General features: G+C 71.8%; 103 protein-coding genes and 2 pseudogenes (2 of these 105 running past the window's edge). 47 read left to right on the top strand and 58 right to left on the bottom strand.

What is annotated here, in order from left to right; genetic code table 11:
- From IF54_RS0126750 to IF54_RS0126730, 5 genes are all read right to left on the bottom strand, one after another.
- Positions 1-838, bottom strand: the 5' portion of a protein-coding gene (locus IF54_RS0126750) for an aldo/keto reductase (RefSeq protein ID WP_030323111.1). Its footprint begins 134 nt before the window's first position; only the first 838 of its 972 coding nucleotides appear in the window; its start codon is at positions 836-838; its stop codon lies beyond the left edge, outside the window.
- Between the two features lie 106 nt (positions 839-944).
- On the bottom strand, positions 945-1,460 hold the full coding sequence (locus IF54_RS0126745) for a flavoprotein (RefSeq protein ID WP_030323109.1): 516 nt from the start codon (positions 1,458-1,460) through the stop codon (positions 945-947).
- 24 nt (positions 1,461-1,484) lie between these two features.
- Positions 1,485-1,943, bottom strand: a complete 459-nt coding sequence (locus IF54_RS0126740) for a DUF1348 family protein (RefSeq protein WP_030323106.1) — start codon at positions 1,941-1,943, stop codon at positions 1,485-1,487.
- 140 nt (positions 1,944-2,083) lie between these two features.
- Positions 2,084-2,284 (bottom strand): ferredoxin, encoded by a 201-nt coding sequence (locus IF54_RS0126735; protein WP_030323104.1) that lies wholly within the window; start codon positions 2,282-2,284, stop codon positions 2,084-2,086.
- Between the two features lie 12 nt (positions 2,285-2,296).
- On the bottom strand, positions 2,297-3,496 hold the full coding sequence (locus tag IF54_RS0126730) for a cytochrome P450 (protein ID WP_030323100.1): 1,200 nt from the start codon (positions 3,494-3,496) through the stop codon (positions 2,297-2,299).
- A gap of 322 nt (positions 3,497-3,818) precedes the next feature.
- Here IF54_RS0126730 and IF54_RS0126720 point away from each other — a divergent pair, with 322 nt between their 5' ends.
- Together IF54_RS0126720 and IF54_RS0126715 are read left to right on the top strand one after the other, a co-directional pair.
- Positions 3,819-4,445 carry a LysE family transporter gene (locus IF54_RS0126720; protein WP_030323098.1) on the top strand — a complete coding sequence of 209 codons (627 nt, stop codon included), beginning with the start codon at positions 3,819-3,821 and terminating at the stop codon, positions 4,443-4,445.
- 103 nt (positions 4,446-4,548) lie between these two features.
- Positions 4,549-4,998 (top strand): nitroreductase family deazaflavin-dependent oxidoreductase, encoded by a 450-nt coding sequence (locus IF54_RS0126715; RefSeq protein ID WP_030323096.1) that lies wholly within the window; start codon positions 4,549-4,551, stop codon positions 4,996-4,998.
- Positions 4,999-5,099: 101 nt separating this feature from the next.
- On the opposite strand, the gene IF54_RS0126710 is transcribed toward IF54_RS0126715, so the two are convergent.
- The gene (locus IF54_RS0126710) at positions 5,100-6,152 is read right to left on the bottom strand and encodes a cation diffusion facilitator family transporter (protein ID WP_420790594.1); all 1,053 of its coding nucleotides are present in this window, start codon (positions 6,150-6,152) and stop codon (positions 5,100-5,102) included.
- A gap of 12 nt (positions 6,153-6,164) precedes the next feature.
- On the opposite strand from IF54_RS0126710, the pseudogene IF54_RS39810 reads away from it, so the two are divergent.
- Together IF54_RS39810 and IF54_RS0126700 are read left to right on the top strand one after the other, a co-directional pair.
- Positions 6,165-7,184: pseudogene (locus tag IF54_RS39810) on the top strand (glutathione S-transferase family protein).
- Between the two features lie 39 nt (positions 7,185-7,223).
- On the top strand, positions 7,224-7,526 hold the full coding sequence (locus IF54_RS0126700; RefSeq protein ID WP_020134811.1) for a DUF4235 domain-containing protein: 303 nt from the start codon (positions 7,224-7,226) through the stop codon (positions 7,524-7,526).
- 657 nt (positions 7,527-8,183) lie between these two features.
- Here IF54_RS0126700 and IF54_RS0126695 read toward each other — a convergent pair.
- From IF54_RS0126695 to IF54_RS0126685, 3 genes are all read right to left on the bottom strand, one after another.
- Positions 8,184-8,576: a VOC family protein gene (locus IF54_RS0126695; RefSeq protein WP_030323090.1), complete on the bottom strand. Its 393-nt coding sequence runs from the start codon at positions 8,574-8,576 to the stop codon at positions 8,184-8,186.
- A gap of 76 nt (positions 8,577-8,652) precedes the next feature.
- Positions 8,653-9,120, bottom strand: coding sequence for a pyridoxamine 5'-phosphate oxidase family protein (locus IF54_RS0126690; RefSeq protein WP_030323087.1), 468 nt, complete (start codon positions 9,118-9,120; stop codon positions 8,653-8,655).
- Positions 9,117-9,680, bottom strand: a complete 564-nt coding sequence (locus IF54_RS0126685) for a GNAT family N-acetyltransferase (RefSeq protein WP_051735558.1) — start codon at positions 9,678-9,680, stop codon at positions 9,117-9,119. The genes IF54_RS0126690 and IF54_RS0126685 overlap by 4 nt, the downstream gene beginning before the upstream one ends.
- A 94-nt stretch (positions 9,681-9,774) precedes the next feature.
- On the opposite strand from IF54_RS0126685, the gene IF54_RS0126680 reads away from it, so the two are divergent.
- Positions 9,775-10,137, top strand: a complete 363-nt coding sequence (locus IF54_RS0126680; protein WP_030323082.1) for a DUF1304 domain-containing protein — start codon at positions 9,775-9,777, stop codon at positions 10,135-10,137.
- Positions 10,134-10,697, top strand: a complete 564-nt coding sequence (locus tag IF54_RS0126675; protein WP_030323080.1) for a TetR/AcrR family transcriptional regulator — start codon at positions 10,134-10,136, stop codon at positions 10,695-10,697. Before IF54_RS0126680 ends, IF54_RS0126675 begins: the two co-directional genes overlap by 4 nt.
- A 16-nt stretch (positions 10,698-10,713) precedes the next feature.
- On the opposite strand, the gene IF54_RS0126670 is transcribed toward IF54_RS0126675, so the two are convergent.
- Entirely contained in the window at positions 10,714-11,667 is a 954-nt protein-coding gene (locus IF54_RS0126670; protein WP_030323079.1) for a GlxA family transcriptional regulator, read from the bottom strand.
- A gap of 71 nt (positions 11,668-11,738) precedes the next feature.
- On the opposite strand from IF54_RS0126670, the gene IF54_RS0126665 reads away from it, so the two are divergent.
- Positions 11,739-12,689 carry an NADP-dependent oxidoreductase gene (locus IF54_RS0126665; RefSeq protein WP_030323076.1) on the top strand — a complete coding sequence of 317 codons (951 nt, stop codon included), beginning with the start codon at positions 11,739-11,741 and terminating at the stop codon, positions 12,687-12,689.
- A gap of 22 nt (positions 12,690-12,711) precedes the next feature.
- Here IF54_RS0126665 and IF54_RS0126660 read toward each other — a convergent pair whose 3' ends face one another.
- Both IF54_RS0126660 and IF54_RS0126655 read right to left on the bottom strand, forming a co-directional pair.
- Entirely contained in the window at positions 12,712-13,818 is a 1,107-nt protein-coding gene (locus tag IF54_RS0126660) for an NAD(P)-dependent alcohol dehydrogenase (protein ID WP_030323075.1), read from the bottom strand.
- Between the two features lie 22 nt (positions 13,819-13,840).
- On the bottom strand, positions 13,841-15,295 hold the full coding sequence (locus IF54_RS0126655; protein ID WP_030323074.1) for an aldehyde dehydrogenase family protein: 1,455 nt from the start codon (positions 15,293-15,295) through the stop codon (positions 13,841-13,843).
- Positions 15,296-15,398: 103 nt separating this feature from the next.
- Here IF54_RS0126655 and IF54_RS0126650 point away from each other — a divergent pair, with 103 nt between their 5' ends.
- From IF54_RS0126650 to otr(A), 3 genes are all read left to right on the top strand, one after another.
- Entirely contained in the window at positions 15,399-15,836 is a 438-nt protein-coding gene (locus IF54_RS0126650; RefSeq protein WP_030323073.1) for a MarR family winged helix-turn-helix transcriptional regulator, read from the top strand.
- A 253-nt stretch (positions 15,837-16,089) separates the two neighbouring features.
- The gene (locus tag IF54_RS0126645; RefSeq protein ID WP_030323071.1) at positions 16,090-16,470 is read left to right on the top strand and encodes an anti-sigma factor antagonist; all 381 of its coding nucleotides are present in this window, start codon (positions 16,090-16,092) and stop codon (positions 16,468-16,470) included.
- A 190-nt stretch (positions 16,471-16,660) separates the two neighbouring features.
- Positions 16,661-18,502 carry a tetracycline resistance ribosomal protection protein Otr(A) gene (otr(A), locus tag IF54_RS0126640; protein WP_030323068.1) on the top strand — a complete coding sequence of 614 codons (1,842 nt, stop codon included), beginning with the start codon at positions 16,661-16,663 and terminating at the stop codon, positions 18,500-18,502.
- Positions 18,503-18,508: 6 nt separating this feature from the next.
- Here otr(A) and IF54_RS0126635 read toward each other — a convergent pair whose 3' ends face one another.
- Positions 18,509-19,702, bottom strand: a complete 1,194-nt coding sequence (locus IF54_RS0126635) for a cytochrome P450 (protein WP_030323066.1) — start codon at positions 19,700-19,702, stop codon at positions 18,509-18,511.
- Positions 19,703-19,853: 151 nt separating this feature from the next.
- On the opposite strand from IF54_RS0126635, the gene IF54_RS0126630 reads away from it, so the two are divergent.
- A complete protein-coding gene (locus tag IF54_RS0126630) occupies positions 19,854-20,516 on the top strand; it encodes a DUF4230 domain-containing protein (RefSeq protein WP_030323065.1) in 663 nt (220 codons plus the stop codon).
- On the opposite strand, the gene IF54_RS0126625 is transcribed toward IF54_RS0126630, so the two are convergent.
- The 6 genes from IF54_RS0126625 to IF54_RS0126600 are packed head-to-tail and all read right to left on the bottom strand — an operon-like array spanning position 20,517 to position 24,251.
- On the bottom strand, positions 20,517-22,283 hold the full coding sequence (locus tag IF54_RS0126625; RefSeq protein WP_030323064.1) for a complex I subunit 5 family protein: 1,767 nt from the start codon (positions 22,281-22,283) through the stop codon (positions 20,517-20,519).
- Entirely contained in the window at positions 22,283-22,633 is a 351-nt protein-coding gene (locus IF54_RS0126620) for a sodium:proton antiporter (protein WP_030323063.1), read from the bottom strand. The genes IF54_RS0126625 and IF54_RS0126620 overlap by 1 nt, the downstream gene beginning before the upstream one ends.
- On the bottom strand, positions 22,630-23,370 hold the full coding sequence (locus tag IF54_RS0126615; protein WP_030323061.1) for an MnhB domain-containing protein: 741 nt from the start codon (positions 23,368-23,370) through the stop codon (positions 22,630-22,632). Before IF54_RS0126615 ends, IF54_RS0126620 begins: the two co-directional genes overlap by 4 nt.
- On the bottom strand, positions 23,367-23,627 hold the full coding sequence (locus IF54_RS0126610; protein ID WP_030323059.1) for a Na(+)/H(+) antiporter subunit B: 261 nt from the start codon (positions 23,625-23,627) through the stop codon (positions 23,367-23,369). The genes IF54_RS0126615 and IF54_RS0126610 overlap by 4 nt, the downstream gene beginning before the upstream one ends.
- Positions 23,620-24,072 (bottom strand): monovalent cation/H+ antiporter complex subunit F, encoded by a 453-nt coding sequence (locus tag IF54_RS0126605; protein ID WP_030323057.1) that lies wholly within the window; start codon positions 24,070-24,072, stop codon positions 23,620-23,622. Before IF54_RS0126605 ends, IF54_RS0126610 begins: the two co-directional genes overlap by 8 nt.
- The gene (locus IF54_RS0126600) at positions 24,069-24,251 is read right to left on the bottom strand and encodes a hypothetical protein (RefSeq protein ID WP_030323055.1); all 183 of its coding nucleotides are present in this window, start codon (positions 24,249-24,251) and stop codon (positions 24,069-24,071) included. Before IF54_RS0126600 ends, IF54_RS0126605 begins: the two co-directional genes overlap by 4 nt.
- 215 nt (positions 24,252-24,466) lie before the next feature.
- On the opposite strand from IF54_RS0126600, the gene IF54_RS0126595 reads away from it, so the two are divergent.
- Positions 24,467-25,063 carry a VanZ family protein gene (locus tag IF54_RS0126595; protein ID WP_030323050.1) on the top strand — a complete coding sequence of 199 codons (597 nt, stop codon included), beginning with the start codon at positions 24,467-24,469 and terminating at the stop codon, positions 25,061-25,063.
- Positions 25,064-25,182: 119 nt separating this feature from the next.
- Complete coding sequence (locus IF54_RS0126590) at positions 25,183-26,403, top strand: glycoside hydrolase family 16 protein (RefSeq protein ID WP_030323047.1); 1,221 nt, start codon at positions 25,183-25,185, stop codon at positions 26,401-26,403.
- 9 nt (positions 26,404-26,412) lie between these two features.
- On the opposite strand, the gene IF54_RS0126585 is transcribed toward IF54_RS0126590, so the two are convergent.
- Positions 26,413-26,649, bottom strand: coding sequence for a hypothetical protein (locus tag IF54_RS0126585; protein WP_030323045.1), 237 nt, complete (start codon positions 26,647-26,649; stop codon positions 26,413-26,415).
- Between the two features lie 100 nt (positions 26,650-26,749).
- The gene (locus IF54_RS0126580; protein WP_051735546.1) at positions 26,750-27,559 is read right to left on the bottom strand and encodes an SDR family oxidoreductase; all 810 of its coding nucleotides are present in this window, start codon (positions 27,557-27,559) and stop codon (positions 26,750-26,752) included.
- 141 nt (positions 27,560-27,700) lie between these two features.
- Here IF54_RS0126580 and IF54_RS0126575 point away from each other — a divergent pair, with 141 nt between their 5' ends.
- The 4 genes from IF54_RS0126575 (at position 27,701) to IF54_RS0126560 (ending at position 31,925) form a co-directional block, all read left to right on the top strand.
- Positions 27,701-28,738, top strand: coding sequence for a PHP domain-containing protein (locus tag IF54_RS0126575; RefSeq protein WP_030323040.1), 1,038 nt, complete (start codon positions 27,701-27,703; stop codon positions 28,736-28,738).
- 39 nt (positions 28,739-28,777) lie between these two features.
- Complete coding sequence (locus tag IF54_RS0126570) at positions 28,778-29,434, top strand: HAD family hydrolase (protein WP_030323038.1); 657 nt, start codon at positions 28,778-28,780, stop codon at positions 29,432-29,434.
- 29 nt (positions 29,435-29,463) lie between these two features.
- Positions 29,464-30,633 (top strand): FUSC family protein, encoded by a 1,170-nt coding sequence (locus IF54_RS0126565; protein WP_030323036.1) that lies wholly within the window; start codon positions 29,464-29,466, stop codon positions 30,631-30,633.
- A 332-nt stretch (positions 30,634-30,965) separates the two neighbouring features.
- Complete coding sequence (locus IF54_RS0126560) at positions 30,966-31,925, top strand: SDR family NAD(P)-dependent oxidoreductase (protein WP_030323034.1); 960 nt, start codon at positions 30,966-30,968, stop codon at positions 31,923-31,925.
- A 108-nt stretch (positions 31,926-32,033) separates the two neighbouring features.
- On the opposite strand, the gene IF54_RS0126555 is transcribed toward IF54_RS0126560, so the two are convergent.
- A complete protein-coding gene (locus IF54_RS0126555; RefSeq protein ID WP_030323032.1) occupies positions 32,034-32,690 on the bottom strand; it encodes a M15 family metallopeptidase in 657 nt (218 codons plus the stop codon).
- Between the two features lie 129 nt (positions 32,691-32,819).
- Between IF54_RS0126555 and IF54_RS0126550 the strand changes: the two genes are divergently transcribed.
- Positions 32,820-33,848, top strand: coding sequence for an SDR family oxidoreductase (locus IF54_RS0126550; protein WP_030323030.1), 1,029 nt, complete (start codon positions 32,820-32,822; stop codon positions 33,846-33,848).
- Positions 33,849-34,047: 199 nt separating this feature from the next.
- Here the strand turns inward: IF54_RS0126550 and IF54_RS0126545 are convergent, their stop codons facing one another.
- From IF54_RS0126545 to IF54_RS0126525, 5 genes and pseudogenes are all read right to left on the bottom strand, one after another.
- The gene (locus IF54_RS0126545) at positions 34,048-34,296 is read right to left on the bottom strand and encodes a hypothetical protein (protein ID WP_030323028.1); all 249 of its coding nucleotides are present in this window, start codon (positions 34,294-34,296) and stop codon (positions 34,048-34,050) included.
- Between the two features lie 110 nt (positions 34,297-34,406).
- Positions 34,407-35,632, bottom strand: a pseudogene (locus IF54_RS39800) (ROK family protein).
- On the bottom strand, positions 35,629-36,630 hold the full coding sequence (locus IF54_RS0126535) for a phosphotransferase family protein (protein ID WP_030323026.1): 1,002 nt from the start codon (positions 36,628-36,630) through the stop codon (positions 35,629-35,631). Before IF54_RS0126535 ends, IF54_RS39800 begins: the two are co-directional and overlap by 4 nt.
- A gap of 16 nt (positions 36,631-36,646) precedes the next feature.
- A complete protein-coding gene (locus IF54_RS0126530) occupies positions 36,647-39,853 on the bottom strand; it encodes a cytochrome P450 (RefSeq protein WP_234439066.1) in 3,207 nt (1,068 codons plus the stop codon).
- Positions 39,854-40,093: 240 nt separating this feature from the next.
- Positions 40,094-40,699, bottom strand: a complete 606-nt coding sequence (locus IF54_RS0126525; RefSeq protein WP_030323022.1) for a lytic polysaccharide monooxygenase auxiliary activity family 9 protein — start codon at positions 40,697-40,699, stop codon at positions 40,094-40,096.
- Positions 40,700-41,092: 393 nt separating this feature from the next.
- On the opposite strand from IF54_RS0126525, the gene IF54_RS0126520 reads away from it, so the two are divergent.
- Positions 41,093-41,680, top strand: coding sequence for a PAS domain-containing protein (locus IF54_RS0126520; protein WP_051735557.1), 588 nt, complete (start codon positions 41,093-41,095; stop codon positions 41,678-41,680).
- Here the strand turns inward: IF54_RS0126520 and IF54_RS0126515 are convergent.
- On the bottom strand, positions 41,623-42,288 hold the full coding sequence (locus IF54_RS0126515; protein ID WP_234439065.1) for a TetR/AcrR family transcriptional regulator: 666 nt from the start codon (positions 42,286-42,288) through the stop codon (positions 41,623-41,625). The genes IF54_RS0126520 and IF54_RS0126515 overlap by 58 nt on opposite strands.
- 122 nt (positions 42,289-42,410) lie before the next feature.
- Here IF54_RS0126515 and IF54_RS0126510 point away from each other — a divergent pair, with 122 nt between their 5' ends.
- Both IF54_RS0126510 and IF54_RS0126505 read left to right on the top strand, forming a co-directional pair.
- Positions 42,411-43,157: an SDR family NAD(P)-dependent oxidoreductase gene (locus tag IF54_RS0126510; RefSeq protein WP_030323014.1), complete on the top strand. Its 747-nt coding sequence runs from the start codon at positions 42,411-42,413 to the stop codon at positions 43,155-43,157.
- 136 nt (positions 43,158-43,293) lie between these two features.
- Positions 43,294-43,647, top strand: coding sequence for a nuclear transport factor 2 family protein (locus IF54_RS0126505; RefSeq protein ID WP_030323012.1), 354 nt, complete (start codon positions 43,294-43,296; stop codon positions 43,645-43,647).
- A gap of 28 nt (positions 43,648-43,675) precedes the next feature.
- Here IF54_RS0126505 and IF54_RS0126500 read toward each other — a convergent pair whose 3' ends face one another.
- Together IF54_RS0126500 and IF54_RS0126495 are read right to left on the bottom strand one after the other, a co-directional pair.
- Complete coding sequence (locus IF54_RS0126500; RefSeq protein ID WP_051735545.1) at positions 43,676-44,575, bottom strand: DUF3626 domain-containing protein; 900 nt, start codon at positions 44,573-44,575, stop codon at positions 43,676-43,678.
- A 60-nt stretch (positions 44,576-44,635) separates the two neighbouring features.
- Entirely contained in the window at positions 44,636-45,643 is a 1,008-nt protein-coding gene (locus tag IF54_RS0126495) for a quinone oxidoreductase family protein (RefSeq protein ID WP_030323006.1), read from the bottom strand.
- Positions 45,644-45,889: 246 nt separating this feature from the next.
- Between IF54_RS0126495 and IF54_RS0126490 the strand changes: the two genes are divergently transcribed.
- The 4 genes from IF54_RS0126490 to IF54_RS0126475 all read left to right on the top strand — a co-directional run bounded on the left by IF54_RS0126490 (position 45,890) and on the right by IF54_RS0126475 (position 50,261).
- A complete protein-coding gene (locus tag IF54_RS0126490) occupies positions 45,890-46,471 on the top strand; it encodes a CGNR zinc finger domain-containing protein (protein ID WP_051735544.1) in 582 nt (193 codons plus the stop codon).
- A gap of 142 nt (positions 46,472-46,613) precedes the next feature.
- The gene (locus IF54_RS0126485) at positions 46,614-47,891 is read left to right on the top strand and encodes an FUSC family protein (RefSeq protein ID WP_030323002.1); all 1,278 of its coding nucleotides are present in this window, start codon (positions 46,614-46,616) and stop codon (positions 47,889-47,891) included.
- 28 nt (positions 47,892-47,919) lie between these two features.
- Positions 47,920-48,942 (top strand): hypothetical protein, encoded by a 1,023-nt coding sequence (locus IF54_RS0126480; protein ID WP_030323000.1) that lies wholly within the window; start codon positions 47,920-47,922, stop codon positions 48,940-48,942.
- A gap of 92 nt (positions 48,943-49,034) precedes the next feature.
- The gene (locus IF54_RS0126475) at positions 49,035-50,261 is read left to right on the top strand and encodes a lactonase family protein (protein WP_030322994.1); all 1,227 of its coding nucleotides are present in this window, start codon (positions 49,035-49,037) and stop codon (positions 50,259-50,261) included.
- Here IF54_RS0126475 and IF54_RS0126470 read toward each other — a convergent pair.
- Positions 50,229-50,954: a DUF2470 domain-containing protein gene (locus IF54_RS0126470; RefSeq protein WP_030322991.1), complete on the bottom strand. Its 726-nt coding sequence runs from the start codon at positions 50,952-50,954 to the stop codon at positions 50,229-50,231. The two genes, IF54_RS0126475 and IF54_RS0126470, sit on opposite strands and share 33 nt — an antisense overlap.
- A gap of 77 nt (positions 50,955-51,031) precedes the next feature.
- Positions 51,032-51,640, bottom strand: a complete 609-nt coding sequence (locus tag IF54_RS0126465) for a TetR/AcrR family transcriptional regulator (RefSeq protein WP_030322988.1) — start codon at positions 51,638-51,640, stop codon at positions 51,032-51,034.
- A gap of 107 nt (positions 51,641-51,747) precedes the next feature.
- Between IF54_RS0126465 and IF54_RS0126460 the strand changes: the two genes are divergently transcribed.
- Positions 51,748-53,256, top strand: coding sequence for a cytochrome P450 (locus IF54_RS0126460; protein ID WP_030322987.1), 1,509 nt, complete (start codon positions 51,748-51,750; stop codon positions 53,254-53,256).
- On the opposite strand, the gene IF54_RS0126455 is transcribed toward IF54_RS0126460, so the two are convergent.
- The 10 genes from IF54_RS0126455 to IF54_RS0126410 form a co-directional block, all read right to left on the bottom strand.
- Positions 53,224-54,033, bottom strand: a complete 810-nt coding sequence (locus IF54_RS0126455; RefSeq protein WP_420790614.1) for a pentapeptide repeat-containing protein — start codon at positions 54,031-54,033, stop codon at positions 53,224-53,226. The genes IF54_RS0126460 and IF54_RS0126455 overlap by 33 nt on opposite strands.
- A 45-nt stretch (positions 54,034-54,078) precedes the next feature.
- Positions 54,079-54,684, bottom strand: a complete 606-nt coding sequence (locus IF54_RS0126450; protein ID WP_030322985.1) for an FxLYD domain-containing protein — start codon at positions 54,682-54,684, stop codon at positions 54,079-54,081.
- A gap of 97 nt (positions 54,685-54,781) precedes the next feature.
- Positions 54,782-56,083 carry an alpha/beta fold hydrolase gene (locus IF54_RS0126445; protein ID WP_030322982.1) on the bottom strand — a complete coding sequence of 434 codons (1,302 nt, stop codon included), beginning with the start codon at positions 56,081-56,083 and terminating at the stop codon, positions 54,782-54,784.
- A 167-nt stretch (positions 56,084-56,250) separates the two neighbouring features.
- Complete coding sequence (locus IF54_RS0126440; RefSeq protein WP_030322981.1) at positions 56,251-57,276, bottom strand: LacI family DNA-binding transcriptional regulator; 1,026 nt, start codon at positions 57,274-57,276, stop codon at positions 56,251-56,253.
- A gap of 81 nt (positions 57,277-57,357) precedes the next feature.
- On the bottom strand, positions 57,358-58,782 hold the full coding sequence (locus IF54_RS0126435) for a BNR repeat-containing protein (protein WP_030322978.1): 1,425 nt from the start codon (positions 58,780-58,782) through the stop codon (positions 57,358-57,360).
- Positions 58,783-58,806: 24 nt separating this feature from the next.
- On the bottom strand, positions 58,807-59,127 hold the full coding sequence (locus IF54_RS0126430; RefSeq protein ID WP_030322976.1) for an L-rhamnose mutarotase: 321 nt from the start codon (positions 59,125-59,127) through the stop codon (positions 58,807-58,809).
- Between the two features lie 17 nt (positions 59,128-59,144).
- Complete coding sequence (gene rhaS / locus IF54_RS0126425) at positions 59,145-60,224, bottom strand: rhamnose ABC transporter substrate-binding protein (protein WP_030322973.1); 1,080 nt, start codon at positions 60,222-60,224, stop codon at positions 59,145-59,147.
- A gap of 94 nt (positions 60,225-60,318) precedes the next feature.
- Positions 60,319-61,293, bottom strand: coding sequence for an ABC transporter permease (locus IF54_RS0126420; RefSeq protein WP_030322971.1), 975 nt, complete (start codon positions 61,291-61,293; stop codon positions 60,319-60,321).
- Positions 61,286-62,326: an ABC transporter permease gene (locus IF54_RS0126415; RefSeq protein ID WP_030322969.1), complete on the bottom strand. Its 1,041-nt coding sequence runs from the start codon at positions 62,324-62,326 to the stop codon at positions 61,286-61,288. The genes IF54_RS0126420 and IF54_RS0126415 overlap by 8 nt, the downstream gene beginning before the upstream one ends.
- Positions 62,323-63,840 (bottom strand): sugar ABC transporter ATP-binding protein, encoded by a 1,518-nt coding sequence (locus tag IF54_RS0126410; protein ID WP_030322967.1) that lies wholly within the window; start codon positions 63,838-63,840, stop codon positions 62,323-62,325. The genes IF54_RS0126415 and IF54_RS0126410 overlap by 4 nt, the downstream gene beginning before the upstream one ends.
- A gap of 274 nt (positions 63,841-64,114) precedes the next feature.
- On the opposite strand from IF54_RS0126410, the gene rhaI reads away from it, so the two are divergent.
- The 6 genes from rhaI (at position 64,115) to IF54_RS0126380 (ending at position 71,827) form a co-directional block, all read left to right on the top strand.
- Complete coding sequence (gene rhaI, locus IF54_RS0126405; RefSeq protein WP_030322964.1) at positions 64,115-65,275, top strand: L-rhamnose isomerase; 1,161 nt, start codon at positions 64,115-64,117, stop codon at positions 65,273-65,275.
- 113 nt (positions 65,276-65,388) lie between these two features.
- Positions 65,389-67,428 carry a bifunctional rhamnulose-1-phosphate aldolase/short-chain dehydrogenase gene (locus tag IF54_RS0126400; RefSeq protein WP_030322958.1) on the top strand — a complete coding sequence of 680 codons (2,040 nt, stop codon included), beginning with the start codon at positions 65,389-65,391 and terminating at the stop codon, positions 67,426-67,428.
- A complete protein-coding gene (locus IF54_RS0126395; protein WP_030322957.1) occupies positions 67,425-68,861 on the top strand; it encodes a rhamnulokinase in 1,437 nt (478 codons plus the stop codon). Before IF54_RS0126400 ends, IF54_RS0126395 begins: the two co-directional genes overlap by 4 nt.
- 73 nt (positions 68,862-68,934) lie before the next feature.
- Positions 68,935-69,690, top strand: coding sequence for a (Fe-S)-binding protein (locus tag IF54_RS0126390; RefSeq protein ID WP_030322956.1), 756 nt, complete (start codon positions 68,935-68,937; stop codon positions 69,688-69,690).
- Positions 69,687-71,174 (top strand): LutB/LldF family L-lactate oxidation iron-sulfur protein, encoded by a 1,488-nt coding sequence (locus IF54_RS0126385; RefSeq protein ID WP_030322951.1) that lies wholly within the window; start codon positions 69,687-69,689, stop codon positions 71,172-71,174. The genes IF54_RS0126390 and IF54_RS0126385 overlap by 4 nt, the downstream gene beginning before the upstream one ends.
- On the top strand, positions 71,171-71,827 hold the full coding sequence (locus IF54_RS0126380; protein ID WP_030322950.1) for a LutC/YkgG family protein: 657 nt from the start codon (positions 71,171-71,173) through the stop codon (positions 71,825-71,827). Before IF54_RS0126385 ends, IF54_RS0126380 begins: the two co-directional genes overlap by 4 nt.
- Here the strand turns inward: IF54_RS0126380 and IF54_RS0126375 are convergent.
- The gene (locus IF54_RS0126375; RefSeq protein WP_030322949.1) at positions 71,800-74,769 is read right to left on the bottom strand and encodes an alpha-L-rhamnosidase; all 2,970 of its coding nucleotides are present in this window, start codon (positions 74,767-74,769) and stop codon (positions 71,800-71,802) included. The two genes, IF54_RS0126380 and IF54_RS0126375, sit on opposite strands and share 28 nt — an antisense overlap.
- 282 nt (positions 74,770-75,051) lie before the next feature.
- Positions 75,052-76,476 carry a family 43 glycosylhydrolase gene (locus IF54_RS0126370; RefSeq protein WP_030322946.1) on the bottom strand — a complete coding sequence of 475 codons (1,425 nt, stop codon included), beginning with the start codon at positions 76,474-76,476 and terminating at the stop codon, positions 75,052-75,054.
- A 410-nt stretch (positions 76,477-76,886) separates the two neighbouring features.
- Between IF54_RS0126370 and IF54_RS0126365 the strand changes: the two genes are divergently transcribed.
- A complete protein-coding gene (locus tag IF54_RS0126365) occupies positions 76,887-78,320 on the top strand; it encodes a glycoside hydrolase family 43 protein (RefSeq protein WP_030322943.1) in 1,434 nt (477 codons plus the stop codon).
- A 205-nt stretch (positions 78,321-78,525) separates the two neighbouring features.
- Here IF54_RS0126365 and IF54_RS0126360 read toward each other — a convergent pair whose 3' ends face one another.
- The gene (locus IF54_RS0126360) at positions 78,526-79,119 is read right to left on the bottom strand and encodes a hypothetical protein (RefSeq protein ID WP_030322936.1); all 594 of its coding nucleotides are present in this window, start codon (positions 79,117-79,119) and stop codon (positions 78,526-78,528) included.
- 136 nt (positions 79,120-79,255) lie between these two features.
- Between IF54_RS0126360 and IF54_RS0126355 the strand changes: the two genes are divergently transcribed.
- The 3 genes from IF54_RS0126355 (at position 79,256) to IF54_RS0126345 (ending at position 82,573) form a co-directional block, all read left to right on the top strand.
- Entirely contained in the window at positions 79,256-80,113 is an 858-nt protein-coding gene (locus IF54_RS0126355; protein ID WP_030322934.1) for an AAA family ATPase, read from the top strand.
- The gene (locus tag IF54_RS0126350) at positions 80,110-81,459 is read left to right on the top strand and encodes a vWA domain-containing protein (protein WP_030322931.1); all 1,350 of its coding nucleotides are present in this window, start codon (positions 80,110-80,112) and stop codon (positions 81,457-81,459) included. The genes IF54_RS0126355 and IF54_RS0126350 overlap by 4 nt, the downstream gene beginning before the upstream one ends.
- Before the next feature lie 139 nt (positions 81,460-81,598).
- Positions 81,599-82,573: an NAD(P)-dependent alcohol dehydrogenase gene (locus IF54_RS0126345; protein WP_030322929.1), complete on the top strand. Its 975-nt coding sequence runs from the start codon at positions 81,599-81,601 to the stop codon at positions 82,571-82,573.
- 100 nt (positions 82,574-82,673) lie between these two features.
- On the opposite strand, the gene IF54_RS0126340 is transcribed toward IF54_RS0126345, so the two are convergent.
- The 4 genes from IF54_RS0126340 to IF54_RS0126325 form a co-directional block, all read right to left on the bottom strand.
- Positions 82,674-83,036, bottom strand: coding sequence for a cupin domain-containing protein (locus tag IF54_RS0126340; RefSeq protein ID WP_030322927.1), 363 nt, complete (start codon positions 83,034-83,036; stop codon positions 82,674-82,676).
- Between the two features lie 180 nt (positions 83,037-83,216).
- A complete protein-coding gene (locus tag IF54_RS0126335; RefSeq protein WP_063754970.1) occupies positions 83,217-83,513 on the bottom strand; it encodes a hypothetical protein in 297 nt (98 codons plus the stop codon).
- A gap of 96 nt (positions 83,514-83,609) precedes the next feature.
- Positions 83,610-84,581, bottom strand: a complete 972-nt coding sequence (locus IF54_RS0126330; protein WP_030322916.1) for a pyridoxal-phosphate dependent enzyme — start codon at positions 84,579-84,581, stop codon at positions 83,610-83,612.
- Complete coding sequence (locus IF54_RS0126325) at positions 84,575-85,324, bottom strand: helix-turn-helix transcriptional regulator (protein ID WP_051735543.1); 750 nt, start codon at positions 85,322-85,324, stop codon at positions 84,575-84,577. The genes IF54_RS0126330 and IF54_RS0126325 overlap by 7 nt, the downstream gene beginning before the upstream one ends.
- A gap of 207 nt (positions 85,325-85,531) precedes the next feature.
- Here IF54_RS0126325 and IF54_RS0126320 point away from each other — a divergent pair, with 207 nt between their 5' ends.
- The 3 genes from IF54_RS0126320 to IF54_RS0126310 all read left to right on the top strand — a co-directional run bounded on the left by IF54_RS0126320 (position 85,532) and on the right by IF54_RS0126310 (position 90,955).
- Positions 85,532-87,292: a glycoside hydrolase family 35 protein gene (locus tag IF54_RS0126320; protein WP_030322911.1), complete on the top strand. Its 1,761-nt coding sequence runs from the start codon at positions 85,532-85,534 to the stop codon at positions 87,290-87,292.
- Positions 87,289-89,673 carry a beta-galactosidase gene (locus IF54_RS0126315; RefSeq protein ID WP_030322908.1) on the top strand — a complete coding sequence of 795 codons (2,385 nt, stop codon included), beginning with the start codon at positions 87,289-87,291 and terminating at the stop codon, positions 89,671-89,673. Before IF54_RS0126320 ends, IF54_RS0126315 begins: the two co-directional genes overlap by 4 nt.
- A 214-nt stretch (positions 89,674-89,887) precedes the next feature.
- A complete protein-coding gene (locus IF54_RS0126310) occupies positions 89,888-90,955 on the top strand; it encodes a LacI family DNA-binding transcriptional regulator (RefSeq protein ID WP_037820584.1) in 1,068 nt (355 codons plus the stop codon).
- Positions 90,956-91,107: 152 nt separating this feature from the next.
- On the opposite strand, the gene IF54_RS0126305 is transcribed toward IF54_RS0126310, so the two are convergent.
- Positions 91,108-92,676, bottom strand: a complete 1,569-nt coding sequence (locus IF54_RS0126305; RefSeq protein ID WP_030322904.1) for a PLP-dependent aminotransferase family protein — start codon at positions 92,674-92,676, stop codon at positions 91,108-91,110.
- 21 nt (positions 92,677-92,697) lie between these two features.
- On the opposite strand from IF54_RS0126305, the gene IF54_RS0126300 reads away from it, so the two are divergent.
- From IF54_RS0126300 to IF54_RS0126290, 3 genes are all read left to right on the top strand, one after another.
- A complete protein-coding gene (locus IF54_RS0126300) occupies positions 92,698-93,663 on the top strand; it encodes a DMT family transporter (protein WP_030322901.1) in 966 nt (321 codons plus the stop codon).
- Between the two features lie 55 nt (positions 93,664-93,718).
- Positions 93,719-95,905 (top strand): RICIN domain-containing protein, encoded by a 2,187-nt coding sequence (locus IF54_RS0126295; protein WP_030322898.1) that lies wholly within the window; start codon positions 93,719-93,721, stop codon positions 95,903-95,905.
- A gap of 80 nt (positions 95,906-95,985) precedes the next feature.
- A complete protein-coding gene (locus tag IF54_RS0126290; protein WP_030322895.1) occupies positions 95,986-97,101 on the top strand; it encodes a chitinase in 1,116 nt (371 codons plus the stop codon).
- Positions 97,102-97,157: 56 nt separating this feature from the next.
- Here IF54_RS0126290 and IF54_RS0126285 read toward each other — a convergent pair whose 3' ends face one another.
- Positions 97,158-97,856 carry a FadR/GntR family transcriptional regulator gene (locus tag IF54_RS0126285; RefSeq protein ID WP_030322893.1) on the bottom strand — a complete coding sequence of 233 codons (699 nt, stop codon included), beginning with the start codon at positions 97,854-97,856 and terminating at the stop codon, positions 97,158-97,160.
- A gap of 255 nt (positions 97,857-98,111) precedes the next feature.
- Here IF54_RS0126285 and IF54_RS0126280 point away from each other — a divergent pair, with 255 nt between their 5' ends.
- Entirely contained in the window at positions 98,112-100,343 is a 2,232-nt protein-coding gene (locus IF54_RS0126280; RefSeq protein WP_030322891.1) for an alpha-L-fucosidase, read from the top strand.
- An 84-nt stretch (positions 100,344-100,427) separates the two neighbouring features.
- Here IF54_RS0126280 and IF54_RS0126275 read toward each other — a convergent pair whose 3' ends face one another.
- The 3 genes from IF54_RS0126275 to IF54_RS0126265 form a co-directional block, all read right to left on the bottom strand.
- Entirely contained in the window at positions 100,428-101,396 is a 969-nt protein-coding gene (locus IF54_RS0126275) for an SMP-30/gluconolactonase/LRE family protein (protein WP_030322890.1), read from the bottom strand.
- A gap of 140 nt (positions 101,397-101,536) precedes the next feature.
- The gene (locus IF54_RS0126270) at positions 101,537-102,370 is read right to left on the bottom strand and encodes a PIG-L family deacetylase (RefSeq protein ID WP_030322888.1); all 834 of its coding nucleotides are present in this window, start codon (positions 102,368-102,370) and stop codon (positions 101,537-101,539) included.
- A gap of 203 nt (positions 102,371-102,573) precedes the next feature.
- Complete coding sequence (locus tag IF54_RS0126265; protein ID WP_030322886.1) at positions 102,574-103,164, bottom strand: TetR/AcrR family transcriptional regulator; 591 nt, start codon at positions 103,162-103,164, stop codon at positions 102,574-102,576.
- 104 nt (positions 103,165-103,268) lie between these two features.
- Here IF54_RS0126265 and IF54_RS0126260 point away from each other — a divergent pair, with 104 nt between their 5' ends.
- Positions 103,269-104,207: an NAD(P)-dependent oxidoreductase gene (locus IF54_RS0126260; protein WP_030322885.1), complete on the top strand. Its 939-nt coding sequence runs from the start codon at positions 103,269-103,271 to the stop codon at positions 104,205-104,207.
- A gap of 126 nt (positions 104,208-104,333) precedes the next feature.
- A complete protein-coding gene (locus IF54_RS0126255; RefSeq protein WP_030322883.1) occupies positions 104,334-104,984 on the top strand; it encodes a hypothetical protein in 651 nt (216 codons plus the stop codon).
- 36 nt (positions 104,985-105,020) lie between these two features.
- Here the strand turns inward: IF54_RS0126255 and IF54_RS0126250 are convergent, their stop codons facing one another.
- Positions 105,021-107,972 carry a helix-turn-helix transcriptional regulator gene (locus IF54_RS0126250; protein ID WP_030322881.1) on the bottom strand — a complete coding sequence of 984 codons (2,952 nt, stop codon included), beginning with the start codon at positions 107,970-107,972 and terminating at the stop codon, positions 105,021-105,023.
- A gap of 282 nt (positions 107,973-108,254) precedes the next feature.
- On the opposite strand from IF54_RS0126250, the gene IF54_RS0126245 reads away from it, so the two are divergent.
- On the top strand, positions 108,255-108,437 hold the full coding sequence (locus tag IF54_RS0126245; RefSeq protein ID WP_030322879.1) for a hypothetical protein: 183 nt from the start codon (positions 108,255-108,257) through the stop codon (positions 108,435-108,437).
- Positions 108,438-108,469: 32 nt separating this feature from the next.
- Here IF54_RS0126245 and IF54_RS0126240 read toward each other — a convergent pair whose 3' ends face one another.
- On the bottom strand, positions 108,470-109,684 hold the full coding sequence (locus IF54_RS0126240) for a DUF2207 family protein (protein ID WP_030322876.1): 1,215 nt from the start codon (positions 109,682-109,684) through the stop codon (positions 108,470-108,472).
- 240 nt (positions 109,685-109,924) lie between these two features.
- Between IF54_RS0126240 and IF54_RS0126235 the strand changes: the two genes are divergently transcribed.
- The gene (locus IF54_RS0126235) at positions 109,925-110,620 is read left to right on the top strand and encodes a lysophospholipid acyltransferase family protein (RefSeq protein WP_051735542.1); all 696 of its coding nucleotides are present in this window, start codon (positions 109,925-109,927) and stop codon (positions 110,618-110,620) included.
- A gap of 111 nt (positions 110,621-110,731) precedes the next feature.
- Here the strand turns inward: IF54_RS0126235 and IF54_RS0126230 are convergent, their stop codons facing one another.
- Together IF54_RS0126230 and IF54_RS0126225 are read right to left on the bottom strand one after the other, a co-directional pair.
- Positions 110,732-111,532 (bottom strand): ABC transporter ATP-binding protein, encoded by an 801-nt coding sequence (locus tag IF54_RS0126230; RefSeq protein ID WP_030322872.1) that lies wholly within the window; start codon positions 111,530-111,532, stop codon positions 110,732-110,734.
- Positions 111,529-112,350, bottom strand: the 3' portion of a protein-coding gene (locus IF54_RS0126225; protein WP_030322870.1) for a FecCD family ABC transporter permease. It continues 192 nt past the right edge of the window; 822 of the gene's 1,014 nt are visible here — the last part of the coding sequence; its start codon lies off the right edge, out of view; it ends in the stop codon at positions 111,529-111,531. The genes IF54_RS0126230 and IF54_RS0126225 overlap by 4 nt, the downstream gene beginning before the upstream one ends.

Below are 112,350 nucleotides of genomic sequence, written 5' to 3'. Positions count from 1 at the left end.
CCGCCACGGTGTCCTGGGCGAGCAGCCAGGCCAGGGCGACCTGTGCACGCGGGACACCCCGGTCGCCGGCGATGCGGGTGACGGCCTCGACGATGCTGCGGTCGCCCTCCTGGTAGAGGCGGCTGCCGAAGTTGTCCGTGGCGCTGCGGTCGGTCACCGTGCCCCAGTCCCGGGTGAGCCGGCCGCGGGCCAGCGGGCTCCACGGCAGGGCGCTGACCTTCTGGTCGGCGCACAGCGGCAGCATCTCCCGCTCCTCCTCGCGGTAGAGGAGGTTGTAGTGGTTCTGCATGGAGACGAACTTGGTCCAGCCGTGCCGCTCGGCCGTGTACTGCATCTTCGAGAACTGCCAGGCGAACATCGAACTGGCCCCGAGGTAGCGCACCTTGCCGGCCTTCACCAGGTCGTGCAGGGCCTCCATGGTCTCCTCGACCGGGGTGTGCGGGTCGAAGCGGTGGATCTGGTACAGGTCGACGTAGTCGGTGCCCAGGCGCCGGAGGCTGTGGTCGATCTCCGTCATGATCGCCTTGCGGGACAGCCCCGCCGCGTTCTGCCCGGACCGCATCCGGCCGTTCACCTTCGTCGCCAGCACGATCTCGTCGCGGTTGGCGAAGTCCGCGAGGGCCTTGCCGACGATCTCCTCGCTGGTGCCGTCGGAGTAGACGTTCGCGGTGTCGAAGAAGTTGATGCCCGCGTCCAGGGCCTGCCGTATCAGTGGCCGCGACGCCTCCTCGTCGAGGGTCCACTCGTGCACGCCGCGGTCCGGCAGGCCGTAGGACATGCAACCCAGACAGATCCGCGAGACGTCCAGGCCCGTCGAACCGAGCTTCACGTACTGCATCGTTGCTGCTCCTGCCTTCGAGAGGGGTTCGAAGGGGAGCGTACGGCTTCGAGGCGATCCAGGTCCCCCGTGCCGCGGCGCAACCGGGCCCAGGCGGGGGCCGGTGCTATTCGACCAGGTCCAGCGCCCGCTCCCACGCGAACTCCTCGCCCTCGGCGCCCTGGTAGGGGTACCCGAACCGCACGCCCATCCCCCGCAGCCGGATCAGGCTGTCCTGGTAGGCGGGGTGAGCGGCGAGGTCGTCGGAGACGCAGGTCAGGACGCCGACGGGGACGCCCCGCCCGGTCACCTCGCACAGCGTGCCGACGGCGAGGGTGTCGGCGATGCCCGCCGCCCACTTGTTGACGGTGTTGAAGGTGGCCGGGGCCACCACGACGGCGTCGGGTTCCGGGAAGGGCCGCGGCTCTCCGGGGCGGCGCCAGGCGGAGCGGATCGGATAGCCGGTCTGCGCCTCGACGGCCGCCGTGTCGAAGAAGCCGTCCATGGCGGTGGGCGTGGCGATGACCCCGACCTGCCACTCCCGTTCCTGCGCGGCGGTGATCAGCTTGCCGACACCCGCGGCGATGCCCGCGGCGCAGACGACGACGTAGAGAAAGGGCGGTATCTCGTCCTGTTCGGTCACGCGGGAACCCTACTGACGGAAACCCTACTGAAGGGGGAAGGACAGTCCCCGCTCCGTCTTGGGCCGCGGACCGTGGATCCGGCGCTGCCCCTCCTCGATCGGCACGTCGTTGATGCTCGCCTCGCGCCGGGTCATCAGCCCGTGCTCGTCGAACTCCCACAGCTCGTTGCCGTAGGACCGCCACCACTGCCCCTCGGCGTCCCGGCACTCGTACGGGAAGCGGACCGCGATGCGGTTGCCGTCGTAAGCCCACAGGTCCTTGCGCAGCGCGTACTCGCGCTCGCGGGCCCACTTGGCGGTGAGGAACTCGACGATCTCCGTGCGACCGGTGACGAAGGTGCCGCGGTTGCGCCACACGGAGTCCTCCGAGTAGGCGAGCGCCACCCGCTGCGGATCGCGGGTGTTCCAGGCGTCCTCGGCGGCCTGCACCTTCTGGGCGGCGGTCTCGCCGGTGAAGGGGGGCAGTGGTGGGCGGTCGGTCATGTCATCCTCCGGGACGGCCGGGCGAGGACGTACGTTCTCACGTCAGGGAGTGGCCGTCCACGCAGAGGGCGGCGGGCCCACCCAGCGGCGCTGTGTCCGCTGGTGTGGGCCCGCCGTCTGCGCACGCCGACCCGGCCGGGTCAGCCCGCCGTCCCCGACACCGTGATGGCGGCGACGGGGCAGGCGCGGGCGGCCTCGCGGGCCATGGGGTCGGCGCCGCCGGCCGGTCTGCCGGGCAGGAGCGTGCTGTAGCCGTCGTCGTCCTGGGTGAAGACGCCCGGGGCGGCCAGGGCGCACTGGCCCGCCCCGATACAGACGTCCCTGTCGATCTCGATGTGCATGAGCGGGGCCTCTTACCAGGTCACGGGGAGTTCCAGCATCCCCTGGATCGTGTCGCCGGGCTTGAAGGGGATCTCCTCGGCCGGGGCGGCGAGGCGGAGCATGGGCAGCCGGTCGAAGAGGGTGTGCAGGGCGATCTCCAGTTCGGCGCGGGCCAGGTTCTGGCCCAGGCACTGGTGGATGCCGAAGCCGAACCCGAGGTGGTGGCGGGCGGGCCGGTGCCAGTCGAGGGTGTCCGGGTCGCCGTAGACGGCCTCGTCGCGGTTGACGACGGAGGTCGAGATGAGGACCCCCTCGCCCGCCCGGATGGTCGTCCCGGCCACCTCGATGTCCTCCAGCGCCATCCGAAGCAGTCCGTCCGCGATCGACAGCATCCGCATGAGTTCCTCGACCGCCGCCGGGACCAGGGCCGGGTCGGTGCGCAACTCGGCGAGCCGGTCCGGGTGCTGGAGGAGGGTGAAGGTGCCGAGGGAGATCATGTTGGCGGTGGTCTCGTGGCCGGCGACCAGCAGGATGATCGCCAGGGCGATGACTTCCTGACGGGTCAGCTCGCCGTTCCGCAGCTGCCCGTGGACGAGTTCGTCGAGCACCCCGTCGCCCGGCTCCGACTGCCTCTGCTTGTGGTCGATCAACTCGTCGATGTACTCCTCGAGTTGATCCCGTGCGTCCATGACGTCCTCGGCCGCGGGGCCGCGCAGCAGCCGCCGGGACTGCCCCTCGAAGAAGTCGTGGTCGACATAGGGCACGCCGAGCAGGGCACAGATCACGGTCGAGGGGACGGGCAGCGCGAAGGCGGTCACCAGCTCGGCGGGCGGCCCCTGCGCGATCATCGCGTCGATGCGCTCGTCGACGATCTCCTGGATGCGGGGGCGGAGCGCGGCGGCCCGGCGGAGCGTGAAACTGGGCACCATCATGCGTCGCTGCACCCGGTGCTCGGGGTCGTCGACGCCCAGCAGCGCCGCCCTCCGCTTCCTGAGGCCGGCGAAGCGGGCCGTGGGGGCGGGGAAGCCGTCCCGGGTGCGGTCGGTGGACAGCCGGGGGTCGGCGAGCAGGGCCCGTGCGGTGTCGTGACCGGTGACCAGCCAGGCCGGCCGCCCGTCGAAGAGGGTGATCCGGGACAGCGGGCGGGCGGCGCGCAGGGAGTCGTAGCCGGTGGGCGGATGGAAGGGGCAGGTCCGGTCCTGGGGGAACGCGACAGGTTCCGTTTCCGTCATGGAAGACCTCGCAGACGAAGGGCGCGTCGTGCAGATCTTCATTAGATGCCCAGGGCATCTATTGGAGCGACGGGAAGTTCGGCCAGATCGGTGACGGCGGCAATCTGGCCGGGGATCGCCGCCGTGGAGCGGGAAACGGACGGCGGCCCTCCCGGCGCACGGGGCCCACCTCGGAAATGCGCTTGCCGTGGCCGGTTCCGGGCCCGCATGATCTGGCCATGCTGACGACCGAAGCCTTCCTGCCGCCGACCGCCACCGCCGTCCTTCCGGTGCGCGTCCAGCAGCAGCCCGGCCGACCGTGGGGGCCCACGCTTCCGCGCTCGTGACCGCCGCGCTCGTCGCGGGGCTGCTCGCGGGGTACGGCATCGCCGTTCCCGTCGGCGCGGTCGCGACCTACCTCGTCTCCCTCACGGCCCGCACGTCCCTGCGCACCGGTGTCTGCGCCGCGCTCGGCGTGGCCACCGCCGACGGACTGTACGCCCTGGTGGCCACCGTCGGCGGATCCGCGGTCGCCGCGCTGCTGCGGCCGGTCCTCGACCCGCTGCGCTGGGTGGCGGCCCTGGTCCTGGTGGTACTGGCTGCGCGCGGCGCGGTGACGGCCGTACGCGAGTACCGGGCCCGCCACCTCGCCACCCGCACCACCCCGCCACCCCCGGGTCCGGGCCGGGCCTACCTGGGCCTGCTCGGCATCACCCTCCTCAACCCGACCACCGTGATCTACTTCGCGGCGCTGGTCCTCGGCACCCGCGCCGAGGAAGCCGTACGCCCCCTGGAACAGGGGGTGTTCGTGCTGGCGGCGTTCGTCGCCTCGGCGAGCTGGCAGCTGCTGCTGGCCGGTGGCGGCGCCCTGCTGGGCCGGACGCTGACGGGACACCGGGGACGTCTGGTGACGGCGCTGGTGTCGAGTGCCGTGATCACGGCACTGGCCGTGCGGATGGTCCTGCTGTGACAAGAGCCCGCCGCTGGGTATCCCGGTGGGGATGAATCCCGCACGCGGCGATGTTGATGTCCCGTGCGGGGTTCCGGTAGCGGACGACTAGGAGAGTGTGAACATGCCTCTTGACGGCAAGTACGAGCCCAGCCCGACCCAATGGGTGCGTGACCAGGTGGAGTTGTACGAGAGCTCCGGTGGTACCGAGGGGACCACGCTCCTGGACACCGGGCTGCCGGTCATCGTGCTGACGACGCGGGGCGCGAAGAGCGGCAGCATCCGCAAGACGCCGCTCATGCGTGTCGAGCACGACGGCCGGTACGCCGTGGTCGCCTCGCAGGGCGGGGCGCCCAAGCACCCGGTCTGGTACCACAACATCAAGGCCGAGCCGCTGGTCGAGCTCCAGGACGGGCCGGTGAAGCGGGACTTCGAGGCCCGTGAGATCACCGGCTCGGAGAGGGACGAGTGGTGGGACCGGGCCGTCGCCGCGTATCCGCCGTACGCCGAGTACCAGACGAAGACGGACCGGGTCATACCGGTCTTCGTTCTGGAGCCCGTCGACAAGGACTGACGCCTCCAGCCCCTCTCCGACTCGGATCTCGGAGACATCTCAGGCTCTGAGAAATTCTTCGCCGAGGACGCATGGTCCGGTCACGGCCGGGCACCTGAGCGTCAGGCCCCGCCGCGTTCCCCCGTCGCGGCGGGGCTTTCCCGTGCCTCCTCGGCCGGCCGGTCGGTGACGTCGAGGAAGATCTGGTCCGCCTCGGTGACGATCCGGGCGACCGACCGCTTGATCCGTACGGCGACCTCCTCGACCCGCTCGCTGTCCAGGCCCGGCACCAGGTCGACCCGGGCCGCGACCAGCACCGAGTCCAGCCCCATCTTCATGGTGAACAGCGCCTCCACGCTGTCGATCTCGGGCTGGGCGTCCAGCAGCTCCCGGATCCGGGCACTGGCCTCCGGGTCGGCGGCCTCGCCGATCAGCTGCCCCTTCGCCTCGCGTCCCAGCCGGTAGGCCACGTAGACCAGCAGCACACCGATGGCCAGGGACGCGGACGCCTCCCAGACGACCTGCCCGGTGACCATGTGCAGCGCCATGCCGATCATGGCCAGGGTCACGCCGAGCACCGCCGTGCCGTCCTCGGCGACGACCGTGCGCAGGGCCGGGTCCCGCATGCCCTGGGCGGCCCCGCCCTGCTTGTGCACCTGGTGCAGCGCCCGCAGCAGCGAGATGCCCTCGGCGAGGAAGGCCACGCCCAGCACGATCAGGCCCGCCACGTAGCCGCTGAACTTCTCCTCGGCCCCGTTGCGCAGCGCCTCGACGCCCTGGAAGACGGAGAAGCAGCCGCCCATGACGAAGATGCCGACGGCCGCGATCAGCGACCAGAAGAACCGCTCCTTGCCGTAGCCGAAGGGATGGCGCCGGTCGGCGGGGCGGCGGCTGCGGTGCAGCGCGGCCAGCAGGAAGACCTCGTTGAGGCTGTCGGCGACGGAGTGCGCCGCCTCCGACAGCAGCGCGGGCGAGCCCGCGAGGATGCCTCCCACGGCCTTGGCGACCGCGATCACCAGGTTCGCCGCCAGTGCCACCAGCACGGTGACGCGTGTTTTCCGGTCCGCGTTTTCTTTCGTCGATGTCCCGCTCACCCTCGCCGATTGCCCACCGCCCGGGCACTCACACCGTGCCGACTCCCGAAAACGGGGAACGCGTCCACCAGGACAGCTCACACGGGAGGAAGCATGGACACCGCCGGCGACGGCAACAGCGCGTACGGCCACAAGGCGTTCAAACGGTCCAAGAGCCATTTCGCGGACCGGGTCACCGCCGACGCCCGGGACGGCTGGCCGGTGGAGGCCGGGCGCTACCGTCTCGTCGTGAGCCGTGCGTGTCCCTGGGCGAGCCGGGCGGTGATCTAACGACGGCTCCTCGGTCTGGAGGACGCCCTGCCGATGGGGATCGCGGACCCCATCCAGGACGACCGAAGCTGGCGCTTCACCCTGGACCCGGACGGCCGTGACCCGGTGCTCGGCATCCGCTACCTCAGCGAGGCCTACGACAAGCGGGAGAGCGACTACCCGGGCGGCGTGAGCGTGCCGGCTCTGGTCGACATCCCCAGCGGAAAGCTCGTCACCAACGACTACCAGCAGCTCACCCTGGACCTGGCCACCGAGTGGACGGCCCTGCACCGCGAGGGCGCGCCGGACCTGTATCCGAGGGCGCTGCGGGACGAGATCGACACAGTGATGGCGGATGTCTACGAGGACGTCAACAACGGGGTGTACCGGGCCGGTTTCGCCGCCGGCCAGGAGGAGTACGAGGAGGCGTGCGCGGGCGTGTTCCGCCGGCTCGACCTGCTGACCCCGCGGCTGGCCCGGCAGCGGTACCTCGTCGGGGACACCATCACCGAGGCGGACATCCGGCTCTTCACCACACTGGTGCGTTTCGACGCCGTCTACCACGGTCACTTCAAGTGCAACCGCTGGAAGCTGACGGAGAACGAGGTGCTGTGGGCGTACGTCCGTGACCTGTACCAGACGCCGGGCTTCGGTGACACGGTCGACTTCGACCACATCAAGCGGCACTACTACCAGGTGCACAGCGGGATCAACCCGACCGGCGTCGTCCCGCTCGGACCCGATCTGCCGGGCTGGCTCACCCCGCACCACCGTGCGGAGCTGGGCGGCCGGCCGTTCGGCGACGGCACCCCGCCGGGGCCGCCTCCGGCCGCGGAGCAGGTGCCCGCTCGGGGACGTCCCTGACCGACGCGACTCTCGAACGACTCGAACGAGGAGATCCACATGGCCAAGAAGAAGAAGCTGAAGCTGCCCCTCGCCTACCAGCCGCTCGGGTTCGCGCTCGGCTGGTCGAGCGGCTGGCTGGCGGGCCTCGCCTTCCGCAAGACCTGGATGGCGATCCGGCACGAGGAGGACGCGCCGGACGCGCTGGACCGGGACCGCGGCTGGGGCGAGATCCTCCTCGCGGCCGCGATCCAGGGCGCCATCTTCGCCGCGGTACGCAGCGCGGTGGACCGCACCGGCGCGAAGGCCATCGAACGCTCCACGGGAGTCTGGCCGGCCTCGGAGAAGGGCGGCCGCGACTGACGCGGCGCCGGGCTCGAACGGTACGGGCCGGCGTGGGCGTGCGTGAGCGGGGCGGACCGTCGACCGCATTGACCGGACCGACCGGCGTGGCCGTGCGTGAGCGGGGCGGACCGGCCGTGCGTGAGCGGGGCGGACCGGCTCAGCCGTGACTGACCGGGCCCTGAGGCTGAACGGTACGGGTCGACCGGGCCAGCCCTCACAGCCGGGCCGGACCGGCTCAGGCTTGCGTCGGCGGGGCAGCCGCTCGGTGTTCCGGGGGCGGGGCAGATCGGCAGCCCTGTCCACGAGGAGCGGACCGATTCGGCGCTGCACCCGTGGATCGGCTACCGGGTCCGGCCCGCCTCGTGGCGGTGGGAGCGGCACAGCCTCGCCCTCACCGGGCGGGGCGGCGGCGCCCGATCCACCGACCGGGCCGCAGGCCCTGGGCCCAGGTCCGTGTATCCACACCGGCTGCTCACGGCCCCGCCGCCGCAGGCAAGCGCACTCGCCGCACACGGCCGCGGCCGCCGTAGACAAGCACACTCGCCGCACACGGCCCGGGCCGCCGCAGGCAGCCGTAGACAAGCGCACTCGCCGCACACGGCCCGGGCCGCCGCAGGCAAACGCAGCCGGGGCCCGCTCGGCCCCGTCCTCGCGGGCCCGGTGTCCTGGATCGGGTCAGCCCTGTTTCGGGGCCGTCGGGGTGACCAGGCGGAGGGTGAAGGAGTGGCCGGCGGGGTCGGCGTAGCCGCGTTCCTCGAAGGGGCCCGAGGCGTCCTTCGTGTCCAGGGGCCGGCCGCCCAACTCCACCACCTTGCGCTCGGCCTCGTCGAGGTCGTGCACCACGAAGTCGATGTGGGCCTGGAGGGAGTTCTCGGGGCGGGGCCAGCTTGGCGGTGTGGCGTTCACGTCGCGGCGGAAGGCCAGCCGGAAGCCGTCGGCCCCCCTGATCTCCACACGGTTGGCGGTGGCGTCCGTCTCCTCGGCCTCCAGCAGCTCCTTGTAGAACACGGCGAGTTTCTCGGGCTCGGCACAGTCGAGCACGACGAACCCCGCTTTCACCAGTGCCATGTCTCCTCCGAAAGGTCCGCCCCGAGGCGTCGCGCCCCGCGGCCCTGTTCCTTGCGGATATCCCGGCACGGCCGATTCAGTCGGCGACCAACCACCGGCCGTCCCTCATGAGTTCACGCCCCGTGAGCTCGTTGACCTCCCGCCAGGCCTGGACGCGCTGCGGTGTGACGCGGAAGTACAGGTAGGGCGTGGTCAGCCGGCGGGGCTCGAAGCCGGTGCCGGCCGCGAACCGGTCGCCCTCCTCCTCGCCCAACTCGGCCTGTGTCACGGTCTCGACGGTGCCCTCGATCAACACGACGTCCCGGGTGGGCCCGAGACCGAGCCGCACTCTCCCGGTCGCCTTCAGGTTCCTGCCGGTCGGGCTGGCGGCGGGGGTCGCCAGGAGCAGGGTGGAGCCGTCCCAGAGGAACGAGAGCGGAACGAGATACGGCACCCCCGAGCCGTCGTCCGGCGCGGTGGCGACCCAGACGTCGTCGTCGTGCTCCAGTCGGTGCAGGGTGTCCTTCTTGCGCTGCTCGGCGGAGCGGGCGGGCTGCGGAGTCATCGGCATCGGTCGGTCCTTCTGCTCGAGCGTCGACGGGTCTGCTCAGTCTCGTCGTTCGCCTCTTCTCCCGCCTCCTCCTTTCGACCTAGGACGGATCGCAGTGTCACCGCGTGCGCCCCGAATCCCTGGCGCTCGTAGAAGCGGATCGCGTCCGGGTTGGCCGCGTAGGCGGCGACCTCCGCCTGGGTGGCGCCCCGCGCCTCGGCCCAGGACAGGAACTCCGCCACCAGCCGGCCGCCGACCCGCCCGCGCCGATGGGCCGGCCGGACGTACAGGGCGTTCAGCGTGGCCGACTTCACGGGTCGTACGGCCGAGGGTTCGGTGAGGGTGCCCGTCAGGTGGCCGACCACCTCACCGCCGTGATCCACCGCCAGCACGAGCCGCGCCGGGTCTGCGAGGGCCGCCGCGAACGACTCCGCCCCGTGCCGGCGCGGCCAGTCCACGTCGACGCTCGGATCCCTGGTGCCTGCGTCCTCGGCGAACAGGCCCGCGCTGGAGGCGACCAGTCCCGGGATGTCCTCGGGGCGGGCCGGGCGGACGGTCGGCTCGTGATCAGTCATGGTCCGCACGGTAGTGGCCGGCACTGACAGGGGACTTCCTGGACGGATGTCCAGCTATAGTGGACACACGTCCAAGAAGTGAGGGAAGAAGCTGATGGAGATCCTGGCGAACGTGCTGGTCGGCCTGGTGGCGGCGCTGCACGTGTACATCCTGGTGATGGAGATGTTCCTGTGGCAGAAGAAGCCGGGGATGTCCTTCCACGGCTTCGACCCGGAGATGGCCCGCGCCACCGCCGCCATGGCCGCCAACCAGGGCCTCTACAACGGCTTCCTCGCGGCGGGCCTGGTCTGGGGACTGGTCGCCGGTGATCCGACCGGGTTCCGGGCGCAGGTGTTCTTCCTGCTGTGCGTGATCGTCGCCGGTGTGTACGGTGCCGCCACCGCCAACGTCCGCATCCTCTTCGCGCAGGCGTTGCCCGGCGCCGTCGCCCTGGCCGCCGTCCTCGTCGCGCAGTGACCCGCGCCGCCCCGGAGGACCCGCGAGCGGCGCGCACCCGGGCACGGCTGCGGGAAGCGCTGCTCGCGGAGTGTGCCGAGCGCCCGCTGGAGGAGGTCGGCGTGGCCGCCCTGGTGCGGCGCGCCGGGGTCGGCCGGGCCACCTTCTACGTCCACTACGACGGCCTGGAGGCGCTAGCGGTCGACGCCTGCGCGGACGTCGTACGGGAGGCCGTGGAGGCGCTGCACGCCTGGCGCGGGCGCCCCGACCCGGTGCACGCGCCACCCGCGCTCGGGGAGTTCTTCACCTCGCTCACCCCGCACTCCGCGCTGTACCGGGCCCTGCTCACCCCGGGCGGCGGCGGTCCGCTGGGCAGGGTGCTGCACCGGGACCTCAGGGCCTACAGCCTGCGGGAGCGGGAGCTGGCGGGCGCGGCCGACGCCCCGCTGGTCGCCTCCGCCGTAGCGGCGACGTTCGCGGGCGTCCTGGCCGACTGGCTGCACGGCCTGCTCGACGCGTCCGCCACCGAGATCGCCGACCAGGTCTGGCAGTTGCTGGTCGCCCTGCACGCCAGCCGGTGAGGCGGGGCCGACCCGTTCAGCGTGCCGCCGAGGTCTGGAACGTGCGCCGGTACACCTGCGGGGACACGCCGATCGCCGCGTGCAGGTGCTGGCGCAGGGAGGCGCCCGTGGCGAAGCCGACGCGGCCGGCGATCTGGTCGACCGAGAGGTCGCTGGACTCCAGGAGGTGCCGGGCACGGGCCACGCGCTGCTGGATCAGCCAGCGGCCGGGGCTGAGGCCGACCTCGTCGTGGAAGCGGCGGGCGAAGGTGCGCAGGCTCATCCGGGCGTGGGCGGCCAGCTCGGCCAGGGCGAGGGGCTCGTCGAGCCGCTCCAGGGCCCAGACGCGGGTCGCGGCCGTACTGGCGGCGCCCTGCTCCGGTACCGGCTGAGCGATGTACTGGGCCTGGCCGCCGTCACGGAAGGGCGGGACGACACAGCAGCGGGCCACCCAGTTGGCGAGTTCCCCGCCGTGGTCCGTGCGGACGATGTGCAGGCACACGTCGACCCCGGAGGCCGCCCCGGCCGAGGTGAGGATGCGGCCGTCCTCGACGAAGAGGACGTCCGGGTCGAGGTCCACACGCGGGAACAGCCGCCGGAACCGATCGGCGAGCGACCAGTGGGTGGTCGCCCGGCGGCCGTCGAGCATCCCGGCGGCGGCGAGCACGAAGGCACCGGTGCAGATGGAGACGATGCGCGCGTCGGGGCGGACGAACTCCAGGGACGCGCGGACGGCGTCCGGCAGTTCGCCGCTCACCCGGCCGGAGTCGACGGGGGTGATCACCACGGTGTCCGCCGTGCCGAGGATCTCTGGGCCGTGCTCGACCCCGATGGTGAAGTCCGCGTTAGTGCGGACCGGGCGGCCGTCGACGGAGCAGGTGAGCACCTCGTACCTGCCGTCGGCGGCGTTGAAGATCCTGGACGGGATACCCAGCTCGAACGGGTAGACGCCGTCGAGCGCCAGGACCACGACTCGTTCCACATGCACCATGGCACGATTCTATCGGATGTTGGCAATCATGCCATTTTCCTGGCGGGCGGCTCCCGGCAGGCTGGTCGACCATGAGCACTGTGAACACCATGCGAGCCATCAGCCAGGACACCCTCGGCGGTACCGAGGTCCTCAAGGAGATCGAGGTCGAACGCCCCGCACCGGGGCCCAACCAGGTGCTGGTCCGGGTGCGGGCGGCCGGCCTGAACCCGACCGACTGGAAGCACCGCGCCACCGGCGGCTTCCTCGGCGAACCGCCGTTCGTCCTCGGCTGGGACGTCTCCGGCGAGGTCGAGGCGGTCGGCATCGGAGTGGCGACCTTCAAGCCGGGTGACGAGGTCTTCGGCATGCTGCCGTACCCCTACGGCCACGGCTCGCACGCCGAGTACGTCATCGCGCCGGTGCGGGCACTCACCCACAAGCCGGCGTCGATCGACCACACGCAGGCCGGCGCGCTGCCGCTGGTGTCCCTGACCGCCTGGCAGGCCCTGGTGGAGAACGCGGACCTGCGTCCGGGTCAGCGGGTGCTGATCCACGCGGCGGCCGGCGGGGTGGGCCATGTGGCCGTGCAGATCGCCAAGGCCCGGGGCGCGTACGTGATCGGCACGGCGAGCGCGGGCAAGCACGACTTCCTGCGCGAGCTGGGCGTGGACGAGGCGATCGACTACCGGGAGACGGACTTCGCCGAGGTCGTCAAGGACGTCGACGTGGTGCTGGACACGCTCGGCGGGGAGACGTCCGTGCGGTCGCTGAAGGTGCTGCGGCCGGGCGGGATCGTGGTGTCGATCCTGCCGGTCGGCTCGGACGAGTTCGGCAAGGAGGCCGAGCGGCTGGGCGTCAGGGCCCTGCGGATGCTCGTGGACTCCGACCGCGCCGGGATGAACGCGATCGTGGACCTGGTGGAGAAGGGCGAACTGCGCGCCACGATCGAGAAGACCTTCCCGTTGGCCGATGCCGCCGAGGCGCATGCGCTGGGCGACACCGGCCGTACGACGGGGAAGCTGGTCCTGGTGGTCGACTGACCGCTGGTGTCCGGTCGGCCGCTCAGAACGTCAGCACGGGCTTGATCGCCTTGCCCGCGCCCATGTCCCGTACCGCCTGGTCGATGTCCGCGAACGGATAGGTGCTGATCAGGCGGTGCAGGGGCAGCCGTCCCTCCTTGACCAGGCGGACCAGGGCGGGGATGAAGCTCTGGGTCTCGGCGTCGCCGAGGGTGAGGCCGACGACCTGCTTGCCGCCCAGCAGTCCGTTGACGTCGAGGGAGACCTCGCTGCCGAACGGCGGGGCGCCGACCACGACCACGGTGCCGCGGGCGGCGAGCGCGTCGACGCCCTGGCGCAGCACGGTGACGTTGCCCGTGGTCTCCACGACGCCGTCCGCGCCCCGGCCGCCGGTGATCCGGGCGAGCGCCGCACCGAGGTCCTCCGCGGCCGCGTCGACGGTGCGGGTGGCGCCCAACTCCTCGGCCAGCGCGAGGCGTTCGCCGACCCGGTCGACGGCGACGATCGTCGTGGCGGGGGTGAGGGCGGCGGCCATCACCGCGGACAGGCCCACGGCTCCGGCGCCGAGGACGACGACCGTGGAGCCGGTGACGGGCTTCAGTACGTTCCACACGGCGCCGACGCCGGTCTGCACCCCGCAGCCGAGCGGGGCGATGGACTCCAGCGGCACGTCGGGGTCGACCTTCACGAGGCTGCGCTCGTCGACCAGGGCGCGCTCGGCGAAGGAGGACTGGCCGAAGAAGTGGCCGCCGAGCGGTTCGCCGTCCCGGCTGAGGGTGCTGGAGCCGTCTGCCCGGCGGCCGCCGAGGAGGTTCAGCGGCAGCCAGGTCGCGCAGTAGGCGGGGTGCCCGCCGGCGCAGTTGCGGCAGTCGCCGCAGGAGGTGAAGGACAGCACGACGTGGTCGCCGGGGGCCACTCCGGTGACGGCGGAGCCGACGGCCTCGACGACCCCGGCACCCTCGTGTCCGAGGACCCCGGGCAGCGGGAAGGGCAGTCCGCCGCTCGCGACGCCCAGGTCGGTGTGGCACAGACCGGTGGCGACCAGGCGGACCACGGCCTCGTGCGGTCCGGGGTCGTCGAGGGTGACGTCGGAGAGGGTGAAGGGCGCGCCGCCGGACTCGACCACGGCGGCACGGGTGGTGATGGGCATCGCAGAAACTCCTCGGGGAGGCTCAGTCGAGCGAGACGACGACGGACTTGACCTTGGTGTAGGCGTCGAGCGCCTCGGGGCCGTACTCACGCCCGTAGCCGGAGTCCTTGACCCCGCCGAAGGGCACCGCGGGGTCGAGCATCGCCCAGTCGTTGACCCAGACGATGCCCGCCTGGAGCCGGTCGGCGACCCGGTGGGCGCGGGCCAGGTTGGTGGTCTGCACGCCCGAAGCCAGGCCGTACGGGGTCGAGTTGGCGAGCTCGACCGCCTCGTCCTCGGTGTCGAAGGGCTGCACGGTCAGGACCGGTCCGAAGATCTCCTCCTGGACCACGCGGGAGTCGTTGGACAGATCGGCGATCACCGTGGGCTTGTAGTAGAACCCGCCGTCGAGGTCGAGGCGTTCACCGCCGCAGACGATCCTGCCTCCCTCCTTGCGGGCCAGCTCGACGTACTCCTCGACCTTCTTCAGGTGCTTCTCCCCCGCCATCGGGCCGACGACGGTCCCGGGGTCGCGCGGGTCGCCGACCGGGACGCCGGGCACGGCGTCGGCGAGGATGCCGAGCAGGGTGGCGTAAACCGGCCGGGCCACGAGGAGGCGCGGGCCGCCCATGCAGAACTGGCCGGTGTTGAAGACGAACGCCTTGATGATCGCGCCGACCGCCTTCTCGAGATCGGCGTCCTCGAAGACGAGGTTGGCGGCGTTGCCCCCGAGCTCCATGGTGACCGGCTTGAGGGCCTCGCCGGCGGTGGCCGCGACATGGCGGCCGATCGCGGTGGAGCCGGTGAAGGCGACCTTGTCGACACCGCGGTGGCGCAGCAGGGCGTCACCGGCGACCGGGCCCGTTCCGGTGACGACGTTGACGACTCCGTCCGGGACCCCGGCCTTCTGGAGCAGTCCGGCCATGTAGAGGGCGCTGAGCGGGGTCTCGTCGGCGGGCTTGTGCACGACCGTGTTGCCGGCGGCGAGCGCGGGTCCGATCTTCGAACCGGCCAGGATCAGCGGGAAGTTGAAGGGTGTGATGGCGGCGACCACACCGAGCGGCTCGCGCTTGGTGTAGGCGAGGGCGTTCATGGGGGTGTCGCGGACGGCGCCGTCCAGGGAGTGCGCGAGGGCGGCGAAGTGCTCGTAGTCGTTGGCCGCGTTGGTGATGTCGACGGCGTGGCACAGCGAGATCGGCTTGCCGACGTCGAGGCTCTCCAGCTGGGCGAGTTCGTCGGCGTTCTCGCGGATCAGCTCGGCGACGCGGTACAGGATGCGGCCCCGCTCACGGCCGCTGAGGCCGGACCAGGTCCCGGCGTCGAAGGCCTCCCGGGCGGCGCGCACGGCCGCGTCCACGTCGGCGGCGCCGGCCTCCGCGACGGTGGTGACCACCGTGCCCCGGGACGGGTCGATCACCTCGGTGCGGGCGCCGTCGGCGGCTTCGCGCCACTGGCCGCCCACGAAGAGCCGTCCGGGTTCGATCTCGATGGGGGACATCACCGCTCCTCAGCATCGTCGCCAAGATTTCAACAAACAGGATTCCTGTTGGTTCGCAGTCTCTTCACAGACAGGTTTCCTGTCAATGCTCTAGCCTGAACCCATGCCCGAGACACAGGTGACCAAGGCGCCCCCGTCACTCCTCTACATGGTGAAACAGGTGGAGCTGGTCGTCCGTTCCCACCTGGACGACCTGGTCAGGCCCTCCGGGATCACCGCGCTCCAGTACACGGCGCTCACCGTGCTCCAGCGGCACGACGGACTGTCGGCGGCCCAGCTGGCCCGGGACTCGTTCGTCACCGCCCAGTCCATGGCCGATCTGGTGCGCTCCCTGGAGACGCGTGGGCTGGTGCGGCGCGAGCGCAATCCGAACAACCGCCGGGAACTGCTGATCCTGCTGACCGAGGAGGGCCGCGCGCTGCTCACCCAGCACGAGGCGCCGGTGCGGGAGCTGGAGGAGCGCATGGTGCGGGACCTCACCGCCCACCAGACCGAGCAGTTCCGCCAGGCCCTCACGACAGCCTGGCACGCCCTCTCCTGAGCCGGCACGAGGCCTGTCCCGAGCCGGGCGCGAGACCCCTCCCGAGCTCTGGGCGAGCCCTGCGCGAGCCCCTTCCCGAGCCCGGCGCGAGCCCCTGACAGAGCCCGGCGCGAGCCCCGCGTGAACCGGTGGCGAACCGGCGGTCGCAATTCGAAGACATATGTCAATCGAACATGCTCAAATTCATTCCATCGGGGGTAACTTGCAGGGCGGGGAACCCATTTGCGCGGAGTCGGTGGGAGGCGATGTCGTCGTGCAGCAGGAACCCGCGCCACCGTCCCGGCATCTGCGGGTCCACAAGGAACGCGGTCACACCGTGCTGGAGTTCCGCGGGGAGATCGACATCGCCGCGGCCACCGAGATCCTGCCGCACCTGGACCGGGCCACGGCCCACCCCGACGCCCGCGTGGTCATCGACCTGACCCTCGTCGAGTTCCTCGACTGCTCGGGGCTGCGGCTGCTGTACCGCGCGAGGTCCCGCGTCCTCGACCGGGACGGCCGGCTGCTCCTGGTCTGCACGCACCCGCTCACGCTGAGGATCATGCGGGTGACCGGACTGACCCGGCTGCTGCCCCCGCAGCCGTCGCTGGACGCGGCCCTGGAACAGCCCGAGGCCACGTCCGGCTCGTTATGACGGCGGGTCACCTCACGATCCCGGCGACCTGACCCGCGCCCCACACCGAAAACCGGTTGCGGCGGCCCGGTGGGCGGGAGCCATCATGGCGACGCCCGGTTCCCCTCACGTCAGGACACCCGCATGCGCCGTCTCCTCGTCACGACCCAGCGCCCCCTTCGGCCCACGGTTCTCGAGGACTCGACCCCGCATGCACACCCTGAACATCGGCATTCTGGCCCACGTCGACGCCGGTAAGACCAGCCTCACCGAGCGACTGCTGTTCGACCACGGCGCGATCGACCGGCTCGGCAGCGTAGACACCGGCGACACCCGCACGGACGACGGCGCCATCGAACGGCAGCGCGGCATCACCATCCGCTCCGCGGTCGCCTCCTTCACGGCCCACGGCACCCGGATCAACCTCATCGACACCCCCGGGCACTCCGACTTCGTCGCCGAGGTCGAGCGCGCCCTGGAGGTCCTCGACGGCGCGGTCCTGCTGCTGTCCGCAGTGGAGGGCGTCCAGGCGCAGACCCGCGTCCTGATGCGGACCCTGCGCCGGCTGCGACTGCCGACGCTGATCTTCGTCAACAAGATCGACCGGCCCGGCGCCCGCGAGGAGGACCTGCTCACGGACATCCGCCGCCGGCTGACGCCGTACGTCGCCCCGCTGACGCGGGTGACGGGCCTCGGCTCGTCCGACGCGCGGGTGCGGCCGCTGGGCATCGGCTCCGCGGCCGAAGCACTCGCCGAGGTCGACCCGGACATCCTCGCGGCACTCGTGGACGGCCCCGAGCCGACCCCGGACGGCCTGCGCGGGGCCCTGGCCGCCCGCACCGCTGACGGCTCCTTCCACCCGGTGCACTTCGGCTCGGCCCTCGGCGGCCAGGGCGTGCCCGAACTGGTCGAGGCCGTGACCCGGCTGATCCCGCCCGCACCCGCGCAACGGGACGGCGAGCCCCGCGGCACGGTGTTCGCCGTACGCACGGCCCCCGGCGGTGAGCGCATCGCCTACCTGCGACTGTACGGCGGCGAGGTGACGGAGCGTCAGCGGCTGACATTCCTGAGGCGCGGGGCCGACGGTGTGCCGAGCCGGATCCACGGTCGGGCGACCCGGCTGAGCGGGCCCCTCGCCGCCGGTGACATCGCGGCGCTGACGTTCTCCCCCGGTCTCCGCGTGGGCGACCGGCTCGGTGAACTCACGGACCGTGCACCGCAGTTCGCACCTCCCACGCTGGAGACCCTGGTCACGGCCCGCCACCCGGCCCAGGCGGCCCGGCTGCGCTCCGCCCTGCTCGCGCTCGCCGACCAGGACCCGCTGATCCACGCCCGCCCCACCGCCGAAGGCGCCACCGCTCTGCTGCTGTACGGCGAGGTCCAGATGGAGGTGCTCGCGGCGACCCTCGCCCAGGACTTCGGCGTGGAGGCGGACTTCACGCCGGGCCGCATCCGGTACCTGGAGCGGCCGCATGGCACGGGCGAGGCCAGTGCGCAGACCCCTTGGCATGAGGGGACCCGGTACTGGGCGACGGTCGGGCTGCGGGTCGAGCCCGGCGACCGCGGCTCCGGGGGCGTCTTCGGGTACGAGACCGAACTCGGGGCGCTCCCGAGGGCGTTCCACCAGGCCATCGAGGAATCGGTGCACGCGGGCATGGCGACCGGGCTGACCGGGGCGGCCGTGACGGACTACCGGGTCACCCTGATCCGGTCCGGATTCGTGGGGCCGCTCAGCACCGCGGCCGACTTCCGCGGGCTCACGCCGATCGTGCTGCGGGAGGCGCTGAAGCGGGCCGGGACGCGGGTGTTCGAGCCGTGTCACGCGTTCGAGGTGGAGGTGCCGTCGGCCGCGCTGGCGCCGGTGGCCGCGCAACTCGCCTCGCTCGGGGCGGAGTTCACGGGGACCACGGGCGGGGATCCGGCATGGGTGATCACCGGCGAGCTTCCGGCGCGGCGGGTGCGGGAGATGGAGCTGCGGCTGCCGGGGCTCACCCGGGGTGAGGGAGTGTGGTGGTCGCGTGTGTCGGGTGACCGCGAGCTCATGACCCGCTGACGGATCTCACCACGACACCGGTAGCCTTCGCGGCCCCCGGGTCAGCTGACCCTCCCGCCATTCGATCGTCTCCGCGGTGAACTCGGGCCGCAGTCCCGGAAACCGGACCGCCAGCCGGTGCAGGGCCAGACCCAGTTCCAGGCGGGCCAGCCATGCGCCAAGGCAGTGGTGGGGGCCCGCGCCGAACACCACGCTCGGTGTGGTGAGCGGGGCGAACAGGTCGGTCTCGTGGGGCTGGGGGAAGATCTCGGGGTCGCGGTTGGCCGCGTTGGTCTGCACGGCGACCACCGCACCCGCCGGAATCGTCACGCCGCCGACCTCGGCCTCGGCCACGGCGCGGCGGATCAGGCCGGGCAGCACCCTGCCCTCGCTGAGCGGAATCGTCCGCAGCAGTTGTTCGACGGCGGTCTCGGCCGCCTCCTGGCTCTCGGCGAGGCCCGGCCAGGCCTGTGGTGCGTCGGTGAGGAGGTGGACCACGATGTTGCCGAGGGCGGTCATCGTCGTCTCGTGTCCGGCGACGACCAGGCCCAGGACCAGGACGACCAGCCGCGGCTCCTCGATCCCGAGGCCGTCGCCCGCCACGACCAACGCGCTCACCAGGTCGTCGCCCGGCTCCTTGCGCCGCTCGGCGACCAGTCCCGCGCAGAACATGCCGAACTCCCGCATCGCCGCGCCCACTTCCTCGGCCGTGTGCGCCCCGCCGGACAGGGCGTGGTCGGCCCAGCCGCGGATGCGCTCCCAGTCGGCGTCCTCCAGGCCCATCAGCCGGGAGATCACCGAGACCGGCAGCCGTCGGGTGAACGCCTCGACGATGTCGGCCGGTTGCGGCTGCCTGGCCAGGTCGTCGAGAAGGGTCTCCACCACGGACGCGGTCCAGGGCCGCCAGCGGGCGATGGCACGCGGGGTGAAGGCCCGCTGGACAGTGCTCCGGAGCAGTTGGTGGGGCGGTCCGTCCTGGTTGAGGAGGCCGTCCGGGGAGTCCAGCAGGTTCGGTACGAGGAGCAGCGGCGGGGCGTCCTCGTCCCGGAGCGACTTCCGGTCGAAGCGGGGGTCCATGAGCACCTGGCGGACGTCGGCCCAGCGGGTCACGAGCCACACCGGGGTGCCGGTGGCCAGGGTGGTGAGCCGGGGCGGGCCGGACGCGGGCAAGGGGATGCGGTGCATGGGACGCAGGGTCCGGGACGTACTGTCCGTGCTCATCCGGGTCTCCAGACACGCCGTACGCGGAGTTCCTCACGTTAGTGCGCCCCCGAGTGTCCCGGCAGTGTTCCAATCAGCCAACAAGACGGTGCCGCCGTGCTTTTGAAGGTCGTGGCCGGGCATCCGTGCAGTCAGGAAGGAGGGCCGTCGCATGACGACTCCCATAAGGCGCGTGTCCAGGCGCATGCCCGGCTGGGCGAAGGTACTCACCGCTGTCGTGGTGGTGCTCGTGGTGTTCTTCGCCGGCATCAGGCTCAGTGTGATTCCGGGCCTCAAGGACCTGTTCGGCACCGAGACCCATGACCGGTCGGGTCCCGCACTCCTGGAGTCCATCCAGGACATCAGCCGTTACGACGCAGCCTCCGGCAACTTCCAGGTCGTGGTCGACCTGGAGAAGGACACCAAGTTCCTGCCCGACGCGATCCGCGGCTCCCGCACCCTCTACGTCGGGGCGGGCGCCGTGGACGCCTATGTCGACCTCGGAAAGGTCGCGAAGAACGACGTGACGGTCAACGAGGACCGCACGGCGGCAACGCTTCATCTGCCGCACGCCCAGCTCGGCAAGGCCACGCTGGACGCGGACCGCTCCTACGCGGTCTCCAAGCAGCGCGGGCTGCTCGACCGGCTCGGTGACTTCTTCTCCGACAACCCCAACAGCGAGCAGGCGGTGCAGAAGCTCGCGGTCAAGCACATCACGGAGGCGGCGCAGGAGAGCGAGCTGACCAAGCGGGCCGAGATCAACACGACCACCATGCTCAAGGGGCTGCTGGGCTCCCTCGGCTTCAAGAAGGTCGAGGTCGTCTACGGCAGCTGATCAGCTCCCGAGCAGGCCCGGCAGGGTGAGGGCGCCGAGCACGGTGGCGCCGACGAGCACCCAGGCCACGTAGTCGCCGATGTGCCCGGACTGGAGTCGCCTTAGCCACAGCGCCCGGTCCGGTGCGGCGAACGTCTTCGGACGGGTGACCGCGAGGTGGGCGAGGACCCCGGCCAGCAGGGTCGAGAGCAGACCCAGCAGGACGCCGGCCGGGGTCCAGTGCGCGGAGGCGGCGACGCCCGCGGAGCCGGTCTCGTTGACCGAGCGCGCGACCGCCCCCGCGAAACCCGGGACCACGCCGACGGCGAGGGACCCGGCGAGCAGCACCGCGGGCACCGCCGTCATGGTGTCCGGGATCCGGCTCAGCCGGTGCCGGGTCTCGGGCCGCTCACCGGACCCGGACGTCTCGTATCCGGAACCGGTGCCGTCGGCGGGCCTGGGTCCGAGGCCCAGGAACACCCGTCCGGCGACCCGCAGGACCGCTGCCGCGGTCACCGCGCTCGCCGCCACGTACAGGACGGTGAGCGGGCCTCCGACGGCCTCCTCGGTGATGGACTTGCCGAGCGCCGTGCCGAAGGGCGGCAGCCCGGCGAGTCCGAGGGCGCCCAGGGTGAACAGCACGGCCACGCCCTTCAGTTCCCGTGCCCTGCCGTACAGGGCGGGCTCGTCGACGCTGCCGTAGCGGTCCAGGAGGATGCCGGCGCAGGCGAACAGGGCGGCCTTCACCCCGGCGTGGCCCAGGAGGTACAGGGCGATCCCGTCGTCGGCCTCGGGCTTCAGCACGCCGACGCCGATGAGGAAGAGCCCGGTGTGGGCGACCGTCGAGTAGGCCAGCAGTCGTTTGATGTGCCGCTGGTACCAGCACATCACCGCGCCGATCACGGCCGTCAGTGCGCCCAGCGTCACCAGGGTCCGCCCGAACTCCGGGGCCGGGACCCCGCCGGGCCCGGCGAAGACGGTGCCGTAGATCCGCCAGACGCCGAAGGTGCCGAGTTCGACCATGACGCCCGACAGCAGCATGCACACCGGGGTCGGGGCGACGGCGTGTGCGTCGGGCAGCCAGAAGTGGAAGGGGACGGCGGCCGCCTTGACCAGCAGCCCGGTCATCACCAGCACGAACGCGGCCAGGACCAGGGCGTCCGGCCGCCCGTGCGCGTCGAGGCCCCGGCCGAGCGCGTGCATCCCCAGCTCGCCGGTGCGGGCGTACAGCAGGCCGATGCCCATGAGCAGGGCGTACGCGCCGAGCGAGGTGACGACGGCGAAGGTCAGCGCCCCCTGCACGGCCCTGGCCTCCTCGACCCGGTGGCCGGTGAGGGCGTACGCGGCGACGCCCATCAGCTCGAACCACACGAACGCGTTGAAGAGGTCGCCGGCGATCGCGAAGCCGCACATGCCGCCCTGGAAGAGCAGCAGGAGCGCGGGGAAGGACCCGGCGTGGCCGCTGGGGGGTTCGTCGAAGTAGTGCCAGGAGTACGCCAGCGCCGCCAGGGTGAGCAGGGAGGCGAGGGCGGCCATGCCGAGGCCGGGGCCGTCACCGATCAGGACGATGCCGACGCTCTGTCCGTTCACGGGCGTCCAGCCGCCGGCCCATTCCAGGAACGGCGGCGAGGAGTTCAGCAGCAGCACGAGGGCGAGGGCGGCGGTGCCCGCCGCGACCGCGCAGCCCACTGTCTCGGCGACGGGCCGGGGCACCAGGCGGCCGCCTGCGACGAGCAGGGCGGCGCCGAGCAGGGGTGCGGCCACCAGCAGGGGCAGCAGGTCGTCCATCAGCCGCGCAGCTCGGAGAGTTCGTCGGGGTCGACGGTGCCGTGACGTTTGGAGATCTGGACGACGAGGGCGAGCAGCAGGGCGGTGACGGTGGCGCCGACCACGACGTCGGTCAGGGTCAGTGCCTGCACGAGCGGGTCGACGACCGGACGGGAGCCTGGTTTCAGGTCGGAGAAGACGGGTGCGGTGGCGTCGTCGCGGTAGCCGACGGCCAGCAGCAGAACGTAGGTGCCGGCCTGGCACACCGACAGACAGCCCACGGCGTGGATCAGGTTGCGGCTGGTGGCGAGGCCGTAGCAGCCGGTCAGGAAGACCCAGCCGGCCACCAGGTACGGAAGGACGTCCCTCATGTCCCGTTCCCCTCCTCGATCTCGACGGCCTGGTCCAGGAAACGGGCGAGCAGCACGACGACCGCGCAGGCGACCTCCATGCCGACGGCCGCGTTCAGCAGGGGGACGGTGCCGCCGGAGGACAGCGTGTTGAAGGTGCCGTACGGCAGCAGGGTGTTGGCGAGGAAGGCCGAGCCGCCGATCAGGGCCGCGAGGCCGGTGACGACGTAGGCGGAGGTGGCGACGGCGTCGCCGGTCTCGTACAGGGCGACCGGCCGGACCCGTTCCAGTGCTCGGTAGTCGGCGCCCAGGTAGAGCAGGTGCAGGGAGGTCGCGGCGACCACTCCGCCCTGGAAGCCGCCGCCGGGGCTGAGCTGGCCGTGGGCGATCACGTACAGGCCGGTCAGCAGGGCGACGGGGAGGACGAGGAGGGCGTAGCGGCGGACGGGGCGGGCCACCTCGCTGGGTTCGGGGGCGGCGCGGTGCTCGTCGCGGGTCTGGCGCAGCAGGACCCCGCAGCCGATGACCGCAGCGAAGAGGATGGTCATCTCGCCGAGGGTGTCGAAGGCGCGCTGGTCGAAGTTGATCGAGGCGATGACGTTGGCGGTGTGCCGGGCCAGGGAGGCGTGGACGGCCCGGTCGCCGTAGGGGTGGTGGTCGCCGCCGAAGGCGGGCAGGTCGAGGGCGGCGGCCGTGAAGAGGGCGGCCAGGCCCGTGCCTCCCACCGCCACGAGCCACAGCCTGAAGCGCCGGCTCACCTGCGGGGTCCTTCCTTGCGGCCGCGCCGCCGCACATTGTGGACCGCGAGCAGCAGCAGCAGCGGCGTGAGCGCGGAGCCCACGGCGAGCTGCGACAGGGCCACGTCGGGCGCCTGGAGCACGGTGAACAGGATCGCGAGGACCACACCGAGCACGGACAGGACCAGGGCCTGGCGGACCGGGTCGCGGGCGGCCACCGCCGCCGTCGCGGAGGCGGCGACCAGGAGCAGTGCGATGACGATCACCGCGTCAGCCATGGCGGGCCGCCGGGAAGCCGCCGGACAGGGCGCGCGAGGCCACGAGGTTCCCGCCGATCAGCAGGACGCCCACGAACAGCAGCTTGGCCGTCGCGCGGCTTGGTCCGGCGGCCACGCACACGGCCGGTACGACCAACGCGCCGACGGCGGCGGCAGCGTAGGTCAGCCTCCAGGCGCTCGGCGGGTCGCCGGCCAGTTCGTCGGCGAGCAGCCGGGCGAACACGAGGGTGCCGACCGGGCCCAGGAGGGCGAGGACCAGGGCGAGATCGACGTAGGAGGGGCGGTCGTAGCCCTGGGAGAGGAGCAGCAGGGCGGGGCAGGCGAAGGCGGTGCACAGGTTCTGTGCCACGACCCGGCGTCTGAGCGGACCGGTGGCGACGCCCCACACGGTGGCGCCCACTCCCCCGGCCAGGACGACGGCCGCCGTGAGGATCCAGCCGTTCACCACGCGCTCACCGCCCGGCGGGCGGCGCGGGCGGCCAGGGCGCCGAGGGCGGCGACGGCCGCGCCGACGGCGAGTTCCAGGGTGTCCACGGTGCTGATGAGCACGAGCCAGAGCGCGGCGAGCGCGGCCCACCAGATGAGGAGTTCGGCCGCGGCGAGCAGCGTGGTCCGCCCGGTCATGCGCCACCTCCTCGGAGCACGGCCGTGGGACACGGCCGTCGCGCGCCATCCAAACACCGCGCCGGGGGCGGAAGGGGGCGACGCGCGCGGTACTGAGGCCCCAGTGCCCCGACCGTACGAAGGGAAACCGAGGGTGGCCGGGACCGTACGGCATCTCCGGGACCTTCGGGGGTAATAGGGCTCCCACATAGGGAAGTTGGACAGTGGAGGAAGCAATGGCCTGGGTGCTCTCACGTTCGCGAACGGCGTCGGACGCCGGCACCGCCAAGAAGGAGCCCGAGGCGAAACGCGCCAAGAAGGAGCCCGAGGCGAAGCCCGCCCGCCCCCGGCGCAGTCCGCTCTCTCTCGTCGTCCGGTTCGTGGCGATGGTGTTCGCCTTCGCCTTCATGGTGGCGTTCGCCGTCGTGCTGGCCCGGCTCACCCTGGAGCCCTCGCCGGCGTCGGTGGACCTGACCCACACCAACCTGCATCCCGGGGCTTCCCTCAAGCTCTATCTGGACCAGCCCGAGATGCGGGACGCGATCAAGCAGATCGGCGGGAACATCCTGCTGGGCGTGCCGTTCGGGATCCTGGTGCCGATCATCGCTCCCAAGACCCGCGGCCTGCTGCGGATCGCGCTGCTGACGGCCGTGGTGATGCTGTTGGTCGAGTTCGCGCAGGGTGCCCTGGTGGAGGGGCGGGCCTTCGACATCGACGACGTCATCCTGAACACGGCCGGTGCCCTGATCGGCTATCTGCTGCTGGGACGGCGGCTGAGCCGTGCGGTGCACAAGAAGCCCGCGGCCAGGAAGCCGGTGGCGGACAAGGCGTAGGGGTCGCCCGGGTCTCGCCGGTTGCTCGACTTCTGGTCCGTACCAAGGGGTTGACGCCCCCTTAGCTCACTCCTTAAATCAAGAGGCGACACCTTCACCCCCACCTCGAAGGATGTGCCGTGGCCTCCTCACGCCTGCTGCGCAGATGTCTCCTCGCCGCCCTGTCCGCCGTTCTGCTCGCCTCAGGCACCGCGGCGGCCGACGCACCCGCTGCGTCGGCCGCCGCGGTGACGTTCTCCGACACCTTCGACGGACCCGCCGGAGCCGCGGTCGACTCCTCGAAGTGGCAGATCGAGACCGGCGACAACGTCAACAACCACGAGCGGCAGTACTACACGGCGGGGAACCGGAACGCCGCACTGGACGGCCAGGGCCATCTGGTGATCACGGCCCGGCGCGAGAACCCGGCCGGCTACCAGTGCTGGTACGGCAGCTGCCAGTACACCTCGGCCCGGCTGAACACCTCGGGGAAGTTCACCGCGCAGTACGGGCACGTCGAGGCGCGCATGAAGATCCCGCGCGGACAGGGCATGTGGCCGGCGTTCTGGATGCTCGGCACTCCGGTCAACTGGCCGGACTCGGGCGAGATCGACGTCATGGAGAACGTCGGCTTCGAACCCTCGACCGTGCACGGCACCATCCACGGCCCCGGCTACTCCGGCTCGGGCGGCATCGGCGCCGGCTACTCCCTGCCGAACGGCCAGGCCTTCGCGGACGCCTTCCACACCTTCGCCGTCGACTGGGCACCCGACTCGATCACCTGGTCCGTGGACGGGACCGTCTACCAGCAGCGCACCCCCGCCGACCTGGGCGGCCGCACCTGGGTGTTCAACAAGCCGTTCTTCCTGATCCTGAACCTCGCGGTGGGCGGCTACTGGCCCGGCGACCCGGACGGTTCGACGTCCTTCCCGCAGCAACTCGTGGTCGACCACGTCTCGGTGACCACCGGCGACTCCGCGCCGGGCGCGCCGATCCGGGGCCTCGCGGGCAAGTGCGTGGACGTCGCCGGGGCGAACCCCGCCAACGGCACGGCCGTCCAGCTCTACGACTGCAACGGCACCGCGGCCCAGCAGTGGACCGTGGGCGCCGACGGCACGGTCCGGGCGCTCGGCAAGTGCCTGGACGTCACGGGCGGCGGCACCGCGGACGGCACGGCGGTCCAGCTCTACGACTGCAACGGCTCCGGGGCCCAGCGGTGGACCGTCACGGGCGCGCACGACATCGTCAACCCGCAGGCGAACAAGTGCCTGGACGTGACGGGCAACAACTCGGCCAACGGCACCCGGCTCCAGCTGTGGACCTGCACGGGCGGCGCCAACCAGAAGTGGACGGTCGGCTGAGCCGGTGGGTCAGTGCCGGGTCCAGGTGAACTTGTCGCCGCCGACCCAGCGGACCACGTCAGGATCGTCCAGGTCGTGGACCGTGATGCCGAAGGCGGCGGCCGCCTCCAGTACGTCGGTGACGGTCCGCGCCTCGCCGACCACCTCCCCGTCGATCTCCACGATCCGGAAGGGCGGTGTGGTCGGCTGGACCCCGAGCACGATGATCCGCGGGTTGGCGATGTGCGGGCTCGCGATTTCGGTCATGGAACGAGCGTAGAACGCATCCCCCGGGAGGGAGAGTCGTACCTCACCCGCCCGGCAGTCCCTGACGCGGGGGCGGGGTTCGCAGGAGCCGGTGCGAGGCTCAGGGGCGCCGCCACGCGTCGTCGCCGAGATGCGAGCCCGCCTGCGGGCCCATGCGGAGCATTCCGCCGTCCACGCTCCAGGAGGCCCCGGTGACGTAGCCGGCCTCGGGACCGGCGAGGAAGGCGATCACGGCGGCCACCTCGCGGGCGTCACCCGGGCGGCCCAGCGGGATGCCGGGCCGGTCCTCGGTGCGCACGTCCTCGTCCCCCTGGCCGGTCATCGGGGTGGCGATCTCGCCGGGCGCGACCGCGTTGACGGTGATGCCGTGCTCGGCCAGCTCAAGGGCCATGACCTGGGTGAGCAGCCCGAGGCCGCCCTTGGCCGCGCAGTACGGGGCGGCGCCGACCCGGGGCTGGTGCTCGTGGACGGAGGTCACGTTGACGATCCGGCCGCCGGAGCCCTGGCGGATCATGTGCCGGGCGGCCCGCTGCCCGCACAGGAACGGGCCGACCAGGTCGACGTCGAGGACCTCGCGGACGGTGTCCAGCTCCAGGTCGAGGAAGGGTGTCATGGTGCCGGTGCCCGCGTTGTTGACCAGGACGTCGAGGCGGCCGAGCCGGTCGCACAGCTCGTCGACGGTGTCGGCGGCAACAGGCAGCCGGGTCAGGTCCATCCGCGCCACCTCGGCCCGCCGCCCTTGCGCACGGACCTCCTCGGCGGTCTCCTCGGCGCCCTCGAGATCGCTGTGCCAGGTGATGCCGACGTCCATCCCCGCCCGGGCCAGCCGGACGGCGGTGGCCCTGCCGATGCCGGAGTCGGCTCCGGTGATCACGGCCACCTTGCTGTGGGGTGCTGTGGGGGCGGACATGTCGGCCTCCTCGGGACGGGAGCGTAGGCAAGGTCGGGGTCTCGGACGACGCATCGCAGTACCCGAGGTCGTACCGGACAAACCGCTCGCCCGTCGTGCGGCCCCCGTGTCCCTGGGGAACGCTGGGTGCAGGAGGTGGCCATGGATCCCGTCGAGGCGCTGGAGCGGATCGCCTTCCTGCTGGAGCGCTCCCTGGCACCGACGTACCGCGTCCGTGCCTTCCGTACGGCGGCCCGGGTGCTGACGGGGCTGTCCGCGGACGAGGTGCGTGAGCGGGCGCAGTCCGGATCGCTGGAGTCGCTCAAGGGCATCGGCCCGAAGACGGCCCAGGTGGTGCGGGAGGCGCTGGCCGGAGGTGTGCCGGGCTACCTGGAGAAGCTGGAGGGCGAGGCCGACGCGCCGCAAACCGGCGGCGGCGCGGGACTGCGGGCGCTGCTGCGCGGCGACTGCCATCTGCACTCCGACTGGTCCGACGGCGGCAGCCCGATCGAGGAGATGGGCCGGACCGCGGCGCAGCTCGGCCACGAGTGGGCCGTGCTCACCGACCACTCCCCCCGGCTCACCGTGGCCAGGGGGCTGTCCCCGGAGCGGCTGCGGGAACAGCTGGACGTGGTGGCGGCACTGAACGAGACCTGGGCCCCCTTCCGGCTGCTCACCGGCATCGAGTGCGACATCCTCGACGACGGCTCGCTGGACCAGGAACCCGAACTCCTGGACCGCCTGGACGTGGTGGTGGTGTCCGTGCACTCCAAGCTGCGCATGGACGCCCGCGCGATGACCCGGCGCATGGTGGCCGCCGTACGCAATCCGCACGCGGACGTCCTCGGGCACTGCACGGGACGGCTGGTGACCGGGCGGGGGCGGCCGGAGTCGGAGTTCGACGCCGACGAGGTGTTCGCCGCATGCGCCGAGTCGGGCACGGCCGTGGAGATCAACAGCCGCCCCGAGCGCCTCGACCCGCCCCGCCGGCTGCTGCGCAGGGCCGTCGAGGCGGGCGTGCTGTTCTCCGTCGACACGGACGCCCACGCCCCCGGACAGCTCGACTGGCAGATCCTCGGCTGCGCCAGGGCCGAGGAGTGCGGGGTGCCGGCCGAGCGGATCGTGACCACCTGGGGCATGGACGAGCTGCTGGCCTGGTCCCGGGAGGGCCGGGTGCCGTCCCGAGTGGCGACCGCCTGACGTGGTACCCGGAACGGTACGACAGGAAAGGGGCAGTACATGGAACGGGCGGCAGTGTTCGACGTCGACGGGACCCTGGTGGACACCAACCACCTGCATGTGACGACCTGGTGGGAGGCGCTGCGGCAGGCGGGCCACCAGGTGCCCATGCACGCGGTCCACCGGGCCATCGGGCTCGGCTCCGAGGACCTCGTCGCCCATCTGCTCGGTGACGACCGCGACAAGGACCAGGACGCCGAGCTGAGCGCCGCTCACAAAGCCCTCTACGGGCAGTACTTCGACCGGCTGCCGGCCCTCCGGGACGCGGGGCGGCTGCTGCGGCGGCTCGATCACGAGGGCTGGCGGGTGGTGCTGGCGACCTCGGCGGGCGGCGCAGAGCTGTCGGCGCTGCGCCGGGCGATCGACGCGGACGACGCGATCATGGCGACGGCGAGCGCGGACGACGTCGAGGAAGGCAAGCCGGCTCCCGAACCCGTCGAGCACGCCCTGGAGCTGGCCGGGGTACCGGCCGAGAACGCGGTCTTCGTCGGGGACACCGTCTGGGACATGCAGGCCGGCTCCCGGGCCGGGGTGCGCTGCGTCGGCGTCCTGTGCGGCGGCATCCCCCGCGCCGACCTGGAAGAGGCGGGTGCGCAGGCGATCTACGACGACCCGGCACACCTCCTGGCGGACCTGGCGGACAGTTTCCTGGCATGACCTGCGGGTTTCCGCGGAACTCACAGCGGATGACTGGTGAGACGGAAGTGGTGAGGAGGCTGTCCCGGCCCGCGTACGCCCTCCAGCGGGAGGCCGGTGCCGTGGGCCGGGCGGCCCGTGCCGCCTGGCGTGGTCCCGGGCGGCAGCGCGACCTGGTGGTGCAGTCCCTCAAGGCGTCGGCTGCGGCGATTCTGGCCTGGCTGGTGGCGGGCGTGTGGATGGGCGACCCGATGGCGTTGATGGCGCCCTGGGTGGCGGTGGTGCTGGTGCAGGCCACCGTGTTCAGTTCCCTCATGCAGGCGGCCCGGCAGCTCGCGGCGATCTGCTGCGGGACCGTCCTTGCGGCGGTCGCGCTGGCCGTCACCGGGAGCACGCTGGGTGCGGTGGCGCTGTCCGTGCCGCCGCTGGTGCTCCTCGCGAACTGGCCCCGCTTCGGTGACCAGGGGATCTACGGGGCCACCACCGCGCTGTTCACCCTCGCCACGGGTGCCGCCGGCGTGTCCTCCGTCGGGCACCGGGTGGGTCAGGCCGCGCTCGGCGCGGTCATCGGCCTCGCCGTGAACGCGTTCGTGCTGCCGCCGATCCATCTGCGGGACGTCCGCGAGAACCTCGCGGCCCTGGCCCGGGAGGCGGGTGACGTCCTGCGCAGGGTGGCCGGTGACCTGCGCGAGGACGAGTGGGACAGCCAGGGCTGGTCCTACGCCTCGGCCCATCTCGAACACCGGCTGGAGGCGCTGCGCTCCGCCCGGGGCTGGAGCCGGGAGAGCCTGCGGCTGACCGCCGCCCCGCTGCGTGCCGTACGGCGGCCTCCGGAGCCTGCCCCGCCCGAGCAGGACGACGAGCGCTGGAGCCGGGTCACCGGGCACATCCGCGCGCTCACCCGGACCCTGGCCGTCGCCGCCGACGACGAGCGCGTCCCGACCGCGCCCTCGGGAACCGTGCTGGACTCCTACGCCCGGCTCCTGGAGCTGATCGGCGACGCCTGCCACGCGGAGGCCCGCCGGATGCTGGGGGCCGGCGACGACGTGCATCCGGACGACGAGGCGATGGAGACGATGCGGGAGCTGCGCGGGCGGCTCCACGACGGGCTGCGGGAGCACGCCGGACAGGGCGCCGAGGGTACGACCGTGCTGGGGACCCTGCTGCTCCAGGCCGAGAACCTGTGGAGCGAGACCCTTCCGACCGGCCGGACGGGGTGACACGGGCGGGGGGTGACACGGCTCACGCCGGATCGGCCCCTGAGGAGGAACACCACGGGGTCGTTGCCCGTTGAACAGACCGTGGGTGCGGATGGGACAGTGTCCCCGGGCCTCACCTTTTGCCCACAGGGACGATCGTTCGGCTGAAGCCCTGTGGAGCCTTTCGCCGAGAGGCGACCGCCATCCGTGCCCACCACATGACCGCCCCGACCGAGATTCCCCCGTCCGGTCGGGGCTTCCCCTTTTCTCGGGGGCTTTCTCCTTTTCAGACGCTCCTCTTCGTCCGGGCCGGGCTTGACTTCGAGCGCACTCCAATTCGTAGCGTTCCGGTCATGAGCACTGCACAGCACAAGATCGGTTCGGGGTTCGGCGCCCACAGCACGGCCGACGACGTCCTCGCGGGCGTCGACCTGTCCGGCAAGCTCGCGATCGTCACCGGCGGCTACTCCGGGCTCGGACTCGAGACCACCAAGGCCCTCGTCAAGGCGGGCGCCCGGGTCGTCGTCCCGGCCCGCCGTCCCGACACCGCGAAGGAGGCCCTGGCCGGCCTGGACGGAGTGGAACAGGACGTGCTCGACCTCGGCGACCTGGACAGCGTGCGCGCCTTCGCCGAGCGCTTCCTCGCCTCCGGCCGCACGGTCGACCTCGTCATCGACAACGCCGGGATCATGGCCTGCCCGGAGACCAGGGTCGGGCCCGGCTGGGAGGCGCAGTTCGCGACCAACCACCTCGGCCACTTCGCCCTGGTGAACCACCTCTGGCCCGCCATCGAGCCCGGCGGCGCCCGCGTGGTGTCGGTGTCCTCGCGCGCCCACCACTTCTCCGGCATGCGCTGGGACGACGTCCACTGGCGGACCGGCTACGACAAGTGGCAGGCCTACGGCCAGGCGAAGACGGCGAACGTCCTGTTCGCGGTCCACCTCGACAAGCTCGGCGCCGAGCGCGGGGTGCGGGCCTTCTCGCTCCACCCGGGCGGCATCCTGACCCCGTTGCAGCGCCACCTCCCCAAGGCGGAGATGGTGGAGCGCGGCTGGATCGACGAGCAGGGCAACGCGCTCAACCCGTCCGGCTTCAAGAGCCCCGAGCAGGGCGCGGCCACCCAGGTGTGGGCGGCGACCTCGCCCCAGCTGGACGGCATGGGCGGTGTGTACCTGGAGGACTGCGACATCGCCGAGCCCGCCGTCGACGGCGACCAGAGCGGCGGTGTCCGGGCCTGGGCGACCGACCCGGAGCAGGCGGCCCGGCTGTGGACGCTGTCGGCGGAGCTGACGGGCGTCAACGCGTTCGCCTGAGCCCTGAGCCCTGAGCCCTGAGCCCTGAGCCCTGAGCCCTGAGCCCTGAGCCCTGAGCCCTGAGCCCTGAGCCCTGAGCTCTGAGCTCTGAGCTCTGAGCCGACGGCTCTACAGCTCTTCGAGTACCTTCGGCCCGTACAGCGCGGCCGGCGCGCCCGTCTCCAGCGCCCAGTAGCGGTCGCCGTACGACCAGTGCCACCACTCGGTCGGGTAGTCGACCAGGCCGGCCGCGGCCAGGGCCCCGCCCAGCACGGCCCGGTTGGCCTTCGCCTCCTCGGTGATGTTGCCGGCGCCCGTGTAGCAGGCGCCGTCGCTCTCCTCCGGGTTGGCGTTCAGGGCGGTGCCCAGGTCGAGTTCGCGGCCGTCGGCGCTCACCAGGGTGAGGTCGACGGCCGCACCGGCGCTGTGCGGGGCTATCTCGGGAGGGGAGACGTACCGGCTGGCGGCGGAGCGGATCCGTTCGGCGGACCAGTCCGGGTGGTCCGCGCGCAGGGCGTCCGCGTACACCTCGAAGTAGTACCGCTGGAGCGCGGGCGGCCGGTAGCCCTCCACGAAGAGCAGCCGCAGGCCGTCCGGCAGCAGGGCCTCGGCGGCGAGCAGCCGGTCCAGGACGCCCTGGCGCAGATGGACCTCGGCGCCCCGGGAGTCCTCGTGCTTGCGGTCGTCGACCAGGAGCCGGCCGCGGACGTCGACCAGGGGCTCGCCGTTCTCCTCGACGGGCACGGCGGCGACGCGGGCGTCGGACATCAGGATGATCTCCCTCATGGGGCGATCATCTCGTGGCGCCGGGCGCCGCCCCGCACCGCGCGCATCGCCGGGAGGCGGCACCGCGTGCATCACCAGGGGGCGGGTACTCGGCCGGTTCCCTGCCCCAGCGGCCCGAAGGAGCCGAAGGTGAGCACTTCAAGCGGCAGCAGGATCGTGGTCACGGGCGCCACCGGCAACGTGGGAACCAGCGTGGTGCGCCTTCTCTCGGAGGATCCGGAGGTGGGCTCCGTACGGGGCCTGGCCCGGCGGATCCCGGACTGGTCGCCCGACCGCACCGAGTGGTCGGCGGTCGATCTGGCGTCCGCCCGGGCGGATCTGGCCGAGGAGTTCGCGGGCGCCGACGCGGTCGTCCATCTGGCGTGGGCGTTCCAGCCGACGCACGACCCGGCGACGACCTGGCGCACCAACGTCCTCGGTTCCATCCGCGTGTTCGAGGCGGTCGCTGCGGCCGGGGTGCCGGTGCTGGTGCACGCCTCTTCGGTGGGCGCGTACTCCCCGGGACCCAAGGAGCACGCGGTGGACGAGTCCTGGCCTACCCACGGCTGGCCGGACGCCGCGTACTGCCGGGAGAAGGCGTATCTGGAACGGGCCCTGGACACCTTCGAGCGCGACCATCCGGTGGTCCGGGTGGTCCGGATGCGTCCGGCGTTCCTCTTCAAGCGGGAGTCGGCCAGCGAGCAGCGCCGGATCTTCGGCGGCCGTTTCCTGCCCGGCCAGCTGGCGCGGCCCGAGCTGCTGCCCTTCCTGCCCGACATCCCCGGACTGCGGGTGCAGGCCCTCCACACCGACGACGCGGCGCGGGCCTATGTGCTGGCGGTGCACTCGGAGGTGCGGGGCGCCTTCAACCTGGCGGGCGAGCCACCGGTGGACGCGGAGCTGCTGGGCGAGCTGCTCGGCGCCCGTCCCGTACGGCTGCCCCGCACCGCCGCCCGCTCGGCGATCGCGGCGGCGTGGGGACTGCATCTGCTGCCCGCCTCCCCGCACCTGTTCGACGCGGTCCTGCGGCTGCCGCTGATGGACTGCACGCGCGCGCGGACCGAACTGGGCTGGCACCCGGAGCACACGGCGACCGAGGTCCTGGAGGAGTTCCTGCACGGGATGCAGCAGGGCGCCGGGGAGCCGACGGAGCCGATGAGGGGCCGCAAGGTCGGCTGAGCCCCGGCCGGGCGGTCCGGTGGTCAGCCGGAGGCCAGGTGGACAGGTGGTCGGCCGGTCTGGCGGTCCGGTGGTCAGCCGCAGGCCAGGTGGTCGGCCCGGCCGGGAGGGCCGACCCGCCGGTCGGCCGGCCGCGGTGTCCTCGGGCATCGCCGCCGGTCCGCGTTCGGGCCCGGTCGCGGGGCGGGCAGAGCGGTGGTCAGCCGGAGGACTCCTGTGCTCCCGGGTGCTCGGGGTGCACGGTGTCCGACCGCTGCGCCCCCTGCCGGCGGCTGGTGCCCGCCTCGTCGGTGTCGGGGACGTCCTCGGGCCGGTCGGCGCCGCCCTCGTCCTCGCCCGGCACGGTGGCGACCTCCCAGGGGTCCTCGCCCTCGCCGGCCTGCTGGTCCGGCAGGTCCCGCGGGATCGGGTCGCCGTTCTCTCCGGGCCCTTCGCTGCGGTGGTCCACGACGTCCTCCCTTTCGTTCTCGGCGTCGGCGGGAGCGCGAGTACCTCCGCCCGGGTCGACGAAACGCGGGTCGGCGAATCGCGGGCCGGACGAACGCAGGTCGGGGGACGTCAGCGCGGGGTCCGCTCGTCCAGGGCGGCCCGCCAGGCCGGCGCCGGCCCCTCGGGAGCGGGCTCGGGGCGACGGCCGCCACGGCCGAAGAAGTCGGCGAGCGGGAGGATGGCCGCACCGACGGTGACCGCGTCGGGCCCGAGCCGGCCGAGCTCGACGGTGACCTTCTCGGCCGGGTAGCGCAGCGCGTACGCCGTGGCGTGCCGCCGTACGGCGGGCAGGAACCGTTCGCCCAGCTGGAGCCCGGCCCAGCCGCCGATGAGGATGCGTTCGGGCTGGAAGAGGTTGATCAGGTCGGACAGACCGGCGCCCAGGTACTCGGCGGTCTCCTCCAGCACGGCGAGTGCCACCGGGTCGGGCGCGGTGTCCCCCTCCGGGTGGGCGGCGGCGAGCAGCGCGGTCAGCGCGGTCTCCTCGTCTGCGCCCCGTAGGCCTCCAGGCAGCCGAGGGCTCCGCAGCGGCAGCGGCGCCCCCTGACCCGTACGGTCAGATGCCCCCATTCGACCGCCCGGCCGTGCTCGACCTCGGGCGTCACCAGACAGGCGCCGACGCCGGAGCCGAAGAGGACCACCACCGCGCTGTGGGCCCCGCGGCCGCCGCCGAACCACATCTCGGCCTGGCCGAGGGTCCTGGCGCCGTTGTCGATGAAGTACCGGACGCCGGCGGGCAGCGGGGAGCCGGTGCGCAGCAGCGCCTCCAGCGGGACGGCGTCCCAGCCGATGGTCTGTCCGTGCACGACGGCCCCGCTGTCCGGGGTGTGCGCGACGATGCCGGGCACGCCGATGCCGACGCCGAGCAGTCGCTCGGGCTCGATGGCGGCTTCCGTGAGCACCTCGGCGATGCCGTCGCGGATGTGGCCGACGACCACCTCGACGTCGTAGCCGTGCCCGGTCAACGGGCGTTCGGCGCGGGCGAGTTCGGTGAGGGTCAGGTCGAACAGCTCGACGCGGACCCGGGTCTCGCCCACATCGACGCCGATCATGTGCCCGCTGCCGGGCGCCACCCGCAGCAGGGTGCGGGGCCGGCCGCCGTCGGAGTCGACGCTGCCGGCCTCCTCGACCAGCCCGTCGGCGATCAGGTCGGCGACGACGTTGCTGACCGAGCCGGAACTCAGTCCGGTGACGGGGCCGAGTTCGAAGCGGCTGAGGGGTCCGTCGAACCAGAGGCGCTGGAGCACGGCTGTGCGGTTGGCGCGTCTGAGGTCGCGTACGGTGCGTCCGTTCAAGGGGTTTTGACTCCTGTGACCCGGGAGAGGGCCTCGATCTCGTCCAGCGCCGCGACCAGTTGCGGTGCCACCGTCGACTGGACCCAGCGTTCCCTCTCGACGTCGACGGCCCGGGGGACCGTCTCGGTGAGCATGATCAGGTAGAGGTAGGCGCGGTAGAGGGCGAGCCGCACCCGGGCCGGGACGTCGAACTCGGCGCGGCCGCCCGCCTCCCGGTAGCCGGCGAGGAACGCCTCGTCCTGCTTGATGTCGCCGAGCAGCGCCAGGGAGACGAAGTCGGCGAGGGGGTCGCCCCAGAACATCCGCTCGCCGTCGATCAGCCCGCCGATGTGCGGCTCCCCGCCGGCCGGGCGGTCGACGAGGATGTTGCCGTCCCACAGGTCGAAGTGGACCAGCGCGGGGACGGTGACCTCGTCGAGGGCCGGGTAACCGGCCCGGACCGCGGCCTCCACCTGCGCGACGGACCGCGGCAGCCGCGCCCCGTAGTCCCGGGCGTCGCCGAGGATCGCGTCGATCATGGTCGTGAACGCGGTCCGCCAGTCGGGGGCGAGCGGGCCGAGGGCGCGGGAGGGGTAGCCGTGGCCGGGCCCGGTCACCGAGTGGAGCCGGGCCACCTGGCGGCCCAGTTCCCTGCGCAGTGGCGGGCGTTCGGCAGCGGTGACCGACGCGTTCCAGGGCTCGCCGGGACAGGCCGTCATCAGCAGATGCGGTACGGCGACGCCGGCCCCGAAGGCCACCACGTGCGGTGCGGCTACCTCGGCCTCGGCGGCCCTGCGGTAGAACTCCGCCTCGGCGACGAGGAGTCCGCGCTCGTAGCTCAGGCCGGGGACGGTGGCCGCGGGCGGGACCTTGACCACGTACCGGGTGCCGTCGGTGAGAAGGAGTTCTTCGACGGTGTTGTACGTACCACCGCTCAGGGGCCGGACCGCGGTGAGCCGGCCGGGGTCGAGTCCCGCGCCCTCCAGCACCTGTCGACCCCATTCCCAGGAGTCCGCCAACGTCCCGCCCCTTCCGTCACCCCGCGGCGTACACGTCCTCGACGTACCGCCCGTCCCGCACCAGACCGTCCAGCCACCGCTCGGCGGCCGACTCGTCGGCATGCGGCGTGTGCTCCCGGAACAGGGTACGCAGCGCGTGCCGTACCCCGGGAGCCATTCGTGATCCGTCTCCGCAGACGTACACACGGGCACCGGCCCGCAGGAGTTCCCACACCTCGGCCGACTCGGCGGCGATGCGGTGCTGCACGTAGCCGCTGCCGGGCACCGCGCTGAACGCCGGGCGCAGCCGTACGGCCCCGACGGCCTCGGCGGAGCGCAGTTCGTCGGCGTGCAGGAAGTCGGCGTCCGGGGCGTCGCAGCCGAAGTAGCAGAGCGCGGGCGGGAGTTGCTCGCCCCGGCCGAGGGCGGCGACGCGGTCGGCGACCGCTCCGCGGAACGGCGCGAGGCCTGTGCCCGCCGAGATCATCACGACGGGGGCGGAGTGGTCGATGCGGAAGGCGTCCCGGCAGGGCTGGATCCGGGCCAGGACGGTGTCGCCGGGCTGGACGTCGGCGAGGTATCCGGAGCCAGCGCCTCGATGGGTGCCGTTGCCGGAGCGTGCGGGGGCTTCCAGCAGGGAGACCATGAGGTCGACGTGGTCCGGGTCGGTCTGCGGCGACGAGGAGACGGAGTACGGGCGCGGGCGCAGCGGCGGCAGCAGGTCGAGCAGGGCCGGCCAGTCGAGGGCGCCGCGCAGTGCGGGGTGTGCCTCGAACAGCTCAACGAGGGTGCGCGGGTCGTCGGTGAGGGCGGCGAGCTGTGCCCGCTCGGGCGGGCAGGGGTTGGCGGCGGCCAGGGCAGCGATCTGCTCGGCGGTGGGCCGCTGCCGCAACTCGACGTGGTGGGTGAGCAGTTGGCGCACGGTGAGAGGCTGGTCGACGGCGAGTCCGTCGCGGCGCGGACGGGTGGGGCGGATGTCGAGGACGGCGTCCAGGTCGGCGCCGAAGGCGTCGGCGGCCCGTTCGACGAGCGCCTTGTCGTGGACCGGGAGCACGGTGACGTGGTCGGCGGTGCGGTAGGTGGTGCCGGCGGGCAGGGCGAGCCGTACGAACCGCTTGCGGCGGGGGTGGCCGGGGGCGGTGAGGTCGTGGGCCTCGGTGACGGTCATCGGGACGAGGGCGTGGCGTGCGGCGAGGGCGTCGAGGGGGCCGCCGCTCAGGGTGCGGACCTCGTAGGCGGCGGTCGGCTCGGCGTCGGCTGCTGTGGTGTCCGGGTCGCCGTAGGCCTCCAGGAGCGCGGTGCGCAGGCCGGTGGAGAAGGTGCGGACCGTGCCGGCGAGGTCGCCGGAGGCGTCACCCGCGGCTCGGTCCAGGATGCGCCGCCCGCCCAGTTCGGCGAGCCGCTCGTCGATCCGGGTCGGGAAGTGCTGGTAGGTGGCGGCCCAGTTGCGGTCGCCGACACCGAGGACGGCGTACGAGACGCCCGTCAGGTCGTGGGTGCCGTCCAGCCAGGTCGCGAACTTCCTTGCGTCGTCGGTGGGTTGGCCGTTGTAGGAGGCGGCGGTGATGACGACAGGGCGGTCGGTGGGCAGGCCGTGCGCGTAGGCGTCCAGAGGGGCGGCCTCGGTGTCGCAGCCCAGGGCGGCGGCCTCGTCGGCGAGGCCGGCGGCGAAGACGCGGCAGGTGCCGTAGTTGCTGCCGTGGAGGAACAGGGCGCGGGTGCCGGGCAGGACCCGGGAGGGCAGGGCGGTGTCGGCGGCCGGGGTGGCCGCGGTCCGCGGGGCCGCGCCGGGCAGGGGGGTGTGAGTGCGGCCTCCCGGGGTGCGGGAGGTCAGCTTCAGGGTGAAGCCGTCCGGCTTGAGGGTGAGGGTCTCCTTCACCGTGAGGCGGTAGTCGGCGTGGTCGTGCAGGCGGTAGCGGTGCACGAGGAGGGCCAGCAGCATGGTCGCCTCGTGGAGAGCGAACTGCCGTCCGATGCAGGCCCGTTCGCCGGTGCCGAAGGGCTTGAAGGCGTGCGGGGAGCGGGCCGCCTCGGCCTGCGGCGTGAAACGGGAGGGGTCGAACAGCTCGGGGTTGTCGCCCCACACGGGCTGCCGGTGCAGCATCGGCGCGATGACGGTGAGGGACTGTCCGGCGCGCAGCGGGATCCGGCCGCCGAGGAGGGTTTCCTCGCGGGCCTGGCGGCTGAAGGCGGCGGCCGTCGGCCACAGCCGCAGCGCCTCGTTGAGGACCTGCCGGGTGTACGTGAGCCGTCCGACCTCGTCGAAGGTCGGCTCCGGGTCGGGGGTGTCGCCCCACAGCTCGTCGACCTCGCGCCGTACCAGGTCGAGCACGGCCGGGTGCTTGGCCAGGTAGTACATCGCGAAGGACATCGCGCCGGAGGTCGTCTCGTGCCCGGCGATCAGGAAGGTGATGACCTGGTTGCGGATGTTGGTGGTGTCGAGGAGGGTCCCGTCGACGGGATGCGGGGCGCTGAGCATGAGCCCGAGGAGGTCGTCCGTTCCGGCCTCGCCCGAGGCCAGGCGGGCGCTGATCACGTCGTCGACGACCTGCGCGAGGTGGTCGGCGTCGGCCCGGAAGGCCTCGTCGGCGGCCGAGTGGTCGCTGCCCGGGGTGCGGGCGAGCCGGGTCATGGCCCACTCCAGGCAGCGCACCATGGACTCGACGAAGGGGTGCGCTTCGTCCCGCTCGAAGGAGCCGAAGTCGTAGCCGAACCCGGCGAGTCCGATGGTGTCGAGGGTCATCCGGGTCATGTCGTCGGCGATGTCCACGGGCCGGCCGTCCCGGGCGGCGCGGTCCCAGGCGCCGATCATCCGCTGCGCGACCCGCAGCATGACCGGGTGGTAGGTGCGCATCGAGCCCAGCGCGAAGGCGGGCATCAGGATGTCGTGCGCCTTGGCCCAGTTGGGTTCGTCGTTGTACGCGGTGAACAGCCCGTCGGCGGCGAACTCGCGGACGTTCTCCAGGGCGGGCCCGACGGCCTTGGAGAACCGGCTCTCGTCGGCGAGTTCGGTGACGAGGTCGAGATCGGAGACGAAGGTGACGTCCCGCCCGTGCAGCCGCCGCACGAGCAGCGGGCCGTGCTCGCCCATCAGCCCCATGATCTGCTGGATCGGGGTGTGGCCGGGCCCGGTGGCCGAGATGTCGACGACGGGGAGCCCGGCGGGGGTGGTCTGCACGGTGGGGGCGATCTGCACGGTGGGGGTGGTCTGCGCGGTGGAGGTGGTCTGCGCGGTGGGGGGCATGGCGCGGCAACTGCCTTTCGCGGTACGGGAGTACTGCGATCCAGACTGGTCGACGGGGCCCGGCGGCCCGGCCCGGCGCCCTACACGATCGTGTAGTCGAAAGCGTCCGACCAGGCTTGCGTGAACCCACGGCAGCACTTCACATCCGGGTCAGGGGTCACGTGCGGGACGCGGGAAGCCCCGCCGGGGCAGGGCGGCCGGACGGACCCCTGCCCCGACGGGGCTGCGGTGCTGTGCGGTTCAGCCGAAGTTCACGTCACTGCACCACATGTACGCCTGGTCGAGGTGCGAGGCCTGCCAGATCACGAACAGGACGTGGTGTCCGGTGTAGCCGGAGGTCCGGACGGGGAACGTGATGTTCTGTGCCGGGGCGAAGCGGCCGGTCTGCGTGATGAAGTCGAGGTTGCTCCAGCCCAGGGTCTGGGTCTTGGGGTCGAAGCCCTGCTTGCTCACGTAGACCTTGAAGTAGTCGGCACCGTGGGACGCCTGGTCGTACAGCTGGACCGAGAAGTCGTTGCCGACGGTGGTGGTCTTCCACGGTCCGGGCTTGTCCAGACTGGCGTTCCTGGAGAGGTTGTTGCTACACAGCGTCCCGTCGGGGGTTCGCGCCTGGAACTGGCCGCCGAGGCCGTCCCGGAGCGCGCTCATCCAGTTCCACATGGTGTCGGCGTTGGCCTGGAAGGCCTGCCAGCACATGGGGTCCTGGGTCTGCATGGCCGGGTTCATGTGGTCGCTGCCCCACGTCTTCCAGCACTGGTACGCGCGGGTGGCGGGGCCGACGACGGTGCCGTGAGCCTGGGCGGGGGACGACCAGGTAAGGGCGCCGACGACCACGGCGAACAGCATGACGAGCACCTGGAGAGGCCTGCGGAGGGGCGCCCGCGAAGGCCTGGCCAACGGACTCTTCTTGCGCATGTGGGGGGACTCCTTCCAGTTGCGAGGCTGTCATGGGAGCGCTCCCAACCTCGGGGCTGCCGAGCGAGATGTCAATGCAGCGGACTGGGTTGATTGCCGGGGTGGGTGGAGAACAGGACATCTGCCGTGAGAGGGGAGCGGACAACGAGCCACAGTTGAGCCATGCACCCTCTGAGCTGGATGTTCGATAGTTGATCACGCTCCATGATGGAGTGGAGCACGTACGCGCCCGGCACTTGCGCGGAGCAGTTGGAGGTGGTGGTGGACCGGTCTCGTCCGGAGCGGTCCCACCCTGAGGCGGTGGTCTGGCGCAACCGTGCCCTGATGCTCTTCGACCGGGTCTCGGTGCCGGTCGCGGTGTGCGATGTGCACGGCTCCGTCCTGCTCGCCAATCCCGCGATGGCCGCGGAGTGCGGCACGACACCGGGGCGGCTGCGGGACAGGAACGTGCTGGAGTTGTTCCGGCCGCAGGAGGCGACCCAGGTGGAGCGGATCGCCGAAGCGCTGCGGTTGCGGCACCGCTCGCGCTACCAGGTGTCGGTCTGCTGGCGGGCACCGGGAGGCGGCGAGCGGTTCGGCGAGCTCACGGCGGACCCGGTGAGCGACAGCGTGGAGGAGACCCCGTCGCTGCTGGTGATGCTGCGGGTCGAGGGCGAGCGGGAGCACTCCCCCGCCGCCGAGCCGGTTCGCGTCACCCGGGTCGAGGGCCGCGTCCTGGCCCTGCTCGCGGCCGGTGCCACCACGGCTCACGCGGCCCGGGAGACGGGCCTGACGGTGGACGGCGTCAACTACCACCTGCGGCGACTGTCGGCGCGGTGGGACGCGGCGAACCGTACGGAACTCGTGGCGCGGGCCTACGCGCTCGGGGTGCTCACGACCGGCGCCTGGCCCCCGTCGGCCTCCGGCGAGTAGGCCGCGCCGGCCGCGCCGGGCCGGGGCACCGCGCGCAGGGCGATGTCGACGGTGGCGTCCAGGGCCGCTCGGGTCGCGCCGGCGGCCGCGTGCACGGCGTTGCCTTCGCTGACGACCATGACGTAGCGGGCGAGCGCGTACGGGTCGGTGTCCTCGGGCAGGTCGCCCTCCTCGACGGCCCGGACCAGGCGCTGCGCGAGGGCGTGCTCCCCGGCGAGGCGGCTGTCGGCCAGGAACCGGGCGATGCGGCCGCTTTCGCCGCCCTCGGCCAGGCCGCCCTGCACGGACAGGCATCCCGAGGGACGGTCGGGGCGGGTGAGCGCCTCTGCATTGGCACGGAGGAAGGATTCGATGACCGCGTAGGCCGTCGCCTCCGCGAGAGCGTCGCGGGCGTAGGCCATGTCGGCCTCGGCGTAGCGGGCGACGGCGCGGTGGAAGAGCTCCTCCTTGTTGCCGAACGCCGCGTACATGCTCGGGCGGTTGATGCCCATCGCCTCGGTGAGGTCGGCGAGCGACGCGCCCTCGTAGCCCTGGCGCCAGAAGACCTCCACCGCACGGTCGAGTGCTGCCTCCGCGTCGAAGCCCCGGGGTCTGCCGCGTACCGCCATGACGCCCTCCTGTGTCGTTCCCCGAAATTTTAACCGAGCGGTACGGAATAGCTTTCCCGATGCTGCGGTTCTCCCTGGCGAACGACTTGAGTACCGCACGGTACAGAAAAGGAGAGCCCCTCATGGGACAGCTCGACGGCAAGACCGCCCTCGTCACCGGTGCCACCTCCGGCATCGGCCTGGCCGCCGCACGACGGCTCGCGGCGGAAGGAGCCCACGTCTTCCTCACCGGCCGCCGGAAGGAGGCGCTCGACGAGGCGGTGGCCTCCATCGGCGACCGCGCCACAGGAGTACGAGCCGATGTCTCCGACCTCGCCGACCTCGACCGCCTCTTCCTCCGGATCCAGCAGCACGGCAACCTCGACATCGTCTTCGCCAACGCGGGCGGGGGACAGTTCGCGGCCCTGCCCGACATCACCTGGGAGCACTACGCCGACACCTTCAACACCAATGTCGCGGGCACCCTGTTCACCGTCCAGAAGGCGCTCCCGCTGCTCAACCCGGGCGCCTCGATCATCCTGACCGGCTCGAACATCGACACCAAGGGCGCCGCCTCCTTCAGCGTCTACGCCGCGACCAAGGCCGCGCTGCGCTCCCTGACCCGCAGTTGGGCGGCGGAACTCGTCACCCGCGGCATCCGCGTCAACAGCATCGCGCCCGGTCCGATCGAGACGCCCGGCCTCAGCGGTCTCGCGGGCGGCCCCGAGGCGGCCGAACAGCTGCTCCAGGGCCTGGCCGCCGGAGTCCCCATGCAGCGTCTCGGCCGCCCGGAGGAGATCGCCGAGACGGTGCTCTTCCTGGCCGGCGACGCCAGCAGCTTCATGACCGGTGCCGAGATATACGTCGACGGCGGCGCAAGCCAGATCTGACCGACCACCACCATCACGACGGACCCGCTCTCACCGCACACCTGACACTGGAGCACCGGGGCGGCCTGCCGAGTTCTGCCGAGCCGGCCGGTCGCCCCGGTGGTTCCCGGTCGTCCCGCACACCCTGGAAGGAATCATGAGCGACGTGACCGACCTGCTCGCGGCCAACCTCCACGAAGTCTTCGGCAACCGCGACGCCGCGAGCCGCCGCGCGGCCATCGACCGCATCTACACCGAGGACGTCGTCTTCACCGACCCCGAGGAGACCACCACCGGCCGCGACGCCCTCGCGGACAAGGCCGCCGGCCTCCTCGCCGACGCCCCGGCCGACTTCGCGTTCACCGAGGACGGCCGACGCTACGCCAGCCCCGGCACCGGAGCTCTCGCCTGGGCCTTCGGTCCGCCCGGCGCGCCCGCCGTCCGCGGGATCGACGTCATCACCGTCCGCGACGGAAGGATCGCCACCGTCATGACGATGTTCACCGCCTGACCACCGTGACGGCGGGCCGCGACTGTCTCTACGTCGTCCCGGCGCCCCTCGTCGAGCAAGCCGCCCCCGCGGCCACCGCCGAAATGGCGGTCCCCGCCCCCTCCGGCGCCCCGAAGCGGGCCAGGGTGTGCCACACCATCTTCAGGTGCTGGAGTTCGTGACGGCCCGTGCGGGCGGCGTCGCCGATGACGCGCGGGTCGACCAGTCCGTCCTCGGCGATGCTCGCGCCCAGGTCGGCGTACTCCCGGCCGCGGTAGTCGGCGTGGTCGTAGAGCGCGGCGACGGTGAGGCGGTAGCCGGGGTGCCAGTCGACGGGGACGGGCAGCAGGCGGGCGGCGTCCTCGACGGGAGTGCCGCGGTAGCTCGCGTCCAGGACCAGGGCCTCCGCATGGCGGGCCAGATCGACCCCGCCGTGCACCTGGGCCTCGATGTAGTCGTTGAGGGGGTCCTGCTCGTCGGCCTCCGCGAGGGCGATCAGGGACATGCCGGCGGCGACGCCGAAGTGGACCGGCTCGGCGGCGCTGTCGGGATAGCAGAAGGTGGCCCGGGCGAGGGTCTCGCCGGTGAGCCGGAAGTGCGAGGAGCCGAACCGCGGGGCCGCGCCGACCACTTGACGCCGGAAGTTCAGCGCGCCGTACACGGGTCGTTCGTGCGCGGCGGCGTCGTCGTAGGCCCCGCCGAAGATCCGGCTCTCCCAGCGCCAGCGGTCGCCGCCGGGGTGCGCGGTCAGTCCGCCGTTGCTGGTGCCGGTGACGAACTGCGAGTGGTACACGCCGTCCCGGGCCAGCGCCTCCAGCAGGGGCAGCCCGCGCGCGAGCCGGTCCGGGTGGAAGTTCAGCGTGATGCGCACGTCCGGGGCGACGGCCGGCCCTTCCGAGAGGGCCGCCACATGGTTCAGGGCCGCCCGGGCCGACCTCGCTGGACTCATGGTTCCCCTCCTCGACGGCCTACTGAATGATGATCACCCGAGAAGGCGGAAGCCCGCACCTCATTTGACCAACTCCGGCGTGACCGACAGCACGATCTTGCCGCGGTTGTCGCGCCGCTCCAGCCGTTCGTGGGCGGTCCGCGCCTCCTGAAGGGGTACGACGGTCTCGACCGGCACCCGAAAGCCGCCGGCCGCGACCCGCTCGGCGATCTCCCGCAGGTCGGGACGCGGGTCGTAGCCGTGGACCTGGAGGTCGGTGAGCTGGAAGCCGAGGATCGAGGCGTTCTTGGGATAGAAGTCGCGGGTGTCGACGGTGCTCGGCTCCAGGGCCACGTTGGCCAGGGCGACGACCCGGCCGGCGTGTCCCACCTCACGCAGGCTGCGCCCGAACGCCGGTCCGCCGACCGTGTCGAGGACCACGTCTGCCCCGCGCCCCCCGGTGAGCCGCAGCACCTCCTCCACCTCGGCGTCGCCGGGGTGGGCGGAGGTGTCGACGGCGACGTCGGCGCCGAACTCCCCAGCCCAGGCTGCCTTCTCGGCCGAGCTGGCCAGGGCGAGCACCCGTGCCCCGGCCTCGGCGGCGATCTGCACGGCCGCGGTACCGACTCCGCTCGCGGCCGCCTTCACGACCACGGTGTCCCCCTTGGAGACCCGGGCGAGGTGCCGCACGCAGTACCAGGCGCTGAGCCAGGCGATCGGCAGGGCGGCGGCCCGGGTCAGGTCCACGCCGTCCGGGAGCACCACCACGTTGTCGGCGGACACCGTGGCCGACTCGGCATAGAAGCCGGACGACTTGCCGCCGTCCAGGGCCACGACCCGCTGTCCCGGGGCCGGTTCCGACACTCCCTCCCCCACCGCGACGACGACGCCCGCCGCCTCCGCGCCCGGGATCAGAGGCGGTTGCCCGGCCCGGTGGTAGCGGCCGGACCGGAGCAGGGCGTCCGCCCGGTTCACCCCCGCCGCGACGATCCGCACCAGCACCTCACCGGGGCCCGGCTCCGGATCGGGCACCTCCACCGGCACCAGGACCTCCGGCCCGCCGAACCTGTCGATCCGCACCGCACGCATACCGCACCCGCTCCCTCCCGCAGCCACCCTGGGGCAGCTGACACCGGTTGAACTGGTGTCAGCCTCCGACACCGTCTCAACCGGTGTCAAGGGGACCCTGTCGACATCCGAATCCCCGACACCCGAAGCCCCGGCATCCGACGGCCCACCATCCGGCAGCCCGACACCCAACGGCCGGACACCCCGCCGGCGCGCATCCGACGACCCCGCGTCCGACACCCCATGAACCGGTGTACGCTCGATCGCATGACCGGCAGCCCCGCCCCCGCCGACCCGGCGCTCGCCTTCCCGTTCATCGGCGGGCGCCCCTGCCTGGATTTCGTCGCGACCCTCGGCAGACGGCACGCCACCCCGCTGGAACGGATCCCCGACACCGCGGCCCTCGCCCGCTGGTTCGCGGAGGCCGAGCTGGCCGCCGGAGCGGAGCCGGTGCGGGTGAGCGCGCGTGACCTCGCCGACGCCCGCTCGCTGCGGGAGGCGGTGTACGGCCTGCTCCGCGCCGCGACGGCGGGAGCGGAGCCGGATCCGGCCGATGTGTCACGGGTCAACGCGGTCGCCGCCCAGCCGGATCTCGCACCGCAGCTGGGCGCCGCGCGCTGGACGGCACGCGGACCGGCCCGCGCGGCTCTCGCCACGGTGGCCCGGGATGCCGTGCTCCTGGTGCGCGGGCCGCTCCTGGAGCGGGTCAAGGAGTGCGAGAACCCGGACTGCTCGCTGCTCTTCCTGGACGACTCGCAGGCCAGGCGGCGCCGCTGGTGTTCGATGGACCGTTGCGGGAACCTGGCGAAGATCGCGGGATACCGGGCGCGGAGCCGCGTCACACGCTGAGGCCCCCGGACACGGCGTGTCCGCCGTCACCGCCCCGGCCCCTTGCCGCGAAAAGCCCGAGCCCGCACGCTTGGGCAGCTTGCGGACCCGATGGTCCGCGGTGATGTGTGGACGCTTCTGCGAAACGGGAACAGACCAGAGCATGCAAGGTGTACGTGAGTGGACGGCGCGTCTCGTGGCCTACGCGAGGCGGCGCCGGGACCCCGTGGTGGTGCAGACCCTGCGATCGGCGGCCGCGGCCACGATCGCGTACGTCATCGCCCTGCGGCTCAGTCCCGAGGCGGCCCCGCTCACGGCACCGCTGACCGCGCTGCTCGTCGTGCAGGTCACCCTCTACTCCACGCTCACCACCGGTGTCCGCCGCGTGAACTCGGTGGTGACCGGCGTCCTCGTCGCCATCGCCTTCAGTCTGCTGGTCGGGCTGACCTGGTGGAGCCTGGGCCTGCTGATCGTGGCGTCGCTGGTGGTCGGACGGCTGGTGCGGGTCGAGGAGTTCGTGCCCGAGGTGGCGATCAGCGCCATGCTGGTGCTCGGCGTGACGACGGTCGGGGACACCGCCTGGGCGCGGGTGGTGGAGACGCTGATCGGTGCGGTCGTCGGGCTCGCCTGCAATCTGCTGCTCGCTCCCCCGGTATGGGTGGACGAGGCCGGCGAGTCGATCGAGGGACTGGCCCGCCGGGTGCGCAAGCTGATGCTGCGGATGGGCGAGGAGGCCGCGGGCCGGCCGCCGGTGGAGCTGGCGACGGCCCGGCTGTACGAGGCGCGCGAGCTGGACCACGACATCGTCGAGGTGGACGCCGCGCTCCGGCAGGCCGAGGACAGCCTCAAGCTCAATCCCAGGGTGAAGGAGGGGCTGCTGCACCGGGTGGTGCTGCGCACCGGTCTGGACACCCTGGAGATCTGCACGGTCGTGCTGCGGGTCCTCGCCCGCACCCTGACCGACCTCGCCAAGGAACGCGACCCCTTCGCCGAGGGTCCGGACCTGCTCGACAGGGACCAGGATCCCGAGCCGCTGTTCGGCCCGGAGACCGGGCGCACGGTGGAGCAGCTGCTGTCCGAGATCGGGGACGCCGTGGTCAGCTTCGCCGTCCTGGTCACCACCCACGTCAGCGTGAGCGCCGAGTCCGCGGAGGGCCGTCTGACCGCCGAGCTGCGGCAGGCCTCCGCGACCCGGGACAAGCTCGCCCAGCTGCTCCTGGAAGGGATCCAGCGCGACTCCCGGCACTGGCAGCTGCACGGCGCCGTCCTGACGGAGGTCAACCGCATCCTCGACGAGCTGGACACCGAGCACCGCTCCCGTCGTCTGCTGGAGGAGCTGGACCGGGCGGCCCGCGAGCAGCGCGAGCGGATGCCGCACCTGACCCGGTTGCAGGAGAGCTGGCGCCGGAACCGCCGGGCACTCGCCCGTCGTTCTAGGTGAGACAGGCACAGCGATCAAGGGGGGGCCGATGGGCGACACGGGTGTGCGGATCGACGGGAACACGCTGCGGTTGCCGGGCGGCGCGGCGGTGCGGTTCATCCGCACCCTGCGGCTGCCCGAGACGGGCACGCATCCGCTGCCACCGGGGCTCGGCGAGTTCCCGGTGCGCCGGGTCTCGGACTACCCCGACACCGTGCCGGAGCAGTGGCGGGCGCGCGGTGGGGTGATGCTGCCCGTGTACCTGCGCGAGGCGATGTGGCTGAGCTTCGGCGGCACCCTCGAGCCCGCCGCCCTCCAGGTCGGGGTGGGCAAGGTGTGCGCGGTCTCCGGCAAGCCGTGGAGCGACCGCCTCGCCCGCGACCCGCAGAACTACGTGGTCCTGCCCCGCCAGCCCTGGCTGGACGGCATCAACTCCGGCAAGGGGACGGTCCGCCAGTTCGTGGCGGTGCCGCTCGGCCTCGGCGCGACCGTCGAGGGGCAGGTCACGGGCGAGGAGGTCTGGGGCGGTGTACAGCTCCAGTCCTACGCGCTGAAGGAGGAGCGGCTGGCCGAGTGGCGCGAGACGCAGCAGCAGATGCGGTCGACGAGCGGATTCGCCGGGGGCTACGGCGCCGCCGCGCCCATGGCCATGGCGGCGCCCGCGGCTCCGGCGGCGGCGCCCCCCAGGGCCTCGGCGATGGGGCTCGGCGTCGGAGGCTCGATGCGCCAGGAGGTCTACCGCGACGAACGGCCCCTGTCGGACTGGGCCGGCACCCCGGCGGGCCGGGTGTTCGTGCACCTGGTGACCCCGCCGGAGTGGCGCCGCATCACCGGTGAGGCTCCCCCGCCGTCCCCCGTGGACCGCGCGGCGTACACCAGGGCGGGATTGCCCTGGTTCGACTACTACGACCAGGACGCGCAGGACCTCGCCCCGACGGACGCCCTGGAAGGGGTGAAGCCGGTCGGGGACTGGCTGGGCGACGATCACGAGCCGTGGCAGCCGCCCACGTCTTCGCAGGTCAAGCCGCTGGGCGACGCGCCGGGCAAGCCGGTGGAGGACGGAGACTGGTAGCGGCGGGCCTGCCTCGGGTTGCACCGGCCGGGCGATCCGGGCGAAGGTGGCTGTTCAGGTCAGGAACGGTCGATCACCCGGAGTGCGCGCGGATGGGCAGGACGAACGGCTGCTGGAGCAGGCGCCGGTTCGTCGGCGCTCTCGCGGGAGCGGCTTCGGGCCTCACCGCCTGCGCGTCGCCCTCCGGATCGTCGTCGGAGTCGGCGCCCCGGGAGGCACCGGCGAGTTCCCGAGCGTCCCGTTCACCGGATCGGAAGGGCACGCCCTCACCCTCCACGTCCGCTCCGCCCGGCCCCCGTCCTCTCTACCTCGGCACCTACACCACCGTGGAGGGCGGCGGGCCCGGCATCGGGGTGGCCCGCTACGACACCGACAGCGGCCGGATCACCGGGACCGGCACGATCACCGGCCTCGCCAACCCGTCCTACCTCGCCCTGCACCCCGACGGCCGCACCCTGTACGCGGTCGCCGAGCACGACGCCGGTGCCGTGACCGCCGTACGCCTGGCCGACCGCAAGGTCTTGGGGAGCCGGAGCACGGGCGGGGCGGGGCCGTGCCATCTGTCGGTGCATCCGGGCGGCCGCTGGCTGCTGAGCGCGAACTACACCTCCGGCAGTGTCGCCGTGCACCCGATCGACTCCTCGGGCGCGCTCGGCGAGCGCCGGGAGACGGTCACGCACTCCCGTCCCGCGCCCGGCCCCGGCCAGGACGGGCCGCACGCCCACCAGTTCCTCACCGCTCCCGACGGCGGCCATGTGCTCGCCGTCGACCTGGGCACCGACACCGTCTACAGCTACCGCCTGAACGAGCGCACCGGCACCCTCGCCGAGGTCGCGCAGGCGCACACCCGGCCCGGTGCCGGACCACGCCATCTGACCTTCCATCCCGGGGGCAGGTACGCCTATCTGGCCAACGAGTCCGACAACACGGTGGCGGTGTGCGGCTACGACCCCCGCAGCGGCCGGCTGAGTGTCGGGGCGGCGCAGTCCACGGGCACCGGACCGGGCACCAGCTACCCGGCGCAGTTCCTGGTCACTGCGAACGGCTCCTTCGCCTATCTCGCCAACCGCGGCGACAACAGCCTCACCCGGTACGCGGTGGAGGCGGACGGCGCCCGGCTGCGGCTGCTCGACACCGTGCCGGTGCACGGGGACTTCCCCCGGCACATCGCCTTCTCGCCGGACGGTTCGCTGCTCTTCGCGGCGAACCAGAGGTCGAGCACGGTCAGCGTCTTCCACGTGAACGCGGCCGACGGTGAACTGCGGCTCGCGGGAGAGCCGTTCGCCTCACCCGTCGCCGTCTGTGCGCTGCCGCTGTAGGGCTCGCGGGCAGGACGCGGCGCTCGCCCGGGTGAGCAGGACGTGCATGCGCTCCGTCAGCCGCGCCACGTCGTCGGCGGGCGCGTGGAAGGGCAGGCGCACGTCGCCGTGGGCGCGGGCGCGCTCGATGCGCAGGGTCAGTCCGTGCCGGTCCACGGCGAGGGGCTGGACGCGGACCGCGCCGTACAGGCTGTCGGGGTCCACGAGCCGGGTGAGCCGCTCGACGGCGTCGGGGTGGCTGTCGGCGAGGTGGGTGAGCAGCCGGGCCTCTGCGGTGGCGAGCGGGTCCGGCGCGGCGGCTGCGAACTCGTCCAGGTCGACGACGACCGCGCCGGAGGGCCTGCGCAGCACCACGCGGGTGGGCTCGAACTCCAGCTTGCCGTCGGCGGGGACGAGCCGGCCGGCGATCCACAGCCGGGCGCGGATCCGGCTGCGCACCGGGACGGGGGCCACGTCGGCGAACTCCAGGACGGCGGACGGCTCGCCGCGGGGCGCGCAGATCGAGGCCGTCACGAGGGTGCTGTCCTCGGGGACGTCCAGCGTCACCCGTCCGTCCTCGGTGACGGTGTGCGCGCCGACGAACTCCTCGCGCCCGCCCTCGGCGGTCACCGCGCAGGACCACGCGGCGGCGAGCACCGACCGGGCGTGTTCCGCCGCGGACGGCGCGGCCGTCCAGGGTTGGCTGTCACCCATCCATTCCTCCTTAGGTAAGGCTTGCCTAACCTATCGAAGATCGGAGCGTAAGCCAACCACGGACGGGTGAGATCCGGTCAGGGCGCGAGAACGCCGAGCAGGGCCCGTGCGCACAGATCGCGCAGCTGCTCACGCGAGAGGTCCGCGCCCCGCAGCCACTCCAGACAGACGGCCGTGGTGAAGGCCAGCCAGCCCCGGACGGCCAGCCGGAGGTCGGGACGGGCCTGCGCCGCAGGCCCGAACTCCGGGTCGGCGGCCAGCGCGGCGAGGATCTGCCGCTCCTGTGCGGCCAGCGCCCGCTGATAGACCCGGCGCACTGCCTGGTCCCCGGCCGCGTCGGCGCGGTGGAAGGCACGGAAGCCGTGCGCGTGGGCGTGCACGTACTCCAGATACGTGTCCAGGCCGGCGGAGAGCTGCTCGCGCACCGGGATGCCGGGCACGGCGGCGGTCATGGCCAGCATCCGCTCGCTCTCCCGCTCGACGACCGCGGCGAAGAAGTCCCGCTTGGTCGGGAAGTAGTGGTACAGCAGCCCGCGCGAGACCCCGGCGATCTCGGCGACCTGCTCGATCCACACGTCGTCGTACGGGCTCTCGGAGAACAGCTTCGCCCCCACCGACAGGAGCTGCTCGCGACGCTCCCCGGTGCTGAGCCTGCGGCGCGTGCGCTCGCCCTGCTTCCCGGCCATGCCCGCACTTTACTTGACGCCGGTTCAACAAGGAGACCAGACTGAGTCGCGTTATTGAACTCGCGTACAACGCGCTGAACTGCCGCTGGATCAAAGGAGATCTCGCCATGGCGGAGACGACGGCCACGGCCCCTCAGCCGACGGGTTTCCGCAGTGCCGAGCTGGGCTGGCCCGAGCTGCGCCGCATTCCGCACCCCCCGCGCCGGCTCCCGCTGCTCGGCGACGTGCTGGGCGTCAACCGGGCCACACCGCTCCAGGACTCCCTGCGCTTCGCCCGCCAGTTGGGCCCGATCTACCGGCGCAAGGCCTTCAACCGGGAGTTCGTGTTCACCTGGGGCGCCGACCTGGTGGCGGACCTGGCGGACGAGTCACGGTTCGCCAAGCACGTGGGCCTCGGGGTCGCCAACCTGCGGCCGGTCGCCGGAGACGGGCTGTTCACGGCGTACAACCACGAGCCGAACTGGCAGCTGGCCCACGACGTGCTCGCCCCGGGCTTCAGCCGGGAGGCGATGGCGGCCTACCATCCGATGATGCTGGACGTGGCCGCACGGCTGACGGACCACTGGGACCGCGAGCGGGCGGCGGGCCGGTCGGTGGACGTGCCCGGGGACATGACCAAGCTGACCCTGGAGACCATCGCGCGGACCGGGTTCGGCCATGACTTCGGCTCCTTCGAGCGGGACCGGCCCCACCCCTTCGTGACGGCGATGGTCGGCACGCTCACCTACGCGCAGCGCCTCAACTCGGTCCCCTTCCCGGCGCTGCTGCGACGGGCCGCGCAGCGCAACGCGGACGACATCGCCTACCTGAACCACATGGTCGACGAGCTGGTCCGGGCTCGGCGTGCCGCGAGCGGCGACGGTGACCTGCTGGACCGGATGCTGGAGACGGCCCACCCGGAGACGGGTGAGCGGCTGTCCGCGGAGAACGTCCGCCGACAGGTCATCACCTTCCTGGTGGCCGGCCACGAGACCACCTCGGGCGCGCTCTCCTTCGCCCTGCACTACCTCTCCCGCCACCCCGAGGTCGCGGCACGCGCGCGGGCCGAGGTGGACCGGGTATGGGGCGACGCGGACCGGCCGGGCTACGACCAGGTGGCGAAGCTGCGGTACGTGCGCCGGGTTCTGGACGAGTCGCTGCGGCTGTGGCCCACCGCACCCGCCTTCGCCCGGGAGGCCCTGGAGGACACCGTGCTGGCCGGACGGCATCCGATGCGGCGCGGCGCCTGGACGCTGGTGCTCACGCCGATGCTCCAGCGCGACCCCGAGGTGTGGGGGGCCGACGCCGAACGGTTCGCCCCGGACCGCTTCGACCCGAAAGCCGTACGGTCGCGCCCGGCGCATGTCTTCAAGCCGTTCGGCACCGGGGCGCGGGCCTGCATCGGACGGCAGTTCGCGCTGCACGAGGCCACACTGGTGCTCGGTCTGCTGCTGCGCCGCTACGACTTGCGGGCCGATCCCGGGTACCGGCTCACCGTGACCGAGCGGCTGACGCTGATGCCGGAGGGGCTGCGGCTGCACCTGGAGCGGCGGACCGCTGCCGCCACCGCGACGGACACCGACGAACCGGCACCGGTGGCGGAGTCACGCTGCCCAGTGAGCGGGGCGGGTGACTGAGTCCGGGAGCCGGGTGCCGGAGCTGCCCCGGGCCGCGTTGAGCTGCGGCTGGGTGAGGAAGAACGCCCCGGTCAGGTCCGCGTCCGTGAGGTCGGCGTCCCGCAGGTCGGCACCGATGAGGTCCGCGCAGCGCAGATCGGCTCCGGTGAGGTCGGCCGCGATGAGGTAGGCGCCGCGGAGCGTGGCCCCGCGCAGGTCGGCTCCCTTGAGGCGGGCGCCCATCAGGTCGGCGCCCCGGCGGTTCTTCTTCCTGCCCTTGGCACCGACCCCTGCCCGCACCAGCTCGCTGGTCCTGAGCAGCAGGACGTTGACCTCCTCCCGGTGGGCGGGGACGTCCAGAGCCGCGAGCTCCTCGGCGGTCCCCCGGGTGAGGGCCTCGGTCCGCTCCCGCAGGCGGCGCAGGTCGGCGTGGACCGGACGGGCCGCGGGCAGGGTGAGCGCCTCCGTGAGGTACCAGAGCAGCTCGTGGAGCTGGCGCACCACGGGGAAGACGTCGAACATGCGGCGGGCGTCCTCGCGGGAGCCGGTGCGCCAGTCCCGGCCGCCGAAGGTGACCTGCGAGACCTTCTGGCCGGCGCCGAAGCAGTCGTAGACGGTGCATCCGGTGAAGCCCTCGTCCCGCAGCCTCGCATGGATGCCGCAGCGGTGGTCCTCACGGAGGTTGGGACAGGGTGTGCCGGCCGGCTTGTCGCGCGCGAAGTCCGCGGAGGCGGTGAAGGGCAGAGCGACACAGCACAGGCCGAAGCAGCTTCCGCAGTCGCCGCGCAGCTCGATCATTTGTTCTTGCATCGCGGCCCAGCCTAGCGGGCGCCAGGACCCGCCTCAGTAACGCTGCGCCTTCGCCAGCTTGGGCGTGAGCACCGGCTCGGCGGGCTTGCGGCTGACGGCGACGGGCTGGGCCTTCTCCCCCGGCTTCAGGTCCTCGGCGCCGACGTACCGGGTCTCCACCGTCTTGCCCGCGGAGTCGAGGAAGTCGACCTGGACGGCATAGGAGGCCGTCCTGTCCGTCTTGTTGGTGATGGTGACGACGACGGCGAGCAGACCGCCGGTCGTGGAGCGGGGCTTTCCGGTCATGGTGACCTCGGACATCGCGTTGCCCTGTCCGTCGACCTTGGCGAGCTCGGTCCGGGCCGCCTTGTTGGCGCGCTCCGTCTCCGCGGAGACGGAGGCCTCGAAGGAGGAGGCGGCCGCCGAGGCGGAGGCGGCCCGCTCGGAGGCCCTCGCCCGCACCGAGGCCTCCACGGACGCGAGCGCGGAAGCCGCGTTGCCGGAGAAGGACGCCGTGTCCGGGGCGCTGGGTGTCGCCGAGGAGGTCGACGAGTCCCCGGAGTCGTCGCTGCACGCCGCCAGGGCGAGCGTGCTCACGGCGGCAAGAGCCACGGCGAGGGCGGCGATCCGGGACCGTCCGTGGGGTGACGGTGTACTCATCGGGTGGCGTCCTCTCGACTCCGGCGTCGATTTCTGACCGAAAAGAACCTTATGCCGGAATCAAGGGGGAGGCATGTCGCCCGGGGTCCGTGACCCCTCAGACCTCGTCGCGGGTGAGGGCGAGCAGCCGGTCCAGGACCCTGGGCCCGCCCGCGCGGACGCCGTCGTGCTCGAACTCGTCGGTCACCCAGGTGCGCAGTCCGCGGATCGCGCGAGCGGTCCGCAGGGAGTGGGCCGTGTCGACGTACATGTCGTCGTGGTAGACGGCCGCCGCGACGGGGACCTCGTTGACGGCGAGCCGGGCCGGGTCGTACAGGGGCCGCCAGTCGGTGCGGGCGGCGAGGAGTTCGGCGGTCTCGCGCAGCGGGCGCAGGGCCGGGTCGCAGTCGAACATCCAGGGGTGGATGGACTCACCCGTGAGCAGCAGCGGTTCGTCGCCGGCGAGCGCCTTGGCCGCGTCGAAGCGCGGGAACTCGGCGCGGACCCGTTCGGCGGACCAGGCGGTGGGCCGCTCGTCCTGGGCGTAGACGGCCTCGTGGACGAGGGCGTAGAGCGGGTGGGAGGCGTACGACAGCAGGCCCTGCACCTCTTCCTGGAAGGCGTCGGAGAGCTCATGGCCCCGCGGGGTGCGGACGAAGGCGTCCTCCAGGAGGTGGTGCAGCCGGTGACTGCCGTCGCTGCCGCCGAGGAGAATGCCGAGGGACTGGAAGGCCTCCACGGTGAGCCGGTAGCCGTTCGGCAGGGTCACCTCGCGGGTGAGCAGGTGGTCGGCGATACGGCGGACCCGCTCGACGTCCTGCGGATAGCGGGCGTAGTGCGCGACGACCTTGCGCTCGATACGCGGGTAGGCGGCCCGGTAGACGTCGTCGGCGTGGGCGTCGAGGGAGGGCAGCCCGCCGGTGAGGACGGCGGCGGCGAGGCCCTCGGGGGCGATCGACAGGTAGGTCGTCGCACAGAATCCGCCGAAGCTCTGGCCGAGGACCGTCCAGGGGGCGCCGCCGGTGACCCGGGGACGGATCGCCTCGCAGTCCCGGACGATGGAGTCGGCGCGGAAGCGGGTGAGATAGGCGGCCTGTCCCTCCGGGCCGCCCCGGAGCGGGAGCGTCTGGCGGTTGGCGGGGCTGGAGTGGCCGGTGCCGCGCTGGTCGAGCAGGAGGACCCGGAACTCCTTCAGGGCCCGGCCGAACCAGGCGCCCCTGCCGATGAAGCGGTTCGCCCCGAAGCCGGGGCCGCCCTGGAGGTAGACCAGCCACGGCAGGTTCTGGCCCGCCTTCTCGCTCGCCACGGCCTCGCGGGCGTAGAGCTCGATGGTCTCCCCGGCCGGGTCGTCGTGGTCGAGGGGGACGGTGAACCGGTGGTCGGTCAGGACGAGGCCGGGCTGGCGGTAGGTCGAGGTCAACGGGGCTCCCGGGACGGACGGACATGCTCTCGGCGCGTCCCAGTTCAGCACAGGTTCGTCCGCCGTCCGACCCCTTCGATCATGAAATCTTACTGACTCCCGGGTCAGCGGGCGGGACGTCAGCGGACCCCGAGGCCAGCGGACCCCGAGGCCAGCGCGCCGCGAGGTCAGCGCGCCGCGAGGCTGGAGCGGCGCACGACCAGTTCGGGCTGGAGCACCACCCGGCGGTGCTCGTGCCGCTTGCCGGTGGTCTCCACCTCGGTCTCCTCCAGGAGCAGTTCGGCGGCGAGCGCGCCCATGGTGACGGCGGGCTGGCGCACCGAGGTGAGCGGGACGGCCGCGGCGGCCGCGAACTCGATGTCGTCGTAGCCGACGATGGCGAGGTCGTCCGGGACCGTCACGCCCGCCGCGTACATGGCCTGGAGGACACCGAGGGCGAGCAGGTCGTTGGCGCAGAACACGGCGGTCGGGCGGTCCGCGAGGCCGAGGAGGCGGGCGCCGGCGTCCCGGCCCGCGGCCACGTCGAGCCGCTCGGTGGGCAGTTCACGCAGGTGCTCGGGGCCGAGGCCCGCCTCGGCGAGGGCGTTCAGGGCCCCGGTGCGGCGGTCGCGGACCTGGTTGAGGCCGGGCGGACCGCTGACATAGGCGATGGAGCGGTGGCCCGCGTCCACGAGGTGGCGTACGGCGAGCGCGCCGCCGGAGACGTCGTCGACGGAGACCGAGCACTCGGTGGTGCCCTCGGCGACCCGGTCGACCAGCACGAAGGGGATGCCGTGCCGGCGGAAGGAGGCGATGTTGCGGCCGGAGGCGTCGGTCGGGGTGAGCAGCACGCCCCGCACCCGCTGTTCGGCGAAGAGGGAGAGGTACTCGGACTCCTCGCTCGCGCTCTGGGCGCTGTTGCAGACCATCACGCCGAGGCCGTCCTCGCGGGCGGCCCGCTCGGCGCCGCGCGCCACGTCGACGAAGAACGGGTTGCCCATGTCGAGGACGAGCAGGCCCATGATCCGGCTGCGCCCCGCGCGCAGCTGACGCGCGGACTCGCTGCGGACGTAGCCGAGCCGGTCTATGGCGGACAGCACCCGCGCCCGGGTCTCGGTGGCGACGGAGTCCGGGCGGTTGATGACGTTCGAGACCGTACCGACGGAGACTCCGGCGGCGCGGGCGACGTCCTTGATACCCACCGACTGGGCCATGGGGCAGGAACCTCCAGGTGGACGGGGGGCGGCCGGACGGCCTTCACATTATCGCCAGGCCGCTCCCCCACCGATGTCCGGTCAGGCGGGCAGCGCGAAGTCCACGATGTGGAGCGCCGAGGGTGTCGTGCCGGTCGACTTCTCCTGATAGAGGAACGACAACACGTTGTCCTGGGCGACCCGCGTCTCGTCGATCACGACCTCGCCGAAGGCGTTGAGACCGCTGCCGTCGAAGAGGATCTTCCAGTCGCTGTACCCGGAGGCCTTGGAGGCCCCGGCGATCCGGCCGAAGGGGAAGACCGCGTAGGCGTTGTCGTACCTGTCCAGGAGCAGCTTGGTGCGCTGGCTGGAGCCGAGCACGACCGGGATCTCGGTCTTCTGCCAGGTGCCCGAGGAGTTCTTGCGGACGTGGAAGGCGCGGCCGTTGGCGGTGCGGTCGGCGACGTAGTTCGTGGTGCACTGGCCGAAGCGGCCGGGTACATAGCTGATGATCGCGTGCGGGAGGCCCGCGGAGTCCGTGAACTGGCTCTCCTGGTTCATCAGGGAGTGGTCCGGGTTCAGCGCGTCGATCACCAGACCGGCGTCGGTGACGGCGACCTTGTCGGAACTGCCGGTGGTGCCGACGACGGTGCCCGCGTTGTTGCGCCAGGTGCGGCCGCGGTCGTCGGAGTACACGTAACCGGTGTCGTGGTTGGTGATGCCGCCGGACGAGCACATCACGGCGCCGTTCTGCTCCCGCCAGGTGAAGAACGAGTGCAGCCGGCCGTTGCGGTCGTAGTCGATGCCGTGCAGGTACATGTTGCGGGCCGTGGAGGAGCCGTGCTCGCTGGTGTAGGTGCCGGTGGAACTGGACCACTCCCCGAGGTCGGTCCAGGCCGAACCGTCGTACTCCGCCAGGGCGTTGCGGCCGTTGCCGGAGATCCCGGCCCGGTAGCTCAACTGGAGCTTGCCGTCGGGGGTGTTGAGGAACTGCGGGTAGGTGAACTGCGAGGTGAGGGCGAGGCCGTCCAGCGTGGACTGGGGTGCGCCGAAGCGGGCGGCGGTCCAGCTGAGGCCGGCCGGGTCGTCCATGAGCCCGGCGGCCGACTTGACGTAGGTGAAGCCGTCGCTGTGCGAGTCCATGTTGAGATGAAGGCGGCCGTCCACCTTGGACACGCCCATGGAGATGACGTTGTGGGAGTCGCTCGCCTTCAGGGTGTGGCCGACCTGGACGGTGGACCAAGTGCCGCCGCCGAGGACGCGGCGGCCGACGACGGCGTTCTTGTCGGCGGTGTACCAGACGGCGTACTGGTAGCCCTTGTAGGTCAACAGGCCGTTCTTCTGGAACGAGTTGTTGTTGACCAGGCCGTCGTAGGAGACGAAGAAGACGGCCTGGCTGTCGAGCGTGGTGGTGCCGGTCCGGGTGGCGGAGGGGCCGGGATCGGCGGCGCGGGCGGTTCCCGACGCGAGGGCAGGGGTCATGACGGCTCCGGTCAGCGCAGCGCCCAGCAGCGTACGTCTCTTCATCGGTGCGGCTCCTGAGGGGGGATGTCAGGCGAGGTGGAACACTTCGGTGAGCGGTTTCATGGCCTCGTCGGGGCGGGCGCCGTCCAGCGACTCGAAGAACGGCGCCATCTCCGTCTGCCAGCGGGCGTTGACCGCGGTGGCTTCCATGCCGGCCTGGGCGGCGGCGAAGTCCTCGGTCTCCAGATAGCCGACCAGCAGACCGTCTTCCCTGAGGAAGAGCGAGTAGTTCTGCCAGCCGGTGGCCGAGAGTGCCTCCAGCATCTCGGGCCACACGGCGGCATGCCGCTCGCGGTACTCCTCCAGACGGTCCGGGCGGACCTTCAGCAGAAAGCACACGCGCTGCATCAACGGGCTCCAGATCCCTAGAAGTTGAACTGGTCGATGTTCTTGGCGTCGAACACGGTCGGCTTGCCGAGGTTGATCACGCCGTCCTTGCCGATGGTGTACGTCGTGCCGCCGGCCTTGAAGCTCTCGCCCTCCGCGCCGGTGATCTGACCCGAGACCAGCGCGACCGCGGTCTGGGCGGCCAGCGCGCCGAGCTTCGCCGGGTCCCACAGCTCGAAGGCCTCGACGGTGCCGTTCTTGACGTACTTGCGCATGTCGTTGGGGGTGCCGAGGCCGGTCAGCTTGACCTTGCCCTTGTACTTGGAGCCGGAGAGGTACTGGGCGGCGGCCTTGATGCCGACCGTGGTCGGGGAGATGATCCCCTTCAGGTTCGGGTACTCCTGGAGCAGGCCCTGGGTCTGCTGGAAGGACTGCTGGGCGTCGTCGTTGCCGTACGCGACCTTGACGAGCTTGATGTTCTTGTACTTGTCCTGCTTCAGCTCGTCCTTCATGAAGCCGATCCAGGTGTTCTGGTTCGTCGCGGTCTGCGCGGCGGACAGGATCGCGATCTCGCCCTTGTAACCGATCTGCTCGGCGAGCAGCTGCACCTCGGTGCGGCCGAGGTCCTCGGCGGAGGCCTGCGAGACGAAGGCGTTGCGGCAGTCCGGCTTGGTGTCGGAGTCGTAGGTGACGACCTTGATCTTGTTGGACATCGCCTGCTTGAGGGCGGTGCACAGGGCGCCCGGGTCCTGGGCGGAGACGGCCATCGCGTTCACCTGCTGCTGGGTGAGCGTGTTGACGTAGGAGACCTGCCCGGCGGTGTCGGTGGCGCTGGAGGGACCGACCTCCTTGTACTTCGAGCCCAGCTCCGTCAGGGCCGCCTCGCCGCCCTTGTCGGCGGAGGTGAAGTACGGGTTGTTGACCTGCTTGGGCAGGAAGCCGACGGTCAGGCCCTTCTTGGTGGCCGCGTTCGGGTCGGCCTTGGCCGTGGAGCCGGCCGAGGCACCCTCGTCCTGCACGTCCTTCTTGGTGGTGCCACCGCAGGCGGTGAGAGCGAGGGCGAGAGAGGTACCGGCGGCGAGGGCGGCACAGGCACGGCGGAGGGATGACTTGCGCATGACGGTTTCCTTTGAACGAGGGTGAGCGGAGACGCCCCAAGGGGCGCGGGGAACTGCGCGACCAGCCACGACGGACCGGCAGCTGAAATACGGCCTATCCAGCGGAGCGTGCCGCCCTCGCCACAGCGACCTGACGCGCGACCCTGGGGCCGAGAACGGACAACACGAGCAACACACCGGTGACGACGATCTGGGACTGCGCGGAGACGTCCTGGAGGCTCATCACGTTCTGGAGCGTGCCGAGGAGGAAGACTCCGGCGATGGCGCCGCCGAGCGTGCCCTTGCCGCCGTCGAAGTCGATGCCGCCGAGCAGCACGGCGGCGACGACGGACAGTTCGAGCCCGGTGGCGTTGTCGTAGCGGGCGCTGGCGTAGTGCAGGGCCCAGAAGATGCCGGTGAGGGAGGCCATCAGGCCGGTCACCGTGAACAGGATCAGCTTCTGCCGCTTGACGCGGATGCCGGCGAACCGGGCCGCCTCCTCGCTGGCGCCGGTCGCGAACACGGACCGTCCGAACGGCGTGGCGTGCAGCACGACCACGGCGATCGCGAACAGGACGAGGAAGGGCAGGAAGGCCTGCGGGATGAAGGTGTCCCCCACCCGGCCCGCCGCGAAGTCCAGGTACTGGGTGGGGAAGTCGGTCACCGCGTCGGAGCCCAGCACGATCTGCGCGATGCCCCGGTAGGCGGCGAGGGTGCCGATGGTGACGGCGAGGGAGGGCAGGCCCAGGCGGGTCACGAGCAGACCGTTGACGAGTCCGCACACCACACCGAGGACCAGGCAGATCGGGATGATCATCTCGATCGTCAGGCCCTTGTTCCACAGGGCGCCCATCACCGCGCCGGACAGGCCGGCGGTGGAGGCGACGGACAGGTCGATCTCGCCGGAGACCACGAGCAGGGTCATGGGCAGGGCGATCAGCGCGATCGGCAGGGTGTTGCCGATCAGGAACGACAGGTTCAGCGCGTTGCCGAAGCCGTCGACCGTGCCGAAGGACAGCAGCAGGACCACGATCAGGAGGGTGCCGACGACCGTGTCCCAGCGAATGGCACGCGTCAGGGAGTCAGGCATGACGGGCGTTCCTCTTCTTCAGGGCGGAGGCCACGCGCAGCGCGACGACCCGGTCGACCGCGATGGCGAGGATGAGCAGGATGCCGTTGATGGCGAGCACCCAGACCGAGCTGACGCCGAGGGCGGGCAGCACGCTGTTGATGGAGGTCAGCAGCAGGGCCCCGAGGGCCGCGCCGTAGACGCTGCCGGAGCCACCGGTGAAGACGACACCACCGACCACGACCGCGCTGACGACGGTCAGTTCGTAGCCGGTGCCGGTCCCGGAGTCGACGTTGCCGAAGCGGGCCAGGTACATCGCCCCGGCGAGACCGGCGAGGCCGCCGCAGAAGGTGTACGCGGCCAGGATCCGCTTGCGCACCGGGATGCCGGCGAGCCGGGCGGCCTCGGGGTTGGAGCCGAGCGCGTACAGCTCGCGTCCACTGCCGAAGTGCTTGAGGTAGTAGGCGGTGGCGACGAGGACCGCCAGCGCGATCAGGGCCAGCCAGGGCACCGCGGAGATGCCGCCGGAGCCGAAGTTGACGAAGCTGTCCGGCAGGTCGGCCGCGGTGATCTGCCGGGAGCCGACCCAGATGGAGTCGATGCCCCGGATGATGTAGAGCGTGCCCAGGGTGACGACCAGTGCGGGGACCTGGCCGAGGCTGACGAGGAGGCCGTTGAGCAGGCCGAAGCCGATGCCGAGCAGGACCGCGAGCACGATCGCCACGACGGGGTTCCCGCCGCCCTGGAGGTAGGTGCCGGCGGCGAAGGCGCTGATGCCGAGGGTGGAGCCGACCGAGAGGTCGACGTTCCTCGTGATCACGACCAGCGATTGTCCGGTGGCGACCAGCACCAGGATGGTGGCGTTGAGCAGCAGGTCCTTGATGCCCTGCTCGGTGAGGAAGTCGCTGTTGCCGATCTGGGTGACGACGATCATCACCAGGAAGACGACCAGGATGGCGAGTTCGCGCATCTTGAAGACGCGGTCGACCAGACGGGTGCCGCTGGACTTGGGCACGTCGGTCACGGGGGCCTGGTTGGGAGTCGTCACCGTCATGCGGCGGCCCTCCCGGTGGCTGCGGCCATCACGGTTTCCTCGGTGGCGTCGGAGCGTGGGATCTCGGCGGTGAGGCGGCCCTCGTGCATCACCAGCACGCGGTCGGCCATACCGAGGATCTCGGGCAGGTCGGAGGAGATCATCAGGACGGCCACCCCGTCGGCGGCCAGTTCGCTGAGCAGCCGGTGCACCTCGGCCTTGGTGCCGACGTCGATGCCTCGGGTCGGCTCGTCGACGATGAGCACCTTGGGCCCGGTGGCCAGCCACTTGGCGAGGACGACCTTCTGCTGGTTGCCGCCCGACAGGGTGTTGACCGTGTCGGCGATCCGGGCGTACTTCACCTGGAGCTTGACGGCCCAGTCGAGGGAGCGGCTGCGCTCGGCGCTCCGGTCCATCAGGCCCGCCTTGACGGTGGTGCGCAGTCCGGTGAGACCGATGTTCCGCTCGATGGACATGTCCATCACCAGGCCCTGGGCGCGCCGGTCCTCGGGGACCAGGGCGAGACCGGCGGCCATCGCGGTGGAGGGGGCACCGTTGAGCAGCGCCTTTCCGTCCACGGAGACCTCGCCTGCGTCCCAGCGGTCGATGCCGAACACCGCCCGGGCGACCTCGGTGCGGCCCGCTCCCACGAGTCCCGCAAGCCCCACGATCTCGCCGCGCCTGACCTCGAACGAGACATCGGTGAAGACGCCCTCCCGGGTCAGCCGGCTCACCGTGAGCGCGACCTCGCCTGGCCGTACGTCCTGCTTCGGGTAGAGCTCCTCGAGGTCACGGCCGACCATGCGGCGGACGAGGTCGTCCTCCGTCATGCCCTCGATCGGCTCGCTGGAGATCCAGGCGCCGTCGCGCAGGGTGGTGACCGTCCGGCAGATCTGGAAGATCTCCTCCAGGCGGTGCGAGATGAACAGCACCGCGGCACCCTGCTCACGGAGCGTCTTGACGACCCCGAAGAGGCGGGCCACCTCGCTGCCGGTGAGGGCCGCTGTCGGCTCGTCCATGATCAGGACTCGGGCCTCGAAGGACAGCGCCTTGGCGATCTCGACGATCTGCTGGTCGGCGATGGACAGGCCGCGCGCCGGACGGTCGGGGTCGAGTTCGACGCCGAGGCGCTGCATCAGGGCGAGGGTCGCGGCGTGGGTGGCCTTGTGGTCGATGCGGCCGAGGGCGCGCCGGGGCTGGCGGCCCATGAAGATGTTCTCGGCGATCGACAGGTCGGGGAAGAGCGTGGGCTCCTGGTAGATCACGGCGATACCGGCGTCGCGGGCGTCACCGGGACCGTGGAAGACGACCGGCTCGCCGTCGAGCAGCACCTGGCCGGTGTCCGGCCGGTGCACTCCTGCGAGGGTCTTGATGAGGGTCGACTTGCCCGCGCCGTTCTCGCCGGCGAGGGCGTGCACCTCCCCGGGGAACAGCTCCAGGGAGACGTCCCGCAGAGCGCGGACCGCGCCGAAGGACTTCGAGATGTCCTTGAGCGCGAGTACCGGCGCCGGACCCGTGGTGGACGGGTGGGTCATGGGTGGCTCCTCGACGACGCCGGCGGGACGGCCCTCACGGCGTCGTGAAAGGTTTCAACTGGGTTGCCGGGACGTTAGGCATGGAGCGCATGTCACGTCAATGGGTTCGTGTCGAAAAAGTTTCGATGGACTCAGGTAACAGCAGGGTCACGGGCAACAGCCTTGGTCGCAGGGGTTGACACCTTCGCCGGGCCCTCATACTTTCCCGTCTTGAATCGTTTCACAGTGAAGCTGTTCGCAAGCCCTTCGGACCCGACGTCACAGGAGCCCTCAAGTGACCGAGCTCGCCGCGGTGAAGGCCGCGCTCAAGACCCAGGCCGTCGAGACACCGTCGTGGGCGTACGGGAACTCGGGGACCCGTTTCAAGGTGTTCGCGCAGCAGGGCGTACCGCGTACCCCGCAGGAGAAGCTGGAGGACGCGGCCCAGGTGCACGCCTTCACCGGGGTGGCCCCGACCGTCGCGCTGCACATCCCGTGGGACAAGGTCGAGGACTACGCCGCGCTGGCGAAGTTCGCCGAGGAGCGGGGCGTGAAGCTGGGCGCCATCAACTCCAACACCTTCCAGGACGACGCCTACAAGCTGGGCAGCATCTGTCATCCGGACGCCTCGGTGCGCCGGAAGGCGCTGGATCACCTGCTGGAGTGCGTCGACATCATGGACGCCACGGGGTCCACGGACCTGAAGCTGTGGTTCGCCGACGGCACCAACTACCCCGGTCAGGACGATCTGCGGGCCCGGCAGGACCGGCTCGCCGAGGGTCTCTCCGAGGTGTACGACCGTCTGGGTGACGGGCAGCGGATGCTCCTTGAGTACAAGTTCTTCGAGCCGGCCTTCTACTCGACGGACGTGCCGGACTGGGGGACGGCGTACGCGCACTGCCTGAAGCTCGGGGAGAAGGCGCAGGTCGTCGTCGACACGGGCCACCACGCGCCGGGGACCAACATCGAGTTCATCGTCGCCACGCTGCTGAGGGAGGGGAAGCTCGGCGGGTTCGACTTCAACTCGCGGTTCTACGCGGACGACGACCTGATGGTGGGGGCGGCCGATCCGTTCCAGTTGTTCCGGATCATGTACGAGGTCATCCGGGGCGGTGGCTTCACGCCGGACGTCGCGTTCATGCTCGACCAGTGCCACAACATCGAGGCGAAGATCCCGGCGATCATCCGGTCCGTGATGAACGTGCAGGAAGCGACGGCCAAGGCTCTGCTGGTCGACCGGACGGCTCTTGGCGCGGCTCAGCGCGAAGGGGATGTTCTCGAAGCGAACGCTGTGCTGATGGATGCGTACAACACGGATGTGCGGCCGTTGCTTCGTGAGGTGCGTGAGGAGTTGGGGTTGGACGCTGATCCGATCGGTGCGTACAAGCGGTCCGGGTGGGCCGAGAAGATCGTCGCCTCGCGGGTCGGCGGGGAACAGGCCGGTTGGGGGGCGTAAGCGTCTGCCTGGATCTGTCGTCTGCGGGGTGCGGGTCCGTTGTGGCTTGTCGCGCAGTTCCCCGCGCCCCTGGGTAAGAACACCTCCCCTCTCTCCAGAAGGAACCGAACGTCATGGCAACCCACCCCGAAGCCGCCGCTCTCCTCGCCCGGTCCCGTCGGCTTGGCTCCGATCCCCGTAACACCAACTACGCCGGTGGGAACGCTTCCGCCAAGGGCACCGACACCGATCCGGTCACCGGGGGTGATGTGGAGCTGATGTGGGTCAAGGGGTCCGGGGGTGATCTCGGGACGTTGACCGAGACGGGGCTTGCCGTGTTGCGGCTGGACCGGATGCGGGCGCTCGTCGACGTGTACCCGGGTGTCGAGCGCGAGGACGAGATGGTCGCCGCGTTCGACTACTGCCTGCACGGCAAGGGCGGGGCCGCTCCCTCCATCGACACCGCCATGCACGGGCTCGTCGAGGCCGCTCATGTCGATCATCTGCATCCTGATTCCGGTATCGCTCTCGCCTGCGCGGCCGACGGGGAGAAGCTGACCGCCGAGTGCTTCGGGGACACCGTGGCCTGGGTGCCGTGGCGTCGGCCCGGGTTCCAGCTCGGGCTGGACATCGCCGCCATCAAGGCCGCCAACCCGCAGGCCATCGGCGTCGTTCTCGGCGGCCACGGCATCACCGCGTGGGGTGACACCGCCGAGGAGTGCGAGCAGAACTCGCTGCACATCATCCGGACCGCCGAGAAGTTCCTGGAGGAGCGCGGGAAGGCCGAGCCCTTCGGGCCCGTCATCGAGGGGTACGGCGCGCTCGGCGAGGCCGAGCGGCGGGAGCGGGCCGCCGCGCTCGCGCCGTACGTCCGCGCGATCGCCTCCCAGGACAAGCCGCAGGTCGGGCACTTCAACGACTCCGAGCCGGTGCTGGAGTTCCTGGCCCGTGCCGAGCACCCGCGGCTCGCCGCGCTCGGCACCTCCTGCCCGGACCACTTCCTGCGCACCAAGGTGCAGCCGCTCGTCCTCGACCTGCCGCCGACCGCTCCCGTGGAGGAGGCCGTCGCGCGCCTGGCGGAGCTGCACGCCGAGTACCGCGAGGAGTACGCCGCCTACTACCGGCGGCACGCGCTGCCCGACTCCCCCGCCATGCGCGGCGCCGACCCGGCGATCGTGCTGATCCCCGGCGTCGGCATGTTCTCCTTCGGCAAGGACAAGCAGACCGCCCGGGTGGCCGGCGAGTTCTACGTCAACGCGATCAACGTGATGCGGGGCGCCGAGGCGGTCTCGTCGTACGCGCCGATCGAGGAGTCCGAGAAGTTCCGCATCGAGTACTGGGCTCTCGAGGAGGCCAAGCTCCAGCGGATGCCGAAGCCCAAGCCGCTCGCGACGCGCATCGCACTGGTCACGGGCGCGGGCAGCGGGATCGGCAAGGCCATCGCGCAGCGGCTGGTCGCCGAGGGCGCGTGTGTCGTGGTCGCCGACCTCAACGGCGAGAACGCGGCCGCCGTGGCCGAGGAACTCGGCGGTTCCGACAAGGCCGTCGCCGTGACGGTCGACGTGACGGACGAGGAGCAGATCGCCGGGGCGTTCAAGGCCGCCCTGCTGGCCTTCGGCGGGGTGGACCTCGTCGTGAACAACGCCGGCATCTCCATCTCCAAGCCTCTCCTGGAGACCTCCGCCAAGGACTGGGACCTCCAGCACGACATCATGGCGCGCGGTTCCTTCCTCGTCTCGCGCGAGGCGGCCAGGGTGATGATCGCGCAGAAGCTCGGCGGCGACGTCGTCTACATCGCCTCCAAGAACGCCGTGTTCGCCGGCCCGAACAACATCGCCTACTCCGCCACCAAGGCCGACCAGGCCCACCAGGTGCGGCTGCTCGCCGCCGAGCTGGGCGAGCACGGCATCCGCGTCAACGGCGTCAACCCGGACGGCGTGGTGCGCGGGTCCGGGATCTTCGCCGGCGGCTGGGGTGCCCAGCGCGCGGCGACCTACGGCATCGAGGAGGAGAAGCTGGGCGAGTTCTACGCCCAGCGGACCATCCTCAAGCGGGAGGTGCTCCCCGAGCATGTCGCCAACGCCGTCTTCGCGCTGACGGGCGGGGAGTTGACGCACACCACCGGTCTGCACGTCCCGGTCGACGCCGGCGTCGCCGCCGCCTTCCTGCGATGAGCGGGTCCGTGAAGTCGTACGCCGCGGTGGACCTCGGCGCGTCCAGCGGACGCGTCATGGTCGGCCGGGTCGGCCCCGACAGCCTGGAGCTGACCGAGGCCCACCGGTTCGTGAACCGGCCCGTGCGACTGCCCGAGGGCCTGCGCTGGGACATCCTCTCGCTCTACGGCGGTGTCCTGGACGGGCTCAGGGCGGCAGGCCAGGTCGACTCGGTCGGCATCGACAGCTGGGCCGTGGACTACGGGCTGCTGGACGGGGACGGCAGGCTGCTCGGCAACCCCGTGCACTACCGCGACTCCCGTACCGAGGGTGTCGCGGAGAAGGTGTGGGCGACCGTGCCCGCGCCCGAGCTGTACGCGGCGACCGGGCTCCAGTACGCGCCCTTCAACACCCTGTACCAGCTCGTCGCCGAACAACGCACGGGCGCCCGCAGGCTGTTGCTCGTCCCCGATCTGCTCACCTACTGGCTCACCGGTGAGCAGGGCACCGAGCTGACGAACGCCTCAACGACCCAGCTCATCGATCCCCGGACCCGCGGATGGTCGTACGACATCGCGCAACGGCTGGGCATCGACCTGGAGTTGTTCGCGCCGCTGCGGCAACCCGGCGATCCGGCCGGCCTGTTGCGGCCCGAGGTGCTGGAGGAGACCGGACTCGCGGGGCCCGTGCCGGTGACGGCGGTCGGCTCGCACGACACCGCCTCCGCGGTGGCCGCCGTGCCCGCGTCCGGTGAGCGGTTCGCCTACATCTGCACCGGGACCTGGTCCCTGGCGGGCCTCGAACTGGACGCGCCGGTGCTCTCCGAGGAGAGCCGGGCCGCCAACTTCACCAACGAGCTGGGGCTCGACGGCACGGTCCGGTACCTGCGGAACATCATGGGGCTGTGGCTGCTCCAGGAGTGCGTACGGGCCTGGGGCGACCCCGACCTGGGCGAGCTGCTGCGGGAGGCGGCCGAGGCGCCGGCACTGCGCTCGGTGGTGGACGCCTCCGATCCGGTCTTCCTCCCGCCGGGGCGGATGCCGGAGCGGATCGCCGAGGCCTGCCGTGCCTCCGGTCAGCCGGTGCCCGTCTCCCCCGGCGAGATCACACGCTGCATCCTCGACTCGCTGGCCCTGGCCCACCGCCGCGCCGTCGAGGAGGCGCAGCACCTGGCGGACCGTCCCGTCGACGTCGTGCACATCGTCGGGGGCGGCACCCGCAACGCCCTGCTCTGCCAGCTGACCGCCGACGCCTGCGGGCTGCCGGTGGTGGCGGGGCCCACCGAGGCGGCCGCGCTCGGCAACGTCCTGGTCCAGGCGCGGGCCCACGGGCTCGTCGGCGACCTCGCGGGCGGCCGCGGGCTGCTCACCCGGACCCAGCCGCTGACCCGGTACGAGCCCCGGGGCGATCCCGCGCGCTGGCGTGAGGCGCAGGCGCGGCTCGTCCGGATCTGACCCCGGGTCTCCCCGGGATCCCGCCTCCCGGTTACGCTGCACTCATCCGATGATCGACCACGAAGGAGCCGCGATGCGTGTCGCCCTGTTCCTGACCTGCGTCAACGACACGCTGTATCCGGACACCGGGCGCGCCGTGGTGAAACTGCTGACCAGGCTGGGGGTCGACGTCGATTTCCCGATGTCCCAGACCTGCTGCGGGCAGGCCCACTACAACACCGGATACCGGCATGAGGCGGAGCCACTGGCCCGGCATTTCTCCGATGTCTTCCGGGACTACGAGGCGATCGTGACGCCGTCCGGCTCGTGCGGGGCGATGGTGCGGGAGCTGTATCCGCGGATGGGCGAGCGGGCCCGGGCCGAGGGGCGCGGGGACAGTCTCGCGGCGACCCTGGCGCCGGTGGTGCCGAAGACGTACGAGCTGACGGAGTTCCTGGTGGACGTGCTGGGGGTGACGGATGTCGGGGCCTGCTACCCGCACACCGTGACCTATCACCCGACCTGCCACGGTCTGCGGGGGCTCGGGCTGGGCTACCGGCCGCGGCGCCTGCTCGAGGCGGTCAAGGGGCTCGAACTCAAGGAGCTGCCCGGCGCCGACGAGTGCTGCGGCTTCGGTGGCACCTTCGCGCTGAAGAACTCCGATGTCTCGGCGGCGATGGGCGCGGACAAGGTGCGCAACGCCGAGTCGACGGGCGCCGAGGTGCTGTGCGCGGCCGACAACTCCTGTCTGATGCACATCGGGGGCACGATGGGCCGGCTGGAGTCGGACATGCGGCCGGTGCACATCGCGGAGATCCTGGCGAGCACGGAGGAGGAGCCGGCCGTATGAGCGGGACGTTCGTAGGAATGCCGGCCTTCCCGGAGGCCGCGCACGAGGCCGTCAACAACCCGACCCTGCGCGGGAATCTGCGGCACGCCACCCACACGATCCGCGCCAAGCGGGAGAAGGCCGTCGCCGAGGTCTCGGACTGGGCGGAGTTGCGCGAGGCGGGCAAGCGGATCAAGGACCACACGCTGCGGCGCCTCGACCACTATCTCGTGCAGTTGGAGGAGTCGGTGGTGACGGCTGGCGGCACCGTGCACTGGGCCGCCGACGCCGACGAGGCCAACGAGATCGTCACCCAGCTCGTCAAGATGACCGGCGAGACGGAGGTCGTCAAGGTCAAGTCGATGGCCACGCAGGAGATCGGGCTCAACGAGGCCCTCGAAGCCGCGGGCATCCGGGCCTACGAGACCGATCTCGCCGAGCTGATCGTGCAGTTGGGCAAGGACCGGCCCTCGCACATCCTCGTCCCGGCCATCCACCGCAACCGGGGCGAGATCCGGGACATCTTCGAGCGCGAGATGAGCGAGTGGGGCCGCCCGGCCCCCGAGGGGCTCACCGACACGCCCGCCGAACTGGCGGAGGCGGCACGGCTGCACCTGCGGGAGAAGTTCCTGCGGGCCAAGGTCGGCATCTCCGGCGCCAACTTCATGGTCGCCGACACCGGCACCCTGGTGGTCGTGGAGTCCGAGGGCAACGGACGGATGTGCCTGACCCTGCCGGAGACGCTGATCTCGGTCGTCGGCATCGAGAAGATCGTGCCGACCTGGCAGGACCTGGAGGTCTTCCTCCAGACCCTGCCCCGCTCCTCCACGGCCGAGCGCATGAACCCCTACACGTCCACCTGGACCGGGACCACGGACGAGGACGGCCCCCAGACCTTCCACCTGGTGCTGCTCGACAACGGCCGCTCCGACACCCTCGCCGACGAGGTCGGCCGCCAGGCCCTGCGCTGCATCCGCTGCTCGGCCTGTCTGAACGTGTGCCCGGTCTACGAGCGGGCCGGCGGGCACGCCTACGGCTCGGTCTACCCCGGACCCATCGGCGCGATCATCAGCCCCCAACTGCGGGGTACGGCGAGCGAGATCGACGCCTCGCTGCCGTACGCCTCCTCGCTGTGCGGGGCCTGCTACGAAGTCTGCCCGGTCGCCATCGACATCCCCGAGGTGCTGGTGCACCTGCGCGAGCGGGTCGTTCAGGGCGGGCCGGTGGTCCGCGAGGGCAACAAGGTGGTGCTCAAGCCGGCCAAGGGGCACGCGGCCGAGCGGGCGGCGATGCGGGCGGCACGCTGGGCGTTCGCCCACCCCGGTGTCCTGCGCACCGGACAGCGGGCGGCCTCGCGCACCCGGCGTCTGCATCCGCGTTCGCTTCCGGGACCGGGCAAGGCCTGGAGCGACACCCGGGATCTTCCGACCGTCCCCCCGGAGCCGTTCCGCGACTGGTGGCAGCGGACCGACGGCGGCCGCTCGGAGAAGGGGGGCTCGAAGTGAACAGCAGGGAAAGGATCCTGGGCCGGGTGCGGCGCGCGCTGTCCGACGTCTCCGGCGAGGACGCTCCGATCGAGCGGACCTATCTGCGCGAGCACGGTGACCGCACGGTCGGGGAGACCGTGGAGCTGCTGGCCGAGAACCTCGCCGACTACCGGGCGATCGTGCACCGCTGCACCACGGCCGACCTTCCGGCCACCCTTGCCGGGATGCTGGCGGCGCGGGGCGCGAAGACGGTGCTCGTGCCGCCGGGCCTGGAGCCGTCCTGGCTCGCGGAGACCGGGGCCGAGCAGGTGCCGGACCGGGCCGGGAGCACCCCGCACGAGCTGGACCGGATCGACAGTGTGGTCACGGCGTGCGCGGTGGCGATCGCGGAGACCGGCACGATCGTCCTGGACGGCTCGCCCGACCAGGGCCGCCGCCGCATCACGCTCGTCCCCGACCACCACATCTGTGTCGTACGGATCCCGGACCAGGTCGTGTCCTCGGTGCCGCAAGGCCTCGAACGCCTCGACCCGGTACGCCCGTTGACCTGGATCTCCGGCCCTTCGGCGACCAGCGACATCGAGCTGGACCGGGTCGAGGGGGTGCACGGTCCGCGCACCCTCGAGGTGGTACTGGTGGCGGATCAGGCGAGCGCGGAGGTCAACTCGTAGCGCCCCGAAGGCAGTTCGTAGGAGGCGACGCCGCCCTCGAAGCCGAGGTGCTCGACTCCCCGGACGCGTGACAGGGGGGTGCGGCCCTCGCACACGGAGCCGGGGTCGGCTGTGGGGATGCGCAGGGTCGCCGTGCTGTTGGCGGGCACGGCGATCCGGTGCGTGAACCGGCTGTCCCGTACGGCCCATTCGCTGACGATCTCGCCGTACGGCGACAGGTGCGAGCCGCTGACCCGGGTGATCCGGCCGGTCGGGTCGAGGTGGGGCCGCAGGAAGAAGTGCTTGAACCCCGGGTGCGCCGGGTCCTTGGCGATGCCGGCCATGCTCTCGTACATCCACTCCATGATCGCGCCGTAGGAGTAGTGGTTGAAGGAGTTCATCTCGACCGGCCCGAAACCGTCCTCCCTGGAGTACGAGTTCCAGCGCTCCCAGATGGTCGTCGCGCCGTTGCGCACCGAGTAGAGCCAGGACGGCATGGCGTCCTGGTGCAGCAGCTTGTAGGCCAGCTCCACCTGGCCCTCCTCGGTGAGGACGGGCGCCAGGACGTTCACGCCGAGGAAGCCGACGGACAGGGTGTTCTCGGCGTGTCCGGCGCGCGTGCTGTCGGGGTGGGCGGCCTTGTAGGCGGCGGAGTTGCCGATGTTCTCGGTGAGGAGCTCGACGAGACGCCGACGCTGCTCCCCGGTGTCGTACAGGCCGAGTTTGAGGATCCAGAGCAGGGCGGTCTGGGTGTCGTCCTCTGGCTGGGTGGGGCTGTCCCCGGGGGTGTACGGCGGCGGGTCGCCGAGGCCGGAACGCACGGTGAGCCGGCCTTCCTCACCGCTCAGGTACGTGGTGACGAAGGCCCGTTCGATCCGCGCGAAGAGCTCGTCGTAGGCCTGTCCCTCGGCGGTGCGGCCGGTGGCACGGGCCATGTCCGCCATGAGCCGGGCACTGTGGGCGTAGTAGGCGTCGCTGACGAGTCGGGTGCTGGTGACCTGGAAGGCCAGCCAGTCGCCGAAGATCGCACCCTGCCCGGCCCCGGTGTCGCCGGTGCGTGCGCGGATCCAGTCCATGTACGCCGTCATCGCGTCCCAACTGCGGTCGACGACGGTGGAGTCACCGCTCATCTGCCACACCGTCCAGGGCACGACGATCCCGCAGTCCGCCCAACCGCTCGCTCCGACGGGCTCGTTGTAGCGGGCTCCGGGGGCGATCCAGGGGAACTGCGCGCCGTCGGCGCCGTAGGTGCGCTGGGAGTCGGCCAGGATGTCCTGGAAGTGGCTCAGGAAGGTGACCGCATCGGCGTTGTAGAGGCCGGTGGTGGCGAAGACCTGGGTGTCGCCGGTCCAGCCGCAGCGTTCGTCGCGCTGCGGGCAGTCGGTGGGGACCCAGAGGTAGTTGCCGCGCTGGCCCCAACGGACGTTGCTGATCAACTGGTTGATGTCGGGGTCGTCGGTGGTGACCTGCCCGATGTCGCGGAGGGCGGAGGTGGCGACCCGGCCGGTCAGGTCGGTGAGGGTGACGGTCTCGGTCGTGGTGACGGAGAGGTAGCGGAACCCGTAGAAGGTCAGGGAGTCCTGGTGGGTCTCGCCCTTCGGGTCGCCCTTGAGGATGTAGGTGCCGGCGGCCTCGGCCGTGCGCAGGTTCGCCCGATAGACGGAGCCTTCGGGGCCGTCGGCGCCCGCGCTGGTGTCGTTGAGCATCTCGCCCGGCGCGAAGGTGACTTGGGCGCCGGACGGGCCGCGGAGGGTGTAGCGGGGCACACCGACCAGGTTCTGGCCGAAGTCGATCACGGCGGTGTCGCCGGGGTGCAGCGTCAGGGCGGCGGAGGCGGCCCGGGTGGGGTCGGTGATCGTGCGGGTGGGGTCGGCGGTGAAGTCCCTCCCGCCCGTGTGGACGGCGATCGACTGCGGCCTGCGGTCCCACTGCGGCATCAGCCGGGCCGACTCCCCCGGGTATGCGACCAGTCGGGAGCCGGGGAACCTGGTCGTGAAGTCGTGCGCCTCGACGCCGGACCAGGCGGAGGCGTCGAAGCCGTTCGCGGTCCAGCCGGGCAGTTCCCGGCGGGCGTCGTAGGTCTGGCCGTCGTAGAGGTCGTCGGCGCGGTAGGGGCCGGTGTCCGTGGCCCGCCAGTCGCTGTCGGGGGTGGTCACGATGGTCTGTGCGGAGCCGTCCTCGTAGCGGATCAGGAGTTTGGCCTTGAGGGCGAGGCGGTTGCCGTCCGGCGAGCAGTAGACGCTGTTCTCGGAGATCCGGCCGTTGTACCAGCCGTTGCCCAGCACGGCCGCGAGGGTGACCTCCCGTTCGTCCGCCAGGAGACCGGTCACCTCGTAGGTGAAGTAGCTGACGGTGGTGTCGTAGTTGGTCCAGCCGGGGGTGAGGAGTTCGTGGGTGGCGCGGCCGTCCTGAGAGACGGTGACGCGGCGGCCGTTGACGTAGGCGTCGTACACGCCGAGCGCTGAGACGTAGAGCCGGGCTTCGCGCACCCGGCCGCCGTCGAGGGCCGTCTGCTTCCTCAGGAGGGGGGCGCCCGGACTGTTGGGGGCCTTGCCCGCCATGGTGATCCACTGCGCACCTTCCCAGCCCGTCACGCCGTCGGTGCTGAGCAGGCCGGTCTCGAAGCGGGCGGTGGGGGCCTCGGGGAGCGGGCGGCCGTTCTCGTCCCAGAGCTCCACCGTCCAGTGGTAGCGCGTCGAGGGCTTCAGCGCGGGGCCGGCGTAGCGCACGGCCACCGAGTCCGCCGAGTCGACCCGGCCGCTGTCCCACACGTCCGCCTGGCCGACGGTGAGACGGTCGGGGGTGGACGCGACGAGGAGACGGTAGGCCGTCTGGCGCCGGCCGCGGACCCGGGAGGCGGTGCGCCAGCCGAATCGGGGACGGGCCTCGTCGACGCCGAGCGGGGTGGTGCGGTGTTCCACGGTGAGGCCCTCGACGGCGGTGCGGTCGTCTCCGTCGGTCATGCCGGTGTCCCTTCGGCCCACTGGGAGATGTGTCGATCCAGCCCAGTCTGCGGTGCGAGTCGGTCGCTGTCTCCCCACGTGTCTACTGGGCCGACAGGCGGATGTGGGCCAGGCGCGCGTGTGTGCCGGGCAAAACCGGATGGTGGTTCTGCCCGCGCAGGGGGGCCGATCGCGGGTGGGAGGGGGAGGAACGCGGGCGTGGCAGATGTGCCGGTTCGTTCGGGCAGCTCCGGCCCGGTGGGGGTCGGAGCTGCCCGAAGGGTCACGGGACGCCGGGATGCGTCACTGGGTGTAGAACGTGGCGTCGGCGCGGCCGGTTGCGGTGCTCACGGCCTGGACGTACAGCAGGTAGTCGTAGTGGCGGATGTAGGAGCCCGGCAGGTTGAACGACTCGTACGAGACCCCCGCGGAGTCCGCGAGACCGGCCCGGGCGACGAAGGAGGCGTCACTGGCGAACAGGGACGTCCCGTCGTTCTTCTCCACCCACACCTCGTTGTTCTTGTGGCGCAGGTAGTAGCCGGGGAAGTTGGCCGATTCCAGGGAGACGGTGCCGGTGCCGGCCAGGCCGGTGACGACGCGGAACTGCGAGTCGGCGATCGGGGCGACGTTCGCCTCGATCCTGGCGCGGTACTCCCAGTGCCGGATGAACCGGTCGGGGAAGTTGTACGACGAGAGCCGGATCGGGGTGAGACCGTCGGCGACGGGGATGCCGAAGTCGGGCGTGCCGTCGGCCTTCCAGTAGATCTTCTGGACACGGGTGCGGCGGTTGGGATCGTTGAGCGGGGAACCGCTGATGTCCTTGTAGCTGCGGTCGTGGTAGACGAGGAGGTCCGACGTGCCGTCCTCGGAGACCGTGAACTGGTTGTGCCCGGGGCCGTACTGGCTGGTGGCCGCGAAGCTGGCGAAGACCGGGCCGGCGCTCTTGGCCCACGCCGAGGCGCTGAGCAGGTCGGCAGAGGCGGACGCGGTCAGCATGCCCATGCAGTAGTTGGCGTCTGTGGCGCTGGCCGAGAAGGTCAGGAAGACCTTGCCGTTGCGTTGGATCACGGCCGGGCCCTCGTTGACGGTCTCGCCTCCGGCGGTCTCCCACGCGGCGGTCGGCCTGCTGATCATGACCGGGGTGCCGGTGATGCTCCAGGGGCTGGACATCCGTGCGAGGTAGATGTTGGTGCCGCGGCCGACGGCCGGGTCGTTCTGCGCCCAGGCGAGGTAGCGGGTGCCGTTCACGGTGAAGGTCGTCGCGTCCAGCGAGAAGGTGTCCAGCGGCAGCGCGATACGTCCCTTCTCCGTCCAGCTCCCCGTGATCGGATTCGCGGCGGCGCACTCCAGTACGTAGGGCCGGATGTGCCAGATGTCGTTGGCATCACCGGCGGCGAAGTAGATGTACCACTTGCCGTCGATGAAGTGGATCTCCGGGGCCCAGATGTAGCCGCCCATCACGCCGGTGGCGTGCTTGGTCCAGATGGTCGTCTCGGCGGCCGAGGACAGCCCCTGGATCGTGGTGGCCCGGCGGAGCACGATGCGGTCGTACTCCGGCACCGTGGCGGTGAAGTAGTAGAAGCCGTCGGTGTGCTTGAAGATGTGCGGGTCGGCCCGCTGCTCGGCGACGGTGTTCCTGTACGTCACGCCTGGTGACGCGGGCACGGCGGCTCGGGCGGACCCGGCAGAGACACCGGTGACGGTGGCGGCCGCCGAGCCGGCGATGATGCCGAGCAAAGATCGACGGGTGAGGACAGGTCTCACGTATTGCTCCCTTTGGTGCGGGCGGCACAGAGGACCGGCCACTCAACTTCCGATATTTCGAACGCCGTTCGTGAAATCGGCCAGAACGTAATCCCTGCATCAAGTCCTAGTCAACGCTTTGATCAAAGAAGGATCCGGCGAGTTCGTCGACATGCGGCGTGAAGCACCTATGGATGTCGAATGTATTGACGCGTCCCAGTTGCCACTCTTACTGTCTGCCCGATTCTACGAACATCGTTCGGCATTTCGAACAGTACGGCCCTTTCCGGATCGTGCGGTAACCGTCCCGCCCCGTTTCCCCCCACGAGAGTTCCCCGCCACCGCGCTCTTCCCTTCTCGCGACGGTGGCACCTGCACGAAGACAGGAGATCCACATGTCCGCGCTCCGCGCCCGGCTGACGGTGATATTGCTCGCCGCCTGCCTCCTCTTCGCCGGCCAGGCCCTGACCGCGCCCCAACAGGCCGACGCAGCCGATCCGGGGTACCTGATGGTGCACTTCACCGGCGAGGGGGCGACCAACCAGCAGATGTACCTCTCGCACAGCACGGACGGCCTGCACTGGAACGACCTCAACGGCGGCGGGATGGTCCTGCGCTCCCCGGTCGGCACGAAGGGGGTGCGCGACCCCGCATTCGTGAGATCCCCCGACGGCAGCAAGTACTGGATCATCGCGACCGACCTGTGCATCAGCTGCGGGCAGGACTGGAACGCCGCCATCAACAACGGCAGCCGCAACCTGGTGGTGTGGGAGTCGACGGACCTGGTCACCTGGTCGCAGCCCTGGCTGCTCAACGTCGCCGGCGCCATCCCCGACGGACGCAACGCCTGGGCGCCCGAGGCGATTTGGGACCCGCAGACCAACGACTACGTCCTGTACTGGGCGACCAACGTGCCCCTCGACGGCAAGACGAAGCACCGCATCTACTACGCCCGCACCAGTGACTTCCGCACCATCACCACCCCGCAGACCTACATCGAGCGCCCCGGCACGCAGGAGATCATCGACACCCAGATCATCGAGATGCCGGCCGGAGTCGGCAGCTACCGCTATGTGCGGGCCTCCGGTGACGGGCAGATCACCCTCGAGGGCAGCAACTCCATCCTCGGAACCTGGACGCGGCTCGGCGACCTCTCCGGCATCGGCCTGACCGGTTCGATGGTCGAGGGCCCGATGTGGATGAAGTTCAACGGCACCAACAAGTGGGCCCTTTACCTCGACCAGTACGCCTCCGGCGGCGGCTACATGCCGGTCCTGACGACCGACCCGTCCAACCCCGCCTCCTACCAGAAGCAGGCTTCGGGAAGCTACACCATGGGCGGCACGAAGAAGCGCCACGGCTGGATCATGAACCTGACCGCCGCCGAGGAGAGCCGTGTGCTCGCCCGCTGGCCGAACACCCCCGCGCAGCGGCTCCAGTCGTACAACTTCCAGGACCGGTACGTGCGTCAGACCAACTTCGATGTACGCATCGATCCCAACGTGAGCCCCGCCGAGGACGCCCAGTTCCGGCTGCGCCCCGGCCTGGCGGGCACCGGCACCGTCTCCTTCGAGTCGGTCAACTACCCGGGCTACTTCCTGCGCCACTTCAACTTCGACTTCCAACTGGTCCGCAACGACGGCAGCGCCCAGTTCGCCGCGGACGCCACCTTCCGCAAGGTCGCCGGCCTCGCCGACGCCGGCTGGTCCTCGTTCCAGTCGTACAACTACCCCGACCACTACATCCGCCACTACGCCTACGAACTGCGCCTCGATCCGATCACCACGACGACGGGACGCAGCGACGCCACCTTCCGTGTGACCAGCTGACCCCACGCCGACCGGGACCGGGGACCGCCCTCACCGCTCCGGGATGTGACTGCTGCCGGCCCAGCTCCACCAGTGGGCGAGCAGCACGTCCCGGAGCGGGTCGGCGGCGCCCCGGTTCCCAAGCCCGTCGGATCCCGCTCCACGTGGAACTCCAGGCCGAAACCGGACCCCGCCCGAACAGCACGACAGTCGTCGCCTCCTCACATCAGCTGTAGACGATCGGGCAGCCCTGGCGCAGGGAGTGTTCGGCCGCGCGGAGGTACAGCGCCACGTAGAACGACGCGTCGAGGTCCTCGGCCCACGGGCCCGGCCTGGCGGCAGCCACCCGCTCCGCGTCGCCTTCCAGGAACCAGTAGGTCAGGTCGAGGTTGTCGCAGGTCGCCGGTATCTCGTCCAGGGGCAGTCGCACCGCCTCGGCGAGCCGGCGCGTCATGTCGAGGACCTGAGGTGCTCCGGCGATCACCGTGGTGTCCGAGTAGGAGGATTCGACGGGCAGTTCGATCTCCTCGTCGAGCGAGACCGGCACCAGCACCGACCAGTCGAGGAGGGTCTCCGGCTCGGAGGGCCCGAGATGGGCGTGGGCCAGCCGCACGAAGCCGTCGATGGGCGGCACCAGCTTCTCCTCGAACCGCGTCCCCGATCCGCGGACCAACTCCGTGTCCTCGGGAACGGACTCGTACGACGGCAGCCCCCTGCGGCGCAGCTCCTCGTTCAACCCCGTGGCGACGGCCGCGCGGCCCTCCTCCTCGTCGGTGTCGAACCACTCCCGCGCCCCCACGCTCACCAGATAGATCCCCATGCCCCGAAACGTACAACGCACCACTGACAACGCCCCCGCGTCCCGGCCTCCAGCGACTGCCGCCCCGTGACAGAAGCGATGAACAAGCGCTTAGATAGTCGGGAAACGCGTTCCCGCCGAGCTGGAGGCCCCGTTGCTGTTCACATCCGTCGACGACGTCTCCGCACGCCTCGCCCGGACCGGCTACCTCGCCTCCCCCGCCGTCGCCACCACCGTGTTCCTCGCCGACCGGCTGGGCAAGCCGCTCCTGGTCGAGGGCCCCGCCGGGGTCGGCAAGACGGAGCTGGCCAAGGCCGTGGCCGAGGTCGCAGGCGCCCGGCTGGTGCGCCTCCAGTGCTACGAGGGCGTGGACGAGTCCCGGGCGCTGTACGAGTGGAACCACGCCAAGCAGCTGCTGCGCATCAGCGCCGGCCGGGACGAGACCTGGGACGAGACGCGCACGGACATCTTCAGCGAGGAGTTCCTGCTCTCCCGGCCCCTGCTGACGGCGATCCGCGGCGACGAGCCCAAGGTCCTGCTGATCGACGAGACCGACAAGGCGGACGTCGAGGTCGAGGGGCTGCTGCTCGAGGTGCTGAGCGACTTCCAGGTCACCGTCCCCGAGCTGGGCACGATCACCGCCGCCCGCCGCCCCTTCGTCGTCCTCACCTCCAACGCCAGCCGCGAGCTGTCGGAGGCCCTGCGCCGGCGCTGCCTGTTCCTGCACATCGGGTTCCCGGAGGAGGAGCTGGAGCGGCGGATCGTACGGCTGAAGGTGCCGGGTCTGGACGAGACCCTGGCCCGGTCCGTGGTGCGGGTGGTGGGAGCGCTGCGGGCGATGGACCTGCGCAAGGTGCCCTCGGTCGCCGAGACCATCGACTGGGCCCGCACCCTCCTCGCGCTCGGCGCGGACCACCTCGACGAGACGGTCGTACGGGACAGCCTGGGCGTGCTCCTCAAGCACCAGGAGGACATCCTCAAGGCCGGGGCCAAGCTCGACCTGGACGCCGTGTGAGCACCGCCGAGCGGCTCACCTCCCTGGTCGGCGCCCTGCGCGCGCACGGCGTGCGCATCGGGACCGGCGAGACGGTGGACGCGGCCCAGGCGGTCGAGGCGCTGGGCCTCGCGGACCGGGAGCGGTTGCGGGAGGGGCTGGCCGCGACGCTGCTGCACGGCACCACGCAACGGCGGGTGTTCGACCCGGTCTTCGACCTGTACTTCCCGCGGGGCGTCGGCGCGCCCGACACCGCTCCTGCGGACCGGGAGGAACTGCGCGAGCGTCTCGCCCGGGCCCTCGCCGCGAACGACGAGACCCTCATGGCCCGGCTCGCCGCCGAAGCCGTCGACGGGTTCGGCGGATACGGCAACTCCCCCTCGCCGGACGGCTGGTCGTCGTACCAGACCCTCGACCGGCTGCGCCCGCAGACCCTGCTCGCACGCGTCCGGGACGAGGTGCGGGGGCAGCAGCAGGGCGGCTCCGGGTTCACCGACCGGTTGCTGGAGGACGAGATCCGGCGGCGCATCGAGGCGTTCCGGGCCCTGGTGGCGGCGGAGGCCCGGCGGCGGGTGGCGGAGCGCCGGGACCGGGACGAGATCGCGCGCCGGGCGGTGGCCCCGACGACCGACCGGGTCGACTTCCTGTTCGCCGGGAAGGACCGGCTGGCCGAACTCCGGCGCACGGTCCAGCCGTTGGCACGCAAGCTGGCCACCCGGCTGGCGGCCCGCCGCCGCCGTGCCGCGCGCGGCAGCATAGATCTGCGGCGGACCTTGCGCGGTTCCCTGTCGACGGGCGGGGTGCCGATGAAGCCGGTGCTGCGCAGGCGCCGGCCGGCCCGGCCCGAACTGGTGCTGCTGTGCGATGTGTCGGGCTCGGTGTCGGGGTTCTCTGACTTCACGATGCTGCTGGTGCAGGCGCTGCACGACCAGTTCAGCAAGGTGCGGGTGTTCGCCTTCGTCAACCGGCTCGACGAGGTCACCGGGCTGCTGCGGCACGGAGCAGCCGACCCGGAGGGACTCGGCGCCCGGATCCGGGCCGAGGCCACGCTCACCGGCTGGCACGGCAGCAGCGACTACGGCGTCGCACTCGGCGAGTTCGCCTCGCGGTACGGGTCCGCGCTGAGCCCGCGCACGACGGTCTTCGTGCTGGGTGACGCCCGCACCAACATGAGCGACCCGAACCTGTCCGCCGTACGGGAGATCACCGAACGGGCCCGTCGCGTCCACTGGTTGAACCCGGAGGCGCGGGCGCAGTGGGGCACAGGCGACTCGGCCGCGTACGAGTACGCCGAGTTGGTGGACATGCACGAGTGCCGCAACGTACGGCAGCTCAGCGCGCTGGTGGGGCGACTGCTGCCGATCTGACCCCGGTGAAGCGGTCGACAGGTGTCGGGACACCGGCTGATCTGCCACCTCCCCCGGACAACCCGAACGGTTTCCGATGGCAGGGTGGGGTCTCTTCCGTCGTCTCTTCCGTACGCTCCGCAGTGACGGAGGGGGTCGTATGAAGGCAGTCGTCCAGGATCGCTACGGCTCGGCGGACACACTGGAGTTGAAGGAGGTCGACCGGCCGGTGCCGGGGGCCGGCGAGGTGCTCGTGCGCGTGCACGCGGCGTCTGTCAACGCCTACGACTGGCACTACCTGCACGGCGATCCCAGGATCGCCCGGCTGTCGCTCGGGATGCGCGCACCGAAGGTCCGGATCCGGGGCCGGGACTTCGCGGGCCGGGTGTCGGCGGTCGGTCCCGGTGTCGAGGGACTGCACCCCGGGGACGAGGTGTACGGCGAGGCGGACGGCACCTTCGCGGAGTTCGTGTGCGCCAAGGACAGCGAGACGGACCTCAAGCCCGCCGGCCTCAGCTTCGAGCAGGCGGCCGCGCTGCCCTTGGCCGCGAACACCGCGCTGATCGGCCTGCGGGACGTGGCCGGACTCCGGGCCGGCCAGTCCGTGCTGGTGAACGGCGCCTCGGGCGGGGTGGGCAGCTTCGCCGTGCAGCTCGCCAAGGCGTACGGCGCCGAGGTGACCGGGGTGTGCGGCGCGCGCAATGTCGAACTGGTCGGATCGCTCGGGGCCGATGACGTCGTCGACTACACGCGGGAGGACTTCGCCCGCGCCGGTCGCCGCTACGACGTCGTGCTGGACCTGGTCGGCAACCGCTCCCTGGCCGACCTCCGGCGCACGACGGCCCCCTCGGGAACCGTCGTCCTCTCCGGCGGGGGCGTGTTCGAGGGCGGCAGTCTCCTGGGCCCGGTGCGGCTCATCGTGCGCGGCCGGTTGCTCTCCCCCTTCGTGCGTCAACGCGTGCTCCCGCTCACCGCGAAGGCGAGCAAGGCGAATCTGACCGTGCTGCGGGAACTCGTCGACGCCGGCAAGGTCGCCCCGGCCATCGAGCGGATGTACCCGCTGAGCGGGGCGGCCGAGGCCGTCCGGCATCTGGAGGTGGAGCACGCGCGAGCGAAGATCGTGATCACGGTGTGAGGTCACGAGGGTCGGACATGGGCTGCGCGACGACCGCCCGGGACGGGTCCGTCCGCCGCTCGTTCGGGTAGTCCGTTGACCGCTCCCTCGCGTAGACCCTTCACTGCTCCTTCGCGTAGTCCCTCGCCATGCCGCCCGCGAAGTCGTAGACCACGCACTGCTCGTCGCCGACGACCCAGGCGTCGTGTCCTGGAGACACCACGAAGATGTCCCCGGGGCCCAGTTCGCGCTCTCCGCCGCCCTCGTCCATCAGGATGTGCATACGGCCCTGGACCACGTAGCCGTTGTGGTGGACCTCGCAGCTCTTGGTGCCCGCGATCGGTCCCACCGACTCCGACCAGCGCCAGCCGGGCTCGAAGGTGCCCACGGCGAAGTCCAGCCCGCTCATGTGGACCGCCTCCAGGTGGCCCCGCGGGAAGTCCCGGCGCTCGTCCGGCTTGTCGAGCGTCTTCACCTCGAACATGACGGATCTCCCTTCCGGCCGTGTCGGTACGGCCAGGGCCGGTCTCCGTCTCCCACCCGTCCCGGGCGGCACCGGCGGGGCCGGTCCCACGCCTCCATCGTCCGCCTGTCCAGCCGGGGCCGCCATTCGGGTGACCCACGCCCTGTCGCCGACCACCGCGCCCGGTAGAAGCAGTCCGTATCAGGTCGTGGGGTGGCGGCGGGCCCGGAGCCAGTGGACGCCCTTCACGGCGTAGCCGGCGGTCATGAGCGGGAAGCCGGCGAAGCCGAGCCAGAGCCAGGACTCCCCGGCCACGAGACCCAGCAGGCCGCCGCCGAGAAGCAGCAAGGAGCCGACGGCGTCCAGCAGGTCGAGGCGCGCCTCGCCCCGCAGATCGGAGTCGGCTTCCCGCAGTCGATGCAGGACGACGAAGAGAACGAGGACCTGCCATGAGAACAGAACGAGAAAGATCCAGACGGACCAGCCGGGTATGCCCACGGCGTGCACTCTATGCACCGCATGGAACCCCACGGAGCAAGATTCAAAAGATGTGCCCTGGCCGCAGCCGAAGCTCCGGCCCATCGACACCGGCCCTCACGCCCCGCACAACCGCGCGAACCGCTCCGCATCCACATTCCCACCCGAGACGATCACCCCCACCCGGCCCGGAAGGCCGCTCACCCGGCCGCTGAGCAGCGCGGCCAGCGCACTCGCGCCGCTCGGTTCGACGACGATCTTCAGGCGTTCGAAGGCGAACCGCATGGCGTCCCGGATCTCGTCGTCGGAGACGAGCGCGATCTCGTCGACCAGTCGGCGGTTCACCGAGAACGTCAGCTCGCCCGGCGTGTGCAGGGCCTGTCCGTCGGCGATGGTCTTCGGGACCGCGATGCTGACGCGCCGCCCTGCTTCCAGGGAGCGCCGGGTGTCGTCGCCGGTCTCCGGCTCGACCCCGATCATGCGGATGTCCGGATACCGGCCCTTGGCCGCGGTCGCGCTCCCCGCCATCAGCCCACCGCCCCCGACTGGCACCAGCAGGGCACCCAAATCGCCGGTCTCCTCCAGGAGTTCGAGGGCAGCCGTACCCTGTCCCGCCATCACATGCGGGTGTTCGTACGGCGGAATGAGCGCCAGGCCACGCTCGGCGGCCAGGGCCTCGGCGATGGCCACGCGGTCGCCGGTGTAGCGGTCGTAGGTCACGATCTCGGCGCCGTAGGCCTCGGTGGCCGCGCGCTTGGACTCCGGGGCGTCCTCGGGCATCACGATCACGGCGGTGGTGCCGAGCTCACGGGCGGCCAGCGCGACGGCCTGGGCGTGGTTTCCGGAGGAGTAGGCGGCGATGCCCCGCGTCAACTGGTCGGGGGTGAGCCGGGAGGCCGCGTTGTAGGCACCGCGGAACTTGAAGGCGCCGACCCGCTGGAAGTTCTCGCACTTGAGGTGGACCTCGGCGCCGACCAGCGCGTCGAGGGTGCGTGAGCGCAGCACCGGCGTGCGGTGGGCGACGCCCTTGAGCCGGGCGGCCGCGTCCAGGACATCGTCCAGGGTGACCGGCGGAATGCTCGTCACGATTGCCCTCCATCCTTCGCCCAGTCCCGAGCCGCGTCCCGAGCGCGGTCCCGAGCACCTTCTCCAACCCCGTCCCGATCCTCTTCCCGAACCCCGTCGCGGGACGCGGTTCGGGGCTGTTTCCGGGACTGGGACAGATAGCTGTACGCGGAGGCCCGCGAGATCCCGAGCCGTCCCGCCACCTGCTCGATCGCCCGCCGCACCGCGAACACGCCCCGCTCGTCCAGGCTGCGGAACAGGTCCAGGCGCCCGGCGCGGTCGAGCAGCGCCCACGACTGGTGTTGGTGCGCGTCGAGCATGACGTCGACGACGGAGTCGATGTCGTCACCGAAGGTGGTGACGGGAGGTTCCGCAGGGATCGCGCCGGTCCCGGCCAGCGCTCCCAGCAGGGCGTGGACCTCGTTCACCGCGCCGACGTCGACATTGACGCACAGGGCGCCGAAGACCGCGCCCGAGGAGTCCCGCAGCAGCATCGTCGACGACTTGACCAGCTTGCCGGTGTCGGTGCGGGTGACGTAGTTCAGCTCGTCGGCCGCCTCGTCGCCGCGGGCCACCATGCGCAGGCCGATCTGGCTCATGGCCCCGCCCACCGAGCGCCCGGTCACCGCGCCGGAAAGGGCCACGACCGACTGCTCCGGTCTCCGGTAGTCGTGCAGCACCACCTCGCACACCGGCCCGAAGGTCGCCGCGATCCCGTCGACGACCGGTCTGAGCGCGGCAAGGATCGCGTCCCGCTCGGCCTCCATCACACGCCTCCTGTCTCCGTCAGCAGATCTAGACTACCAATCCAATCCCTGGACCACCAGTCCAATCACCCTCGACTCCCCCGGCGCTACGAGAGATCTTGACGACCTTTGAGTTACCGGTAACATCGACACCCACGCGCACGCTCGTCAGCTCGTCCGCAGCGCCCGAACCCCCTGAACTCCCGCCCCTTCGAAGGGATGCCCCGCATGCCCGCTCTGACGACGTCCACCGACGGTTTCCTGCTGCACGGCGAACCGTTCCGGATCCTCTCCGGAGCCATGCACTACTTCCGGATCCACCCCGACCAGTGGGCCGACCGGCTGCGCAAGGCCCGGCTGATGGGTCTCAACACCGTCGAGACGTATCTGCCGTGGAACCACCACCAGCCCGAGCCCGGCACCCTCGTCCTGGACGGCTTCCTCGACCTGCCCCGCTGGCTGCGCCTGGCCCAGGAGGAGGGGCTCCAGGTGATCCTGCGTCCGGGCCCGTTCATCTGCGCCGAGTGGGACGACGGCGGGCTGCCGTCCTGGCTGCTCGCGGACCCCGACATCCGGCTGCGCACCAGCGACCCGCGCTTCACCGGGGCGTTCGACGGCTACCTGGACCTGCTGCTCCCGGCCCTTCGGCCGTATCTCGCCGCGCACGGCGGCCCGGTGATCGCCGTCCAGGTGGAGAACGAGTACGGGGCCTACGGCGACGACACCGCGTACCTCAAGCACGTCCACCAGGCGCTGCGTGAACGGGGCGTCGAGGAGCTGCTGTTCACCTGCGACCAGGCCAACCCCGAGCACCTGTCGGCCGGCACGCTGCCCGGCACGCTCGCCACCACGACCTTCGGCAGCCGGGTCGAGGAGAACCTCGCCGCGCTCCGCGCCCACCAGCCCGAAGGGCCGCTGATGTGCGCGGAGTTCTGGATCGGCTGGTTCGACCACTGGGGCGGCCCGCACCACGTGCGCGACGCGGCCGACGCCGCCGCCGACCTGGACCGGCTGCTCGCGACCGGCGCCTCGGTCAACATCTACATGTTCCACGGCGGCACCAACTTCGGCTTCACCAACGGCGCCAACCACAAGCACGCCTACACCCCGACGATCACCTCCTACGACTACGACGCGGCCCTCACCGAGAGCGGCGACCCCGGCCCCAAGTACCACGCGTTCCGCGAGGTCATCGCCCGCCATGCCGGCGTCCCGCAGGAGCCGGCCCCGGCCCCCGCGCCCAAGCTCCCCGTCACCGACGTCGACCTGGACCACCGGGCGCCGCTGCTGCCGTACGTCCGCGGCCTCGCACCGGTGCGCACCGAGCACCCGGCGACGATGAACGAACTCGGGCTGCGGTCGGGGTACGTGCTGTACCGCACCACGCTGCCGGCCTCCGGTGAGGGCCTGCTGCACTTCGCGGGCGGGGTCGGTGACCGCGCCCTGGTGTTCGTGGACGGCGCGTGCCTCGGCGTGCTGGAGCGGGAGCGCCACGACGAGACGCTGGTGGTGCGGGTGCCGCACTCCGGTGCCGTGCTGGAGGTGCTCGTGGAGAACATGGGCGGCGTCAACTACGGGCCGCGCATCGGCACCCCCAAGGGGCTGCTCGGTCCGGTCTCCTTCCAGGGGACCGCACTGGAAGGCTGGGAGGCCCGCCCGGTGCCGGCGGACGATCCGGCCGCCGTGCCGTTCGGGGCGTACGAGACGGGCCCCTCCGCCGGACCCGCCTTCCACCGGGGCACCTTCGAGGTGGCCACGCCCGCCGACACCTTCCTGGCCCTGCCCGGCTGGACCAAGGGCCAGGCCTGGGTCAACGGCTTCCACCTCGGCCGGTACTGGAACCGCGGCCCGCAGCACACCCTGTACGTGCCCGCCCCGGTCCTGCGCCAGGGCTCCAACGAGCTCGTCGTCCTCGAACTGCACGCCACCACCGCCACCCGCGCCCGGCTCACGGACAGCGCCGACCTCGGCCCGGAGAACACCTGGTGACCGGTGCTCACCGGCTGCGCTTCCCGGCGCCCGCCGCTCCCCCGCTCACCGGTCACCTGCCCTTCGCCGACGCGCCGGGCGTGGCCGACCCGATCGAGGTCACCAGCCGCTGGCTCACCCGTGGCGGCCGCCCCTGGTTCCCGGTGTCCGGCGAGTTCCACTACTCCCGCTACCCCGCCGGGGAGTGGGAGGAGGAGCTGCTCAAGATGAAGGCGGGCGGGGTCACCGCCGTCGCGAGCTACGTCATCTGGATCCACCACGAGGAGATCGAGGGACGGGTCCGCTTCGACGGCGACCGCGATCTGCGCCGTTTCGCCGAGCTGTGCGCCCGGCACGGCCTGGACTTCGTCCCCCGCATCGGCCCCTGGTCGCACGCGGAGGTCCGGGGCGGCGGTCTGCCCGACTGGGTGCTCGCCCGCGACTGCGCACCCCGCACCGACGACCCCGCGTATCTGGCGGCGGTACGGCCCTGGTTCGCGGCGATCGCCGGGCAGTTGAAGGGCCTGGACCGCGCGCACGGCGGCCCGATCGTGGCGATCCAGATCGAGAACGAGCTCTACGACCGGCCCGGCCACCTGCTGACACTGAAGCGGATGGCCCAGGAGGCCGGCCTGAGCGCACCCCTGTGGACCTCGACCGCCTGGGGCGGGGTGCGACTCCCGCCGGACGAGCTGCTCCCGCTGTACGGCGGCTACACCGAGGCCTTCTGGACCGAGGCCGACGGCCGCTGGCCCGACACCTGCCGCAAGCACTTCTTCTTCACCCACCAGCGCGACGACGAGGGCATCGGCTCGGACCTGCGCCCGGTGACCGTGCGCGGCAGCGAGCCGGACGCCTTCGCGGACCGGTTCCCCTGGGCCACCTGCGAGTTGGGCGGCGGCATGGCGGTGTCGTACCACCGGCGGCCGTACGTCGAGCCGGACGACATCGGCGCGCTCGGCCTCACCAAGATCGGCTGCGGTTCGGTCTGGCAGGGCTTCTACATGTTCCACGGCGGCACCAACCCGCCGGGCGAGCTCAGCACCCTCCAGGAGTCTCACGCCACGGGATATCCGAACGACCTGCCGGTGCTGACGTACGACTTCCAGGCGCCGCTCGGCGAGTACGGCCAGTACCGGCGCACCTATCACGAACTCCGGCTCCAGCACCTGCTGTTGGCGGACTTCGGGCACCTGATCGCCCCCATGGAGTCGATGCTCCCCGAGGAGCGTCCTGCCGGACAGTCCGACCGGGACACCCTGCGGTGGGCCGTGCGCGGGGACGGCGCGTCGGGCTTCCTGTTCGTGAACAACCACCAGCCGCACGAGCCGCTGCCGGAGCACCCGGAGACGACGTTCACCATCGAATTCGCCGACGGGAGAGGCGAGTTGGCGCTGCCCAGCACTCCCGTCACCGTTCCGGCCGGCGCCTACTTCTGCTGGCCGCTGCGGCTGGAGCTGGCCGGACTGCGGCTGGAGTGGGCCACCGCCCAGCCGGTGTGCCGGCTCGATGTCGGGGGCCGTACGGTCCTGGTGCTGGCCGCCACCGACGGCATCGCGCCCGAACTCGCCCTGGACGCGGACACGGTGGCGTCGGTGAGCACACCCACGGGCGATGTCGTCCCGGTTGGCGAGCGGCTGCTGGTGACCGGGCTGCGGCCCGGCACCGACGCCCTCGTGGAGGTGGACACCGCCGACGGCGGTCGGGTCGGGCTGCTGGTCCTTGACGCGGCGACGGCCCGTACCGCCTACCGGGGTACGGCCTGGGGCGCGGAGCGGCTGGTGCTGAGCACGGACGGCGTGGTCTTCGACCGGGACGAGGTACGGCTGCACGGTACGGGGAGCGCGACGTCGTTCGCCGTGCTGCCGGCGCCGGAACGGGCCCCCGTGGTGGACGGGGTGGCGGCGGAAGCGGTCACCGACGGCGTGTTCACGCGTTACGCGGTCCCGTCGGCCTCGGGCGATGATGTCCCCGCCGTCGAGGTCACCCTGGTCAGGGCCGCCGGGTCCGCCCCCGAGGCGGTCACCGGTGTCCAGGGCCGGGCAAGCGTTCCTGCCGACTCGTACTTCGACACCGTGGCCGCCGAGTACCGGGTCGAGGTGCCGGACGGACTGCCGCCGGGGACGCTGCTGCGGCTGCACTGGCACGGGGACGTCGGACGGGCGTACCTGGGCGGGACCCTCGTCGCCGACCAGTTCTCCGCGGGGCGGGTCTGGGACATCGGCCTGGACCGGCTGCCCGCGGAGGCGGTGCGGGGCGACGGGCTGCGGGTGCGGGTGCTGCCGTTGCACGCTCGGGCGCCGGTCCAGCTGCCGGAACAGGCGTGCGCCGAGCGGGAGACGGCAGCTGTCACACACGCCGAGTGGATCATCCGACGCACCCGGAAGGTCCGGACCGGCTGACCTGCCGGGAGTCCGGATCCCCGGTCCCGGCCCGCCTATGCTGAGCCATCGGGTGGGCCGGGGCCGCCGTCCCATCGTCACCGCCACCGTCACTTCCACTGCCGTCCCGGCGCCCGCCGTACGCCTGCCGTCGTCCAGCCGCACCCGGCAGCCCCACCAGGTCGAGATTCCGGCCGCGCCACCACACCCCCCACCAGGTCGAGGAACCGCCACCATGAGCCCAAGCGCCGCCGAAGGAGCCGTGCCGAAGGGGCGCAGCCGACGGAACTTCGCGGGCTCGCGCCCGGTGATGGACGACGTGGCCCGGCTGGCGGGCGTCTCCAAGCAGACCGTCTCCCGGGTGCTGAACGAGCATCCGTCGGTGCGGCCCGAGACCCGCGAGGCGGTGCTGACGGCCATGCGGACCCTCGGCTACCGGCCCAGCCGCAGCGCCCGGTCGCTGGCCAGCGGGCGGACCCGGATGCTCGGGGTCATCTCCTTCGACGCGGCCCGCTACGGGCCTGCCTCCATCCTCACCGCGATCAACACGGCGGCCCAGGAGGCCGGTTATCTGCTGAGCTCCATCGCCCTCGACACGGCCGAGCACGACACGGTCGTCGAGGCGGTGGGCAGGCTCTCGGCCGAGGGCGCGGACGGGGTGATCGCCATCGCCCCGCAGCTGTGGGTGGGGCACGCCCTGGCGGACGCCCGGTTCGACACCCCGCTGGTGGTGCTGGAGAACGGTTTCGACCCGGAGACCGAGGAGATCACCGGCGGCTCACGGGAGGGCGCCCGCATGGCCACCGAGCATCTGCTCGGGCTCGGGCACCCGACCGTCTGGCACATCGCGGGCCCGAGCGGCTGGACCTCGGCCGACCACCGCCTGGAGAGCTGGCGCTCGACGCTGGCGGCGGCCGGTGCACGGGTCCCGGAGCCGCTGTTCGGGGACTGGAGTGCCGACTCCGGCTACCACCTGGGCGGGCGGCTGGCCCGGCGCCCCGACGTCACCGCGGTGTTCGTCTCCAACGACCAGATGGCCCTCGGCGTCCTGCACGCCTTCCACGAGGCGGGCCGCTCGGTGCCGGGCGAGGTCAGCGTGGTGGGCTACGACGACATCCCGGAGGCCGCGCATCTGCTGCCGCCGCTGACAACCGTGCGCACCGACTTCGCGGAGATCGGCACGCGCTCCCTGCGGCTCCTGCTGAGCCGCATCGACGGCGGCACGCGGCCACCCCTCCCCGAGACCCCGATCCCGGTCGGTCTCGTGGTCCGCGCGAGCTGCGGGCCGGTGCCGGGGAGCTGAGGCCGAGGCGCGGGCCGTAGCCCGGGGCAGGCCGCGCAGCTTCGTGCCGATCCAGCCGTCACATCGAGGCCAGGCCGCGCGGCTGCGCCCCGGAACATCCAGCCGTCACATCGAGGCCAGGCCGCGCGGCTGCGCCCCGGAGCATCCGGGCGTCACGCCCGGACCAGGCCGTGCAGGGCCTCGCCGACCACCGCGATGCCCTCCTCGATGTCGTGCGCGGCGCCCGCCGCGTAGCCGAGCACCAGGCCGGGCGGGCCGGGGGTGAGCCGGTGCCAGGACAGGGGGTGCACCTTGACGCCCCGGGCCAGCGCGGCCGCGGCGAGGTCGGTGTCCCGCAGGCCGGTCCCCCGGTCGTCGAAGGTGACCATGAGGTGCAGGCCCGCGGCGGCCCCGTGGACGCGGGCGCCGGGCAGCCGGGCCCGGACGGCCCGCAGCATCGCGTCCCGGCGCCGGCGGTGGCGCAACCGGACGTGGCGCAGATGGCGTTCCAGCTCGCCGGAGTCCATCAGCCGCGCGAGGACCAGCTGGGTGAGGACGCCGTTGCCGAGATCGGCGTACCGCTTCGCCCGCACCACGGCGTCCAGCCGGTCCGGCGGCACGAGCAGCCAGCCCACCCGGAGCGCGGGCGCGAGGAGTTTGGAGACGCTGCCCGCGTAGCAGACCCCGTCGGGCAGCAACGAGCGCAGGGCCGGGACGGGCGGCCGGTCGTAGCGGTGCTCGGCGTCGTAGTCGTCCTCGATGACGACCCCTCCCCCGGCGGCCCAGGACAGCAGTTCGCGCCGGCGTTCCCCGTCGAGGACGACGCCGGTGGGGAACTGGTGGGCCGGGGTGGTCAGCACCGCCCGGGCACCGCTCGCGCGCAGGGCCCCGACGTCGAGTCCGCCCGCGTCCACGGGGACGGGGACGACGGTGTGGCCGCCGTACTCCAACTGCTGGCGTGCTCCGAGCGATCCGGGGTCCTCGACGGCGACGCGGTGGACGCCGTCCTCCCGCAGCAGCCCCCCGAGGAGGGCGAGGGCCTGCGCCACCCCGGCGACCACCACGACCTCGTCGGGGTCGGCGCGGATGCCGCGGTTGCGGGCCAGCCAGCCGACGACGGCCCGGCGCAGGGCGGGGGCACCGCGCGGGTCGCCGTAGCCGAAGTCGGCCGGGGTGACACCCGCGAGGACGGCCCGCTCGGCGCGCACCCAGGCGGTGCGAGGGAAGGCGGCGAGGTCGGGGAGGCCCGGGGAGAGGTCGATACGGCACGGCAGGGCGCGCAGCTCGTCGACGACGCCGTCGCGGGCCGCGGACGCGAAGAGGGCGCGGCCCGGTCCGGCGGCATCGGGCGCACTCTCGCCGGCTGCGGAGGGAGGGGCGCTCTCGCGCGGGGCGGCGGGTGCGGCGGGCGCGGCTACGACGACGGTGCCGAGCCGGCCGCGGCCCGCGATCTGGCCGGACTCGCCCAGCCTGCGGTAGGCCTCGGTGACCACGCCCCGGGTGACGCGCAGTTCGGCGGCGAGGACCCGGCTGGCGGGCAGCCGGGTCCCGACCGGCAGCCGGCCGTCGGCGATGGCCGCCCGCAACCGGTCGGCGAGCCAGGCGGTACGGCCGCCGGCCGGCGCCTGTCCGATGTCCAGCTGGAGGAAGTCCGAGCCCGCGGCCGCGCCGTCACGCTGCGTACCGGATCCCGTTTTGGACCCCTCGGCCGGCGACTTCGTGGACCTGCCCATGGCGTCCATTGTGCGGGCAGGGTGGGCGGTATGGACACACCTTCCACCTCGTTGACCCAGCTGGTCCCCGGCATGATCGGGATGATCCTGGTGGGGAGCAGCGTCAGCGTCTCGCACACTCTGGTGGACGCCCCGCTGTTCACCACCCAGGCGGTCCGGTACCTGGCCGCGGCCGTGATCCTGGTCCTCCTCGCCCGGCTCGCCGGTGTCCGGCCGGTGTGGCCTCGGGGGCGGGAGTGGCTGTGGCTGACCGGGCTCGCCGTCACCGGTCTGGTGCTGTTCAACGTGGCCGTGGTCCGGGGCGTCGCACACGCGGAACCGGCGGTGATCGCCGTGGCGGTGGCGTGCGTACCGCTGGTGCTCGGGGTGGTGGGACCGCTGCTGGAGCGGCGCAGGCCGAGCCGGCAGGTGCTGATCGCGGCACCCGTCGTCATGGCGGGCGCGGTGCTGGTGGAGGGGACCGGCCGCACGGACGCGGCCGGGGTGGCCTGGGCGGGCCTTGCCCTGGGGTGCGAGGCCGCGTTCACGCTGCTCGCGGTGCCCGTGCTGGCACGCCACACGCCCTGGGGAGTGTCGATCCACGCGACATGGATCGGCGGTGCGCTGCTGGCCGTTCTCGGCGTCCCTCTCGAAGGACCCACCGCCGTACGGGAGGTGACGGCAAGTCAGTGGGCGGCCGCCGGTTATCTCACGCTGATGGTGACGGCGGTCGCATTCGTCCTGTGGTACTCGACGGTCCGCGCGGTCGGGGCCGGACGGGCCGGGCTGCTCACCGGCATCGCACCCCTGGCCGCGGCGGTCGTGAGCGCGCTCTCGGGCACGGGCACGCCGGGGCCCTCGGTGTGGCTGGGCATCGCGGTGGTGATCGTGGGTCTGGTCGTCGGTCTGCGACCCGTTCCTGCGCGAGTGGTTGAGACGTCTGCGGCACCGACGGCCGCCAACCCCCTTCCCTCAAACCTTACTTCACCTCTTGACGCAAGTGGTCCATACCTTTAGGTTCCGGGGCAGCCAGACACCTCGCACCACCTCACCCCCACGAAGGGCTCCGCGCATGCCCACCCGCACCCGCCTCCGCGGATCCGGCGCCGCCGCGCTCGTCACGGCGGCCGCCGCGTCGCTCCTGACGTTCACCCCCGCACCCGCGAGCGCCGCCACCGCGATCCCCACCGGCTTCATGACTGTCATGAACGCGGCAAGCGGTCGCTGTCTCGACGCCAGGTCGGCCGGCACCGCCAACGGCACCGCCGTCCAGCAGTACGCCTGCAACAGCACCACGGCCCAGCAGTGGCGCTTCACCGCCACGAGCGACGGTTACGTCCGCATCGACAACCGCAACAACACCAGCCAGGTGGTGGACGTCGCCGACGTCTCCACCGCCGACAGCGCGCCCGTCCATCTGTGGACCTACGGCGGCGGCGCCAACCAGCAGTGGCTGCCCGTCGACGAGGGCGGCGGCGCGTACCGGTTCGTCAACCGCAACAGCGGCAAGTGCCTGGACGATCCGGGTGCCTCGACCGCCGACAGCGTGCAGTTCGTGCAGTACACGTGCAACGGCAGCGCGGCCCAGCGCTTCCAGGTGGTGCCGGTGACCCCGACGGCCGGCGACCCGGATCTCGGCCCGAACGTGGTGGTCTTCGATCCCTCCATGTCGTCCTCGACGATCCAGTCGAGACTGAACTCGATCTTCCAGCAGCAGGAGACCAACCAGTTCGGATCCCAGCGCTACGCCGTCCTGTTCAAGCCGGGTTCCTACACCGCGGACGCCAACGTCGGCTTCTACACCCAGGTCGCCGGGCTCGGCCTGACGCCGGACGCGGTCACGGTCAACGGCGCGGTGCACGCGGAGGCCGACTGGTTCCAGGGCAACGCGACGCAGAACTTCTGGCGCGGGGCCGAGAACCTCTCCGTCAACCCCGTGAACGGCAGCGACCGTTGGGCCGTCTCCCAGGCCGCCGCCTACCGCCGGATGCATCTGCGCGGCAACCTCGCCCTGGACGACAACGGCTGGTCCAGCGGCGGCCTGCTCGCGGACACGAAGATCGACGGACAGGTCAACTCTGGCAGCCAGCAACAGTGGTTGACCCGCAACTCCCAGCTCGGCAGCTGGACCGGGTCCAACTGGAACATGGTCTTCGTCGGCAGCCAGGGCGTCCCCGGCACCAGCTTCCCCAACCCGCCGTACACCACGGTCGCGCAGACCCCGGTCAGCCGCGAGAAGCCCTTCCTGTACGTCGACGGCGACGGCTCCTACAAGGTCTTCGTGCCGTCGGTGCGGTCCAACTCCACGGGCACCAGCTGGGCGAACGGGACCCCGCCGGGCTCTTCCCTCCCCCTGGACACCTTCTACGTCGTGAAGCCGGGCGCGAGCGCCGCGGACATCAACGCGGCCCTGGCGGCGGGCAAGAACCTCCTGGTCACGCCGGGTGTGTACCACCTGAACCAGACACTCCAGGTGAACCGCGCCGACACCGTCGTCCTCGGTCTGGGTCTCGCCACCTTCGTCCCGGACAACGGCGTCACCGCGATGAAGGTGGCCGATGTCGACGGAGTGAAGGTCGCGGGCCTCCTCTTCGACGCGGGCACCGTCAACTCGCCCACCCTGATGGAGGTGGGGCCCGCCGGCGCCGCCGCCTCCCACGCCGCGAACCCGACCTCCCTGCACGACGTGTACTTCCGCGTAGGCGGCGCAGGCGTGGGCAAGGCGACCACCAGCCTCGTGATCAACAGCGACAACGTGATCGGCGACCACATGTGGATCTGGCGCGCCGACCACGGCAGCGGCGTCGGCTGGAACACCAACACCGCGGACACCGGCCTGATCGTCAACGGCGACGACGTCACGGCGTACGGCCTCTTCGTCGAGCACTACCAGAAGTACCAGACGGTCTGGAACGGCAACGGCGGCCGCACGTACTTCTACCAGAACGAGATGCCCTACGACCCGCCCAACCAGACGGCCTGGACGAACGGTTCGACGCAGGGCTGGGCCGCCTACAAGGTCGCCGACTCCGTCACCAGTCACCAGGCCTACGGCCTCGGCAGCTACTGCTACTTCAACGTGAACCCGGGTGTGGTGGCCGAGCGGGCCATCGAGGCCCCGAACAGGGCCGGCGTGCGCTTCCAGAGCATGGTGACGGTCTCCCTCGGCGGCACCGGCACCATCCGGCACGTGGTGAACGGCACCGGCGGCCCGTCCAACTCCGCGGCCAACGTGGCGAATCTGACCAGCTACCCGTAGAGCTCCGCCCTTGTGCCGCCCCCGCTCGGCGGGGGCGGCCTCCCCGGCGTCCCCCACCCCCTCAAGGAGCGTGCCCACCCATGTCCTTCTCCCCGCGCGCAGCCCGCCTCGCGGTCCTCGCCGCCCTCGCCTGCGTGCTCACCCCGCTGTGCACGGTGACTCCCGCCCATGCCGCCTCCGGGACCATCACCGGCCTGGCCGGCAAGTGCGTCGACGTGGCGGGCGCGTCCGCCGCCAACGGCACGGCCGTACAGCTCTACGACTGCAACGGCACCGGCGCCCAGGTCTGGTCGAACCCCGGCGACGGCACCCTGCGGGCGCTCGGCAAGTGCCTGGACGTCGTGGACCGCAGTACCGCCGACGGCGCGGCCGTCCAGCTGTGGGACTGCTCGGGCGGCGCCAACCAGCAGTGGGTGGTCTCCGGCGCCCGGGACATCGTCAACCCGGCCGCGAACAAGTGCCTGGACGTGCGGGACAACAACAGCGCCAACGGCACCCGCTTGCAGATCTGGACCTGTTCCGGCACCGCCAACCAGAAGTGGAACGCGCCCGCGAGCGGCGGCGGGAGCCAGCCGTCCGGATTCGTCGTCAGCGAGGCGCAGTTCAACCAGATGTTCCCGAACAGGAACTCCTTCTACACCTACAGCGGCCTGGTGGCGGCGCTGAGCGCCTACCCCGGGTTCGCGAACACGGGCAGCGACACGGTGCGGAAGCAGGAGGCCGCCGCCTTCCTCGCCAACGTCAACCACGAGACCGGCGGGCTGGTGTACATCGTCGAGCAGAACACCGCCAACTACCCGCACTACTGCGACGCCGGGCAGCCGTACGGCTGTCCGGCCGGACAGGCCGCGTACTACGGGCGCGGACCCATCCAGCTGTCGTGGAACTTCAACTACAAGGCGGCGGGCGACGCGCTGGGGATCGATCTGCTGGGCAACCCCTGGCTGGTGCAGAACGACTCCGCCGTGGCCTGGAAGACCGGCCTCTGGTACTGGAACACCCAGTCCGGCCCCGGCACCATGACCCCGCACAACGCCATGGTGAACCAGGCCGGGTTCGGCCAGACGATCCGCTCCATCAACGGGTCCCTGGAGTGCGACGGCCGCAACCCGGCCCAGGTGCAGAGCCGGGTCGACGCCTACAACCGGTTCACGTCGATCCTCGGGGTCGCTCCCGGCGGCAACCTGTACTGCTGACACGGGAGTTCGCGCCGGTACCGGGCGGCCCCGGTACCGGCGTCACGCGTCTTGCGTCACGCGTCGGCGTCGGCCTCCAGGTGGGCCCTCAGCCACTCCTCGGTGTTGCTGACGTGCACCAGCGCGGTGGCCTGGCTGAGCGTGGCGTCCCGGCGGGACAGGGCGGCGAAGATCGCCTCGTGCTCGGCCAGGGTGCGGCCCGCGGCCTGTGAGTCGACCAGGCCACGCCAGATGCGGGCCCGCAGGGTGCGGCCGGAGACGCCCTCCAGGAGCGTGAGCAGGGACTCGTTGCCGGTGGCCGACACGACCGCGCGGTGGAACGCGGCGTCATGGGCATTGAGCAGTTCGACGTCCTCGCGCGCCTCGCGCATGGCGTCCAAGTGCTGCTTGACCTCGGCGAGTTGCTCGTCGGAGATACGTGTCGCGGCGAGCGCGGTGGCCATCGGTTCGAGGAGCCGCCGCACCTCCATCAGGTCCCGCAGGGCACCCGAGTCGCCCTGGAGGAGTTCCACCGCACCGCCGAGTCCCTCCAGGAGCAGGCTCGGCTGGAGGCTGGTGACATAGGTGCCGTCGCCCCGTCGCACCTCCAGGACCCGGGCGACCGCCAGGGCCTTGACCGCCTCACGGGCGAGGTTGCGGGACAGGCCCAGCTGCGCCGCGAGGTCCGGTTCCGGCGGCAGTTTCGAGCCGGGAGGCAGCGCACCGGAACGGATCAGTTCCCGGATCTGCTCGATGGCCTTGTCCGTCAGGGACACCCCGAACTCCTTCCACCGCCGTTGAGCGATGTTGATGATACGGCCCGGCTCGACAGGTCTACGCCAAAGCGGAATTCATGTGATGTCTGATGGACCACAAAAGCCTCATAGCCACTCAAATACTCATTACTGCCCGTCAGACTCCGGTATTCATCCCTGCACGCTGGTTGACACGGACCCGACACAGGGCCGACCTTCATCCGTAACATCCGGCTTTCGGGTCCCCGTGTCCCCCCTCCGCACCAGGGATGTCCCATGTCGAGTTCGCTCAGCAGACGTCAGTTCGTCGCCGGCGCCACGGCCGTCGTGGCGGCCGCGGTCACCGCCGACGCCTTCGCCGCCGGCCGCGCCCTGGCCGCCCCCGCCACGTACACCCCTTCGTGGAACTCCGTGAACCAGCATCCGGCGGCCCCCGAGTGGTTCCGCGACGCCAAGTTCGGCATCTACTTCCACTGGGGCGTCTTCAGCGTCCCGGCGTACGACAGCGAGTGGTACCCGCGCAACATGTACATCAGCGGGAGCAACGCCAACACGCATCACAAGGCCACCTACGGAGACCCCTCGGTCTGGCCCTACCACAACTTCATCAACGGGGCGAAGGACCTGGCGGGCAACACCGTGCAGTTCGCCCCGAAGCTCAAATCGGCGGGCGGCGCCTTCGACCCGAACGAGTGGGCGCAGCTGTTCGTGGACGCCGGAGCGAGGTTCGCCGGCCCGGTCGCCGAGCACCACGACGGCTTCTCCATGTGGGACAGCCAGGTCAACGAGTGGAACTCGGTGGGCAAGGGCCCCGGCCTGAACCTGCTGCGGCTGTTCACCGACGCCATCCGCGCCAGGAACCTGAAGCTGCTGGTGGCCATGCACCACGCCTACAACTTCAACGGCTACTACGACCACGCGCCCGCGCAGACCGACGCGAGCCTGAAGAAGCTCTACGGGCAGTTGGGTTCGACAGCCGAGAACCAGCTCTGGTACGACAAGCTCAAGGAGGTCATCGACCGGGCGCAGCCGGACATCCTGTGGCAGGACTTCGATCTCAGCGCGGTCGACGAGCAGCAGCGGCTCAACTTCCTGTCGTACTACTACAACCAGGCCAACTCCTGGGGCAAGGAGGTGGTCGCCACCTACAAGGACGGGTTCAACGGCCACGGCGAGGTCTTCGACTACGAGCGCGGCGGCCCGGGCGACCTCACCGACCCCTACTGGCTGACCGACGACAGCATCTCCAGCTCGAGCTGGTGCTACACGCAGGGCATCGGCTACTACTCCACCCAGCAGATGCTCCACGCACTGATCGACCGGGTCAGCAAGAACGGCAACATGCTGCTGAACATCGCGCCCATGGCCGACGGGACCGTCCCGCAGGGCCAGAAGGACGTCCTGCTGGCCATCGGCGACTACCTCAAGCGCTTCGGGGAGTCGATCTACGACACCCGGGCGTGGACGGCGTACGGCGAGGGCCCCACGAAGATGGGCGGCGGCGCCTTCACCAACCCGACCGCCGGCACGGCCCAGGACATCCGCTTCACCCGGAACAAGGCGAACACCGTACTTTACGCCACCGTGCTCGGCTGGCCCGGCAGCTCCCTGACCATCAAGACGCTCAACTCCGCCCGGATAAGTGTCAGTTCACTTCAGTCGGTGCAACTGCTCAACTCGACCGCCGGTACCTACACCACCCTGCCCACCCCGGCCCAGAGCGCGAGCGGTCTCACGGTCACCCTGCCGTCGTCGGCACCGTTCAGCGCCAACGCGTACGTGCTGAAGCTGACCTTCAGCGGCCAGATTCCCGGCCTGCGGCCGGTGGCCGGAGCCGTGACCTTCCAGGACGTCAACTACGCGGGCACCGGCACCGTCCTCGGGATCGGCGACTACACCGCCGACGCCCTGACCCTGGCCGGCCTCGGCGCGGGCACCCTGTCCTCCCTGCGACTCGCCCCGGGCCACCAGGTCATCGGGTACTCCGGTGACAACTTCACCGGCACCTCATGGACCTTCACCGCCGACAACGCCGATCTGCGCGCCACCGGCAACAACGACGCGGTGACGTCACTGAAGGTGCAGTTCAACCCGTCGACGTACTTCCAGCTCGTCAACGTGACGAACGGGCTGGCGCTGGACAGCGGCGGCAACGTGGCCTCCGGCTCCAACCTCAAGCAGTGGGCCTGGGACGGCAGCCCCAACCTCCAGTGGCAGGCGGTCGAGGTCGGCGGCGGCTACTACAGGCTGGTCAACCGCACCAACGGCATGGTCGCCGACGGCTGGGGCGCCACGGACAACGGCTCCCCCGCCCGCGAGGCCGCGTGGAACGGCGGCAGCAACCAGCAGTGGCAGATCACCCATCGCGGAGACGGCCGCTACTCGATCGCCAACCGCACCACCGGGCTCGTCCTGGACGGCGGCGGCAACGTCTCGTCCGGCTCGGTCACCAAGCAGTGGACGTACGGTTCCAGCACCAACCTGCTGTGGACGTTCACCGCTCTGTAGTCAGGTGCTGCACGGCGCGAGGGGCGGGCCCGGAACACGGCCCGCCCCTTCACTCACGCGGACCGGAGCCCACCGGGCCCGAGCTCACCGCCGGTTCAGCCGGGCCAGCAGCAGGTTCGGGTCCGGTACGGCGGCGAAGTACGAGGCGCTGGGGACGTAGACCGTCCGCTTGCGCACGGCCACGGAGGTCGGGTTCGAGAGGCCGTCCTGCTGGGTGAGCACGACGGAGCGGCTGCCGTCCGGGCGCACCACGACGACCTGGTTGCTGCTGTTGATCGCGGCCAGGACGGTGTCGTGTTGGCGGGAGGCGAAGGCGAAGTCGTCGATGCCGTCGAGCCCGGTCGCCCGGGTGCGGACCGGACCCGCGGAGCCGTCGGGGCGTACCGGAATGCGCAGCAGCGTGCCGCGGTCGGTGTTGGAGACCCAGACCGCGCCGTCGTGGACCTTGATGCCGTTGGCGCCGAAGCCGGTTCCGGACGGCACCGGGGTGAGGGGCGTGCCCGTGGCCCAGGCGGTTCGCGGACCGCCGGTCACGGGCACGCGCCAGACGGTGCCCCGTACCGAGTCGGCCGCGTAGAGCACGCCCCGGTGCTCGTCGAGGGCGAGGCCGTTGGGCAGCCCGTCGGCCGGCAGCTTCGCGATCTGCCGGGGCGTGCCGCCGCCCGCCGGGATGCGCCAGACGCCGGTCTCGCTGGTACCGGTGGCGTAGGTGACGTAGAGGGTGCCGTCGTGGGCGCGGGCGATGCCGAGCACGATGGCGGCTTGGACGATGGGGGTGTCCGGGTTCGCGACGCCGGGCAGGGTGACGCGTCCGCGGATGTCCCCGTGCCGGGTGACGTGGGCGACCTGGCGGGCGAAGGCGAAGGTCAGGTCGGCGGAGCCGTCGGGTTCGACGGCGATGTTCTCGGGGGTCTCACCCGCGGCGAAGTCGAAGTGGGCGACCACCCGGGGGTGCGACACGAGGGGCTCGTCACCGGACGCGGGAGCCGTCGCGAGCAGGCCGAGGGCGAGAGTGGTCGCGGCGACGGCGGCCAGATGCGGGAGTCGGGGCATGAAGGGCATGAACCTCTCCTTGGGCTGGAACACGGGCCACCGGTGTGGCGGCAGGGGCAGCCTGCGCCACACCGGCGGGTGAGCGCCGCAGTCACGGCCGGGGGGTCGCCCTCGTGGCCTACGGGGCGCTCCCGCGCGGGTCAGCGCAGTCCGGCGAAGAGGTCGTTCTCGGGTACGGGGGTTCCGGTCGGGTCCTGGACGCGCAGGAAGGTCTCCGTGCCCATCAACTCGCCGAACCGCTCCTTGCCCATCCTGAGGAAGAAGATGTTCTCGCCCTGGCTGGCGTGCGCGGCCAGCGCGTCGTACTTCTGGTCGCTGAACGCGGTGGTGTCCACCCACGTGGTGATCTCGTCATCGGGCAGGCCGATCTCGGCCATCGCGGCGGCCTCGGCGGGATCCGGCTCCGGCACGTCCTCGCCGAACTCGCGCATGGCCTCGCCGAACCGCCCCATCGCCGAGTGGGGCATCGTGGTCCAGTACACCTTCGGCGTCAGATCGACCAGCTCCAGTGCCGCCATGGTGATGCGGTGCGCCTGGATGTGGTCGGGGTGGCCGTAGAAGCCGTTCTCGTCGTAGGTGACGACCACGTCGGGCCGGTAGTGCCGCATGAGTTCGGCGAGCCGGGCCGCGGCCTCCGCCACGGGGGTCTGCCAGAAGGACCCGGGGGCGTCGTTGCCGGGCCAGCCCGCCATCCCGGAGTCGGCGTACTCCAGCATCTCCAGATCGGTGACCTTCAGGACCCCGCAGCTCTCCTCCAGTTCCTGCCGTCGCAGCGCGGCGACCGCCGCCGGATCGTGTCCGGGGTCGCCCGGCTTGACGCCCCCTGGTCCGTCACCGCAGCTGCCGTCGGTACAGGTCACGAGAACCGTGCGGACACCTTCCGCGGCGTACCGCGCGAGGACCCCTCCGGTTCCGGTGGCCTCGTCGTCGGGGTGTGCGTGCACCGCCATGAGCGTCAAGGGCCGGTCAGTCATGAGAACAGTCCTCCAGCAGAGATACGTCGTGAATCACTTGCCCGATGCAACCAGATCGGGGCAGCCCCCTGTTCCCGGTGGGAGGGCGCGGGAGGAAATGCGTCAGATCCGGTGGGCGAACCGGCCAACCCAGTGCACGGACGTGCCGTCCGGGCGTCGGCCCCTCGCCGTTCGCCGCCGGCACCGCGGCCACGGCCGGCGCATCACCCCGTCACCGCGGCGTCGAGCAGCGGGGCGAGTTCCCGGGTGACGGTCGTCAGGGGGCGGACGTCCCGCTCGGCGCGGGCAAGGAGGATCGCCCCCTCCAGGGAGCTGAGCATGAGCGTGGCGAGCGCGGACGACCGTTCCAGCGGTACGCCCATGTCCACGAGGGCCGCCGCCACCGCGCCGTGCCACTGGGCGAAGGCGGCGGACGCGGCCTGCCGGGTGGAGTCCACGCGCTCGGCGCAGTCCGCCGTGGCGGCGGCGACAGGGCAGCCGCCCGCGAACCCGGACGTCTCGTACTCGTCGGTCCACTGGCGCACCATCTCGCCGAACAGCCCGCTCGGCGTCGGTGCGGGCAGGGCGGCCAGGAAACGGGCGACGCGCCCCGCCGCGTACCGTCCGGCCCAGCCCACGGCCTCGTTGACCAGCTGTTCCTTGCCCCCGGGGAAGTAGTGCTGAAGCGAGCCGCGCGGCGCACCGGCGTGCTCGGCGACGTCCCGCATCCCGGCGGCCGAGACCCCGCCGCGCCGGATCAGCTGGGCCGCGCTGAAGACCATCCGCTCGCGTGGTCCGCGTTCGGACACCGCCATGTCCGGCCTCCCGCTCCTCGATCTTCCGAACCCCCACTCTATGACCGCCGTCATAATCCCGACTACTATGACGGCGGTCATAGTCGACGGAAGCGGTGAGCGTCATGGCGTACGTGGGTTTCGTCGGGCTGGGTGTCATGGGGCAGCCCATGGCCCTCAATCTCGCGCGTGCGGGGACCCCGCTGGTCGTCTGGAACCGGTCCCCGGCCAGGTGCGCGCCCCTGCGCGCCGCGGGCGCCGAGGTCGCGGCGAGCGTGGCCGAGGTCTTCGAGCGGGCCGGCACGGTGTTCCTCATGCTGGCCGACGAGACCGCCGTCGACGCGGTCCTGGGCCGCGGCACCCCGGACTTCCCGGTCCGCGTGTCCGACCGGACCGTCGTCCACATGGGGACGACCTCGGCGGAGTACTCGGCCGCCCTCCAGGCCGACGTCCGGGCCGCGGGCGGGCGGTACGTCGAGGCGCCGGTGTCCGGTTCCCGGGTGCCGGCCGAGCGGGGCGAGCTGGTGGCGATGCTGGCGGGTGACGGCGACGCCGTGGCGGCCGTACACCCGTTGCTGTCCCCCATGTGCCGGGAGGCGTTCGACTGCGGTCCCGTCCCGGACGCGCTGCTGACCAAGTTCTCGGTGAACCTGTTCCTGATCACATTGGTCACCGGCCTGACCGAGGCGTTCCACTTCGCCGCACGGCAGGGACTCGACCCGGGGCTGCTCCGGGACGTCCTGGACGCGGGCCCGATGGCCAGCTCCGTCTCCCGGATGAAGACGCCCAAGCTGCTGGCCCGGGACTTCGCGGTCCAGGCCGGAGCCGCGGACGTCCTCAAGAACAACCGCCTGATCGCCGAGGCGGCCCGCAGAACCGGTGTCGCCTCCCCGCTCCTGGACGTCTGCCACGCCCTGTTCGGCGAGACCGTGGAGCAGGGCCACGGCGACGAGGACATGGTCGCCGTCCTGCACGCCCTGGAGACGCGCACCGCCGGGGGTGACGCCGCAGGAGCCGCGGTCGAGGCCGGGAATGGCGCCGCAGGGGCCGCGGTCAGGTCGTGAGCGCTGCTCGGCGGCGCCTCGTTCTACGTAGCGGACTCCGTGTTTTCCCCGATGGACCCGTGGCCGCGCCTTGCGACGATGGGGCCTTTGTCGGCCGCGAGCGGGCCGGCGTCGAGGGGAGAGAACATGGGGATGTCCGGCAACGGGATGCGGGCGGCGCGATGGGGTGCGGGCACGCTGGTCGTTCTCGGTGCACTGGCCGGGTGCAGCGGCGGGGACGGGAAGCCGTCCGCCCACGCCGAAGCCTCGTCGGCGGCTGCCGGACCGACGAAGGGGCCGGGCGCCTACCGTCCGCCGACGGCCCTGTGCCCGGAGGTCGACTTCGGGCCGCTGACCGCGGCCGTGGCGCCCACGGCCGGTGCGCCGAAGGGTGAGCTGACCGGCTCCGATCCGTCGACCGCCGCCGGCGCTGCCTGTCTACAGGCTTTCAGGACGACCGGGACGAAGGCAGACGGCCGTTCGACCGTCTACTGCACCGCCTGGAAGGACGTCCCCACCGCGATCAAGATGTACGCGTACCGGCTGTCCTCGGCCCCGAAGGAAGCTCGGGGTGCGGTGGTGAAGGAGTCGGGCCTCGGCGGGGAGGCGTTCCGGTACCAGAACCTCAAGGACGCCGCACCGTTCGCCGACGACCTGCGGCTGGTGGTGCGGGACAGCAACATGGAATGCGAGGTCCAGGTGCAGAGCCTGAAGCCCTTGACGGACCAGCAGGTCAAGGCGGCCTGGCCGGCCATGGCGGTCACCGTCCGGACGCTGTTGCCCAAGCTGCGCTCCTGACCCGCCCGGGCCGAGAGCGAGGACCGGAGCGGCCGGTCAGACGGGCGGCCGGTGGACCATCGCCCCCAGCGCTCGCGGCAGTGCCGCGCGGGAGGGGATGTCGAGCTTGCGGTAGATGCGGCCGAGGTGGGCTTCGACCGTCCTGGAGCTCACGAAGAGCTCCTCCGCTATCTCCTTGGTGCGCTTGCCCCCCGCCGCCAGTTCCGCGATCTCCCGCTCCCGCTCGGTGAGAAGAGCCACTGTCGCGCGGACACCTGACTTCTGCACCGTCGTGACCGAAGCACCGGCGGTGACGCAGGACGCGGTCAGCAGGGCCCTGACCCGTGCCGCCTCCTCGATGATCCGCTGAGCTCCACAGGCCCGGGCGGCCTTTCCCGCCGTGTCGAGCCACTCCAGCGCCTGCTGCATGCCGTGGGCCGCGTGGACCGAGGGCGCACCGGTCACCAGGGTCCAGGCGTGTTCCAGCGGGACGCCCGCGCGGCGGAACGACTCCGCGACCTCGAAGAACAGCTCCGCCGCCCGAATGTGCTCCCCTTCGGCCGCGTGGAGCTCGGCACGGGCCCTGCGCACGTGGTGCAGTTGCAGCGGCAGCCCCAGCTGTGCGGCCACGACCTCCCCCGCTTCGACCCAGTCACGGGCGGCGTCGATGTCTCCGCAGCGCAGTGCCGCGACGCCGGCGAGGGCCAGGAGGGAAGGCTGCCAGGCACGCACGAGCAGCTCCAGCCGCGGGCCGCCCTCCTCGGCGAGGGTGCGCAGACAGCCTTCCGGGTCCCCGCCGAGGAACTGGGCCTGGGCGCGCAGGCCCACGGCCACGGCTGCCCGCCACGCCCGCTTTGCCACGGCGAGGGAGTAGCCCTCGTCGGCGAGTTCGAGCAGCCTGTCGGTGTCCCGCCGTGAACGGGTCCAGAGCAGTCCCGTGGCCCGCAGGATCATGGCGAGGCCCGCGGCTTCGTCGACCCCGCTCGTCCGGGCGAGCAGACGGGCCTCCTCGGCACGGCGGCACAGCGTCTCCAGACGCCCCGTCAACTGGTCGAGGTGGCACAGCGCCACCAGCTGGTTGATCCGGATCAAGCGCCGGGTGGCACCGGTGGTCGCCTGAAGACCTCGCTCCAGATGCCGGTAGGCGTCATGGACCCGCTCCTGGAACAACTCCGCGCAGCCGAGCATCGCCAGGACGTCGGGCAGGGTGACGGCCTCGGTGTCCGGCAGGGCGTCCACGATCCGCGCGCACTCGGTGACCTCGGCCACGGCCTCCGGCAGCAGCCCGAGCTGGGTGTCGCCGAGGGCGGCGAGGGCGCGCAGGTAGGGCACGGCCGGGTCGACGGTCCCGGCCGCCTCCACCGCTTCCCGGACCACGTCCCGAGCCTCGCCGTAAGCGCCCCGGAACAACTGCACCCGCCCGTACGCGGTGATCAGTTCGGCCGCCGACGGCGGGAGCGGCACCGGCAGCGGTCGGGGCACGAGATCGAGCGCCGTCCGGACCACTGCCTCGGCCTCCTGGTGACGGCCCAGCAGCCGCTCCAGTTCACCGCAGACCGCGTAGGACCTCAGCAGCAGGTCCTCGGAGAGATCCGCCCGGTGCCGGAGCAGCTCGTGCACCAGGGAGCGGGCCTCCTGGAGTCGGCCCACGGCACTGAGGGCCTGGCACTGGTCGAGCACGAGCAGAGCACGGGAAGCGCTGATCCGCTCTCCGGCGGGCAGGTGGTCCAGCGCCAGGCGCAGCCAACGGGCCGCGGTGGCCGGTGACTTGGCCATCGCCTCCGCCGCGCCGTCGACCAGCACCTGCCGGGCCTCGGCACTGCCCGCGCCCACCAGGTGCTCAGCCTGCCGGGCCCGCAGGAGCGCCGGCGCCCGTCGAGCGGTGAGCAGATCCATGGCCCGCCCGTGCGCCTCGACGCGCAGGGCAGGCGAAGCGTGTGCCAGGGCGACGTGGGCGAGTACCGGGTGCCGGAAGGCGTAGCCCCCGCCCCAGGCCAACGGCCGTATCAAGTCGACGTCGACGAGCTCGGTGAAGGCGGCGAGGGTCCGTTCCAGACCGAGGCCGGACACCGTGGCGACGTCGCCCGGGAGGAAGGGATCACCCAGAACGGCGGCGACCCGGACCGAGTGCGCGGCGTCGGCGGTGAGGACGTCCAGTTCGGTGACGACGGGGACGGCGGCCCGGAGCATGCCGTCGCGGTCGGGACCGGCACTGAGCGGCCACTCGTCCGGGTCCCACCGCGCCGCGAGCAGGATGCGCAGCATCCGGGGGTTGCCGCCGGAAGCGGCGTGCAGCTGCTCGAGGTAGGTGCCGTCGACCACGGGCGCCTCCGGGGCGCGCCATTCGGTGTAGGCGTGGTCGGGCGCCGGGTGGGAGACGGCAGGCGGGGAGCAGACGTCGGTGCGGGAGTCCTGGCCGAGGACATCGGATATCGCCCGGACGTCGAGGGCGGAGAGGGTCAGGCGGACGACCGAGCCGGTCTCCACCCCGTGTTCGAGCGCTTCTCTCAGCACCGGGCCGGACTGGCGCGGACGGTGCGCCAGCGCCAGCACGAACGGGCCGGGCGGAGGTGTCCGCACCAGCTGCGCGATCCGTCCCGCGGACTGCTCGTCGCACAGGTGCGCGTTGTCGAGGACGAGCACGCCGCCACGCCGCGCCGCCCAGCGCCCCAGCACGCTCCGCAGCTCGGCGTCGGCCCCTGCGTCGGGCTCCCGCGCCGTCGAGGGATCCCGCCTCTCCAGGGCTTCCAGGATCTCGGTGATGATCTGGCCGGGGCGTGTCGCACCACGTGCGGCGTGGGCTCGCGCCACGAGGGCCCCTGCCTCGGCGGCCCACTCGGCGAGCAGACCGAGCACGGTGGTCTTTCCGATCCCCGGCTCTCCGGCGACCTCCAGAACCACTCCCTTACCGTCGGCCAGATCTCTGACCACCGCGGAAAGAAGCTCGGTCTGCGCCTGTCTGCCGACGAGAACGGCACCGTTCCCCCTGGCCTGATCCTTGGGGGGCAAGTGGCCATCTCCCTTCGCATGGACGTGCACACGAACGAGCACACCGTCTGTTACCAGTCAATTCGGATACTAGGTCATCCCGTTGACCGGCCCACGGTCTGAACGGCGCACGGTGAGACGGCCAAGTGCGAGGGCCGTGAACCTAGGTACGCGATTGCGTAGTTCTACGCACGCCTCCGGAAGGCAGGGTTGGGAGACTCGCCTCCCGGGCTTCCGGACGGAGCCGCGGTGCAGCGAACGCCGTCCGGTCGACCGAGCCCGGCTGAACAGGGGAGTGCTCCGTTGGTTTCCAAGATCCGTGTCCTGCTGGGGATGCTCGTCCTCCTGGCTTTGGCCATCGCCTCCATCGCCCTGCTCGCGGCCGCGAAGGCCGCTCCTGTCTGGTTCACGATCGTCCCTCTCGGCATCCTCTTCATCGGCGCGTCGGTCGGCCGGTCGGCCGGATGGTTCGACAAGAAGCAGTGACCGGTCAGGCGGCTCGCGGGGACACCGGACGGTCAGCGCGGCACGGCCTCGATCACGCTGATCCGGTGGACCTGGCGGCGACGCGGACTGCAATGGACGTCGACGACGTCGCCCACCCGGAACCGGTCCGCGAGGTCCTGGTTCTTCCGGCCCGAGAACATCGGCCGGCTCCACCGGTGGACCTCGAAGGACCAGGCCGTGTGTGAGACGGGGTCCTCGATCGCGCAGCAGTAGTGCGTGATGTCGGTCAGGGGGTCGTCGTAGTGGGTTTCGTAGTCCCAGCGGCAGATGACGACACCACGGAACCTCAGCTCGGCGGGAACGGCCAGGACACGGCGCCGGGCCGGCAGCAGCAGGACCCAGAGCAGGGCACCGACCAGAACCGTGGCCGCCACGAGCGCCCCACCGTAGGGGATGTGGCTGGTCAGGGTGGCGATCAGCGTGGTCGTGGCGACGGCGCAGACGGTCACGACAAGCAGGACGAGCTGCCACGTGTGGCCCCAGCGCGGCGGATCCAGCGGGGCGGTGTCCACGACATGCCAGGACCTGCCGTACGAGGACCAGATCTGGCGCGACTCCCTCACGGGCAGCGCCGACTCGGGACCGTCCGCTCCCACCTGCCGTCCGGGCAGCCGGTGCGCTGCCGCGTCGGCGCTGTTCCGTACCTTCCGCGCGGCCTGTCGACCGGCGGCCGTCAGCCGGGGGCCGGACCGGCCCCGGAACGGAGGCCTCTGCACCGCGGCCACCGCACTCAGCGGCAGGACGACGAGGACAACCACACCCGCCCAGCGCGGGCACCACGACAGGACGGCGTACAGGGACCCGAACCAGGCCACGAGCACGATGGTCCGCAACAGCAGGGTCAGGTAGGTGTTGCGCGCCGGCCGTATCATGTTCAGGGCCTTGGCCTCTTCGCGGACGCTCTGCTGAAAGCCGCGCCACCACACCCAGAACTCGTCACCGTCGCCTGGTCCGAGAGCGCCTACGGGGACGCGGTCGACGCCGTTGCGGCAGCGGTGCCGGACGCGTTCGACCAGAAGTTCCTCGAAGGGACGCAGCCCCGCCGGGCCGGCCTTCCCACCAACCGTCCGTACGGTCACCGTGCCGTCCGCCTTGCGCTCGGCCTTCAACCGGCCGGTGCGGGCCATCTCCAGGGCGGTCGTCTCGATGGCCTTCGGCGTCACCTCGCCGTCCCCCAGAAGCAGGTTCACCACAGCCGCGGGCAGCCCCTGGTCCTCCACACGCATCCCCCCTGACCTGTGACCGGGAACGGGAGACGTCGCTCCCCCGCCCAACGACCGTAGGCCGCCGGGGAGATCACCGCATCGGGGAAAACACGTAACCCCCACGCACACGTCGGAGCTTCCCCACGGGTGAGTACACGTACTCATGCGGCGCGGGATCCCGGGTGCCACGATGACGGTCACCTGCACGCCAGGCAGGCAGGCAGCGTCCGGCTTCCGAGACGCCGAAAGGAACGGCAGCCCGTGCTCACCACCCTCGCCCGCACCGTGGTCCCCGTCCTCGGCCGGCTGTCCGTGACCACCGGTACGGTCGGCGCGATCGCGCCCGGCAGCGTGGTGGCGCCCAACCACACCGCGCTGATCGATCCCGGCGTCGTCCTGACCGCGCTGCGCGCCCTGGGCACCGAGCCCGTCGTCCTCGCCGCCGCCGGACTCTGGAGAGTCCCCGTCCTGGGCCGACTCCTCACCAGGGAAGGCCACATTCCGGTTCACCGTGGGAGCCGGCAGGCAGCCGCGGCACTCGATCTCGCGTCCCAGGCACTCGCCGCCGGCCGGGTCGTGGTGATCTACCCCGAGGGCCGCATCCCACGGCGCCGGGACTCCGCCGACCGCGCCCCCGCATCCCTGCGCACCGGCGTCGCCCGCCTCGCACTCGCCACCGGCGCCCCCGTCGTCCCGCTCGGACATGCCGGGGCCCGCCGGATCGTCTCCGGCAGCGTGCCGAAGCAGATCGGCGGCCTGCTCACCGCGCCGCTGCGCCGCCCGGCCCTGCACGTCCACGTGGCCGACCCCATCCACCTCACCGGCGACCTCCCCGACGCCACGGCACACCTGCACGCCGCCGTCCGGCAGGCCTGGCGGCAGGCGGTCGACCAGGTGATCTCCCACCGGTCCGGGAGAGGCGGACGGGCGGGTGCGGATCGTAGTGACGCGCACTGACGGTGACAGCTCCGGTCACCGGTCACACGACCGCCACTCGTCGTAAGGTGCCGACGCGGTGGGGGCCTGCCCCCTTGTCCACTGGCTCAGTTCGCGGTCGGGACGCCGCCGTTACACCCTCCTCGGGCTCGGCAGGACCTCGTCCGGGGCCGCCGGGCGCAGGAAGCGGATCGCTGGGTGGCCGGGGTCATGGGTGACCTCGGCTCGGACCCCGTAGACCTGTTCGATCAGGGCGGGTGTCAGGACCTCGGCCGGTGTACCCTCCGCGACCGCGCGGCCCTCGCGCAGGACGAGCAGCCGATCGCAGTACATCGCGGCGAGGTTGAGGTCGTGCAGGGCGATCACGGTGGTGACCGGAAGGCTCACGACGAGCGTCAGCAGGTCCAACTGGTGCTGGATGTCGAGGTGGTTGGTGGGTTCGTCGAGGAGGAGTTCGCGGGGTTGCTGGGCGAGCGCGCGGGCGATCTGGGCGCGTTGGCGTTCGCCGCCGGAGAGGGTGTGCCAGGACTGGTCGGCCCGGTCGGTCAGGCCGGTGCGGGCCAGCGCCTCGGTGACGGCCGCGGCGTCGGCCGCCGTCGGTGGGGTCCAGGCACGGCGGTGCGGGATGCGGCCCAGGGCGACGACGTCCTGGACGGTCAGTTCGGTCCGGGTGTCGGCGTGCTGCTCGACGGTGGCGATCCGGCGGGCGGTGACGCGTCGGCCGACCTCCGGCAGCGGACGTCCGTCGAGGGTCACGACCCCGGTGGTGGGCGCGAGGACACCTGCCAGCAGCTTCAACAAGGTCGATTTTCCTGAGCCGTTGGGGCCCAGCAGTCCGACCGTCTCACCGGGACGCAGAGTGAGGGTGACGTCGTCGACCACCACCGTGTCGGCGAGGCGCCGTACGACACGGTCCGCGTGCAGGCCGGTCACACCCTTCTCCTTCCGCGGTACAGCACGGCCACGAACGCGGGCACGCCGATCAGGGACGTCACCACGCCCACCGGGACCTCCTGGGGGTCGAGGACGGTACGGGCCAGCGTGTCCACCCAGACCAGGAACACTGCGCCCGTCAGCGCGGTGACGGGCAGGAGGCGGGCGTGGCCCGCGCCGGTGAGGGCACGGGTGGCGTGCGGGAGGACCAGGCCGACGAAGCCGATCGCCCCCGCACAGCTGACCAGGGCCGCGGTGAGCAGCGCCGTCGCGCAGAGCAGGACCAGTCGCGTACGGGCGACCCGGACCCCGAGTCCGGCGGCGGCCTCGTCACCGAAGGCGAAGGCGTCGAGCGTACGGGCGTACCCGAGGCAGACGACGAGGACCCCCACCAGGACGCCCGCACAGAGCAGCACCTGTCCCCAGTCGGCGCCGGCGAGCGAGCCCAGCAGCCAGAACAGCACGCCCCGGGTGGTCTCCGCGTCGGCGGAGGTCAGCACGACGAACGAGGTCAGCGCGGAGAACAGCTGCATGGCGGCGACCCCGGACAGCACCACCCGGTCGGTGCTGCCGCCGAGGGTGTGGCTGAGCAGGAGGACCAGGGCGAAGGAGAGCAGCGCGCCGAGGAAGGCGCCCGCCGACAGGGACACCACTCCCCCGCCCACTCCCAGCACGACCACGGCGACCGCTCCCGTGGAGGCGCCGGAGGAGACCCCGAGGACGAAGGGGTCGGCGAGCGGATTGCGCAGCAGCGACTGCATCACCGCCCCGCAGACCGCGAACCCGGCCCCGCACACGGCGGCAAGCAGCGTGCGCGG

Origin of the sequence: Streptomyces sp. NRRL B-3229 (genome assembly GCF_000719505.1) — a bacterium.
In the GTDB taxonomy this organism is placed as follows: domain Bacteria; phylum Actinomycetota; class Actinomycetes; order Streptomycetales; family Streptomycetaceae; genus Streptomyces; species Streptomyces griseorubiginosus.
This window is presented reverse-complemented; position numbering and strand designations above follow the sequence as displayed.

Coding starts and splice junctions, on each gene's coding strand:
- IF54_RS0126740 (WP_030323106.1), bottom strand. CDS start 1,943: ATGACCGACCGCCCACCACTGCCCCCCTTCACCGGCGAGACCGCCGCC.
- IF54_RS0126735 (WP_030323104.1), bottom strand. CDS start 2,284: ATGCACATCGAGATCGACAGGGACGTCTGTATCGGGGCGGGCCAGTGC.
- IF54_RS0126730 (WP_030323100.1), bottom strand. CDS start 3,496: ATGACGGAAACGGAACCTGTCGCGTTCCCCCAGGACCGGACCTGCCCC.
- IF54_RS0126715 (WP_030323096.1), top strand. CDS start 4,549: ATGCCTCTTGACGGCAAGTACGAGCCCAGCCCGACCCAATGGGTGCGT.
- IF54_RS0126700 (WP_020134811.1), top strand. CDS start 7,224: ATGGCCAAGAAGAAGAAGCTGAAGCTGCCCCTCGCCTACCAGCCGCTC.
- IF54_RS0126695 (WP_030323090.1), bottom strand. CDS start 8,576: ATGGCACTGGTGAAAGCGGGGTTCGTCGTGCTCGACTGTGCCGAGCCC.
- IF54_RS0126690 (WP_030323087.1), bottom strand. CDS start 9,120: ATGACTCCGCAGCCCGCCCGCTCCGCCGAGCAGCGCAAGAAGGACACC.
- IF54_RS0126685 (WP_051735558.1), bottom strand. CDS start 9,680: ATGACTGATCACGAGCCGACCGTCCGCCCGGCCCGCCCCGAGGACATC.
- IF54_RS0126680 (WP_030323082.1), top strand. CDS start 9,775: ATGGAGATCCTGGCGAACGTGCTGGTCGGCCTGGTGGCGGCGCTGCAC.
- IF54_RS0126670 (WP_030323079.1), bottom strand. CDS start 11,667: ATGGTGCATGTGGAACGAGTCGTGGTCCTGGCGCTCGACGGCGTCTAC.
- IF54_RS0126665 (WP_030323076.1), top strand. CDS start 11,739: ATGAGCACTGTGAACACCATGCGAGCCATCAGCCAGGACACCCTCGGC.
- IF54_RS0126660 (WP_030323075.1), bottom strand. CDS start 13,818: ATGCCCATCACCACCCGTGCCGCCGTGGTCGAGTCCGGCGGCGCGCCC.
- IF54_RS0126655 (WP_030323074.1), bottom strand. CDS start 15,295: ATGTCCCCCATCGAGATCGAACCCGGACGGCTCTTCGTGGGCGGCCAG.
- IF54_RS0126650 (WP_030323073.1), top strand. CDS start 15,399: ATGCCCGAGACACAGGTGACCAAGGCGCCCCCGTCACTCCTCTACATG.
- IF54_RS0126635 (WP_030323066.1), bottom strand. CDS start 19,702: ATGAGCACGGACAGTACGTCCCGGACCCTGCGTCCCATGCACCGCATC.
- IF54_RS0126630 (WP_030323065.1), top strand. CDS start 19,854: ATGACGACTCCCATAAGGCGCGTGTCCAGGCGCATGCCCGGCTGGGCG.
- IF54_RS0126625 (WP_030323064.1), bottom strand. CDS start 22,283: ATGGACGACCTGCTGCCCCTGCTGGTGGCCGCACCCCTGCTCGGCGCC.
- IF54_RS0126620 (WP_030323063.1), bottom strand. CDS start 22,633: ATGAGGGACGTCCTTCCGTACCTGGTGGCCGGCTGGGTCTTCCTGACC.
- IF54_RS0126610 (WP_030323059.1), bottom strand. CDS start 23,627: ATGGCTGACGCGGTGATCGTCATCGCACTGCTCCTGGTCGCCGCCTCC.
- IF54_RS0126600 (WP_030323055.1), bottom strand. CDS start 24,251: ATGACCGGGCGGACCACGCTGCTCGCCGCGGCCGAACTCCTCATCTGG.
- IF54_RS0126595 (WP_030323050.1), top strand. CDS start 24,467: ATGGCCTGGGTGCTCTCACGTTCGCGAACGGCGTCGGACGCCGGCACC.
- IF54_RS0126585 (WP_030323045.1), bottom strand. CDS start 26,649: ATGACCGAAATCGCGAGCCCGCACATCGCCAACCCGCGGATCATCGTG.
- IF54_RS0126580 (WP_051735546.1), bottom strand. CDS start 27,559: ATGTCCGCCCCCACAGCACCCCACAGCAAGGTGGCCGTGATCACCGGA.
- IF54_RS0126575 (WP_030323040.1), top strand. CDS start 27,701: ATGGATCCCGTCGAGGCGCTGGAGCGGATCGCCTTCCTGCTGGAGCGC.
- IF54_RS0126570 (WP_030323038.1), top strand. CDS start 28,778: ATGGAACGGGCGGCAGTGTTCGACGTCGACGGGACCCTGGTGGACACC.
- IF54_RS0126565 (WP_030323036.1), top strand. CDS start 29,464: ATGACTGGTGAGACGGAAGTGGTGAGGAGGCTGTCCCGGCCCGCGTAC.
- IF54_RS0126560 (WP_030323034.1), top strand. CDS start 30,966: ATGAGCACTGCACAGCACAAGATCGGTTCGGGGTTCGGCGCCCACAGC.
- IF54_RS0126555 (WP_030323032.1), bottom strand. CDS start 32,690: ATGAGGGAGATCATCCTGATGTCCGACGCCCGCGTCGCCGCCGTGCCC.
- IF54_RS0126530 (WP_234439066.1), bottom strand. CDS start 39,853: ATGCCCCCCACCGCGCAGACCACCTCCACCGCGCAGACCACCCCCACC.
- IF54_RS0126525 (WP_030323022.1), bottom strand. CDS start 40,699: ATGCTGTTCGCCGTGGTCGTCGGCGCCCTTACCTGGTCGTCCCCCGCC.
- IF54_RS0126520 (WP_051735557.1), top strand. CDS start 41,093: ATGCTCTTCGACCGGGTCTCGGTGCCGGTCGCGGTGTGCGATGTGCAC.
- IF54_RS0126515 (WP_234439065.1), bottom strand. CDS start 42,288: ATGGCGGTACGCGGCAGACCCCGGGGCTTCGACGCGGAGGCAGCACTC.
- IF54_RS0126510 (WP_030323014.1), top strand. CDS start 42,411: ATGGGACAGCTCGACGGCAAGACCGCCCTCGTCACCGGTGCCACCTCC.
- IF54_RS0126505 (WP_030323012.1), top strand. CDS start 43,294: ATGAGCGACGTGACCGACCTGCTCGCGGCCAACCTCCACGAAGTCTTC.
- IF54_RS0126500 (WP_051735545.1), bottom strand. CDS start 44,575: ATGAGTCCAGCGAGGTCGGCCCGGGCGGCCCTGAACCATGTGGCGGCC.
- IF54_RS0126495 (WP_030323006.1), bottom strand. CDS start 45,643: ATGCGTGCGGTGCGGATCGACAGGTTCGGCGGGCCGGAGGTCCTGGTG.
- IF54_RS0126490 (WP_051735544.1), top strand. CDS start 45,890: ATGACCGGCAGCCCCGCCCCCGCCGACCCGGCGCTCGCCTTCCCGTTC.
- IF54_RS0126485 (WP_030323002.1), top strand. CDS start 46,614: ATGCAAGGTGTACGTGAGTGGACGGCGCGTCTCGTGGCCTACGCGAGG.
- IF54_RS0126480 (WP_030323000.1), top strand. CDS start 47,920: ATGGGCGACACGGGTGTGCGGATCGACGGGAACACGCTGCGGTTGCCG.
- IF54_RS0126475 (WP_030322994.1), top strand. CDS start 49,035: ATGGGCAGGACGAACGGCTGCTGGAGCAGGCGCCGGTTCGTCGGCGCT.
- IF54_RS0126470 (WP_030322991.1), bottom strand. CDS start 50,954: ATGGGTGACAGCCAACCCTGGACGGCCGCGCCGTCCGCGGCGGAACAC.
- IF54_RS0126465 (WP_030322988.1), bottom strand. CDS start 51,640: ATGGCCGGGAAGCAGGGCGAGCGCACGCGCCGCAGGCTCAGCACCGGG.
- IF54_RS0126460 (WP_030322987.1), top strand. CDS start 51,748: ATGGCGGAGACGACGGCCACGGCCCCTCAGCCGACGGGTTTCCGCAGT.
- IF54_RS0126455 (WP_420790614.1), bottom strand. CDS start 54,033: ATGATCGAGCTGCGCGGCGACTGCGGAAGCTGCTTCGGCCTGTGCTGT.
- IF54_RS0126450 (WP_030322985.1), bottom strand. CDS start 54,684: ATGAGTACACCGTCACCCCACGGACGGTCCCGGATCGCCGCCCTCGCC.
- IF54_RS0126440 (WP_030322981.1), bottom strand. CDS start 57,276: ATGGCCCAGTCGGTGGGTATCAAGGACGTCGCCCGCGCCGCCGGAGTC.
- IF54_RS0126435 (WP_030322978.1), bottom strand. CDS start 58,782: ATGAAGAGACGTACGCTGCTGGGCGCTGCGCTGACCGGAGCCGTCATG.
- IF54_RS0126430 (WP_030322976.1), bottom strand. CDS start 59,127: ATGCAGCGCGTGTGCTTTCTGCTGAAGGTCCGCCCGGACCGTCTGGAG.
- rhaS (WP_030322973.1), bottom strand. CDS start 60,224: ATGCGCAAGTCATCCCTCCGCCGTGCCTGTGCCGCCCTCGCCGCCGGT.
- IF54_RS0126420 (WP_030322971.1), bottom strand. CDS start 61,293: ATGCCTGACTCCCTGACGCGTGCCATTCGCTGGGACACGGTCGTCGGC.
- IF54_RS0126415 (WP_030322969.1), bottom strand. CDS start 62,326: ATGACGGTGACGACTCCCAACCAGGCCCCCGTGACCGACGTGCCCAAG.
- IF54_RS0126410 (WP_030322967.1), bottom strand. CDS start 63,840: ATGACCCACCCGTCCACCACGGGTCCGGCGCCGGTACTCGCGCTCAAG.
- IF54_RS0126400 (WP_030322958.1), top strand. CDS start 65,389: ATGGCAACCCACCCCGAAGCCGCCGCTCTCCTCGCCCGGTCCCGTCGG.
- IF54_RS0126395 (WP_030322957.1), top strand. CDS start 67,425: ATGAGCGGGTCCGTGAAGTCGTACGCCGCGGTGGACCTCGGCGCGTCC.
- IF54_RS0126390 (WP_030322956.1), top strand. CDS start 68,935: ATGCGTGTCGCCCTGTTCCTGACCTGCGTCAACGACACGCTGTATCCG.
- IF54_RS0126385 (WP_030322951.1), top strand. CDS start 69,687: ATGAGCGGGACGTTCGTAGGAATGCCGGCCTTCCCGGAGGCCGCGCAC.
- IF54_RS0126375 (WP_030322949.1), bottom strand. CDS start 74,769: ATGACCGACGGAGACGACCGCACCGCCGTCGAGGGCCTCACCGTGGAA.
- IF54_RS0126365 (WP_030322943.1), top strand. CDS start 76,887: ATGTCCGCGCTCCGCGCCCGGCTGACGGTGATATTGCTCGCCGCCTGC.
- IF54_RS0126360 (WP_030322936.1), bottom strand. CDS start 79,119: ATGGGGATCTATCTGGTGAGCGTGGGGGCGCGGGAGTGGTTCGACACC.
- IF54_RS0126345 (WP_030322929.1), top strand. CDS start 81,599: ATGAAGGCAGTCGTCCAGGATCGCTACGGCTCGGCGGACACACTGGAG.
- IF54_RS0126340 (WP_030322927.1), bottom strand. CDS start 83,036: ATGTTCGAGGTGAAGACGCTCGACAAGCCGGACGAGCGCCGGGACTTC.
- IF54_RS0126325 (WP_051735543.1), bottom strand. CDS start 85,324: ATGGAGGCCGAGCGGGACGCGATCCTTGCCGCGCTCAGACCGGTCGTC.
- IF54_RS0126320 (WP_030322911.1), top strand. CDS start 85,532: ATGCCCGCTCTGACGACGTCCACCGACGGTTTCCTGCTGCACGGCGAA.
- IF54_RS0126310 (WP_037820584.1), top strand. CDS start 89,888: ATGAGCCCAAGCGCCGCCGAAGGAGCCGTGCCGAAGGGGCGCAGCCGA.
- IF54_RS0126305 (WP_030322904.1), bottom strand. CDS start 92,676: ATGGACGCCATGGGCAGGTCCACGAAGTCGCCGGCCGAGGGGTCCAAA.
- IF54_RS0126300 (WP_030322901.1), top strand. CDS start 92,698: ATGGACACACCTTCCACCTCGTTGACCCAGCTGGTCCCCGGCATGATC.
- IF54_RS0126295 (WP_030322898.1), top strand. CDS start 93,719: ATGCCCACCCGCACCCGCCTCCGCGGATCCGGCGCCGCCGCGCTCGTC.
- IF54_RS0126290 (WP_030322895.1), top strand. CDS start 95,986: ATGTCCTTCTCCCCGCGCGCAGCCCGCCTCGCGGTCCTCGCCGCCCTC.
- IF54_RS0126280 (WP_030322891.1), top strand. CDS start 98,112: ATGTCGAGTTCGCTCAGCAGACGTCAGTTCGTCGCCGGCGCCACGGCC.
- IF54_RS0126275 (WP_030322890.1), bottom strand. CDS start 101,396: ATGCCCCGACTCCCGCATCTGGCCGCCGTCGCCGCGACCACTCTCGCC.
- IF54_RS0126270 (WP_030322888.1), bottom strand. CDS start 102,370: ATGACTGACCGGCCCTTGACGCTCATGGCGGTGCACGCACACCCCGAC.
- IF54_RS0126265 (WP_030322886.1), bottom strand. CDS start 103,164: ATGGCGGTGTCCGAACGCGGACCACGCGAGCGGATGGTCTTCAGCGCG.
- IF54_RS0126260 (WP_030322885.1), top strand. CDS start 103,269: ATGGCGTACGTGGGTTTCGTCGGGCTGGGTGTCATGGGGCAGCCCATG.
- IF54_RS0126255 (WP_030322883.1), top strand. CDS start 104,334: ATGGGGATGTCCGGCAACGGGATGCGGGCGGCGCGATGGGGTGCGGGC.
- IF54_RS0126240 (WP_030322876.1), bottom strand. CDS start 109,684: ATGCGTGTGGAGGACCAGGGGCTGCCCGCGGCTGTGGTGAACCTGCTT.